A 115,343-nucleotide genomic window follows, 5' to 3' on the forward strand; every position below is an offset into this window, starting at 1 on the left:
CATAATAATTAATGTGTTTCACTGCGTTCCCTATTGCCTTTGCAAGGCTTTTTTGTATTATTCTTTGATCGCGATAACCGTAAACCTCCCCTAACGCTTTATCTTTGGTTTCTTTAAAAAGCTGTTTTTTTGCCTCTTGTTTATCTACATAGTGAATGTTTATCCAGTCATAAATTTCCTGATTTTTTGAAGCTGCTTTTACAATCAACTCCTGCAACTCTTTTTCGGGGATTTCCTGAATAGTTTGCTTGAATTCTTTTGATAGACGTGGCATAATATTTTAATTTCTAATTCACATAAAACGGAATATTGGCCACTCCAATATTTCCTTGTCCATCATAAATATAAACGAACAGGCGATAGTTCTTTTCATTTTCTTCCGGAACTTTAAATTGAATGGCGTTTTTTTGAGTAGCCTGAATAAATCCTTCTACGGGCTGTGGTTTCTTTTCTCCCTGCCCGGCATAAGCGCCAAATTCAGTGGGTTCGGGAAGCAGTTCCCATTCAAAGCGCAATTCATCGTTTTCTGGATCAGTTACCTGAACAAGTGCCGTGTTGATACTTCCTGGTTCCAGTTCAATATTGTCAATGGCTTCCATGCGATTAATTTTCAGGGCGTCAATTCTGGGCGCCCGGTTTTTGGGCCAGTTGCCGGTCCACATATACTGCATGGTTTCCACTATTTCGGTTTTCAGATTGTTGTGAAACATGTTGAACCAGGTGTGGGTACGTTCCTGCCGATTGCTGGTCCACAAAAAAACATACGAACCTATACACAGCGGATCGCCCAGTATAACCTTTTCGTATCGCTCCCTGTAAACGCTTGCTTTTTCAGTGCTCGTTTCCTCAATCACCACGCCCGTTTTGGTTCGCGGCACTTCCCACCAGCCCGATGGTCCCCATTCCGTTACTGCATAAGGTTTATCCCAGCCATATTCTTTCAACCATTCGGGAACCTTAAGAACGGCAGCATAGGCATTGATTCCCAGCAAATCCAGGTTTGGGCAGCGTTCCTTAATGTCTTTTATCTTTTCCAGCTTGCCGTAACCAACCACAGTCAGCACCGGATGATTGGGGTCAATCTCTTTTATCATTCCTGCAATTTCGTTCACGGCATCCCACATTTTCAGGTTATAATCCAAATCGCCCGGAATATGGTCCAGTTCATTGCCAATGGCCCACATCAGGACAGCCGGGTGATTTTTATTTTCCTCCACGATTTTTTTCACCCTCTCAAACTGGTTTTTTACCGCCACCTCATCGTTGTAATTGAAACCACTCCTTTCAGCCGCCACAGGTAAATTTACCAATACCGAAAAACCCAGCCGGTGAGCTTCATCGAGCAACCGCGGCGAAGTTCGGAGTGAATTGGCACCGGCATTTTTCAACTCTTCCAGAAAATCCCAGCCCACGGCGCCTTTAATAAAATAGGGTTCTCCGTTTTTATAAAGTTGAAACTTTCCTGCTACTTTTTTTATTTCCACTTTAGCAGGAGTTAAATATTGATTGGCAGCCCAGCTTGTTTCAGTCCAAAATAAAAACAAAAAAAGGATAAAATAGATAATTCTTCCGGTTTTCATTTTTTTTGATTTTTAATTCACCTGAATATCCTCGCCCAGTTCCTGCAAAGCCCACTCGAGCGCCCAGCCGGTAAACGAGGCGTAATTGAAATCTTTGAATTTCCGGGGCGAATCCGGACCACCATATAAAGTATCCAGTTTCTTGTAAATCACTGGAATGAGTGGCCGGGCATTCTCCCCAACCAGTAAAATACTTCGGGCTGCCTGCAAGGCCACCCACGGACGATCGTCCATTACATTCAGGCCAAGGGTTTCAACTGCCCCTGAGGATGAACTGTGGTAGCAAAGCGCTTCGGCAGCAGCAATTTGAACGGAGGGCGACGAATCAGTGAGCAATCCGGTTAACGTTTTTGCGGCGGGCTGGCTTATCTGTTCCAATTGCATCAGGCCAATTACAGCCCAATAACGAACGCCGCTGTCAATGTCTTTTAATTTTTCCACCAATTCCGATTCTCCCGAAATGCCAACCATTTCCGCGGCTTCCAGAATTTTCCCGACTTGATAATCACCGCTTTCCCGGGCGTATTCATACGGAGAGGAACCTTCGGAACGAATCATGTATTCAGCTTCGGGCAGTAAACCCAAATCGTGGGTTTCCAACATCCAGTTGTGCAACTCATTTTTCAGGATGTTCTTGATTTCTTCTAAAGCCGGATCATTTGCCAGGTTGTTGAGTTCCCGCGGATCGGATTGCCAGTCGTACAACTCTTCTACCGGTTTTCTATTCCACAGTTTTTCCTGTTCTGCATCGGTTTGCCCAGCGTTATGCAACAGGCGCAATTCGCGGAAAGTTTCTTTTTCATCCGAAAAAATAAAGCCTGATTGAATATAAGGCAGATGCGGCATGTAGTTTCGCACGTAAAAATAGCGGCCATCGGTTACTGAGCGTGACATCTCGAACATGTCGTCTGCACGGTCGCGGGCGCCAAAAGCATATTCCCTTTCTGGTTCAGCATTTTCACCCATAATTGGTTTTCCTTCGAAATAACCGGGAACCTCAGCGCCGGCAAGGTTCAGCAAAGTGGCCGGCAAGTCAATAAAACTAACCATGTTTGCATTGTGCCCGCCTTTTGAAAAACCGGGAACCAGATGCTCATATTTTTTGGGAACGTGCACCACCATAGGCACATGCATTCCTGTTTTGTAGAGCCAGCGTTTGTATCGCGGCATCCCGAAACCGTGGTCGGCAATAAAAAACACAATGGTTTCTTCCATCAGCCCGTCGGCTGCAAGCGAATCGAGCACCATGCCCACGTTCTGGTCGAGCACCGTTAGCATGTCATAATAATGAGCCCAGGTTTCACGCGTTTTCGGACTATCGGGATAATACGGCGGAAGCGGAACTTTGGCCGGGTCGTGAAACATTTCGGCAGGCAGGTGTTCAACAAAACGTTTGTAATTCTGCAGGTTGTTCACACTTCCTTCGTGGGAAGGCCCGATGTTCATAAAACTATAAAACGGCTGTCCATCTGCCCGGTGGCGCCAGGGCGTATATTCCGACGACCAGTGCTCCCACATTCCTTCGGGATCAAAATTATAGTCGGTTTTGTCGCGGTTCGAAGTAAAATATCCGTTTTCGCGGAGCAATTCCGGCAGGGTTTTCAGTTTTTCCGGAAAAGGAATTTCGCTGCGCAAATGCTTGGTAACGAGCGAAGTAGCGTACAAACCACTCGCCAGCGCCGAACGCGATGGAGCGCAGATGGGAGCTGTGGTCAGCGCAAAATCATATACCATCCCGCTCTCAGCCATCTTATCGATATTGGGTGTTGTGGCGTATTCATTCCCGTAGCAGCCCAACTCTGGGCTGATATCTTCTGCAATCAATATCAGGATATTAGGCTTTTCTCCGGATTCTTTTTTCTGCGTTGAATTACAACCGGAGAATAAAAATTGAAATCCGGCAATCAATACAAAACAGGTTGAAAAAAATTTAGAAATCATAGTTAACTATTTCACGTTTTTATTCAAATATTTCCTCATCCACAGTACAATTAAAATTGGCAGCAATGGCTTTTAGCTGTTCATCGGCAAGGGTTTGTTTTGCGCCTCCTACAGCCATTACACGCAAACAAATTTCAGCGGCTTTTTCAGCCACATCAATTCTTCCAAAGGCTTCGTCGAGGTTTCGTCCGCAACCACATATTCCGTGATATTGCCACACTGCCAGATTTCTGCGCGACATCGCACTGGCAGTAGCTTTCCCCAAATCCATGCTTCCTGCCATCACCCAGGGAATAAATTCCACACCCTGCGGAAAAACCACAATGCACTCGGCATGACTTTGCCATAAAAGTTTGGTCAGACTCTTTGTTTCGAGGTTGGCTACGGCATAAGTCAGTGCAATCACACTGTTCGGATGAGTATGGATAAAGGCAAACATTTTATTGTCCGATTTTTCCTTAATCCGGCAGTGCGACAATAAATGGGATGGAAGTTCGGAAGTTGGTGCACCCTTTGGTTTATACCCCCAAAGCAACCGGTAAGCCTCCCCCTTTTTATCGGTTTCAATCACTCCAACGTTTTTTTCAGGAAACAATTCAATGTTCCGTAAATACCTTCCGGTACCAGTCACCAGAAAACGGTCTCCGCCAATTTCGGGCATGGTTTCCGGTAGTTTCATCCAGTCGGAAATGGGTTTGTGTTCATTAAAATACTCGTAATACTCCTCCTTTAACCGAAGGCTTATGTTACCGCCGTTCGACTCGGCCCATCCACGGCGGGCCATGTCGCTGCTGGTTTTTTTTATTTCGTCTATTAATATTTCCATATCTGATAATCAATTCATCTTTGCTCTTTTACATTTACTGTCACCCAAAAAAGCTATGCCATCCATTTCCGTTGCCGTTCCTGTGTTGAATCCAGCGCAACAAGTGCCGTATTCACATTGTCCACTACCTGAAAATCGTACATTCCCACACAAATAAAATCGGCCCCATTTCTAAAAGCATAGCTAAACGCTTCCTCCGGCCTCAGTGCTCCGGCAGCCAGAATTTTAAAGGCAATCCAGGGCTGCGGCAACGATTCCATGAAACGGATGGTGTCTTCGGGTTTGAAGCAGTACATATTGTCGTGCCATTCCTGGTGTTTTGCCGACCAGTAATTGTGATGATGTAGTGTTTTCATCCAGAAATCGGTTTCGAGACCCAGTTCCACGCAGCGCATGATGGTTTCAATGCGGTGGGCTCCAATTCCCACAGGCAAGCCGGCATCGCGCACCAGGTCCATTGCGCCTACAATTTCATCGATGCGGTTATGTGCAATGTAATGGTCGGCAGTTTCGCCCTGAATGTAACAGGCCGTAGCGCCATCGTCGATGGCTTGTTTTACGATGTCGATATATTCGTTGTACGGTTTTGGCGAAGGGGTTCCGGTGCCGTCATAATTCAATCCGGCACAGTCGGCAATAAACTGCATCTTCCCAAAGCCTTTATTCCAGTATTCGTTAATCACCGGCCCGATAACGGTATTGGACAGCAGCGTGTCTATTCCACACTGCTCAGCCACCTGAAAGGTTTCAAAAATTTTTGACTTTGTATGATATGCCCGCACCAGCGACGACACATAAATTAAATCCCGCGAATGTGCCCAACCACTAAGCAGATTTCCACCCAAAATCATCTTGCTGAAAATTTTGTCCTTAATTTTTCCTTTGGGCAGTTCGCCAGCCAAGTGATCAATCCCTTTTACTTCAAATTTTTTAATGCTGGCACCTGAAATGGCATCGGCCAGACCCTGTTCCTCACCGCTGTACATTTTCAGTTTCGAAGCCACACCAAATGAAAATGCGCCCAAAACAGGCAACGTTGCCAAATGCCGGATGACCTCACGCCGTTTAATGCCATTGATGTCGGGCTGAGCAGGAGCAGGTTGTTCCTTCCTCTCCGGCTGGTTCACAAGTTGGAGCCTTTTGCTGAAAAAAGAACTGATGAGGCCATCGAGCCCTAAAAATTTTCCTGTCCTGAAAAATGAGAGGACAACCAGTGCCGCAAGTTCTATAAAGTCTTTACTGACAAACAGGTAACTGCCTTCGAAACCAGCGCCGGTATTTGAAACGAATGGAGGATTGGCCAGGTAGTAAATGCTAAGCAGAGCAATTCCACCAAATTGTGCAACGCGGGTAAAAAGCCCCAGGAACAAACCCAGACCGATTAAAATAAGCCCCCAGATATTCAGAAAATTAACAAGGGAAAGAACAGCATAATTTTGTGCCATCCCCGAAAAAAAACCCGACAAAAAGCCGGTAGAGTTCAACAGATAACCGGCTGCACTCCATCCCGGCGTGAGAAGTTTTACAATTCCCTCGTACAAAAAATGCCATCCGATAACCACACGCAAAGCCACGAGTAAATACATGTGTATCGGATTAAGTTTAAAATGATTGATTTTCATAATATTATCCTATTAGTTTTTACAATATAAAGCTGTTCTCTCCCTCTTTCACAGTTCTGATTTCTCCCTGGTATTTAAACGAACCTTTCAGTCCGGGCGGCAAAACTATACGGGTTTGCAGCCCTTTTTTCACCTGCCTGTACTCCACTATTATTCTTCCTTTTGGGTGAGGCATATCTGCTTTCACTTCTTTCAGTTCGCCCAAATGCGGTTCAATTTCCACTGTATTGAACCCAATGTCCGCAGGTTTTATTCCGCATACAGAACTCAGCAGGTAATATGCCGGGTGAGCGCTCCAGGCATGGCAGTCGGAACGGTCATGCGAGGCAAAACCGGTTTCGCCGCAGGTGGTGTGGCCCCGGTCGATAAAATTATACCAGAAATTCAGGTTTTCCAAATAGAGGTGTTCGTTTCCGGTTTTTTCCATCGCTTTAAACAGGAAAAAAGAAAAATAAGAGCTGGCCATTTCTTCGAAACCATCAAAATTTAAAATGCGGTGCAATAATTCGGTCTGTTCCGATGGCGGCACCAAATCACACAGAATAGCCATAATGTTGGTGTGTTGTGAAAATATTTCCCGGTCGGCATAATCGCGGAAAAGATGTTTTTCCCCGTCCCAGCAACTGGTGTAAACCGCCACTTTTATTCCCCGGGAAAGTTGTTCCCAGTGCCGGGCGCGTTCCGTTAGCCCGATTTCCCGGTAAAGCTTTGCAGCGCAATCGAGGGTGTGGGCAAAGTAAAGGGTAAGCAGGGCTGACTGCTGCATTTCTCGTTTTTCATTTGGCCGGGGCAAACTGCCTTTTGTATTGCTCCAGTCAATAAAATTCTGGTTTTTCACCGTGCCAATCATTCCGGTACGCTCATCGAGGTGGCGTTCATAAAACCTCAGAACACCTTCAATCTTATTGTAAAACTGTGCCACAAAAGCCGAATCGCCGCGCATGAAATAATAGTCCTGCAATGTTTGTATCCATCCCATCGACCAGCTTCCCATATCGAAATCGAATCGCGAAGGATAGGCCGATTTGAACAGGCCGGTTTCCCTGTTTTCCGATTGCGGGTACAGGCGTAAAACCTCGCGCAATAACTGGTCGTCGGTGGAATTATAGGTAGAAATGGCCGCAATGGGCCGGTTGTCGCCGCCATAGCTCAACTGCTCGTAAAACGGCGTATCGTAATAGGTTTCACCCGAACACATTTCCAGCGTGCGAAGGCTCATTTCGAAAATTTCGTTCAGTTTCACATTGTCGCTTACAAATGTTGCCGGCTCGGGATAGGGATAACCCGAATATTCCAGAATATATGAACTGATATCGAGCGGTTCGTTTTTGGTTTCCACATTAAACTGCACATACCGGAAACAGCGCTTCCAGAGCGGGCGGAAAGTCCGTATTTCGCCATCGGGATGAAAAATATCCCACACACCAAACATATTCAGATTATTCACTGAATCGCGGTGGGCTTTCAGGTGTACCTCCTCGTAAAGCGCTTCGGCATATTTTATCTTAATGCGGCTGCCTGTGCCGCCATTTATGGTCAGTTCAGGATAACCCATGGTCAGTACTTCAAAATCGACCAGAATTTCGGCTTTGGTATTTGCCGGAACAGTTATCGGAGATTTTCCATCCCAGTCTCCCGCAGGAATGCCGGCGCCGGTTACTTTTCTGATTTTTGCCGGGTAAACCAAGTGGTCGGCCATGAAAGGGATATTCCGTGGTACCAGGTTCCACGGGGGTTGTTTGTCGAAAACAAGCGGTTGGGCGGACAGCCAGTCACTATCGTCAAATCCGCTTGTTTCCCAACCCCACGGATACTTTTCGGCAACAACCTCATCGCCTCCGCCACATGCATAAAATCCGTAAAACCAGCGTTCGCGGAATAACATTTCGTAATAGGAAATCACTTCATAAGCCGGATTTTTATACACTTTCCAGTTTGGGCCGGTATTGAGAAAGCTGAATTTCTCCTCTTCAGATTGCAGCATAAAAGCTGTTTGCACCGAAAGGAATGCCAGCGGTTTGTCGTCGCCGCCGTTGTAAACCAGCGCTGCGAGCAAGTTTTCGCCTGCCCGTAAAAATGGCGCAATGTCGATAAAATCATATTTGTACGTTTGCAAATCGCCTTTGGCAGGGCCGTAACAAACACGTTGCCCGTTTACAAACAAATTGTATCGATTATCGGCTGAAACGTGAATGACCAGTTTTTCAGGAACTTCATCCAGATTGAATGATTTTCGAAAATGATAAACCCCATAGGAAGTTTGGCTTGCAGAAGGGTATGAAACCCAGGGAGCCGGTTGGGCAATTGCGTAAAAACTGAAAAGAGGAAAAATCAGGATAAAAATTATTTTCATAACGAAAGTTATTTAAACTGTTGATTATTTAATTGTAAGTATTTTGCTAAATTTTTTCATCTGCTTGTCGTAAATGATTTTCACACCCTGGTTAAGTTGATTCACTTTCTCCAAAGATTCAGAATATGACTGGTATATCTCCATTACCCTTTCAGCGATTTGCTCTCCTGTGGTATTATCAATTTCAAAAATCCAAACCGACAAATCCAAATCATAATACATCTGACCTTTAATAGTGTCCGAAGGCTGACGGACATAAATCGCCGGCGTTCCGTTTACCAGTGAAATGATGGGTGAATGACATTCCATACTTACTACTGCTGCCGCCCGGGCATAAAGGGATGCCGCGTCATCGGGTTGCCAGTAAGGGTGCATTTCAATGAAAGGTTTTATTTTTTCAGGCAGCGGATTGTAGAGGTATGGCTCGAAAAGTTCGGTCTGGTATTCCATTTCCGGTACAAGTACCACCCTGTTACCTGTTTCGGTAACCCACCTGACAATTACCTGCCTGAGTTTTTCGTGGTCTTTTTCGGCGTAGCGTTCATTGTCCGTAATTACCTGCTGAATTTTTTCAAAACTCCAGTTATTGTGCGCATGGATCCGATGGTAGGGGGTAAACCGTGACCGCGGCGCCACACAAATGAATTTCCGGTCTTCCAGATTCCTGGTTTTCATAAAGGCATCGGCAGAAACATCATTTCGGATTGGCATATAAAAGGTGGCATCGGGGGCAAAAGCAGTAACCGGTTTTGTGATCCCGGCTTTTTCCAACACCTACAGCGAAGCGGTTTCGCGGGTAAAAATAAACTTGGCGCCATCCAGTAATTCTTTAAGTTCAGGCCATACATTGCTCACCGTCACTCCAAAAAATCCATACGGTTTCCCGGTGATTTTACGCCAGGCTTCCAGTTTGGATTGCCCAACAATGCCGGGGCCGGAACCATGCAACATAAAATCGTTGCCTTCAAAAGTCTTTTCAATTTCGGCAGAATCAGGCAAACCCTTTTCATTCAGTTTGTCAAAAACGATTTCGAGCGACGGAAAATTCCGTCTTAACATGGCTTCTTCGGTCATGCTGATATCATTGGGCCATAGCGTAATTTTCGCTTCCGGCAGGTATGTTTGTAGCAAATGAATCATGCCAGGAGTATGCGCAATATCGCCGATATTTACGGTTTGCCAGCCTGAAACCAGCAGAATGTGTGGTTTTTTACCACTCTCCGTTGCATGGCCAAATTGTGCTGCCAACATAGCGCCCATTGAAATCATTCCTGTTTTTTTCACCCATTCCCTTCTGTTCATCTTTATTTTTATTTTAAAAATACAGGTCACCTAATTTATTCAGTGAGTATTTTTTATTCAGTGAGTATTTTTGAGTTGTTCAACTTCAGTTTCTGACTTCCCGGGGCATTGGGATTTCCAACACCGGTAAAATTTTCAATCGTTAAATCTTTCACATTCACACTTTCTAATCCGTGGGTAAAAAAAGACGGTAAATCGTGACCCCAGGTCATGTCGAAATCGCGGATTGCAAGCTTATTCACATGTTGGGCATAAATTCCCGGAATGTCGTGTTCAAACAGTTGCATCGCTATGGGAGAAGCCGGACGTAAATCAAAATTTCCGCCATAAGCCAATGTTTCCTTTCCTTTGCGTATATGTAACTGAAAATTGTTGAACCGTATATTTTCCAAGGGACTGTCTTCCATTCCATATACCAAAATGCCCTGTTCTCCGGTTGCTATGATGTTGTTGAACTGCACATTTCTAATCTGACCTGCTGTATGCCCATCAAACCGTGATATGGCAGACAAATGGATGGGTTCTCCGTTCCCCCACCACTGCCCGTTATGCAATCTTGTTTCAATTATAATATCGGAGAAAATCAAATCTTCAATATTGCTGCCGTCATGAGCAAAAATCCCGATTCCCCGGTTTGAATCATAAATGACGATGTTTGAAAACGTGCATTTGCGAATGGGATGTTGACCATAACCAATTCGAATTCCGGCCGAGCTTGATTTTAACACACAATTAGTAACAGTCATGTTTTCGCCGTAAATGGTTTTATTGCCGTATTTGTGTGGTAATTGCTCTGTTGTGTTAATTCCGGGCGTTTCTTCATCTTTTGGAAAACCGGTCAGCACAATGGCATCATCGCCTCCTGAAATGTTGCAGTTTGAAATGCGGATATTTCGTGAAATGGTGCAATGAATTCCGTCACTGTTGGGAATGAGCGGATTGTTTTTAATGGTAATTCCGTCAATTAGTACGCCGTCGCAAAATCCAAACCGGGTGGCCCAAATCGGCGTATCTTTTATAGTGATACCCGTTACCGAAACATTGGTGCAATGAAAGAAAACGATGGTCATGCCCGGAGCCCGTGTTCGTTTTACAGGCCCATCGGTAAAAAATTCTCCTTCGGGCATATAGTTTTCTTTTTGGCGGGTACGGTTTTTATCGAATTCCTCGTAAACATGGTTTTTTGAAAAATCATAGAAACTGTCGCCACTGCCATCAATGGTTCCTGTACCTGAAATGCTTACATTAATTGCATCTTCACAGTAAATTATGCCTGGCGATCGCCCTTGCCTGGAGTAATTGCTTAAATCAGTACTTCCCTTCAACACGGCACCCTGCTTCAGATGAAGGTTGACGTTGCTTTTCAGAAAAACAGTGCCGATTAAAAAAGTTCCGGACGGAATAATTACATTTCCACCTCCGGCCAATGCACATTCATCTATTGCATTTTGAATAGCAGATGTTGACAAATTTCCTTCGATTGCTCCGAAATTAAGAATATTGTAATCCTTTGCATTAATTGAAATGAAGGTAATAAGAAAAATTGCGAGCCATAAAATTTTGTTTTTCATAGTCTTAATATTTATAATTCATTTGAGTTTAGGTTGTTTGTTTTTGATTCTTTTTAAAAGTTTTACTTCCCATCCAACCAAACTATTCAATATTTCAGTTCATTCCATCCTTCCACATGGTAGTGGTGTTCACCTGCCACATTGCCCGACGGCATCAGTTTTCCGCGCCACCATTTTTTGTCGTCGGGCATGGTTGCAATTTTCTTTCCGTCAACCTGACTGGCAGAACTCAGGTTGTACCTAACGCTGAAATTTCGCAGAAATGCAGCAAACGGTTGCTCTCTGCCATCGTTGATGTTCCAGATGCCGGCGCTGACCACCAACCGGTCGGGCGCGGGCAAATCAAATTTCAATTCATCCTGATTGGTTTCAAAATCTGCCTTGATGTTAAGCCGAACACTGTGCCAGACTTCCGGAGTGTTATCAAGACTAAAAATTAACGGTCCGGAACCGGACGAGCGGCTATACGTGCTGCCCAGGTTCACCCAGGCTTTGTTGGCAAAGTATAAAAGGTTCACCATCCGCGCTGATTTCCGGTATCCTTCCACCCAAATATACAAGCCGTTAAATCCGCTGAAATCACAGTTTTTTTTATCGAGAAAATATTCAATCTGAATGAAAGGATTTTTGCCTTGTTCAAGTTCAACTGCCTGAAAAATGCGATTGATATCCTGCGGCAACCGGTCCTGCCCTGGTTTGTGAAAGCCTCGTTTTTTGGTTTTAAGGTACAAAGCGGGAATTCCATCCTGTTTTCTGACCTCGCAAATATTGGAGGGGTTTTCATCCTCATGATAAACATACCGGCGCCCCCAACCGGTTAAATCGTTTGTAAAATCTCCGTTTATAAATTGCTTGTTGGCCGGCAGTTCCCATTTGTTGCCAAACCAAAGCGGGAATTTTTCCGCGTCGAATTCAGGCAGGTTATCGGGATATGGAAATTCTTCCAACGTTACTGTTTTGTAAGTGGATGAGATTTTATCACCTTTTAGATCCACAATGCAGATTCCCTGTGCGGGGCCTCCGTAAAAATCTTCCTCACCAAATGCGCGGGGACGGTAACCCGCAGCCGGAAGGTTAATACAGTTGATGCCTCTGACCGAAACTGCCGTTTTAAGCGACGACTTCACAGGAATGTGAACATGCCCGCTGAATATCGTTTTAACATTCCCGTGTTTGGCGAGAATATCGAACAGCAGCCGTTTTACGTAAGCCGTTTCGCAGTAATTCACCAGCGGATTGATCCCTATAGGATGCATGGGAATGTGCTGCAGGAAAACCGTTGGCCGGTCTTTGTGTTTTTCCAAATCCCTTTCGAGCCAGTCAAAGTAGTGGGGATGGTTTTCCCAGAACATTTGCCGCAGCGGGTCGGGCCAGACCACAAAATGCCATTTACCCAGGTTGAACGAATAGAGCAGTAATTCCATCCCGTTGATGGCCTTTTGTGCCGCAAAGTAGTTATTGAAACCGTTCAGGTTATAGCCAGGTTCAAATGAAGTCTGGTAGCGCGATTCATGATTTCCCATTTCATAAAGAACAGGTATTTTCAACCTTTTGAAGAACCGTGCCATCTGGGCAAAATGATGCTCTTCGCCCTGATGATCAACAATATCACCCAACATAAGGCAAAAAGCAGGTTTGGCTTTCAGGTTGCTGGTCAGCCGAATGCTCTCCTCTATAAATGCATTGTGAATCTTCATCCGGCAAAGATTATCTTCCGGGTTGGAGGCATCGCCGCCTTGCGTGTCGGCCATAATAATGAATGTGAAATCATCTCCGGGGATTTTTATTTCCACATCAGCCGAATTGAGTTCACCAATTTCTTTATCGAGCAGAAAATTTGCTTTTACCTGTGCCTTGCCGATTTGCCCTTTCATCTCCTTGTTTTTTACAATTTCAGAAAGACTGAAAGCAAAAACGCCGGCCTGGTCAATCACGATAATCGCCGTTTCTTCCTCAAACCGGTCGAGCCAAAACACCAGCACATCCACATCGCCCAGTGCGGTAGAAATAACCGGCGCTTCGGGTCCACCGGTAAAATTGTCTTCGCCCTGTTCAAAAAAATACGATTTGGAGCGCAGGATATTTCCATTTTCAATGTTGATTTCCGGTTTGAGCTGCTGCCCGTGCCGGTCGTCCGACTGAAATTCCAGGCGGACAATGATTTGACCTTCTTTGGTCACCGTTTCCTGCAACGTTTCCGGTTGACGGTAATTATATTGTGGAAAATCCTGTTCTGGTCCGGCTGCACCCATCAATGGCTGAGCAACCACCGGCGCAACGCCAAGTCCAAGATTTTGTATAAATTTCCTTCGTTTCATGACTTTTAAATTTGATGCTCCCAATAAACCGCATCCCAAGGTTCCCTCATGGTCCTTGACAACATTTCGTTTGCTTCAGGAACATTTGTCACCCTTTCTGTAACCGGGTCCCATTCCAAATCTTTTCCCAGCATCATGGCAATGTTTCCCAGGTGGGCAATGGTGATGGAACGGTGGGCCACCTCAACCGGAGCAATGGTTTCTTCGCGGGAAATCACACAATCAATAAAATTCCGAAAATGGTTATCGCTTTTATACAGTTGGATTTCATTTGAGCCGATAACAACATCTTTCAGCGACTCAGGCTCGATGGTATGTTTTCCCCGGTCTGACCAGGCTTTTCCTTCGGAACCGATGAAAGTGACGCCAAAGTCTGCCCCGCTTTGCACAATCATTTTTACGCCGTTTTCATAAATACATTCGAAGTAAAAATCGGTGGCCGTATTGTAATGCGGATGGTCGGCCCAGGTTGCCCTCGCATTCTGAATTTTCACCGGTCCTGTGAGTTCAGTGTCCATTCCCCACTGAGCAATATCGGGATGATGACCGCCCCAGTCGGTCAACTGACCTCCGGAGTAATCGAGAATCCAGCGGAAATTAACATGAGTGCGACAGGGAGCGTATTGGACAAAAGATGCCGGACCAAGCCAGAGTTCGTAATTAAACCCGTCGGGAACCGGTTCATTCTCTGTCAGATGGGCTTTCTGCCCAAAATCGGGAGTGCCAGCCGGCAAACCGCAAATCACCGTTTCCAGTTTGCCAATCCGTCCGTTACGAACCAATTCACATATTCTTCTAAAGTTCGGGTTGGAACGTTGCTGGCTTCCGGTTTGAAAAACGATGTTGTGGTGTTTTACGGCATCGCTCATGGCGCGTCCTTCAGCAATAGTGAGCGATAAAGGCTTCTGGCAGTAAATATCCTTTTTAGCCGCAGCAGCCATCAAAACCGGAATGGCATGCCAGTGGTCGGGAGTTGCAATTTCCACCGCATCAATATCTTTCCGTGCAATCACTTCCCGGAAATCTTCCACATCGGTGCAGGCATGATAACGGCGGTCGTATTTTTTCCTATAGTAACCGTTTACCACATCGCGAATGTACTCCCGGCCCGCCACACGTCCGTCCCAATAGCCATCGCTTTTTTTGTTCACATCGCATATAAGAGTCACCACTACCCGGTCGTCGGCCAGAAAATCCATCACATCGTTACTTGCCTGGTTTCCGGCACCGATAAAAGCAAGGTTAATTTTATCTGAAGGCGCTGTTTGTCCGCCTTTGCCCACACAGGCAGCCGGAATAATAGTGGGTGCTAAAATAATTGCAGATGCTGCAATTCCCGCTTTCTTAATAAATTTTCTTCGTTTCATCATATAGTCTGACAGAATTTCAAGGTTTAATTTCTGTTGTAAAAATAATGGTTAAAGCCCAAAATAGCTTCAAAACGGATTAGCAAATAAGTTTAAGGAATTTCCGAAAACAAGAAAACCTTTCATTTTATGATGTTTTAAACCCCGAATGCCCTGTGTTCTAATTGAAAAAAATTGGTGTCACTGCCCATTCGTCCATTCAAAAACATATATTACTCCTTTTTAGTAAATTTTACTTTACAAAAACACACATAACCATATTTCTGCTTTTTTCCACCCTCAAATTATTACTTTTGTGGTTTCACAGAAAAAGAACAGGAATGAACAACACATTTACAAAAACCAGCTATAAACTGCAATCGGTAAAAACCGGAAAAGTTTTCGAAGATAACGGCTGGACTTTGGATGCCCCGGAGGAGAAAGAACCATCACTCATCAGAGCAATTTATGAAAAACCACAGCTTGAGGTAAAAAACAATTCGTGGGGTCTATACAAATTTGCCGACTGGCTGCCCGTTGGAAGAACACTCAAAGGATCATCGGCACCGGTAACTTACAAAAGCGAAGGGCTGGCCAAAGAACTCGGTTTAAAAAACCTTTGGATTACCTTCAGCGGCTACTGGCCTGAAAAAGGTGCCAACATGTCCACCTGCAGTTTTAAAGAAACAGAAGCTTATTCGGTTTGCGGACGGATGACTCCCGAAATGGATAAAATACTGGTGGTCGCTTCTGCCGGAAACACCTCCCGTTCCTTTGCAAAGGTGTGTTCCGATAACAATATTCCGTTGCTTATTTGTGTTCCAGAAGATAACCTGAACGCCCTTTGGTTCGACGAGCCGCTGAACGATTGCGTAAAACTGATTTGCAGCCGCTCGGGAAGCGATTATTTTGATGCCATCCACTTGTCGAATATTGTAGCCGGAATGGAAGGATTTATTGCCGAGGGAGGTGCCAAAAACGTAGCCCGCCGCGATGGAATGAGTACCACTGTTTTGTCGGCAGTTACAACCATCGGACAAATTCCGGACTACTATTTTCAGGCGGTAGGCAGCGGAACCGGGGCCATTGCAGCCTGGGAGGCCAACCTGCGCTTTATTGCCGACGGCCGGTTTGGTACCAACAAAATGAAACTGATGGTTTCTCAAAATGCACCCTTCGTTCCTTTGTATGATGCCTGGAAAGCCAATTCACGAGCCATGCTGCCACTTGACGAAAACCTTGCCCGCAAACAGGTGGAAGAAATCGATGCCAAAGTACTTTCAAACCGGAAACCACCTTACCCCATTGCCGGCGGCCTATTCGATGCGCTTACCGATTCGGCTGGCGATGTGCTTGTGGCAACCAATGAACAGGCAAGAGCCGCTGCAAAACTGTTCGAACAAACCGAAGGAACTGATATTCACCCGGCATCTGCTGTGGCAGCCGCAACACTTATTGAGGCAGTAAAAAATGGGAACATCGACAAAAATGCCCTAATTATGCTGAATATTACCGGCGGCGGCGAGGAGCGTTTTAAAGCAGAAAAGGAATTATTCTACCTGAAACCGAATTTGATTTTTGATTTCAATCCCGATGTTGAAACGGTACAAAAAAAGGTTTCTGCACTTTTTGAAAAAACGGCTCAGTACTCAAAGCTTTAAAAATTGCATCAGGTTACCCTGATATTTGAATAAAATACAACCCAGACTTATAGGTGTAACAACTAAATTTGACGTCATAAATAACAGATAAATCTATACAATAAAAATATCCAGCTATGGTCAATCAACAGAAATTTCTCTATTCTTTTCTTTTTCTTTTATCCATTGTGTTTGCTTCCTGCAATCAATATGCCGACTATTCCAACACTCCCTGGGAGGAACAGGATAATCCACCCTGGGAAAATCCACAGGTGAACGAAATCAACAGGCAGATGCCGCGTGCCCATTTTATCCCGTTTGCTAATGTGGAACAGGCCCGTTCAGAGGATAAATGGAATTCACCCATGATCCAATCCTTAAACGGAATGTGGAAATTCAATCTGGCACAAAATCCTTCTGAGCGCCCTTACTGGTTTTTTAAAGATGATTTTGACACCCGGAATTGGGATGAAATAAAAGTCCCGTCGAACTGGGAACGGGAAGGTTATGATTATCCGATTTACGTGAATGTGAAGTACCCGCATGAAAAAACACCGCCAAAAATCCAGGATCATTACAATCCGGTAGGTTCCTACAAAAAAACGTTCGAAATTCCTTCAAACTGGAAAGGAAAAGAAGTAATTCTCCATTTTGGAGCAGCCAGTTCCATGCTCAATGTTTGGGTAAATGAAGAATTTGTTGGGTACAGCGAAGACAGCAAAACACCGGCTGAGTTCAATATTACCAAATACCTGAAATCGGGCACGAACACGCTGGCAGTAGAAATTTTCCGCTGGTGTGATGGTTCTTATCTCGAAGATCAGGACTTTTGGCGTATGAGCGGAATGACCCGCGATGTTTATCTGCTGGCCCGCGGTCAACAGCAAATTCAAAATTTTAAGGTTATTGCAGGATTAGATGAAACATATACCGATGGAATTTTTTCGCTGGATGTAGATGTAATGAACCTTGGAGAAAAAGCCGGCTCAACTGAAATAGAGGTTGTTCTCAACGACAATGGAAACGAAGTGACCTCTTTTTCACAAAAAGTGAATAACGGCAAACAAAACCTTCCATTTCAGGCACAGCTTCCAAATGTAAAAAAATGGTCAGCAGAATATCCAAATCTTTACGAATTGGTCATTACATTAAAAAATGCGGATGGAATAGTGGAAGTTATCCGCCAGGAAGTTGGATTCCGCACCGTGGAAATTAAAGATGCCACCTTGCAGGTGAATGGAAAGTATGTTTACCTGAAAGGCGCTAATCTGCACGAACACCACGATGTTAAAGGCCATGTTGTGGACAAAGAGACGATGCTGAAAGACATTTACACCATGAAAGCGCACAACCTGAATGCCGTGAGAACTTCACACTATCCGCAACCCGAACTTTGGTACGAACTGTGCAACAAATGCGGACTTTACGTTATTGACGAGGCCAACATCGAATCGCACGGAATGGGTTACGGCGAAGAATCGCTGGCCAAAGACCCGTTGTGGAAAGAAGCCCATTTGTTCCGCACCCGCAACATGTATGAACGCGATAAAAACCAGTCAAGTATTATCATCTGGTCGCTGGGCAACGAGGCCGGCAACGGGATAAATTTTATGGCTACTTACGACTACCTCAAATCGGCTGACCAAACCCGACCAGTGCAATACGAACAGGCTCACGGAGGCGAAAACACCGACATCACCTGCCCCATGTACATGCGCATCGAGGGAATGGAAAAATATGCGCAGGGCAGTCCCACCAAACCGCTTATTCAGTGTGAATATGCACACGCCATGGGAAACAGTGTGGGGAACCTGCAGGATTACTGGGATGTAATTGAAAAATACGATGTATTGCAGGGTGGTTTCATCTGGGACTGGGTTGACCAGGGCCTGCTGACCACCAATGAAGACGGCGAGGAATTCTGGGCTTACGGTGGCGACTTCGGCCCGGAGGATGTTCCCTCCGATGGTAACTTCTGCAACAACGGGTTGGTGAATCCCGATCGGGGCGTGAAACCGCATTTGCTTGAAGTGAAAAAAGTTTATCAGTACATTGGTTTTGAACCGGCAGATTTGAAAACCGGCGTTATTAACATCAAAAATAAATATGCTTTCCGTAACCTTTCCGATTTTAACTTTGCATGGGAAATTACAGGTGACGGAAAAGTCATTAAATCGGGACAACTGGATGGCATCGAAGCGCAGCCCGGAGAAACTGTTCCGGCAAACACCGATGTTTCGCTAAATGCAGAACCCGGTGTGGAATATTTTCTGAACCTGAAAGCTGCTCTGAAAAACCGCGACGGTTTACTTGATGAAGGAACTGAATTGGCTGCCGAACAGTTTAAACTTCCGGCATTTGTTCCTGCCGGAAAAGTCAATCTAGCGAACTTCCCTGCAATAACAGTAGATGAAAACGATAATTCCATAACCGTTTCAGGCGAAGGATTTTCAGTTGCGTTTGATAAAAATGCAGGCGTAATGAGCAGTTACAAAAAAGGCGAAACCGAATTTCTGGAAAGCGGTCCGGTGCCCAATTTCTGGCGCGCGCCCATCGACAACGATTTTGGAAACAACCTCCACAAACGTAGCCGCGTTTGGCGCGAAGCCGGAAAAAACCGGAAGGTGGCTCAGGTTTCCATCAACCGCAAAGCCAACAACCTGGCCGAAGTAAAATTCAATTTTAACCTGGTGAACGAAGAAGGTGAAAAAATTGCCGATTACCAATCGGTTTATGCAGTTTACGGTTCAGGCGACGTGGTGGTGAATAACCATTTCAAAATGACAAAAGAAGATTTACCTGAAATTGTTCGCATGGGCATGAACCTTATTATGCCGCATAGTTTCAACCAGATGGCCTGGCTGGGACGCGGTCCGCAAGAAAGTTATTGGGACCGCAAAACCAGTGCATTTGTTGGCTTGTACGAAGGCACCGTAGCAGACCAGTACTGGGCTTATTTGCGCCCGCAGGAAAACGGCAACAAAACCGATGTGCGCTGGCTGGCCATTACCGACTCAAATGGAAACGGACTGTTCTTTGAAGGTTTGCCACTTCTGGAAGTAAGTGCGCACCACAATTTGCAGGAAGATTTTGAGTCGATGGAACGCACCGACGGCCGTCAGGTGGAAGGTGTTGTGGTTAAAAACCGCCACACCACCGATGTAAAACAGCGCGACCTGACTTCGGTAAATGTGGACTACAAACAGATGGGCGTTGGCGGCGACAACAGTTGGGGCGCCTGGACACACGACCAGTACCGCTTAACCGAAACAGAATACAAATACAGTTTCAGAATGAAAGCCATTTCAGTCGGAGAAAATCCTACGGAACTGGCAAAGCAAAAGCTGTAAAAGAAGTAGCCCCGGGTTGCTTCCCCGGGGTTATTTTTTTGGTTAATCTCTTTACCTGTGATTTGGCAAAGCATAAATTCAGGTTCGATTTAATTTTAAACCCGAGAACCAAAAAAAATCCGTAAACAATTCAATCAGTTACAAGGTTATTACTGTTAACTAAAATGATAGAAAGCTTTTGTAAATCTTTAAAATTGAAAATATGAACATTGTGGTTATTGGAGCAACAGGAACAATCGGAAGAGAGATTGCACAACTGAGCAAAAAAAAGGGAAACACAGTCATCGCTGCTTCCCGAAATGGTGAATTCCAGGTAAATATTGATGACCCAAAATCCATTGAACAATTTTTTGAAAAGATTCCACAGGTTGATGCCATTATTTGTGCAGCCGGAAATGCAAGTTTTGGAGGCCTGCAGGAACTGTCGGACGAACAAATTGATCTGGGTCTCAAAAGCAAACTAATGGGACAAGTCAACCTGGTTCGAAAAGGATTGAAGAAACTAAATCCCGGTGGAATTATTATTCTGACAGGGGGTATTTTTGCCCATAAACCCTGGCCACAAACCACTAATATTGCTATGGTTAATGCTGGACTGGAAGGTTTTGTAAGGGCTGCTGCCCTTGAAATGCATGATGGGAAACAAGTGGCTGTTATTCATCCTCCGTTTGTTAGAGAAACTGCAAAAGCCATGGGAATGGATGCTGAACCATACCTGTCTGCGGCTAAAGTTGCTGAAACTTACCTGGAAACTCTGACAAAAAAAACGTTCGAAATACCAATTTTTGTTCAGTGATATCCACCGGATTAACCGATTTTCTCTGCAGGTGAAAGCCAATTAAGGAGAAATTTCATTTTACCGGCAAAATGGTTTTGTATTTTTCAGTTATCTTTAAACCGAATTCAAAACCATAACCGATGAAAACCATTTTGCCCATTTTTGCAGTTGTCTTTCTTTTGTCCTGTTCTTCACCTTCTCAAAAAGATTTCAGTCTGAAAAACATCCAGTCTAAAAATCCGGAAATCAGCTCGCTGCAAAGTGGAACCGGGTTTGAACAACAGGTTTTACAGATTAAACCTTCTGCAAACAACCAAAGTCTGGCGATTTGGGAAGGTAAAAATGCTGAAATCTGGACCGAAGCCAACTACCTGGTTTGCGAAATCTGGCACCCAAACGACTTCAGTGCAGTATTGAATGTGGAATTTTTCAGGAATGAAACCCGGGCCGGAAGCATTGTAGCCCAAAGCGGCGATTTGGCCGGCGATGCCAAAGAAACACCACGCATGGCCGGCAAAATTGGTGTGCTGCCCCACCTGAAAACCAAAATGATTTTCCCGCTGGAACATTTGGACGGACAGGAAATTTTTATGCCCCGTTTTCCGCGCCAGCTTAAAGGCACTGTACTGGGTAGCCGTTTGAAACCCGAAGATATTTCAAAAGTGGCCATTCGTTTTGCACCTTTTCAGGAACCTCATTTTTTACCAGAATTTGAACTGGCTGCCGTTTACCTCACCAATGATTTGCCCGAACCGTTTTCCGCCCCCGAAAAACCGGTAGTTGACCAGTTCGGACAATGGACTTCCAAGAACTGGCCGGGCAAAACATCCGGCGAGGAAGATTTGAAAAATCTGCTGGAATCGCAATTTGAAAATGCCTCAATAACAACTTTCCCCGATAACTGGAGCAAATACGGCGGCTGGAAAGCAAAACAGTTTGAAGCCACCGGGTTTTTTCGCACCCATCACGACGGCAACCGATGGTGGCTGGTCGATCCGGAAGGATATGCCTTTGTTTCGGTGGGTGTTGACTGCATTCGCGACAATGCCACGGGCGTAATTTCAGGGCAGGAAGATTTACTGGAATGGGTTCCTGACAAAAACGACCCGGTTTTTAAAGACGCTTTCTCAGGCCGTGGCGAGATGGTTTTGCTGGATTACTACAAAACCAACCTGATGCGGGTTTTCGGAGAAAACTGGCGCGAAAACTGGGAAACCATTACCTCGGGGCAAATCCGGGAATTCAGGCTGAACACCATAGCCAACTGGTCGGACATCGACTACGCCCGGAAAGCGAAAATTCCCTACGTTTTGCCGCTCAGTGAATTTCCTTCCACTGAAGTGAAACTGTTTCGTGATTTCCCCGATGTTTTTTCAGCCGGATACCTGGAGAATGCCAAACGGTTTGCCAACCAGTTGGAAAATTTCAAAGGCGATCCGTACCTCATCGGCTATTTCCTGCGCAACGAACCCCACTGGGCTTTTGGTTCGCACGATATTGCTTTTGAAATGTTTGCCACAACGCAATTATCAGAATCAAAAAACATGTTTGCCCGCTGGCTTTCCACACAATATCCCAACATCGGTGAATTCAACCAAAACTGGAACCTTGAACTGGAAAGTTTTGAAGCACTCACTCGTCAAACATTCGATGAATATCCATCGGAAAAAGCAAAAGAAGATTTCTGGCAGTTTTCTGAAATTCTGGTAAAACAGTATGTGAATGTTCCGTGCGATGAAGTGGAAAAAGTGGACCCTGACCATCTGAACCTGGGCATGCGGTATGCCTGGATTAGCAGTGATTTGCTTTACAAAGCCGGCGACCGGTTCGATGTGTTTTCCATTAACGGTTACGGAAATCCCGGTCCGCCCAAAACCGAAGAAATTGCGCGCATCAGCGGCAAACCGGTGATGATTGGCGAGTTTCATTTTGGCGCTACCGACCGCGGATTGCCGGCCACCGGAATTCAGGGTGCACTCACACAGGAAGAGCGTGGCAAAGCCTACCGTTACTACCTGGAACAAGGACTGGCCAGACCGGAACTGATTGGCATTCACTATTTCCAGTGGCTTGACCAGCCGATTTTCGGAAGATTTGACGGCGAAAACTACAATATCGGGTTTATGGACATCTGCAACCGGCCTTACAAGGAACTTGTGGAAGCGGCTATAAAAAGTCATTCAAAAATGTATGAAGTAGCCAGCGGTGAATTGCCGCCATTCAGTGACGTCATCGAACGAGTTCCTTCGATTCATTATTGATTTCTATCTCTAAAGCCATTTTCTATGCTTTTTTTTCATTTCAGCATGACTTATCAGATAATCCGCATCTTTCCCCAAAATTAGTAAAATTTAAAACACCGGAAATTTTAAAATTTTACCTTTGTCCGAAAGAAGCGTTTATGGAATTTAAAAACTTTACATACCTTTTGCTGATGCTGGGTTCGCTGGCTGTTCCGCTGGCATTCAGTTTTGAAAAAGAGGTGCGTTTTTACACCAAATTGAAGTACCTGTTGCCTGCCATTTTGTTTTCGGGCGCCATTTTTATTTTATGGGATTTGCGTTTTGAAGAAATCGGAATCTGGAGTTTTAACCCGGAATACCTGATTGGCATTTATATTTTGAATTTGCCGCTCGAAGAGTGGCTTTTCTTTATAGTCATTCCATATTGCAGTGTTTTTATTTACGAAATACTTGTGGTAAAATTTCCGGAGTTTGAGAAACCTAATCTGTTTTTGACTGTCAGTTTGGTGTTGCTGGTTGCATTTGCCTTGCTGGCCTATTTCGCCCGGCAGAAACTTTATACCTTTTTCAATTTTTTTCTGCTGACCATCTATTTTGGCTACACCATTTTTCGCAACCGGTTTAAAAAACACTACACCAAATTTTACCTTGCCTGGCTTATTTCTCTGGTTCCTTTTCTTATTGTGAACGGTCTTCTCACGGCCCTCCCGGTGGTGGAATACAACAACGCACACAACCTCGGAATTCGGATTTTTACCATTCCGCTGGAAGACTTCTTTTACTTTTTCCTGCTGTTGCTCATGAACCTTACCATTTACGAATACATGAAAAATCAACGGTTTCTTAGATTTTAATACATATGAATTTTCTATATCAAACCGGAATTTGGGCCTGGTCAGTTTTAATAAAGGCGGCATCGCTTATTAATCCAAAAGCCAGGCAGTTTGTTAACGGACGGCGCCAATGGCAAAAAAAACTGGCAGAAAAAATTGAAACCAACGCGCGTTACATTTGGGTTCATTGCGCGTCGCTGGGCGAGTTTGAACAGGGTCGCCCGCTGATTGAAGAAATCAGAAAACAATTTCCCGAATACCGCATTTTACTGACCTTTTTTTCGCCTTCGGGTTACGAAATCAGAAAAAAATACGAGCTGGCCGATATTGTGATGTACCTTCCGGTTGACACCCGCCGAAATGCAAAACGTTTTCTCCGGCTGGTGCAGCCCGAAAAAGCCTTCTTTATTAAATACGAATACTGGCATTTTTACATCGATGTACTGAAAAAAAGAAATATTCCGCTGTTCATCGTTTCGGCCATATTCAGAGAAAACCAACACTTTTTCAAAAACAATATGTTGGGCAAATGGTACCGGAACATGCTTTCCAAGGTGGAATACTTTTTTGTGCAAAACGAAAAATCGGCCCAACTGCTGCAATCTATCGGACTGAATAATTTCACCGTTTCGGGCGACACCCGTTTCGACCGTGTGGCTGCTATTGCTAAAAGTGCAAAAGAAATTCCAATTGTTGAAAAGTTTAAGGACAGTCAGCCGCTGTTAATTGCCGGAAGTACCTGGAAGCCCGATGAGGAGTTGCTTGCAGCGTTTATTAACAGCCATCCCAACCTAAAAGTAGTATTTGCACCTCACGAAGTGACAGATGCAAATATCAACAAGCTGGAGCAATTGTTGAAAACCTCACACATCAGGTTCAGTAAAGCGGGAGAAAAAGAAGTTGCCCGTTTTCGGGTGTTGATAATTGATTCTGTCGGGTTGCTTTCGTCACTTTACCGATACGGAAATCTGGCATACATTGGCGGAGGATTTGGCGTGGGAATTCACAACATCCTGGAAGCCGCCACATTCGGGCTCCCCGTAATTTTTGGACCCAACTACGAAAAATTCAAAGAAGCGGTAGATTTGAAAAAATTGGGAGGAGCATTTCCTGTTCAGAATTTTAAGCAGCTTGAATTCACCCTGAATGAATTTTTGGCAGATAACTCCAAACTGGCAGAAGCATCAGCGGTTTGCAAAAATTATGTAGAAAAAAACGTGGGAGCGACAAATCTTATCATAAAAAAAGTTTTTAACAATTAATTCGTTTTTGCACGTATTTTGTTATTAATCCCATTCCTGAAAAATTGGTTTTTTCAACCGAAAATTCGATAAAAAAATATCTTGTAAAAACAAGCTAAGTTATTGTTTTTGGTAAACTTTTTCTGGAAAGTAACAGGGCAAAGCACTAAATATCAAAACAGTAACAGCTTAAAGTTGATAACTTTTCATTTTTTTATCCTTAAAAGTATTCCAGAATTTTGCTTTCTGTTCTATCTTGCGTAGCACAATTTCAGAACAGAATTAACTCATTTTAAAAATAAATTAAAATACATTAAATATTAACTGGACACTATGGCATTTGAAGAAGTATCAGTAAAATCAACCGCGACCGGGAAAAAAATTTATTCGCAGGAAGAAGCGGTAAAAGCCTCCCTGGTCTATTTCAAGGGAGACGATTTGGCAGCACGGGTTTGGGTAAACAAATATGCCCTGAAAGATTCTTTCGGGAATATTTTCGAACGCACGCCCGATGACATGCACCGCAGGCTGGCCAAAGAAATTGCACGAATTGAAAAGCGGTACCCTAACCCGCTTACAGAAGATGAAATTTTTAATGTTCTGAAAGAATTCAGGTACATTGTACCGCAGGGAGGACCCATGACCGGCATTGGCAACGATTACCAGATTGCCTCGCTTTCGAACTGTTTCGTTGTTGGCAACGACGGCAATTCCGACTCTTACGGCGGAATAATGAAAATTGACCAGGAACAGGTTCAACTCATGAAACGCCGCGGAGGTGTGGGGCACGATTTATCGCACATCAGGCCGAAAGGCTCTCCGGTAAAAAATTCGGCACTTACCTCTACAGGCATTGTTCCGTTTATGGAACGTTACTCCAACTCTACCCGCGAAGTGGCTCAGGACGGTCGCCGCGGTGCGCTTATGCTTTCGGTTTCCATTAAACACCCCGATTCCGAAAGCTTTATTGATGCCAAACTGGAGCAGGGAAAAGTAACCGGGGCAAATGTATCGGTTAAAATTGAAGACGAATTTATGAAAGCCGTTGAGGCAGGTGTAAATTATGAACAGTCGTACCCGATTCATTCCAAAAAACCAGTTTACAAAAAAGAAATTGATGCCGGAAAGCTCTGGGAAAAAATTGTAAAAAATGCCTGGCAATCGGCCGAACCGGGAATTCTGTTCTGGGATACCATTATTAAAGAATCGGTACCCGACTGTTACGCCGATTTGGGTTACCGCACCGTGTCCACCAATCCGTGCGGCGAAATTCCGCTTTGCCCATACGATAGTTGTCGCCTGCTGGCCATCAACCTCTATTCGTATGTTGAAAACCCGTTTACAGCGAAAGCAAAATTCAACTTCGAACTGTTTAAAGAGCATATTCACTATGCCCAGCGCATTATGGACGACATCATCGATCTGGAACTGGAAAAAATAGACGCCATTATCGACAAAGTGAATGCCGACCCGGAAGAAGAAGAGATTAAAGCAGTTGAGAAAAAACTGTGGGAAAATATTAAAAGAAAAGCAAAAGAAGGCAGGCGCACCGGAATAGGCATAACTGCCGAAGGCGATATGCTGGCTGCACTCGGACTGGAATACGGAAGCGACATTGCCACCGATTTTTCGGAAGAAATCCACAAAACCGTAGCGCTGGAATCTTACCGTTCATCCGTTTTCCTGGCCAAAGAACGCGGTGCGTTCACCATTTACGATACCGAAAGGGAAAAGGACAATCCGTTCATCAACCGGTTAAAAAATGCCGATGCTTCTTTGTATGAAGAGATGACAAAATACGGTCGCCGTAACATTGCGCTGCTCACCATTGCACCAACCGGAACCACCAGCTTGATGACCCAAACAACTTCGGGTATCGAACCGGTATTCCTTCCGGTTTACAAACGTCGCCGCAAAGTTAATCCAAACGACAAAGACGTGCGGGTTGATTTTGTGGACGAAGTGGGCGATCACTGGGAAGAATTCATCGTATTCCACCACAAATTTAAAATCTGGATGGAAGCCAACGGACACGATACCAACCGCGAATATACCCAGGAAGAACTGGATGAAATCGTAAAAGATTCTCCTTACTACAAAGCCACTTCAAACGATGTGGACTGGTTATCGAAAGTACGGATGCAGGGAAGAATTCAGAAATGGGTGGACCATTCCATCAGCGTGACCATAAACCTGCCGTCGAATGCAACGGAAGAACTGGTTGGCCAGCTTTATTTTGAAGCCTGGAAAAGCGGTTGTAAAGGTGTTACCGTTTATCGCGACGGATCACGCTCGGGAGTTCTTATAAACAACAACGGAACCGAAAAGAAAAAAACAGGGTTCCCGACTAAACGGCCGGAAATACTTGAGGCCGATGTAGTCAGATTCCAGAATAACAAGGAAAAATGGATCGCTTTTATCGGGTTGATGGACAATAAACCTTACGAAATTTTCACCGGTTTACTGGACGATGAAGATGGAATTTTATTGCCGCGTTCCGTAACCGTTGGTTATATTCTTAAAAGTTACGACAGCGACGGAAACTCACGGTACGATTTCCAGTATATAAACAAGCGTGGCTACAAAACCACCATCGAAGGACTTTCCTACAAATTCAACCCTGTATTCTGGAACTATGCGAAACTCATTTCCGGAACATTGCGGCACGGAATGCCCATTCATAAAGTGGTGGAACTGGTGACCAGCCTTCAACTCGACAACGAAACCATAAACTCGTGGAAAGCCGGTGTGGCAAGGGCGCTGAAAAAATACATTCCCGATGGAACCCTGGCCGAAGATGCACTGTGCGAAGAATGTGGGTCAGACGAAGTGGTTTACCAGGAAGGTTGCCTCACCTGCCTGTCGTGCGGCTCCTCAAAATGCGGATAATTGTTTGTCTTTTCTGAAAGATTCCAGCTATATGCAGAATAAAAAACCAGGGTTGAATTTCAATCCTGGTTTTTATTTACCTGCTAAAAATGTTTTAAACAGAATATGGTATAAGTTGGATTTTTACGCCTCAACCATTTTTTTGTAATCATCAGCAGAAAGAAGATCATCAATCTCAGATGAATCACTCATTTTTATTTTGATCATCCAGCCTTTGCCGTAAGGATCTTTATTAACGAGTTCCGGTTCGTCGGCCAGGGCTTCGTTCACTTCAGCAACTTCGCCGCCCACGGGCATAAACAAATCTGAAACGGTTTTTACGGCTTCAACTGTTCCAAAAGTTTCCCCTTTGTCCAGTTCTTCGCCTTCAGTTTCAATTTCAACGAAAACAACATCGCCCAATTCTCCCTGGGCAAAATCGGTAATTCCAACTGTGGCTGTATCGCCCTCAACACGAACCCATTCATGGTCTTCGGTGTATTTCAATTCTGCTGGTATTTTCATTGTTTCAATTTTTAAGTTTTGGTCAAAATTAATACTTTTTACCGAAACGAAACTTTTAAACACAACTCAAATCCCTGATTTATGTCTTATTTTTTATTGTCAGCCCCAGATAATACTATTCATTTTGTAATATTGCAATACGAATTGGACATCCGAATTCGTCAGATAAAAAATCATTAACTGGTTCAGGAAAAAAATGTATTCAGAAAATGTAACCACAATAAAAGCTTTGGGAAGAGCGGCAAAAAAACTCATCAACGCGTTTCCTGATCAGCGGGTTTTCGCTTTTTATGGAAAAATGGGTGCCGGAAAAACTACGTTTATTCAGGCTGTTTGCCACGAACTGGGGACGCCCGACAATGTAACCAGTCCCACTTTTGCGCTCATTAACGAATACAAAACCGACGCTGGCGGTTCTATTTTTCATTTCGATTTTTACCGGATAAAAGACCTGGAAGAAGCGTTTGACCTGGGCTACGAAGATTATTTTTACAGCGGAAATTACTGCCTGATTGAGTGGCCCGAAAAAATTGAACCACTACTGCCCCAAAATGTTGTGGAAGTAAAAATTGACGTGCAGGAAAACGGAGACCGGCTAATTTCAGCAAAATTTTGAAAATTACACATTTGAATGTAACTTGCTAAACCATTTAATCACTTAAAACTGATTGCGCATGACTACCCGTGAAGGAACAAAAGAGAACATGGCGGTTTCAAAAACCATGCTGATGCCCCAGGAGGAAATGCTGGAAATTCAGAACAAAGGTCAAAAAATGAAAATTGGAATTCCGTCTGATCTTGAGCAGGTGGAATACCGGGTACCTCTTACGCCGCAAGCCGTTGATTTGCTTACATCTTACGGACACGAAATTCTGATTGAAAAAAATGCCGGTAAAATGGCCAGTTATTCCGACAAAGAGTATCGGGCAACAGGTGCTCAGATAGTGGAAAAAAAAGAAGAAATTTTCCAGTGCGACATCATTTTACGGGTGGCTCCCTTCAACGAAGACGAAATTGACCAGTTGCGCGGAAACCAGGCCATTCTGTCGAATATGCAAATTCAGGCCCATTGCAGCGAGTCCATTCAAAAACTAATGCAAAAACGGGTAACCACCATCGCTTACGAAAACATTGAAAACGAACACGGATTTGCACCTTTCGTGCACCAGATGAGCCAGATAGCCGGCGCCACGTCCATTACACTGGCCAGCGAATACCTGAGCAACACCCGAAACGGAAAGGGCGTACTTTTTGGCGAAGTAACCGGAATCACACCCGCCGAGCTGGTAATTATCGGCACCAGTACTGCTGCGGAATATGCTGCCCGGGCAGCGCTAAGTCTTGGCATTTTAGTAAAGGTTTTTGACACTTCGGTTTACGACCTCAGCAAACTGGAAGAAAAACTGGGACAGCGCATTTTCACTTCGGTGTTTTATCCGAAAGTTTTACGCAAAGCGCTTATTTCGGCCGACGCAGTTATTGGCGCCATGCAATTTAACACCACACCAAAATTTAAAGTTTCCGAAGATTTGGTAAAACAGATGAAGGAAGGTTCGGTTATTATAGATTTGAATGCCAGCCAGGGCGGATGTTTCGAAACAACCCGGTGTACCGACCTCAAAAATCCGGCTTACTTAAAACATGGCGTTGTACACTATTGTGTGCCCAATTCTCCGGCCATTGTGGCCCGAACCGCATCCATTTCTTTAAGTAACATCCTGATACCGATTTTACTTTCAATTGGCGACAGTGGCGGGGTGGACAATTACATCAAAAACTCACGCGGTTTCCGCAAAGGAGTTTACATTTATCACGGTATTTTAACCAATCACGAAATCGGGCGGTTGTTTAACCTGCCTTCAAAAGATATTGATTTGCTGCTGGCGGTATTTTAATCAATGAATGAAATAAAAATGCCTGGCATTAAAAATAAACCTTACCCTTTTACCGATGATTTGAAACTGAATCTTCAGTCGGCTGCAGGCATTTCATTGGGCCTGTTTTTATTCCTTTTGTTTTTTCAACCCCTCGATCCTCCGGTTTCGGAATTCAATAAAAAACTTTTAATCCTGGCCGGGTTCGGAGTCATCCACCTTTTGCTGCTGACCGGTTGCCGAATCGTTGTTCCATCTGTTTTGCCCAATCTGTTTCAGACTGAAAAATGGACTATAAAAAAAGAAGCTGTTTTACATCTGCTTTTTCTCATTCTGAATTCAGTTGCTTTCGCTTTTTATGCGCGTTACGTTGGAAAAATCGGGGTAAACTTTCATATTGCGGTGAATATTGTTTTGATTTCTGCAGCGTCGGTTGCTGTGCTGGCTATTGTAACCGAATATAAATTCCTGAAAACCAAACTTCAATCAATTATGGCGCAAAACCAGGATATAGACGCTAAAGAACCTGATGCTGACACGTTAAATGGAATTGAATTTGAATCGGAAAATCAGTCGGAACGGTTTTTTCTGTTCCCGGAACAAATTATTCTTATCAAATCGGCAGGCAATTACATCGAAATCATTTACAAACAAAATGAAAAAGTGAGCCGGAGAATGGTTCGGAACACCCTGGCTTATGCAGAACAGCTTTTGACACAATACCCGTTCCTCATCCGGTGCCATCGCTCAACGGTTGTTAACATCCACTGCATTCAAAAAGTAAACAAAACATCCGAGGGGTTAAAACTGGATTTGCTCGATTATTCCCGGGCTGTAAATGTATCGCGCCAGTATGTGCTAAAAGTTAAAGAAGCACTCGAACAGCCCCAGTGACAAATGCCATTTGTCCCTTTCCAGTCGCATTCAGCCCAAGAAACTATTGATAGTTCCCCTTTAATTCCCCCTTTGGCATACAGCCGTTTTCATGGCAAAATCTCAGCTAAGGGGGACGCGCTCCGAACAAGTATTGAAAACAATTAAATTTGATTTTTTTTCTCAAATCAATATGTGTATTTTCCTTCCCATTCGTCTAAACAATACAAAGCGCCAAAAAGCGCATCAGAATAAGAAATAAATGAAGGATTACCATATAGAAGAATTGATTCCTTCCTGGTTCGAAGGTACATTAAACCCGGAGGAAAGGGAAAAGGTAGAACAGTGGAAGGCGGCATCTGAGGAGAACCGGCAAATCTTTGCCGACTCCCTCAGAGCCTGGGAAGGAATAGAACAACTGCGCCGCATGAAAAAGTACGACCCCGAAAAAGCCATTCAGCAGGTCAATGGCAAAATTGAGAAGCAGAAAAAAATCAGACTATTTGATATTTTCCAAAAAGTGGCAGCAATTCTTATTCTGCCGCTAATTGTTGCAACGCTCTGGTTTGCACTGGAAAAACCGCAAAAAACACCCGAGCCATTTATAGCGTGGCACACTCTGGAAATTCCCGCAGGCATGCGGTCAGAGTTTTACCTGCCCGACAGCACCAAAGTATATCTCAACTCCAAAACCAGCCTCAGTTATCCACTGGTTTTCAACAACTCCATTCGCCAGGTAAGACTCTCCGGCGAAGCCTATTTTGAGGTGGCTGAAAATAAAGAAGTGCCTTTCATTGTCAATACCGGCAGAATTAATATTGAAGTAACCGGTACAGAGTTTATTGCCACCAGGTACCCGCACGAAGAACTCACCGAAATTGTACTGGTTGAAGGAGGAATTAACCTCTTTCAGGGTGACTATCACACCACAAAAAAAGACATCATTCAGTTGAAACCCGGAGAAAAAGCAATCTGTATGGAATCCGAAAATAAATTGGCAGTTGATAAAGTGAATACCGCTAAATACAAAGCATGGAAAGAAGGCCTGCTTGTTTTCCGCGATGACCCGATGCCCGATGTGGTTCGCCGCCTCAACCGCTGGTTTAATGTGGACATTCAGCTTGAAGGCCCGGAATTAAAAGGCTGGGCTTATACCGCTACCTTCGAAGATGAATCGCTGGAGCAGGCGCTCGAATTGCTTAAAATATCAGCGCCTATTGAATATACCATCAAACGAAGAGAAATGAAAACCGATAAAACGTTTAGCAAAATGGAAATTGTAATAAAACAAAAATAGAATGAACTAAAAAAGGGACGCCTGGCGCCCCTTGAGTACTTTTCGCCTTTCTCTTTCCTGACCGAAAGAAAAGGCCTTAATAACCAATTTATTAATTTAAAAGCATGTAAATTTATGGAAATTTTATGTAGTACCTGGCCTGTGATACAAAAACTATGGGCCGAAAAAACGTTTCGTAAGATGAGGTTAACATTGTACGCTTTAATCCTCGCGGTTGCCCAGAGTTACGCGCTCGGTAGTTATGCCCAGGCAACAAAGCTAAATCTGAACATGGAAACCTCCACTGTTCGCGAAGTTTTGCTGGAAATCGAAAACATGTCGGAATTCCGGTTTCTTTACAACAGCAAAATGATTGATGCCGACAGGGAAGTTAGTGTTGAATTTAAAGACCTTACCATCGACAAGGCACTCGACAAACTTTTTAAAAGCTCCGATGCTGCCTGGCAGATTATCGACCGGCAGGTGGTGCTGTTTTCAAAAAACGAACCGGTTTATGAAATTGTTGATTTGCAGCAGCAGCAAACCGTTTCCGGAACAGTTACCGATTTTGGAGGACAGCCATTGCCTGGTGTTACTGTAATTATAAAAGGAACTACCCAGGGAACGGTTACCAATGCCGACGGGAATTACTCACTTTCCAATATTCCCGAAGATGCCACTTTGGTATTTTCGTTTGTGGGAATGTTGACGCAGGAGGTGGTTGTTGGGAGCCAGACAAATATTAGTGTGGCTTTGGAACCAGATGTGATTGGAATTGAAGAAGTGGTTGCTGTTGGGTATGGAACCCAAAAACGCAGTAATTTAACAGGTTCGGTTTCTGATATTGGCGGAGATAAATTGACACAAAGAAATGTTGTGCAGACTGCTGATGCTTTACAGGGGATTGCTCCGGGTGTTAATATTAATGCCAGATCTAGTCAGCCAGGTAGTCAAAGCTCTATTCGGGTTAGAGGGGAAGGAACTCTTACAATTGGGGCATCTGCATCTAAAAATGATCCGCTTGTTTTAATTGATGGTGTGGAAGGAAATATAAACGATGTCGAACCAAGTAATATCGAAAGTATTTCAATTCTTAAGGATGCGGCATCTGCAGCAATATATGGTTCAAGGGCATCTAATGGTGTCATTTTAATAAATACAAAACGAGGGAAAGATGGCGAATTATTTGTCTCATACGACGTTAATGCTGGATATCAGTTCGTTACAGACCAGGTTGAATTCTCAGATGGTTATGATTTTATGACTCATTATAATGAAGCATTAACAAACGAGGGGAAAATTCCGGCTTATGACCAGGGATATATTCAAAATTGGCAGGCAAATCAACCTAGTGACGAATATCCACATGTTAATTGGAATAATTCCGTATTAAAGAATTCAGCATTTCAACAAAAACATAGTTTAACGGTTAATGGAGGATCTAATAAAGTTAGAAACTTATTAATGCTAAACTATCTTGACCAAGAATCAGTTATGCCAAACACTAATTTCAACCGTTTTGGAATAAGATTAAATACTGACATTCAAGCGACAGATAGATTACATTTTAGATTAGACTTTAATGGAATTTCTTCGAAAACTGAAGAACCCTCTCAAGGAGTATGGTATCAGTTGCATCGAGCAAAACCAGTTCAACTTGATAAATTATCGGATGGAAGGTATGGTGTCGGGTATGCAAACATCAACCCCTTGGCTATGGCATTAGATGGTGGTTTATCAATAGGAGAAAGAAAATCAGCCATTTTTAATGCAAAAGCAGAATATCAAATAACAGAAGATTTGAATATTGAGTTTACATTTGCACCTACTTATAAAATATATGAAGGAGATTCATTTATAAAAATGTACGATACATATACTTTTGAAGGGAATAAGGCGGGAAGTTATCCTGCTAAAAATCAACTGAATGTAAACTTCAATAAATCTCAAAATATTTATTCTAGTGCCTTATTAAGATATCAAAAATCTTTGGATGTTCACAATTTTAACATTATTGCAGGCTTTGAACAAACTGAATATTTATACAAATGGACAAACGCCTATAGAGAAAATTTCCCCTTACAGGATTATAAGGTTTTAAATGCTGGCGATGCGGCAATTCAATTAAACTCTGGCAGTGGTCATGAATGGAGTCTTCGCTCGATGTTTGGAAGATTTAATTATAACTTAAATGAAAAATATTTACTTGAGGCAAATTTTAGATATGATGGGTCTTCCCGTTTTGCAGAAGGAAATAAATATTCATTTTTCCCATCCCTTTCAGCAGGTTGGAGAATTTCTGAAGAAAATTTCATGGAAGATATTCATTTTTTAAGCAATCTTAAACTTAGAGGGTCATGGGGAATGTTAGGAAACCAACAAATTGGTGAATATCCTTTTGTTTCTACTGTTGATTTAGGAACTAGTCATGATGTTGTTTTTGGAGAGCAATCACAGGGAGGAGCATCAATTACAACCTACTCAAATAGTAGCATAAGATGGGAAACTACAACTATTACTAATTTCGGATTAGATTTAGGGCTTTTTAACAAATTCTCACTACTATTTGATTATTATATTAAAAGAACTGATGACATTTTACTGCGTTTACCAATACCAGCAACAATGGGATTCAGTGCACCATATCAAAATGCAGGAAGTGTTGAAAACAAAGGCTGGGACCTGGCAGCAAGCTATAATAATCATGATGGAGAATTTAGATATGGAGTATCTTTTATGCTTTCAGATGTTAAAAACAAAGTATTAGATTTAAAAGATACTGGACCATATAATTACACTGCAACAACAATTAGAGAAGGAGAACCTATAAATGCTATTTTTGGGTATGAAGCTGATGGTTTATTTCAAACACCAAATGAAGTTGCAGAACATGCTTTTCAAGATGGAACGGTGGGACCTGGTGACATCAGATACAAGGACCAATTGACTATTGATTCTGATGGAGATGGTATTCCCGATACTGCTGATGGAGTTATTAATGCAGATGACCGGGTGGTTATAGGTAATCAAATACCTCGATTTAGCTACAGTTTTGATCTTACTGCAGAATATAAAGGTTTTGATGCCAGATTGTTTGTTCAGGGAATTGGAAAGGTCGATGGTTATTTAGATAATGATGCAATATGGGCTTTCTACAATGGAGGAAAACTTCAAAAATGGCATATCGATTCACGATGGACTCCCGAAAACCCAAATGCTGAATATCCCCGATATTGGATAGCTTACCAAAATAATCAAAAAGTATCTTCTTACTGGATGAGAAGTGCAGCATATTTACGGTTGAAAAATGCCCAACTTGGATATACACTTCCCAAAGAATTAACTAATAAGTTAAAGCTTGACAAATTAAGAATATATATTGCAGGTGATAATTTACTTACCTTAGATAATTTTTATCCGGGATGGGACCCAGAAACAAGATTACGTGATAACGATGTTCATCCATTTTTTGCTTCCTATACTTTAGGAATAAATGTACAGTTTTAGTAAATATTAAAAAAATCGTTATGAAAATAGCATTTAAAGTTTTAAAATTTAAAGCAATAGCATTATTAATTGTTTTGCTTTTCTCTTGTGATGATAATTTTTTAAATAAATATCCATTAGATTCACCTTCAACTGAAACTTTCTACAGTAATGAGAAAGAATTAATTATGGGAATAAATGCTTGCTATAAAAATTTAGTAACCGAAACGGCCAATTGGGGAAATTTTAATTCAAGAATGTTCCCGTGGCATTTAGAAACTACGACAGATATTGCATGGGAAAGATATGGTAGTGATGTTGGAATAGGCATTCATGATTCTCAATCTGGATATCCAAGAACCCAGTGGAACAGAATGTTCAATGGAATTGCTAAATGCAATAGCCTGTTAAGCAATATGGATAAGGGGAAGGAGAATACGAATGAAGAAGTATTTAATAGAATTAAAGCAGAAGCAAAATTTCTCAGAGCATATTTTTATCATCATCTCATAGAATTATATGGAGATGTACCCCTGTTAGAAGAAACTCCTCCCTTGGAAGAACCCAATGTATCACGAACTGAAAAATCTGTAATAGTTGATTTTATCCTGAATGAATTTGAAGAAGCTTCAATAGATTTACCCATTGAGTATAGTGGATCGGATAAAGGGAGGATAACAAAGGGCGCTGCTCTAACATATAAAGCTCGAACAGCATTATATAATGAAAAGTGGGATATAGCGATTGATGCAACACAGAGGGTTATGAATTTAGGGGTATATTCTTTGTACCCGAATTATGAAAAATTATTTCACTATGAAGGAGAGAATTGTGATGAAATAATTTTGGATTTTCAGTTTAAAAAACCAACAAATTTTCATAGCTATACATTGGATATGTCACCTGATAATGGAGTCGCTTCTTCATGGAACTATGTTATTCCATTGCAGGATTTAATTGATTCATATGAGGCAATTGATGGCAAGCCCATAGATGAATCTCCTATTTATGACCAGTCAAATCCATTTAAAAACAGAGATCCTCGTTTGAGACAATCAATCTTTTATGATGGAATGAGATTTGGTACTTGGAATATTTATACTCATCCCGACAGTATTTACACATGGCAATTTCGGGAAGGTGGAGACTCCATTCGTGTTCAAAACACTAATGTCACGAGTGCATATGGTTCATTTTCGGGGTACCATTGGAAAAAATATGTTGATGAAATAGATGCTTATGAAAATCCATACGAATCAGAAATTAATCTAATTCTTTCACGTTATGCTGAAGTCCTGTTAATGTATGCCGAAGCTAAAATTGAAAAAAATAATATTGATCAAACAGTTTTAGATGCAATAAATCAGGTCAGACAACGACCAAATGTTAATATGCCGGAAATTACTACTACAAATCAAATTGAATTGAGAAAAATTGTTAGGAGAGAAAGAAAGGTTGAGCTGGCTTTTGAAGGTCTTCGTTTGTATGATATAAGAAGATGGAAAATTGCAGAAAAAGCATTAAACAGACCTGTGTTTGGCAGACCAAAAGGCAGTTATGATATTATTAATGTACCTGACATTGATGAAGATGGTATTCCACATTACGGAAGTGATGAAAATAATCTACGTATTATAACAGACAGAAGTTTTAATCCGAACAGGGATTATTTATGGCCAATCCCACAAGCTGAAATGGATGTAAATCCAAATTTAAAGCAGAATCCTGGATATTAAATAAATATTGAGAGAAATGGAGCCAAATCCATTTCTCTCAATTTCTATAATTTTATAACATACGACAAAAAATAGATTGATGAAGACAACAAAAGCATTATTTATAATCGTCTTCCTCTTTGGATTCGTTTTGAATACAAAAAGCAAACCAAAAGATGAAGGTATAGTAGTTCTCAATAAACCTGGGTATCCCTATATTTTTGAGCTGAATATAGGAGAAACACATGTTTTCAAAAGAATTGACAAATTGAATGATGTTCAAAAAAAAATCAAATTGATATCAGTTGAACCATTTATAGAAAAAAATTATTGGTTTAAAGATATTGGGCTTGATTACAACTTTTATCAATTTAAAGTTAAACTTGAAGTAGATGGTAATATTGTAAATCTGTTTCACAGGCCATACGAAATGCCTTTAACTGCAAATGGGCTTAGAATCTATATTGAAAATATAAAAAAATTTGATGAAAGTGCTATCTATGGTAAATGTGGAAACTTGGAGAAAGATGTTCGAATTTCTCTTCGTTTGGAAAATGAATCATGGGGGCCTGAAAATTTAGTTTTTCCCATTAATGATTATTTATGGCATTCTGCTGTTTATAAAAATACCTGGTCTTCATTAGTCCCGTTTAATCACCTCTATTATCACAGAGGAGAGGATTTTGGCGCCATTCCTGGTAAATTAAATGTTGTTTCACCTTGTGATGGATTAATTACCAAATCCCCGCTTCCAAATGGTGATGGGGGCTCTAATGGGATTTGCATTTTGAATGATGACGGTGTTGAATGGCGCTTCGCGCACATGGATATTGAGAATATTAACAAAAAACATTCAGAAGGAAATTTTATCAAAGCTGGTGAAATTATAGGAAAAACTGGAATGACATGGAATGGTAAAAAAAGTCAAACTAATGATCCACACTTGCATGTCCATTTGTCAATTAATAACATAAAATTAGCCTCATTTCCCTTTTTGATGGAAATGTATTTGAAAAAATATCCAGACCCTGTTATTGCAGTAGCCGGTGGTTACAGATTTGCAGTGGTCGGAGATACTCTAAATTTAGATGCAAGCCGCTCTATAGCAAACAATTCCAAGCAAATAAAGGAATATAAGTGGAAATTAAGTAATGGAAAAATAATCAATAAGGCTACTGCTAAAAAAACTTATTACAAGCCAGGAATCTATTCTGAAGAATTAATTGTTACAACAAATGACGAATCTATAGATAGGGATTTTTTATATGTTACAGTTTATGATACTTTGCAAATTCAAAATTTAAAATTTCCAAAAGGATGGGCATATTATTACCCATTAAGAGGAATTAGACCAGAATCTGAAGTTCTTTTTTGGAATAGAATGACAAATTTAGCCTATAATGTAAAAATTAACTATGGCGATGATAATAATTGGTATGTTATTAAAGAAGAAAGCAAACATATTTACAAAAACCCAGGAAGGTACGTTGTAACTTTAATTACAAATGATTCCGAAGATAATTCATACTCGCTTAAAATGGAAGTAGTGGTTGAAAATTGTAAATAAATTGAAATGTGGAAATCCTTTTTGCTACTCCAACTATTTTTTATTGCAATCATTTTATTACTTTTCAAATCTTCGTTGGGTCAATATAAAGACAAAAAAAAGCCCAACATCATATTTATCTATACCGATGATCAACGCTTCGATGCTCTTGGAGCAAACAGTAATAATGTAATCATTACACCTGAACTGGATAAAATGGCTCAACAAGGCATTCGTTTCACTAATGCGAATGTTGTTTTTTCATTATGCAGTCCTAGTCGCGCAGCATTATTAACCGGACGTTACGGAAGTGCCAACGGGGTTTTACAGTTGGGTAGTGATTTAAATCCTAAAGAAATAACTATTGCCAATTATTTACAGGAAGCTGGATATCAAACTGGTATTTCAGGTAAATGGCATATTGGCAGGCATCCGGCTGATGCCGGATTCGATTTTTCGGTTTATTTCGAAGGGAACGGAACGTATTACGGACGCACAATTTATGATGAAGGAGAGAAGATCAATCCCGAAATGCATTGTGATTTATATTGTGCCAAGCGATCGGTTGATTTTTTAAAAGAAGCTGCAAAAGGTGATAAACCATTTTTTCTTTGGCATAATCCACAAACCCCTCACATGAACGGAAATTTAATTTGGGATGCACGAGTGGAAACTACAAAAAATTACAACGTTACTGAAATGCCTGTCGCTAAAAATCGTTTGGATGATTTATCCGGCAAACCGGAATACCTGAAACAGGTAAGAAATCTTACTCAGGCAAAAGTATATGGATATCCTGATTCTTTAGCTATTCAGCAACACACGATGGAATATTATTCGGTAATCACGGAAATGGATCAGTTTTTAGGTCTTTTACTCAGGGAACTGGAAAATCTCGGACTACGTGAAAACACTTACATTTTTTTCATGAGCGACAATGGCTGGATGTTGGGAGAACATGGCTTTACCAGTAAAGTGCTGCCTTATCGTCCTTCTTCACGCGTACCGTTTTTTTTGGTTGGTCCGGGACTGAAACCTTCTGTTAACAGCCAGATTGTGTTGAATATCGATATGGCACCAACTATTTTGGAATTAGCCGGAATAAAAATTCCTTCTGAAATCCACGGGGAAAGCATTATTCCACTACTGAAAAATAAAAATAAAAAATGGCGGTCATCTTTTGTTTATGAAGGATTGGGGACTTATGGCGCTGCAAAACCAAATCTTACCGTAATAAGTGAAGATTATCGTTATATTGAAACTTAAGGGGACAGTTTAACGGGCAAACCTACATTTGTTGAATTGTATGATCAAAGCAGCGATTCTCTGGAGATGAAAAATTTAGCAGGCTCTTCACAATATAAAAATCAAATAGTAGAATTTAAAAGATTAATAAATAACCACATTAATGCCATCTTGAAATGAAAACAAAGCATCTTTTATTAGTTACATTTATTTTCTTTTTTGCATGTTCTACGGTGCAAAATAAAATCAACCATGTTGACAATAAAATTATAGTTTCAGATTTATACAAACAAACCGTTTGGGGCATCGGTTTTGAAATTCAAAGCGATGCCATTGGTTCGGGAAACACTGGTTTACCCGAAGACAGGCATGCTGTGCCACACGACCTGATACCAGCGGAGCGCGAACGTTTTGCCAAAGAAATGTTGGCAGGTTTTCGCTATTGCCGTTTAGCCGGAGGATTGTACTGGCGTGGTTTGGACTCGGAGCAAAAAAAATTGTTCCCCAGATGGGAAACACAATTGGAAGAAATCCGCCAGATGATGGAATGGGCTGGCGTCGAAGGTGTTTCACTGGAATACTGGTCGCCTGCCCCTTATTGGAAAGCGAATGAGAGTTACCTTGGAAAAGGTTCGGAAGACCGCTACAACACACTGAAATGCTTTGGCCCGAACTTTGCTAATGATCCCGTTTACAAAGGCGACACGATAAAATTTTTAAAAGATTTCGGAAAAGCTTGCGTGACCGATGTTCAAACATTAAAGGATGTCGGAATAAAAGTTTCGAAGTGGGGATTGGCCAATGAACCCCATGTTTCTAATAATTCTTACTCCACATGCAAATATTTCAGTGCTGAAGATTATGTAATGACTTATTATTATGCAGCTAGCGCCATTCGAGAAGCCGACCCTGAAATTCTTTTAATCAGCGATACAGAAGGTGAATTTCCCAGAAAAATAGCCACGGGAATGCATCGTGCTGAGATTGCAGAACTTGTGGATGCTTACGTGGTTCACACGATAGGTTGGGATTCCGAAAGTGTAAATGAAGTTGGCAAAAATATTAAGAAGGAACTTCCTTCTCGTCCGTGGTTTCAAAACGAATACGAATATCTGAGGGGTGGCGCTACACCTGAGCGATGCCTGAACACAGTACAACACATTATGAATTCATTTCAGCTGGGCGAAAATCCAACCTGGTACTGGCTTCATGCCTTAAAACCTATTAAAAATGCCGAAGCCAGTGGTTATTCGCTCGGATTCTGGAAATCACTGATGGAAGAACATCATGTGAAAAACATCGGCGGTTACGAACGTTGGGTTAAAGGTCCGTTGATTAATAACTTGCCTAAAGAATTTGAAGAAATGGAGTATATCAATGCCATCCGACCGGGAAAAGATACTGAACCGGGGCTGGGCTATACTTTTAGCATTAATCAGAATGCTACTGGATACATGGTAGTTGAAGAAAAAGGAGGATATATCCCGAAAGGCTGGGAAAAAACAAACCTTGTTTTTGAAGACGAAGAACGGAAAGATTTGATTTATACTAAACAATTACTAAAAGGTCGTATCACAATTGACAATCATACCGGGGAAGAAGCCGGTATTTATGGCGCTCCTCATGCCGTATTTCTGAAAGGAGAAGATATGCAGAATTTCGATGTGGAAGTTGGAATGAGCAGTCCGATAAATATCCATTCCTTAGCAATGAAACTTGATTTGGAAGCTGCCAATATGAAACCGGGAACTTGGATTTATAATGATTTTAACTGGAATGCAGTGGGGAGTTTTGTAAAACACATGCCTTGGAACTGCAAAGTGCTGGACATTTCAGAAAACAGCTACAATAAAGATGCGCGGATTTTTGCTTACGAAAAACCCAATGGGAAACGTACCATCGTGGTGTCAAACCGCACAGGAAAAAATTATACCTTCAACATCAATACTGGCAAAAAGGGAAAGTGGCAATGTTATCGCTATACACCCTGGGAAAGAGGAGAAAATACAATGGGCATATTGGATAAGATGCAAAAAGGAAATGAAATTGTAACGGAATTGACGCATTTGAGCTGGGAGTTTTGGGTAGAAAATTGACTTTAATAATGGCACTAACAAACGAACAAAAAATTATATATCATGAAAAATATATTATTGATAACTATTATGTTCTTCCTTTCAGGTTGCACGTTACAGAATGGGAATAAAGAGTATAACTTACCTCGTCAAATCAGCGGTATTTACCCGCACCTTGCTTACTACAACAACGAAGGCGAATGCGGTACCGGGGCTGTTGTTCCATGGGCAGACAGATTGTGGGTTATCACATACGGGCCCCATCTCCCATTTGGCTCTTCCGATAAGTTGTACAAAATCACTCCCAAGCTGGAGCAAATCGTTCGCCCCGAAAGTATTGGCGGAACGCCTGCCAACCGGATGATTCATCTGGAAAGCAACCAACTTTTTATAGGCCCGTATGCCATCGATGCCAACCGGAATGTGCGGGTAATTCCTTACGAAAAAATGCCGGGTCGCCATACTGGAAACGCCCGCCATTTGTCTGACCCGGCGAATAAAATTTATTACGGAACCATGGAAGAGGGTTTTTACGAGGTGGACATAAATACACTCGAGCCTACTATGCTTTATGAGGACCGTAATGTAAGCAATCAGAAAGAAAAAGATGAATCGGCAAATCTGCCTTCTGCACTGCTTGAAGGCGCTCACGGAAAAGGTTTGTACTCGGGCCAGGGTGTGGTGGTATATTCAAACAATGGTGAAGCAACGCAGGAAGCTTTGCAGAAATTTGATGTGGAGGCGGGAGCGCTTGCCGAATGGAATGGAAATGAATGGAAAATTGCCCGCCGCAACCAGTTTGTTGAAGTAACCGGGCCTGGTGGAATTTATGGAAATGCAAATCCGGAAACTGACCCAATTTGGGCTACCGGCTGGGATCATAAATCGGTTCTCCTCGGAGTACGTAATCCCGAAACCGGCTGGGATTTTTTTCGCCTGCCCAAAGCCAGCCACAGTTACGACGGGGCTCACGGATGGAACACCGAATGGCCGCGAATCCGCGATGTTGGAACCGAAGGAAATCCCGATTACCTGATGACCATGCACGGCATGTTCTGGCGTTTTCCCAAAACATTTACTGCTGAAAATTCAGCCGGAGTTCGTCCACGGTCGGCCTATTTGAAGGTAATTGGCGATTTTACCCGGTGGAACGACCAACTGGTTTTTGGCTGCGACGACTCTGCCCATCGTGAATTTCTGAATAAAAGAAAACACAAGGGAGGAATCGAAGGTCCCGGCCAATCCAACTCCAACCTGTGGTTTACTTCATTCGAAAAACCCGACCAGTTGGGAACAAAAACAGCTTCGGGTTCTGTTTGGCTGAATGATGAAGTAAAAGCTGAAGAACCATCCGAGCCCTTCCTGTTTGCCGGCTGGCCAAACCGTTCGGCATGGATTCATAACAATGGCAGCAATCCCGTGTCTTTCCTATTCGAAGTAGATAAATCCGGAAATCAAACCTGGGAAAACCTGAAAACGGTAACGCTTACAGCCGGAGCTTCAACCAATATTGAATTCACTGAAAACGAATCCGGAGAATGGATTCGTGTGATAACCGATACACCCACCACAGCAACGGTGAGCTTTAATTATTCCGGACCCGAAAACCGGCAAACATCGCCATCCGCCAAATTTCAGGGCATTGCAGGAATATCAGGTTCAAAATCAATTGGAGGATTATTATACGGATTGGGTGACGATCGAAGAGCATTGGGAATTTCTACCGTAACATTTGAAAACGGAAAGGAAACTGAAACCGGATATTACGAACTGGACGCAGCATTAAATCTGGTAAAAAAGGAGGACCCGGAAACCAACACGTTTATCAAAGAAAAGTTTGCCATTCCTGAAAATGTAATCGAAATTGAAGAATCATCGGTACTGATTATTGACGACAAAAACCGCAGGTGGCGGCTGCCACTGGGAGCCGGTGAATATAAACAACCAACCGATGCAGCCCAACTGCGTATTTGTCGTGAAGTAGCCACCGAACGTGACCTTTTTCACGCCACTGGTACGTTTTACGAGTTGCCTGCTGAAAATGCCGACGGATTTGCCAAAATCAGACCTGTTGCTTCGCATAATTTCCGGATTCACGATTACGCCTCATATCGGGGCCTGCTGGTTATGACCGGGATTCATCCTGATGCTGAAGCAGGCGAACATATTATTCGCTCGGATGACGGACAAGCCGCCATTTGGGCAGGCGCCATCGATGATTTATGGGAACTGGGAAAACCGGTTGGAAACGGCGGTCCATGGAAAAACACAGCAGTGAAAGCCAATGAACCATCCGATCCTTATTTAATTGGATTTTATGACAAACGTTCTTTAGAAATTTCGCATGATGCGGGTGAACCTGTTACCTTTAAAATTGAAGTGGAACCTGTTGGACACGGCCCGTGGATGCTTTATAAAGAAGTTACAGTAAAACCCGGCGAAAAATTTAACCATCAGTTTTCAGAGAATTTTCAAGCCCGATGGATTCGGTTTGTGGCCGGTAAAAACTGTTCGGCCACTGCGTGGCTAGAGTATAAATAGATATCAAAATATAGAATCATGATTATAAGAAGAGTATTATTAATAGTTTTTTGCTTTTCAAATTTATTCACGAAAGGCCAAAATGACATTCAGATTTCTTCCGATTTCCCCGGAGGAAACATAGTTTTTAACAAAATATCCGTAGATACAGTTTGGCTAAAACCCGATTTATCGTTTACCAAAGGTGATTGGTTTTACTGGTATTTTAAAATTTCAGGAATTTCAGGAAAAAATATCATTTTTAAATTCGACCAAAATAATGTATTTGCGAAATACGGACCAGCCTACAGCATTAATAATGATTTTACCTGGAAATGGTACGGAGAAAACAGAATTGCTAATAACAGTTTTTCATTTTCTTTTTCAGAACAGGATACAATTGCTTTTTTCAGTGTGGCTTTTCCTTATACCGAAAAAAACCTAAATGATTTTTTGGGAAATTTGAAAAACAAGAAATTATTAAAATCAGACACGTTGTGTTTCTCCCCGGAAAATCGGGTAATTGAAAAAATAATTATCCCTTCCCTGAATGCAGAACCTAAACACAAAGTCTTGATTACAGCGCGGCATCATGCCTGTGAAATGATGGCAAATTATGTTCTTGAAGGTATTATTGAAAGTATATTGAATGACGTCAATTTAACATCTTTGAGAAATCAAGTGGAATTTATGATTATACCTTTTATTGACAAAGATGGTGTTGAAAATGGTGAGCAAGGGAAAAACAGAATTCCTCGTGACCACAATAGAGATTATGATGGTAAGTCTATTCATAATTCTACTGCAGCAATTAGGAAATTAATTCCTGACTGGAGTGAAAACAAACTTAAAATTGCCCTGGATATTCATTGTCCCACTTTAAATGGCAGATATAATGAAAACATTTATAATGTTGGTCAATCAACATATGAAATAGGTAAGAATCAGATAATTTTCTCGAAATTTTTAGAAAAAAATTCAATCGGAGAATTAAAATTATTTCATGAAAATTATTTGCCATTTGGAGAAAATTGGAATACTGATAAGAATTATTCACAAGGAATGAGTTTTTCAAGATGGGCAAGTTCATTGGAAGGTATTAGTATAGCAACAACAATCGAGTTCCCATATTCAAACGTTTCTGGCATTATGGTTACCAAAGACAATTCAAGAGTTTTTGGGAAAACCATTGCTTATTCAATTAATGACTATTTTGTAGAAATTTTGAAACAATAAACATTTCAAATAAGAACATGAAATATTTTCGAGATTTTATAAACGTGAATTTCTCAAAAAATTGTATGTTATAATTAAAAATAAATTACATGTCCATAAACAAATATTTGATAGCTTTTCCATTCTCATTATTGATGGTTTGCAATAATATTAAAGCTCAAGAACAGAAAGTATTAATCGACGTTGATTTCCCAGGAGGAAATATTATTGTCAATGGTAGTAACAACACAAGTACCCTATATTATGAAGTTACAGATGATACAATTTCAGTAAGACCCGATCTCAGAGATACAGAGGGTAATTGGTTTTATTGGTATTTTAGGGTTACTGGTGCCGCTGAAAAAACTTTATATTTTCAGTTTCCAGGTAGACATATTAGCTCTTTTGGTCCTGCTTACAGTACAGATGGTGGAAAATCCTGGCAATGGCTTTATGATGAGGTTCAAAACAATCACAGTAGCTTCTCCTATAGCTTTGAAAAAAATAAGAATGAAGTCCTGTTTAGTGTGGGAATGCCATATTTACAATCAAATTTTGATGAGTTTATAGCCTCATATCAGGATGATAATTATACAAAATTGGGAATGCTTACAGTTTCAAAAAAAGGAAGAAACATTGAGAAAGTAACAATTCGTAGTCCTAAAAAAAAACCAAAGTACAAAATTCTTATCACTGCAAGACATCATGCGTGTGAAATGATGGCAAGCTATGCTTTAGAGGGGATAATAGCATCAGTATTGGGAAATGATGATAAGAATATGAAATGGCTACGGGAGAATGTTGAATTTTTTATTGTCCCTTTTATGGATAAAGATGGCGTTGAAGACGGAGATCAGGGAAAAAACAGAATGCCTCGTGACCATAATCGTGATTATTCTGAGGTCAGCGTTTATAATAGTACCTCTGCATTACGTGAGAAGATTCCCAAATGGAGTCAGGGCCAGCTAAAAATTGGACTAGATTTACATTGTCCCGGAATAGTTGGCAATTGGCACGAACATATTTATTCAGTTGGTGCGGAAGATGAAAGAATGGCTAAACAACAAAAAATATTCATGGAAACTCTTGTTGAAAGACAAAAAGGAGAATTGCAAATTCTCCCCGAACATTCATTTCTTGAACATGGAACTTCATGGAATGTCACAAATACTTTTAAAAAAGGAGTTGGATTTCGTGGATGGGTCTCAAGTATTGAGGGAGTAACTCTTGCAATCTCATTTGAACTTCCCTATGCTAATAATAATGGACAACAGGTAATACCTGAAAATGCAAGATTGTTTGGTAAAGATTTAGCTGATGTAATATCAATATATCTTCAGGAGATTCATTAAAACTTAATTATTTTAAAAAGTGATATCATGAAACGAATAATGATAGTATTTACTCTCATATTGAGTTATTTTACCATTCTTGGGCAACGGTCAAATTCAATCTTCCTCGAAGCCGAAAACTTCCAGAACAAAGGCGGCTGGGTAGTTGATCAGCAGTTTATGTATTTGATGGGGTCTTCCTATCTTTTAGCGCATGGAATGGGCGTTCCGGTTGTCGATGCGGAAATAACTGTTGAATTCCCTTCAACCGGGGAATACAACGTTTTTGTAAGAACGTTCAACTGGACCTCTCCCTGGTATGATGGTGAGGGGCCGGGAAAATTTCAGTTGCTGGTAAACGGAGAAAAAACAGGTACAACCTTAGGTGCTTCGGGTTCGGAATGGCTGTGGCAAAATGCCGGTAAAGTAAACATTTCCGGTAAAAATGCAACGATTGCCCTGCACGACCTCACCGGTTTTAACGGCCGGGTGGATGCCATTTATTTCACTAAAGAAAATACACCTCCCCCCGGAGAGCTGAAGGCTTTGGCCAAATTTCGTAAAAAACAACTTGACATTCCCAAAAAACCTGAAAAAGCAGGCGAATTCGACCTGGTAGTAGTTGGCGGTGGAGTGGCCGGAACAGCAGCGGCTATTTCGGCAGCCAGACTTGGTTTGCAGGTAGCACTCATTCAGGACCGCCCGGTGCTGGGGGGCAACAACAGTTCAGAAGTCCGGGTTCACCTCGGGGGCAGAATTAATGCTGAACCTTATCCTGCCTTGGGCGATGTAATAAAAGAAATTGGCCCGTCGCGCGGAGGAAATGCACAACCGGCAGAGTATTACGAGGATGAAAAGAAAATGGAGATGGTGCTTGCCGAAGACAACATTTCGCTGTTTACAAGTTACCGGGCATTCGCAGTAAAAACAAAAGGTTCGAGAATTACCGAGGTGCATGCCCGGCATATTGAAACTTCAAAAGAACTTACTTTTACGGCGCCACTGTTCGCCGACTGCACCGGCGACGGTACCATCGGTTTTCTGGCCGGCGCCGACTATGCCATGGGACGTGAGGGGCGCGACGAATTTGGCGAACCCACCGCACCCGAAGTGGCCGATAAAATGACCATGGGCTCTTCGGTTCAGTGGTATTCGGTGGAGGAAAACCAACCGGTTAGTTTCCCGGAATTTCAGTACGGAGTGGAATTCAATGAAAAAAATACCGAAAAAGTAACCATGGGCGAATGGACCTGGGAAACAGGAATGAACTTCGACCAGATTAATGATTTTGAACGCATTCGCGATTACGGACTGCTGGTGGTTTATTCCAACTGGTCGTCGTTGAAAAATTCCCCTTCAACAAAAAATGAATACAGTAACCGCAGGCTCGAATGGGTCGCTTACATTGCCGGGAAACGGGAATCGCGCCGCCTGCTGGGAGACCTGATTCTGAAAGAACAGGACATTACAGATTATGTAGTTTACCCGGATGCTTCGGCGCCAACCACCTGGACCATTGACCTGCACTACCCCGACCCGAAAAACACGGAACATTTTCCGGATATGGAGTTCAAATCCATTGCAGTGCATAAAAAAATTCATCCGTACCCGATTCCTTACCGCTGTTTCTACTCACGAAATGTGGACAACCTGTTTATGGCCGGACGCAACATTAGTGTTACCCACGTAGCGTTGGGAACCGTTCGGGTAATGCGCACCACTGGTATGGTGGGTGAGGTAGTTGGAATGGCTGCATCAATTGCAACAAAAAACAAAACCAATCCACGAGGCGTTTACCAAAATCATCTGCCCGAATTAAAAGCACTGATGGACAAAGGCGTGGGCAAATACGATGCGGAAAATATGCAGAAATACAATGAAGGTTCCACTTTGGGGCCGAAACAATAAAAACTGTTTGGCAAATTAGCTGTTATTTATTCACAGGGAAACTTTTTTCCCTGTGAATTAAACAGATAAAAGTTATAAGTATAAAATATGCTTTTCGTAAAAAAATATCTTTTAGCCATTTTGGTTGGATGCGGAATCCTGCTTTTTACAAGTTTTTCCAACACATTCCCGGACCGTCCGGAAACCGGATTCTGGGCCATGGAAGGAACATTGGTTACCCATTATTTTGAAGATAAAACGGATTCCCTTTCCGGACCGGAACTATTCGAATTGCAGGACAAAAACGGACTGCCTATCTGGTTTGGCCGGCATATTTTTAAAGATGTGTGCATCTCCGGTGAATGTAAAATGATTCGATTGTGGTTGTTCTGGGATGGTGCCGGCAATTACCTCGGTATGCAAGTTCCTGAAGAGGAACCACTCACCAAATCGGACCATACTGAGTTTGAACCGGAAGATTACGAAAAACTGGAAAACATCCTTGGTGACACTTCCTCCATTTTGAAAACACTGAAACAGGAAGACCTGATTATTGTGCCCGACTCTATTGACCCTTATGAAGTGGACGGATACACGGCAGCCACCCAACCCACGCTGGCCGAAGTGGTGGTAAAAGATGCCGTTTACACGTGCCATACGCTGTGGCATACGGTTTACGGCCCGGTTCAAGCCGAAATTTTCAGGATTCTGGAAAACAATCTGAATAATGAATTCCTTTCCAAAATGTTCGAAAGTAAAAAACCGCAATACATTTCATGGGCCATAAAAAGTGTTGAAAATCATCCGGAATACCATGCCGGCTTTTACCCGGAAATCATGGAATACATCAGTTCGGAAAATCCAGCTTTGGCTAATCAGGCACTGGGTTATTTCCGTTCAGAACTTCTGGAAGACACAGCAATCCAACTCCAACTTGTTCAGAAAATGGAAGATGCAGACACTGACATGAGCATCAAATACGAAATTCTTTGGAAATTTATCGGGTTTGGCGACATTCATCAAAATGCTGTTGCAGATCTTTTGAAACTATTTGCCGGTCAGAAAATTGGTGTGGGAGCTTATAATTTAATTTTAAGGTTGGTTTCTCCCGGACATATCCATGAAAATGAACAAATTGCTCAACTTTTAACACAACTTTCCGAAGACGAAAATGGTTATGTGCGGAACCTAACCAAAAGAAAGCTGGATGAGAAGTAAAAAAAATTTTCCGGAAACGGAATTTGTTTTTCACCTAAGAAGTTCACATTTGCAATTATTCCCCTAAAGTTTTTAAGTTTGTATGGTATGTGATTTTTTGTACAAATTACCGACATGAAAAAAAACTTATCATGAACAAAACAATTCTTCTCCTGCCTTTTTCCCTGCTGGTTTTTACTGCATGTCAAAATCATAATAAAGATGAAAAGAAATCCCAACCGCCCAACATCATTCTCATTAATGTGGATGACATGGGCTGGCGCGATGTGGGATTTATGGGTTCGGAATACTACGAAACTCCTAATCTTGATGCATTAGCTGCCGACGGGATGATTTTCACCAATGCGTATGCTTCGGCTTCCAATTGCGCACCCAGCCGCGCCTGCATGATGAGCGGGCAATGGTCGCCCAGACATGGAATTTTTACAGTGGGCACACCGGAAAGAGGCGAAAGCAAACATAGGAAGCTTATTCCGGTTCCCAACAACACTGCCCTACCCGACAGCATTTATACCCTGGCCGAAGCTTTAAAAGATGCCGGATATACAACCTGCCATGCCGGCAAATGGCACCTGAGTGACGATCCAACCACTCAGGGATTTGAAATCAATATCGGAGGCACTCATGCAGGGCATCCTTCCAGTTATTATCCTCCATATAAAAATGTTCCGCTCGATGCCCCTTCGGACGATTATTACCTCACCAATTTAATCATGGATAAAACTTTGGAGTTTTTAAAAACAGTCGGAGACGAACCCTTCTTTTTAAATTATTCTCCTTATGCGGTCCACACGCCTATACATCCGGTAAAAAATTTGTTGCCAAAATATGAAAACAAACCGGAGTGGAACGGACAAAACAATGCAGAATACGCCACCATGATTGAAAACCTGGACAGCCAGATTGGACGGCTAATCAACGCATTGAAAGAAGCGGGAAAACTGGAGGATACATTTATTCTTTTTACTTCCGATAACGGCGGGCATTACAGAATTACCAAACAGTGGCCGCTCCGCTCAGGTAAAGGATCTTATTACGAAGGAGGCATTCGCGAACCCATGTTTGTGCGCTGGCCGGAGAAAGTAAAACCTGGAACAAAAACTGATGTGCCTGTAACCAACCTCGATTTTTACCCCACTTTGTTGGAAGTGGCGGGAATTGAAAAGCCTGAGGGTAAAAATCTTGACGGACAAAGCTTTATGCCGGTTTTAACGGGAACCAGAACGTTAAGGGAAAGACCGCTTTTCTGGCATTTCCCTTTTTACCTTGAAGCGTACGTAAAAAACGACACTTCCACCCAGGATCCCACTTTCCGGACAAGACCCGGTTCCGCCATTCGGGTGGGTGATTGGAAACTCATTCAATATTTTGAAAACAACGATATTGAATTGTACAACCTGAAAGAAGACATCAGCGAAAAAAACAACCTGGCTGAATTGCATCCGGAAAAACGCAACGAGTTGCTCAACAAACTGGAAATTTGGAGAAAAGAAATCCATGCGCCGGTTCCAACGGAAATGAACCCGGAATATGCCGGTAAATAAAAGAGAGTTTTCATGCTGATTTTACAGACATAGAAGCAGAATTTTGACTATACGACAAAACATCGTATATTGCATCGTATTAAAAAGTTTAAGCGATGAAGGTTACTGCAATAATCGATGACGAAACAATCAAAGATGCGATGAAGTATTCTGAGGCATCTACTGTGACAGATACACTGAAAATAGCATTGAATGAATATATCAGGTTACAAAAACTGAAAAATTTGAGTACTCTGATAAAAAATCAACCCATGAAGTTTAAATACACTGCTGATCAAATTCGGAATCTCAACAGAGAGTCATGAGTATTATTTTGGACACCTCAATTTGGATTGAGTATTTTAAAGGTAATGCTAATTATTTTGATACTTGTCAGCAACTGATAGAAAGAGGGGAGATTACAACCATCGAACTAATATTTGCCGAACTTTTGCAAAGCGTGCGAAGTAAAAGGGAAGTAGAAATGTTAAAGTCTTATTATGAACTGACACCAAAAGTAGAAATAAATCATCTTTGCATTTTGGCCGGAGAATATTCACAAAAAGAGAAATTGATAAACAAAGGAATCGGCCTTATTGATGCTTGTATCATAACTGCCACCATGGCTTCCAATTCTAAATTGTGGACTCTCGATAAAAAGATTTCCGGCTTCCTAAAAAGTGAATATCTGTATTAGTTTCAAATTAAAAACAACAATACACCATGAACAAAACAATCATTTTACTGCCCGCTGCCCTGCTCTTTTTCTCTGCCTGCCAGAATCAATCCAAAAAAAATGTTTCCCTGAGTGAAGCCGAAACGCAAAAACCCAACATCATCTATATTTTAGCCGATGATTTGGGTTATGCCGAGCTGGGTTCCTACGGCCAAACAAAAATTGAAACTCCGAACATTGATGCACTGGCCAAAAACGGAATGCGGTTTACCCAGCACTACACCAGTTCACCGGTTTGTGCACCCGCCCGCTGCATGTTGTTAACCGGCATGCACTCCGGCCATGCCCAAATCAGGGGCAACGACGAATGGGCCGACCGCGGCGACGTTTGGAATTTCGAAGCCATGGCTAACGATCCGAACCTGGAAGGTCAGCGACCGTTGAAACCAGGTACGCAAACCATTGGCACGATTTTGCAACAAGCCGGTTACAAAACCGGAATTGTGGGCAAATGGGGTCTGGGCGGACCGCTTACCGAAGGTATTCCCAACAAACAGGGATTCGACTTTTTCTATGGCTACAATTGCCAGCGGCAGGCGCATACCTACTTCCCGGTGCACCTCTGGAAAAATACCGAAAAAGTACTGCTCAACAACAAAATGGTCCCTCCGCGCACAGGACTCCCGGAAGGGGCCGATCCTTACGAACCCGAATCATACAGCGACTTTTGGCTCACCCATTATGCTTCTGAATTGATGCAAACCGAACTCATTCAATTTATAAAAGGAAACAAAGACGAACCTTTTTTTATGTACTATGCCAATCCAATTCCTCATGTTCCGTTGCAGGCACCCATACGCTGGGTGGATTACTATGCGAAAAAATTTGGCGACGAAGAACCATATACCGGTGAAAAAGGTTATTTTCCGCATCGTTATCCGCGGGCTGCTTATGCGGCCATGGTTTCTTATTTCGATGAACAGGTGGGAGAAATTGTGGCCACGCTCAAAGAACTCGGATTGTATGAAAACACCCTCATTATTTTTTCCAGTGATAACGGCCCCAGTTTTAACGGGGGTACCGACTCCCCCTGGTTCGACAGCGCGCACCCGTTTAAAAGCGAGCAGGGCTGGGGTAAAGCCAATGTAACGGAAGGCGGTATCCGGATTCCTATGATAGCCCAATGGCCAGGGAAAATAGAGCCGGGTTCTGAAACCGATCTGCTTTCAGCGCATTATGATGTGTTGCCCACCCTGTGTGAAATAGTTGGAACAGAACCGGAGGGGAAAATCGACGGTATCAGCTTTTTGCCCACGCTTTTAGGCGAAGAGAACCAGAAGGAACATGAGTTTTTGTATTGGGAATTTCCGGCTTCGGGCGGGCAACAGGCCGTGCGCATGGGAAAATGGAAAGGCCTCCGGAAAAATATTTTCAAGGACGATTTGCATATTCACCTTTACAATCTGGAGGAAGATATTCAGGAACAAAACGATGTTTCAGCCCAACATCCGGAAATCGTTCAAAAAATCGAATCCATTTTTGCACAGGAACACACTCCGGCTGAAATTGAGCGGTTTAAAATAAAGCAGTTGGGGGATTAAAAACATTAACGTTATTTTTGAAAAACAAACTGGATTATATTCCAAAAAAGTAAAATATGAACAAATCAACCATCCTTTTATCCGTTTCCCTCCTGTTCTTTTCTGCATGTCAAAAACAGCAAAAACAGGAACAGTCTCAAACCCCCAACATCGTAATTGTTTACCTTGATGATTTGGGATATGGAGACATGGGGGCCTACGGAGCAACCGAACTGAAAACACCCAATTTCGATAGACTGGCAGAAGGCGGAGTTCGTTTTACAACAGGGTACGCCTCATCGGCTACCTGCACTCCCAGCCGCTATGCACTTTTAACAGGCGAATATCCGTGGCGAAATGAAAGCGCGAAGATTCTGCCCGGCTCAGCGCCATTGATTATCGACACAGCCAAAATGACCATTCCAAAAATGCTGAAGGAAAAGGGATATCACACCGGCATTGTTGGAAAATGGCACCTGGGACTGGGTATAGGCGATGTGGACTGGAACCAGCGTGTTTCGCCCGGCCCAAATGAGGTCGGTTTCGATTACGCTTACATTATGGCTGCCACACAGGACCGCACCCCAACAGTTTACCTTGAAAACGGTTACGTAGTTGGTTTGGAAAAAGACGACCCGCTGCTGGTAAGTTACCAGAAAAATTTTGAAGGCGAACCTACCGGCCTTGACAATCCGGAGCTGTTAAAAATGAGATGGCATCACGGGCACAACAACTCCATCCACAACGGTATTCCGCGAATCGGTTACCAAAAGGGCGGAGAAGCTGCCATGTGGGTGGATGAAGATATGGCCGATGATTTTCTTGAGATTGCACTGCAATACATCAGAGAGCAAAAAGACAATCCATTTTTTCTCTATTATGCATTGCAACAACCACATGTTCCGCGAACCCCCCACCCGCGTTTTGTGGGTTCCTCGGGAATGGGCCCACGGGGCGATGTAATTGTGGAAGCCGACTGGTGCGTGGGTGAACTGGTGAAAACACTTGAAGAGGAAGATTTGCTCGAAAATACGCTTATCGTTTTTTCCAGCGACAACGGCCCGGTTTTAAATGACGGGTATTATGACGACGCGGTTGAAAAACTGGGCGACCACAAACCCTGGGGCCCGCTTCGTGGCGGAAAATACAGCCTTTTTGAAGCCGGAACACGCGTACCTTTTGTTGCCTACTGGAAAGGGAAAATCGAACCTTCCGTTTCCGATGCCATGGTGTCGCAGCTCGATTTGTTCTCATCGCTTGCCCAACTGGTTGGCAGTGAAAAGCAAGGTCCCGACAGCCATGAGTTACTGGATGTTTTTCTCGGAAAAAGCAACCAGGGCCGCGAAGAACTTATCCTTGAAGCGACTTCCAGAACGGCCCTGCGCAAAGGCGACTGGGCCATGATTCCGCCCTACAACGGACCTGCGGTGAATAAAATGGTCAATATTGAACTGGGCAATTCGAATGATTTTCTTTTGTATAATTTAAAAAATGATATTGGCCAGCAGAAAAACCTGGCTCAATCGGAACCGGAAAAACTGCAGGAAATGATTGAAACTTTCCAAAGAATTCGTGGAAAAGAATTTCAGAATATTGAACAACTGGAATTGAAATAAAAAAAAGAAAATGAAGTTATCCATCCCGGTTTTAATTACTTCGCTGATGCAGTTTGTTGCCACCAGTGAAGTAAACGCCGGCTTAACCAATTCTGAAAAGGCAAAACCCAACTTTGTACTGATAGTTGCCGACGATTTGGGTTTTGCCGATTTAAGTATGAACGGCAGTCAACAAATCCCCACGCCTAACATCGACAGGCTGGCACAGGAAGGAGTTAATTTTACACAGGGGTACGTTTCTGCGCCTGTTTGTGCTCCCTCCAGGGCAGGCTTAATAACCGGGAAAAATCAGGTAAAGTTTGGTTTCGACAATAACCTCGCTACAAATCAGCCCGGTTTTGACCCGGAGTTTCTGGGACTTCCGGTTACGGAAAAAACCATTGCCGACCGCCTGAAACCGCTGGGTTATGTTTCGGGTCTCATTGGCAAATGGCATTTGGGCGAAGGCGACCGTTTTCACCTGTTAAACCGTGGTTTCGACGAATTCTGGGGTTACCAGGGTGGCGGGCACGATTATTTCACTTCCAATCCGAACGGGAAAGGTTATTTGTCGCCCATCGAATGCAATTACAAAACGCCGCAACCCATCACCTACATTACCGATGACAAAGGCGATGAATGTGTGAATTTTATACGCAGGCACAAAGAGCAACCATTTTTTCTCTTTGCTTCATTCAACGCGCCGCATGCGCCCATGCAAGCAACCGAAGCCGATTTGAAGTTGTTCAGTCATATTCAGAATGAAAAAAGGCGAACCTACTGCGCCATGGTGCACCGTCTCGATCTAAATGTAGGCCGCATTCTGGAGGCGCTAAAAAATGAAGGACTGGAAGAAAACACACTTGTGGTTTTTATCAGCGACAACGGCGGACCCTGCGACCAAAATGCATCTTTAAACGCGCCTCTCAACGGGCAAAAGGGAATTTTACTTGAGGGTGGCATTCGTGTACCTTTTATCATGAAATGGAAGGGGCAGTTACCGGAAGATAAAACTTACCGGCATCCGGTAATTTCACTCGATTTTGCTCCTACCTTTTTGGAATTGGCAGGCGGGAAAATTGCTGAAGAAGATAATTTTGACGGAGTGAACCTCATCCCCTTTTTAACCGGACAAAATTTGGGAAAACCCCACGAAACACTGAACTGGCGGTTTACCATCAGTGCTGCCATACAGCATGAAAACTGGAAACTGGTGCGCCTGCCCGACCGCCTGCCCATGTTGTATAATCTGACCGAAGACATTTCAGAACAAAATGATGTAGCGTTGCAAAACATTGACAGGACCAAATCCATGCTGAAGCAACTGGGCGAATGGGATGTTTCCCTGCCCCACCCACTCTTCCTTGAAGGTGCTGTGTGGAAAAAACAGCAACAGGATTTGTACGATGCAGAATATAAACTGGTTCAACCAAATTAAAAAATGAAAGAATGAAATTTAAAATACTGTTTTAAATCCCGCTTTTTTTACTCTTCATAACAAGTAAAAACTCCGCACAAACCATTAAACCCGGCGAACTCTGGCCCGATAACAATGGGGTCCACATCAATGCACACGGTGGTGGCGTACTTTTTCATGAAGGTATGTATTACTGGTTTGGCGAACACAAAATTGAAGGGAAAGAGGGAAACCAGGCCTGGGTTGGTGTGCACTGCTATTCGTCGCAAAATCTGACCGATTGGAAAGACGAGGGAATTGCGTTGCCGGTAAGTAAAGACCCTGAAAGTCCGATTGTGGAAGGATGCATCATCGAACGCCCCAAAGTGATTTTCAACGCGGCAACCCAAAAATTTGTGATGTGGTTTCATCTGGAATTAAAAGGCCAGGGATACAAAGCGGCAAAAACCGGTTTGGCTGTGGCCGATAAGGTTACCGGTCCCTTTAAGTTCGTTAAAGCTGTAAATCCAAACGCCGGCAAGTGGCCCGTGAATTATCCCGAAAAATTAAAATCAAAAATTTACCCGGAAAACCTGAAATCGTGGTCAGAGGAATGGATTCAGGCCGTGAAGGAAGGAATGCTTTTGAAACGTGATTTTGAAAAAGGCCAGATGGCCCGCGACATGACCCATTATGTGGACGATGACGGGAAAGCCTACCATATTCATGCTTCGGAAGAAAACCTCACCCTGCACATTGCCGAACTAACCGACGATTACCAGGATTTTTCCGGGAAATACATCCGGGTTCTTCCAACCGGCCATAACGAAGCGCCATCCATTTTTAAACACAATGGAAGATATTACATGATAACCTCAGGATGCACCGGCTGGGCACCCAATTCAGCCCGGTTGCTGGTTGCTGATTCGGTTTTGGGTGAATGGGAATATGTAAAAAATCCATGCGTTGGTGAAGATGCAGACCTTACTTTTCATTCACAGAGTACATTTGTTTTGCCGGTTCAGGGGAAAAAAGATGCCTTCATTTTTATGGCCGACCGCTGGAATCCCGAAAACGCCATCGATGGACGTTACGTTTGGCTGCCTGTTCAGTTCGATGAAAACGGATTGCCGTTTTTGCAATGGTTGGATAAATGGGACCTCAGGTTTTTCAAGTAATTCGCAAAAAAAAAATTAACTTTTTAAAAATGAATAATATACAATTAATGGCTAAAGACATTTTTTCTTTCTTTAAATTTAACCCCCGGCTTAAGCCGGGGGCAATAAATCAACATTATTTCAACGGCTTAAGCCGTTAATTTTTTATTTTTCCGGACACTTTTGAAAGACTTTAAGAATTACCAACCACAAATTAAAAGGATTTTATAATTTTGATTTTTATCAAAAAAAATAATCATGAAACGTTCAACGCTAATCATCTTCATTGTTCTGACAATATTTACATCGTGCACAAAAAAAGCAGAGTTTACTGCCAACTTCGACAACACCCACAATCGAATCTGGGTTGGAAAAGATTTCTGGTCCATTCCACTGGAAGACTGGAAAGTAGAAAACGGCCAGCTTCATTGTGTGGGAACGGTTCCCAATTCAAGGGTGAACCTGCTCACACAGGTACTTTCACCCGAAGCAGGCGAGTTTGAAGCATCGGTAAAAATCGGACTTAAAGAAGAAAGCAATGTGCCCGGTTCTGCGGGACTTCTCGTGGGACTTTACGACGAGGAAGATTCGGATGTACGGGCATTGTGCTATTTCGGCAAAGGGGTGAATGCCGGCGTCAGTTTGCAGGGGTTTGCCTTTTTAAACGACGAACGGGCTGAACTACCGGAAGACTTCGATTTTTCTGAAGTATCAATCACAGTTTCAGGAAACGACAGTCATTTGAAAATGAAAGTTACCGACAAAACTGGCAAAAGTCCCGATGAACTTTCCCTGAAGGTAGAAGGAATCCAGGGATTGGTTGCTGTTGCCAACAACATCATTTTGGGCGGAAATGAAAAACCGGGCAATTCGCTCTTCAGTTTTGATGAGTTGAAACTTTCAGGTTCAAAAGTAATCGCGCAAACCGAAAATGCATTTGGCCCGGTACTTTGGACCATGCAAACCCTCAGTAAAGGAACCGTTAAAATGATGGCATTACTGCCACCAATAGGTGAAAACGACAACCAGGAAGTGAGCCTTCAACTGAATGAAAACGGAAACTGGAATACCGTGGCTAATGAACAGATTGAACCCGATTCGCGCACAGCAGTGTTCAAACTGGAAAACTGGGACGCATCAAAAAATACGGAATACCGGGTGGAATACATTGAAAAAGGAAAGGACGGAACAGAAACCCCGGAATATTATACAGGAACCATACGCAAAGACCCGGTTGACCGTCCGTTGAAATTCGGCGGACTCACCTGCCAGTTTACTTCGGGTTATCCATATACTCCGCTGGTTGAAAACCTGACCCACCTGGAACCGGACATGCTCTATTTTTCGGGCGACCAGATTTATGAACCCAACGGCGGGTACCCGATGAAACGCGAACCGGTTGACGCTTCTATTTTGAGTTACCTCGGAAAATATTATATGTTTGGCTGGGCATTCGGCGATTTGATGCGAAATACGCCAACCATTTGCAGCCCCGACGACCACGATGTTTTTCACGGAAACCTTTGGGGCGAAGGTGGAATTGCCAAACCGGGTGGCGCTGGCAGTTCCGATACGCGCGGATTTATGCAGTCGGTTGAAATGGTAAACGTGGTAAACCGCACCCAGTGCGGACAATTGCCCGATCCGTACGACCCCACACCCATTGAACAGGGAATGAGCGTGTGGTACACCGACCTGACTTACGGAAGGGTAAGTTTTGCACTCATTAGCGACCGCATCTTCAAAACCGGTCCGGAAGCTGTTTCCGACTGGGAAGGCCGCCACGACCACATGATTGAACCTCGTGAAGATTTATCATTCCTTGATAAACCGGGCGTGGAAATGATTGGAGAACGGCAAACGAAATTTCTGAACGACTGGATAATGGATTGGGAAGGTGCCGACATGAAAGTGCTGCTCTCGCAAACAGTTTTTGCCAATGTAGCCACTCACCATGGAAGTCTGGAAAATTACCTCTACGGCGACCTCGACTCGGGCGGCTGGCCAAAGTCCTGTCGCGACAAGGTTATCCGGCTGATGCGAAAAGTGGCTGCTTTCCATATCAATGGCGACCAGCACCTTTCCACCCTGGTACAATATGGGCTGGGTAGTTACCGCGATGCCGGCTGGAGTTTCAACACACCGGCAATCTGTAACTTTTACATGCGCTGGTTTTTACCCGACGAGCGCGGTGTTCCGGTAATTGACCGGCCCGAACATGGGTATCCCAACACCGGCAAATACGAAGATGCATTCGGAAATAAAAATTTTGTATATGCCGTTGGAAATCCGGGAAAAATTACGGTTGACAGGGAAAGGCGTTACAACAATGCACAAATCCGCGCTTCCGGTTTTGGGTTTGTTACCTTCGACCAAAAAGAACGGACCATCGACATTGATTCCTGGCGGTTTTTTGCCGATGTGGAAAATCCCAATCCGGTGCGCGACCAGTTCCCGGGGTGGCCAAAACAAATTTCGCAGTTCGATAATCTGGGAATGGGTGCTGAAAATGTTTTGCCCGAAATTTCGGTAAACCAGCCCAGTCAGGTGATGCAAATCTGGAATGAAAAAACCGGTGAACTGGCACAGATTTACCGGATAAATGGCAACACCGTGCAGCCAAAGTTATTTGAAAGCGGAACGTTTACGGTTATTATTGGTGAAAATAAAGAAAGAGATGCAATTACCGGATTGCAAACAAAAAAAGGAGAGAATCCGGAAAAAGTTTTGGTGGAACTTTAACGGGTGCGCCGGTTTCTGCCGAAGGCATCCATTCGGGCGAATCGCCGATTATTTTTAGGATTTTATTCATATTTATTTTTTTAGCTCATGTTAAGAAACCAACTGCCAACAATGATTTTTAGTTCAAAATGAGATTTAGTAAATTTGTAGTGGGCTAATTTTAAAAATAAAAGATAATGCCAAAGATTTTCGAGTATTTAGGAATTCTTATATTCTTTTACTCAAATGAGCACGAACCCATTCATGTTCATGCCAGGAAAGGAGAATTTGAAAGTAAAGCGGAGTTCTATATTATTAATGGCGAAATTTCAGAGATAAAGATTAAAAATATCATTGGTGCGAAGCCACTTAAAGGAAAAGGCCTTAAAGATTTTGAGGTTTTTCTTGAAAAATATGCAGACAAGATAGTTGAAAAATGGATAAGCTATTTTGTATATCATAAGGATGTTAAGTTTGAGAAAATTACAAAACGCATAAGATGAAAATAATTGTTGACTATAAAGATTCAGAAACTGAAACTAACGAGTTGAAAATTGATTCTGCAAAATATTTGAAGGATTATAAAATTTGGATAAAATTTAATGATGGAGAAGAGAAACTTGTTGATTTTAAGCCTTTTTTGTCTAAATCACTTCATCCATCGATAAAAAAATATCTGGATGAAAAAATATTCTCAAATTTCTCCTTGATCGATGGAAACTTAAATTGGAATGATTATGATATGATTTTCCCAATTTCTGATTTATATGATGGGAAAATTGTAGCATAAATTTCTGAGCTTCACAATATTTTTGGATTTGGAGAACCATTAATTATTTTTACAGTTCATTCCGGCTGAATTAGATCACATCCATCAAGCTGCAATTTGACATATTGTTAAACAATAAAATAGATCTCCGGCAGATTACACGAAGAATCGCAAAAAACAATAATAAAATGAACAATAAAATTCTTTTCATCAGCCTGTTAGCCATTCCTGCACTGTTTTTTCAATGCACCCAGCAGGAAGAGTTGCCCAAACCAAACATCCTCTGGGTGACCATCGAAGATACTTCGCCACAGTTTATTGGGTGTTATGGTGATGAAAATGCCAGCACACCGGTCATCGACAAACTGGCAGAAGAGGGAGTCCGGTTTACCAATGCCTTTTCAACCGGAACAGTTTGCTCTCCCAGCAGAACAGCCATCATAACCGGTGTGAAAACATACAAAGCCGGAACCGGTAACCACCGTAGTAAATACCCTGTTCCTGAATTTATGAAAGGTTTTCCGTATTACCTTCAGCAGCAGGGCTATTATACCACCAACAACGTAAAAACGGATTATAATGTAGCCGGCGAAAAAGCGTTTATTGCTGAAGCCTGGAACGAAAGCTCCAACAAAGCCGGCTGGTGGGACCGCAAACCCGGTCAACCGTTCTTTGCGGTGTTCAACTACAACGAATCGCACCAGTCGCGCACCATGACCGAAACCTACGACTGGTATCTGAAAAATGTTTACGAACACCTGGCACCGGAAGAACGAATTGGCGAAAATGATTTTGAAATGCCGCCTTTTTATCTTGACAGCCCGGAAATGCGTAAACAGTTTGCACGAGTTTACAATTCCATAAAACTCACCGACAACCGGATTGGCGAGTTGCTTGCACGTTTGGAAGCGGACAATCTGAAAGACAGCACCATCATCTTTTTTTATGCCGACCACGGCGAAGGCATGCCGCGCGGAAAAACCAACGGAATCAACTACGGTTACCGTGTACCTTTTATCGTTTGGTTCCCGGAAATGTACAAACACCTTTCGCCCTGGGGGACCGCCGGGGTAATTACGGACGAACTGATCGACTTTACCGACCTCGCTCCGACTCTCATCAGCCTGGCTGGAGGAGAAATTCCCGAACATCTGGATGGTTGGCCATTCCTGGGTGAAAAGCGTTCGGAACCGGTAGAAAATCTGTACCTTTCTTCCGACCGCTCGGACAACGGAATCGACATGGTGCGCACGGTTACAGATGGCCGGTTTATTTATTCGCGGAATTACAAGCCGTACATTTACGAAGCCCGCTACATTCGTTACATGGAAATCGGGGAAATTAAGCAGCAGATGCGAAAAGATTTGGCCGAAAATAAACTCAATCCGTTGCAAAAAAGCTTGTTCGAACCGCGTTCTGCCGAATTCCTGTTCGACATTGAAAACGATTTGTGGGAAACGAATAACCTGGTTGACAACCCGGAGTTCAAGCCGGTTTTGGAAAACATGAGGAATCTTTTAAAAAAAGAGGTCCTGAAATCGCGCGATGTGATGTTTCTGCCGGAATATGAAATTGGCCTGCTTTCGGATACAACAACAGCTTACGAATTTCGGTCTGACACGGAGAAATATCCGTTGGAAAAAATTTACGCAGCCGCTTCACTGTCCGGGTTCCGCGAAAAAGAAGTTGCTGAACAGCAAATTGAACTGCTTTCGGACGAAAATCCGGTAATTCGTTACTGGGGCATCTTGGGTTTGCGGAGCCAAAATCCGGAAACCTTAAAACCGTTTTCAGAAAAGATTCTGGAAGCGATGAACGACGAGTATCCACCAGTGGCTGCTATCGCTTCGGCCATTGCTTACGGGATGTTTAACGATAAATCAGCACAAGAAAACCTGAAAAAATTCTGCGCCCACGATAACCTCGATATTTCACTGATGGCGGTTTATTCCCTGCTTTATTTCGAACCGGATCAAAGAGAACCATTTATCGAAACCATTTGGAAAGTCAGGGAAATGGAAGACCGGGATTACAATGTGCGTGCGGCCTGTATGGATGTCCTGGGAAGTTTGGGATTGGTCCCAAACAACCCGGAATACCGTGAATAAAAAAGATTACCCCTGTTTTGCAAACTGCACTTCGGCGCTGATTTTCACATCATCGCCAACCAGCACACCGCCGGCTTCAAGGGCTGCATTCCAATTTAGTCCCCACTCTTTGCGGTTGATTTTTCCTTCCAGCGAAAAACCGGCTTTTTCATTCCCCCAGGGGTCTTTCATAATTCCGCCGAATTCAACATTGAGGGTAACCTCTTTGGAAATGCCTTTTATAGTCAGAAGGCCGGTAAGTTTGTATTCGCCATCGTCCACTTTTTTAAGATTTGTGGATTTGAAAGTTAGTTCCTTGTGATTTTCCACATCAAAAAAGTCCGCACTTTTCAGGTGATTATCGCGGTCGTCGTTGTTGGTAAAAACCGAAGCTGCTTCAATGGTCAAATTTGCTTCGGCAGAACTGAAATCGTTCCCTTCTGAAACCGCTTCTGCCGAAAAATTCCTGAATTCGCCCTTCACATTGGTAATCATCAGGTGCTTCACTTTAAATAAAATCTCGCTGTGCCCCGGGTCCAAAACCCATTTTGTTTTTTCTTGTATTTCCATTTTCATTTTGATTAATAAGTTTTCTGAACTATTAAACAGTTTTATCAGAACATAGTTCATCAGTATTATTACACGAAATTTACCCAAAGAATCTTTTTGTTTGAGGCTATTTTGTAAATTGCCATTTTAACAGAAAAATATGTTGGCAATCATTTAAATTCGAAAAAAATGGAAAGAAAGTCCAAAATAAATCATCGTGAAAAATGTGAAATGAAACTAAAAAATTCTCCATATAAAAATAGCCTGGCAGGCATTTTTGCTTTGCTGGTCCTTTTTGTTTTTGCAGGTTGCAGCCAACCCGAGCCCAACTGGCTGAAAGGGAACCTGCACACCCACACCTTCTGGAGCGACGGCGATGAATTTCCCGAAAGCGTTGCGCAGTGGTACAAGGAAAACGGCTACGATTTTCTGGCATTCACCGACCACAATGTAATTCTGGAGGGGGAACGCTGGCGGAACTTCCCGGAAGACCATGCCACATTGCACAAATACATGGAAACATTTGGCGGCGATTGGGTGGAAATGCATTCGCACGATGAAGAGGAAGGAGTTCAACGGGTGCGCCTGAAAACGCTGGAGGAGTTCAGGACGATGTACGAAGAGCCGGGAAAATTTCTTTTGATTATGGGAAATGAAATCTCCAATCCGCATGCCGTTCACCTGCTGGCTTTTCATCAGCATGAGATTCTTCCTGTTTCGCAGGGAACTGTGGACGAACGGGAAAAAATGATTCGGGAAACCGTTGAAAATGTGAAAACCTACCGCAAAAAAACCGGCATTAATGTGCATCCTGCGTTGGCACACCCCAACTTTATGTGGGCCATAACTGCCGAAATGATGCTGAATGTTCCGGAACTTCGTTATTTCGAAGTGTTTAACGGCCACCCGATGGTAAACAATGCCGGCGATGAAAACCGGGCAGATACCGACAGAATCTGGGATGTTGTTTTGGCCAATCGTTTGGTAACTGGTGAAGGCGAATTGCTTTATGCCCTGGCCACCGACGATGCCCACAATTACCATGGTGGTGGCTCCGGACCGGGCAGAGGCTGGGTAATGGTTCAGTCCGAAGAACTTTCACCCGAAGCCATTCTGGATGCCATCGACAAAGGTGATTTTTATGCATCAACCGGTGTAACGTTGAAAAACATTCAGTTTAACGGGAAAAACCTGAAAGTTGAAATCGAACCTCAGGAAGGAGTAGAATTTACCACCGAATTTATTGGCACAATGAAAGGTATTGATACAACCGGAACACCAACGCTCGATTCCGAGGGAAATGAAATTAAAAATACAACCAAAACTTATTCCGAAGAAATCGGAAAAGTGCTGGCAACCAGCCAGTCGCTTACACCTTCTTATAAATTTACCGGAGATGAATTGTACGTGCGCGTTCGGATTACATCCTCAGCAGATCATATCGATCCGAACACAGGAAACATTCTGGGAAAACAAAAAGCCTGGGTCCAGCCAAAGCTTCAAAACCAATAAAACCAAACAGATATGTATAAACTTTTTCTTGCCTTTATATTATCGTTTTCTTCTTTATTCGCTTATGGGCAGGTTCCTGAATATTTAAAAAACTACCGGGAGTCTTACGAAAAAAATCCGCGGGAAGCCAATCTTCAGTGGTTTAAAGATGCCCGGTTCGGAATGTTCATTCATTATGGCCTTTACAGCCAGTTGGGTCGCGGCGAATGGGTGCAGTTGCGTGACACCATTCCGCTGGATGAGTATGCAAAATTAAAAGACACTTTTACTGCGTCTGGTTTCGATGCGGATTTTATTGCACAGCTCGCCAAAAATGCCGGCATGAAATACATCACCATCACCAGCAAACACCACGATGGTTTTTGCCTGTTTAGAACCAAAGAAACGGACTTCAACAGTATGAATGCTCCGGCAGGCCGCGATTTGATAGACGAACTGGCCAAAGCCTGCGAAAAGGAAGGGCTGGGACTTTTCCTGTATTATTCCTATGCTGCCGATTGGAAACACCCGTGGTTTTATTCACGCGAGGCTGGCTGGTCAAACGCCCGTCCCGCCTACAAGGAGAAACCGGAAGCATACAAATATAAAAAGCCCGAAGACTTTAGAAAATATGTGGACTTTGTACATGCTCAGGTTAGGGAATTGCTTACCCAATACCCCACCATTGCCGGCATCTGGTTCGACCCGATTATGGGTTTTTATGCCAACCCGGAAGTTTTCCCCATTGATGAAACCTATGCTTTGATTCGTGAACTTTCTTCTCATGCCCTCATTTCGTTTAAACAGGGCGCAAACGGCGATGAAGATTTTATGGCGCCCGAAAGGGGAGGCGGAGCCAGGGTTGGGCAGCAATTTCCGATGGCACAAAAAGCTTATGAAATGAACAAAAACAAACCCAAAGAAGTGTGCAACACCATGCAGCCGCATATGCCCGGAGCCGGACCAAACTGGGGATACAATAAAGCCATGGACGGGCATCATTTAAAAGTGAATGACGTAAAAATTTTACTTGGCGATGCGCTTTTAAACAATTACAACCTGTTGCTGAATATCGGGCCGCTACCGGATGGTTTGGTGCATCCCGAAGATATTGAAACATTGTCGAACCTGAAAAGGTAAATATGGAACGTTTTTTTTTAGCTATTGCCTCTCTATTCTTTCTTGGATTCTACTCAGCTTGTAATTCCGAGGGAAAATCAATCGGGGATTCGGGTAAAGAGTTGAATCGTCCCAATATTATTTTAATTATGGCCGATGATTTAGGATGGGGTGACGTTGGATTTAATGGCAATAAATTGGTAAAAACACCAGCGCTTGATGAAATGGCAAAAAAAGGAATGGTTTTTAACAGGTTCTATGCTGCTGCTCCGGTTTGTTCGCCAACCAGAGGTAGTTGCCTGACGGGCAGACATCCATTCAGGTATGGAGTTTTTCATGCTAATGTTGGAAAAATGGAACCAGAAGAGGTAACCCTTGCTGAGTATTTAAAAGAAAAAGGTTACAGTACAGGGCATTTTGGGAAATGGCATTTAGGAACTTTAACCAATGATATTATTGATGCAAATCGTGGTGGAAGAGATTCCGGACATTATTCCCCTCCATGGGAAAATGGATTTGATGTTTGTTTTTCTACCGAATCGAAAGTTCCAACCTGGAATCCCATGATTACTCCCGGTAAAGATGCAGGAGATATCGGAAACCGGAAACCTGGAAATCACTTCGGTACTTACTACTGGAGTGGACCAGGTGCAAAAGTCACGGACAATTTGGAAGGCGATGATTCACGCATAATTATGGACAGGGTTATTCCTTATATAGAGGAACAAACGAATGGCAATTCTCCATTTCTTGTTGTAATCTGGTTTCATACACCACATTTGCCGGTTCTTTCAGGAGAAAAATATTGTAATTTGTATGCAGGACATAGTGTGGATGTTCAGCATTATTACGGGTCAATATCAGCAATGGACGAGCAAATCGGTCGCTTAAATGAAAAACTTGAAGAATTAAATGCCACTGAAAATACATTGATATTTTTTACGAGCGACAATGGCCCTGAAGGTAACACACAGGAAGGCAGGACACAAGGAAGTACCGGAGGCTTTAAAGGACGCAAGCGAAGCCTTTACGAAGGGGGAATAAGGGTTCCGGCGATAGCAGTTTGGCCTGCAGAAATAGAAGCAAGGCAGCGAACTGATTTTCCCGCTGTCACTTCCGATTATTTTCCAACATTACTTGAAATTTTTGGAGAAGAAAATCAATTACCGGTTTCACCATTGGATGGAGTTTCATTGGTAAATGTTTGGGATGAAAATATAAAGGAACGAACTACTCCAATTGGTTTCCAATTTGGTAAACAAAAAGCCTTGATTGATAACCAATATAAAATACATACAAGCAAAGATAAAGTAGAACTATATGATTTACTGAAAGATCCGTTTGAAACAAGAGATATTTCCAATCAAAATCCTGCAAAGGTCAATGAAATGAAAATCCGTTTAAGTGATTTTGTCCGTTCATGTGAAAAAAGCAGGGAGGGAGTAGATTATGATTGAAAAAAAATATCCTGAAATTAATGAATTATTCATTTAAAAAATGAAAAATGAAACCTTTGATTTTGATTTTTGCCTCCATATTTTTAATAGGGTTTTATACCGGCTGTAATCCTAAACAACCCAATGTTCTCTTCTTTTTTGCCGACGACCAGCGCGCCGATGCCCTTGGTTGTTCGGGAAATCCGTACATTAAAACACCCCACATCGACAAGCTGGCAGAAACCGGCATTCGTTTTTCCAACACTTACGTGATGGGCGGGCACCACGGGGCCATTTGCGCGCCCAGCCGGGCCATGCTGATGAGTGGCAAAAGCCTGTTTCATGTTTACGATGTGCTGGACGGCGTAAAAACCATGCCCATGCATTTTGCCGAATCAGGTTACGAAACTTTTGGCACCGGAAAATGGCACAATGAAAAAAGCGCTTTTGAAGCTTCATTTCAACATGGCGAAAATGTTTTCTTGGGTGGAATGAGCGACCATTTTCAAACACCAGTGCGCAATTTGGGTGAAGACGGAAAACTCTCAGAACCGGAATTAAAAGGTTTTTCCACCGATTTGTTTGCAGATGCAGCTATGAATTTTATTCAGGATTACGCAAAAGGAAGCAGGGAAAACCCGTTTTTCTGTTACGTTTCGTTCACTGCTCCGCACGACCCGCGCTCACCGCGTGAAGACCATATTGGCATGTATCACGACGAAACCATGCCACTGCCCGGAAACTTTATGGATTTGCATCCGTTTGAGTTCGACAATTTGAATATAAGGGATGAAACACTGGGACCCTGGCCACGAACCCCTGAAATGATAAAAGCTTCGCTTGCCGATTATTATGCATTGGTTACCCACATCGACGAGCGGATTGGAGAAATAATCAGCCAGCTCGAAGAATCGGGACTTTTTGAAAATACGATTATTGTTTATGCTGCCGATAACGGACTGGCAGTGGGAAGCCACGGTTTGCTCGGAAAACAAAACTTATACGAACACAGCACCAAAGTGCCGTTTATTATTTCCGGCCCGGGAATCCCGAAAAACAAGGTAACCGATGCGCTTGTTTATCTTTTTGATATTTATCCAACCCTGGCTCAGCTTTGCGGATTGCCTGAACCCGAAGGAATCGACGGCGTAAACCTGAACCCGATCATCAGCGGAGAAAAGGACAATGTTCGGGAAGCCCTTTACACCGCATACCGCAATACAGCCCGTGCAGTGCGCACCACCGATGGCTGGAAATTCATCAGCTACCCACGCAGGAATTACAACCAGCTTTTTCATTTAAAAAATGACCCGCTGGAGTTGAATAATCTGGCCGAAAACCCACAATATCAGAATAAATTAGACGAAATGAAAACACTTTTGGAGGAGTGGCACCAGGCAACAAACGACACCGCCACGTTGTACCCGGCAACTTTTCTGCCACTGGATTACGATTACACCAAGCTGAAACAAACTCCCGACTGGCACCAGCCGGAGTATGTGCTGGAAAGGTATTTCCGGAAACAATAATCCGGAGAATAATGAAAAAAGAAATCTATAACGACAGAGGAATTTGATGAACTTTTTGAAGAAGGAAAAGATATCTCAGAATTTTTGGATTTAAAAACAGCCAGGCGGGAAGGATTGGCAAAAAGACGTGTGACCGTGGAACTTCCGGAATGGATAATTCAGAAGTTGGATCAGCAGGCTATGAAATTAGGTGTAACACGGCAATCCATTATTAAATTCTGGATTTCTGAAAAATTGAAATCTGCGTAATTCCTGCTAGCAAACTTTTCATTTTTTTCACCTCAAAACTTGAATAACTCCTGCTTATATTCTTCACAGAATAAATATCTTTGCGGGCTGAAACCTGAGTTGATTAAACTGATTACTGAAATGAGGATATTTTTATTGCTGCTGCCGGCCCTGTTTTTTATATCTGCGGAGGCCAGTTCATTTGAAACGTTGAAAAACGACACCATTACCGACACATACAACAAAGACTTTGTGTACCATGTAAAAAAAATGCAGGGTGAAATCAGCATTGATGGCATTTTGGATGAGCCCGACTGGCAGGCTGCTGACAAGGCAGATAATTTTTACAAAGTGCTACCTGTTGATACAGGTTTTGCCACGCAACCTTCCGAAATTCTGGTAACCTACGACGACAAAGCGCTTTACATGGCCCAGGTTTTTTACGATACCATTCCGGGAAAAAGAGTAATGGAATCGTACCGGAGAGATTTTGCCTTTGGGAATAACGACAACCTGCTGGTTTTTTTCGATACGTTTCTTGACCAAACCAACGGCTTTTCGTTTGGCGTTTCAGCATCGGGAGCAAAATGGGATGGCACCATGAGCGACGGCTCGGCAGTAAATCTCGACTGGGACTGTAAATGGGAGTCGAAAACCAAACATTACGACGACCGCTGGGTAACCGAAATGCGCATCCCTTTCAAATCAATTCGATATCCTTCGGGCAGCCAAAAATGGTACGCCAATTTCAGCCGCCTCGATTTAAAAGCCAATGAAAAATCGAGCTGGGCGCCCGTTCCCAGGCAATTTCCCACTGCATCGCTGGCATACACCGGTGTCATGAATTTTGAAGATCCGCTTCCCAAATCGAAAATAATGTTTTCACTCATTCCTTATGTTTTCGGAAGTTATTCAAACAACTATGAAACCGGCACCGGCGATGTATGGAAAAGAGATTTCGGGTTCGATGCCAAAATCGGTTTTTCCTCGTCGATGAACCTCGATCTTACTTATAACCCCGATTTTGCGCAGGTTGAAGTGGATCAGCAGGTGACCAATATTGACCGGTTCGAACTGTTTTTCCCGGAGAAACGTCAGTTTTTCTTAGAAAACAGCGACCTTTTTTCGGGCTTTGGCGATGGTAACATTAACCCGTTTTTTTCGCGAAGAATTGGTTTGGATGCTCCTGTTTTGGCAGGTGCCCGCCTGAGTGGAAAAATAGGAAACAACTGGCGGATTGGTTTTATGAACATGACCACCCAGGAAACAAGCCATTTTCTGGCCCGGAATTTTACCGTAGCATCGGTGCAAAAAAAAGTGTTTGCCCGCTCAAACTTCGGACTTATTCTGGTTAACAAAGAGTACTTCAATCAACCGGCAGACACCACCATGTTCAATCGGGTGGCCGGTTTCGATTATAACCTGGCCAGTAAAGACAACATCTGGAAAGGAAAGTTTTTTTATCACCGGTCGTTTCAGCCGGAAGTAACTGACAAACAATTTGCACAAGGTTTTGGACTGGCCTACAACACCAAAAATCTTCAGTTGGAAGTCATTCAGCGCTCGGTTGGAGAAAATTACAGAGCAGAAACAGGATATGTTCCGCGTATCGGTTATAATTTCATCAGTCCCGAAGCAGCATATCTTTTCGTGCCAAACAAACGCATTGTAAGTCATGGCGTTGCATTGGACTTCATGTATTATTTCAATCCCGATTTTCATAAAATAGACCACGAAAATACATTCAGCTACCAATTCGAATTTCAAAACCGGTCGCAACTGGTAGTGGGCTACAAAGATTTTTTTGTGGAATTGCAACACGATTTCGACCCGACTCACAAAAGTGAAAATTATCTGCCGGCAGGTACGAAATACAATTATGGCGGTGCGTTTGTCAATTTTCTTTCTACCCGAAAAACCCTGTTTAACTGGAAAGCTGAAATTGCCAAAGGAACTTTTTATACCGGAAATATTCAATACATAACCGGGGAGTTGGGTTACCGGTATCAGCCATACGTTAACCTGGCAGTGAATTTTAATTATACCGATATGGAACTGGGCCAACCCTTTGAACACACCAAAATGTGGCTGGCAGGCCCTAAACTGGATGTTACTTTTACTGATAAATTGTTCTGGACCACCTTTGTTCAGTATAACGAACAAATTGACAACATGAACATTAACATGCGGTTGCAATGGCGTTACCAGCCGGTTTCCGATTTTTTTATTGTTTACACCGACAATTATATACCCGGAAGCTGGAATTCGAGAAATCGCGCACTGGTGCTTAAACTAACGTACTGGCTGAATTAATCAATGTTTTACTAAAATGTTAAACCGGATTTGCCCCGGTTTTTTAATTTTTAACCTGAATAAAATCAATTATCTTTGCACTTCTTAAAAAAAATTGTATTTTATCCGATTGTTTTAAATAAGTAATAAACTCATATTCATAATGAAAGTAACAGTAGTTGGAGCCGGAAATGTTGGAGCAACCTGCGCGCAGATTGTTGCCGAAAAAAATATTGTTAAGGAAGTGGTGCTTGTTGATATTAAAGAGGGAATTTCGGAAGGAAAAGCACTCGATTTGTGGCAAACTGCCCCGGTAAATTATTACGATACCCGTTTGATTGGCTCAACCAACGATTATTCAAAAACTGCCGGTTCGGAAGTGGTTGTAATTACTTCAGGCGTTCCGCGTAAACCCGGAATGAGCCGCGACGACCTGATTTCCATCAACGCCGGAATTGTAAAAAGTGTTACTGAAAATGTGGTAAAATATTCGCCAAAAGCAAAAATTATAATCGTTTCCAATCCGCTCGACGTAATGACTTACGCAGCTTACGTTACAGCCAAAAAACCCAAAAACGAAGTGATGGGAATGGCCGGAATTCTGGACACTGCCCGCTACCGTGCATTTTTGGCCGAAGCGCTTGACGTATCGCCACGCGATATTCAGGCATTGCTGATGGGCGGACACGGCGACACCATGGTTCCGCTGCCACGTTATACAACAGTTGCAGGAATCCCGGTTACCGAACTAATTGACGAAGAAACGCTGAATGCCATTGTTGACCGCACCAAAAAAGGTGGTGGCGAGCTGGTGAACCTGATGGGAACTTCGGCATGGTATGCACCGGGTTCGGCAGCAGCGCAAATGGTGGAAGCCATTGTTATGGACCAAAAACGTATTTTCCCCTGCTGTGTTAAACTGGATGGCGAATACGGACTGAAAAACATGTTTGTAGGTTCGCCGGTTAAACTGGGTAAAAACGGTGTGGAACAAATTATTGAAGTGGCCTTGAACGAAGAAGAAAAACAATTGCTGCACGATTCTGCCAATGCGGTTAAAAGTGTGATGGATGTGCTGGATGGCATGAACATTTTATAAGATTTTCAGTAAGGAAAAAATCAAAAATATTATTTATAAACCCAACGGCTGGTTCTGTGGAATCAGCCGTTTTTTGTTTTTCTTTGCTCGATGAAACGAGCCATAAACAAAATACTCATCAAATTATCCCATTGTTTGGCGAGCTACATCGAATACCTATAATAATATACACTGATAATGAGATGAAAATAAAAATTCCATTGCAGCTTGTTGAACTGGAAGACGACAATTTCCACCTTATTGTAAAATCGGTTTTTGAAGATGAAACAACCGGTTTTTGGGTGGTTGACACCGGCGCCTCCAAAACCGTTTTCGATAAAAACCTGGAAAACCAGTATGATTCAGAAGAAGAAAGTTCCGACCAGTTGCACACGGCTGGAATTGGCGAAAAACCCATTGAAACCACACTTGCCCGTCTTAAACCCTTTTCACTTGGAAAACTAAATGTGGAAAACCAGAAAGTAGCATTACTCGATCTTACGCACATTAATAAACTCTATTCAAAAGCCACAAGTTTGCAAATTTGCGGTTTGCTGGGAGGCGATTTTTTGATGATGTTTCAGGCTATCATTGATTACAGAAAAAAAATAATGATTTTGCAAACCAAAAAATGATTCATTTTTACTGAATTCCATTTTTGCAAACCTGAACTATTTAGGTATATTTGCCCCGCAAAATTTGTAACCAGGTGAAATTCAAAATGAAAATATCGAAAAAAGGTCTGATGAAGTTTCTGCTTTTTATAGCCTTAACTGGCATTGCATTTTTTTTCGATGAATATTTTGAAAACCATCCCGGAACACTGGACGAACTCCAAACCCAAAATGAAGAAAGTACCGGCGACCATGGTGCCATTTATCTTTTCACGCAGTCGAACAGCCTGAATGCAAAAACGTCTGCCCAAAAAACTTCTGACCGAAAATTATTCGGCCAGTTGCACAATAAGTTTATTCAAAAATGCCATCAATTGCGTAACCATCAGGTGTTAAAAACGAAACCGGAAGTTTTGAAACAACCGTTGTTTCTATCTTACCACCACCTTATTTTCAGGCACTATTATTTCACGCACCCCGACGACGATCCGCTGATTTCCTAAACATCTTTTTGCCAGATTCTTTTCAAACAGAGAATCTGAAATGGTTAAGAACCAATTCAGCAAAAGAACATTTCAAAAGTATTTCAGAATTAAATATTGAATAATACATAACAATTTTAAAACTAAATTCATATGCAAAACAAAGGTGCAATATTAACATTTGCTATCTTGCTGGCTGCGGTATGTTTATACCAACTTTCATTTACATTTAAAGCCAGGCAAATAGAAAAAAACGCTCAGGAATATGCCCAGGGCAATCCTGATAAGGAGTTTACGTACCTCGATTCCATTTCGGGTGAAACGGTTTACAACTTTCTGGGTTTGAAAAAATTCACTTTCAAAGAAGTTAAAGAGCTGGAACTAAACCTTGGTCTTGACCTGAAAGGCGGAATGAACGTAACCCTCGAGGTTGCTGTTGACGACCTGATTAGGGCATTATCGAATTACAACAACGACGAAACTTTTAACGCTGCTTTACAACGCGCCAGAGAAATGCAGCGTGGAAGTCAGGAGGATTTTGTGTCGCTGTTTGGACAGGCATTTCAGGAAATTGATCCCAATGCACGTTTGGCTTCTATTTTTCTTACGCTTGAACTGCGCGACAAAATTAACATCAACACAACAAATGCAGAAGTTCTGGATGTTATCAGGCAGGAAACCGATGCAGCCATTGACAATGCTTTTAACATTATTCGCACACGTATAGACCGGTTTGGAGTTGCACAACCCAATATTCAGCAACTGCAAACAAAAGGACGCATTTTGGTTGAACTACCCGGTGTGAAAGACCAGAACAGGGTTCGTTCGCTTTTGCAAGGAACTGCAATGCTCGAATTTTGGGAAACATACGAAAACCAGGAAGTTTATCCTTACTTACTTCAAGCCAACGAAAGGCTGAGGGATTTACAATCTGACAACGATACTGCTGAGAATATTGCCACTTCAGAAACTACAGAAGAAGAAACAGATGAAAGCGAAGCAGTTGCTGAAGAAGATACCACCGAAGAAAGTTCGTTGCTTTCAGAACTGGAAACAGGAACAGATACAACCGAAGCTGGCCTGGACAACCTGGAAGATTTCCGGAAAGAATTTCCATTGTTTGCTGTGCTCAATCCAAGTACCGATCAGCAGGGCCAGTTATTTCCCGGTCCGGCTATTGGGATTGCCCAATCAAGAGATACGGCCAAAGTGAACGAATATCTGAACAGAGAACAAATCAGAAGCATTTTCCCAAGAGATATGATGTTTCGCTGGACGGCAAATTCGGTGGACGAAGACGGTAGTTTTTACCGCCTAATTGCTTTGAAAGCTAACACTCGTGACGGACGTGCTCCACTGGATGGAGATGTAATTACCGACGCCCGACAGGATTTCGACCAGATGGGATCAAACCCTGAAGTTTCGATGTCTATGAACAGCGAAGGCGCAAAAACCTGGCAACGGCTTACCAAAGAAAATATTGGTAAATCTATTGCCATTGTGCTTGATGGTTATGTACGCTCTTTCCCAACAGTTCAAAATGAAATTTCGGGCGGACGATCAAGTATTACCGGACTTGAAAGCATTGAAGAAGCAAAAGACCTTGCCAACATTCTGAAATCTGGTAAAATGCCGGCTCCGGCACGTATTATCCAGGAAGAAATTGTTGGACCATCGCTTGGACAGGAAGCCATTAACAGCGGAATGTATTCATTTCTGATTGCCTTTGCCCTGGTGCTTATTTACATGCTTTTCTTCTATAGCCGCAACGCAGGTCTTTCGGCCAACGTGGCACTTATTGCCAACATGTTTTTCATTATTGGTATTCTGGCTTCGCTGGGCGCTACTCTTACACTTCCCGGTATTGCAGGTATTGTTCTTACCATAGGTATGTCGGTTGATGCCAACGTGCTTATTTATGAAAGGGTTCAGGAAGAACTCCGGGCTGGGAAAGGTATTAAGCTGGCTATTTCCGACGGGTATAAAAATGCTTATTCGGCCATTATCGACGGCCAGGTAACCACATTGCTTACGGGTATTGTGTTGTATGTATTTGGTTCGGGCCCGATTAAAGGTTTTGCCACAACACTTATTATTGGTATTGCAACCTCATTGTTTAGTGCAATTTTTATTACCCGCCTTATTTTTGAATGGAAAATGAAGCACAGTAAAAACATTCTGTTCTCATCAAAAATAACAGAAGGCTGGCTGCGTCATACTTCTATCAAATTTTTGGAAAAAAGAAAAATCGCTTACTTCGTTTCAGGAGCGCTTATTCTGCTTTCCATTGGTTCGCTGGCTGTACGTGGGTTGAACTACGGTATTGACTTTAAAGGAGGCCGCACTTATGTAGTTCGCCTCGACCAGGATGTGGAGGTTGCAGATGTTCAGGCAGCACTGGCCATTCCATTTGGCATAGCTCCCGAAGTAAAAACCTTTGGTGCTGATAACCAGATTCGTATTACTACAACCTATAAAATTGAAGACGACAGCGAAAATGTGGACAACGAAGTGGAAGAACTTTTAATGAAAGGCCTTCAGGATGCTGATATGTTGGGGCAAGGAGTTACTCTTGAACAGTTTACCAACGATTACCAGCTTAGTTCTCAAAAAGTAGGTCCTACCATTTCCGATGATATCCGCAAAGATTCAATAATTGCTATCGGTTTTGCCCTGGTTATCATTTTCCTTTATATTCTGATTCGCTTTACCAACTGGCAATTCGGACTTGGCGCTGTGGCAGCATTGGCGCACGATTCCCTCATTGTTTTGGGTATTTTCTCATTGCTCTACAATGTGCTGCCATTTTCACTTGAAATTGACCAGGCATTTATTGCAGCGATTCTTACCGTGCTGGGTTATTCCATTAACGATACCGTGGTAGTTTTCGACCGTATCAGGGAATATCTGAAACTGCACCCGAAACGTAAACGCGAACAGAATGTGGATGAAGCCATTAACGGAACTTTGCGTCGTACTTTCAGCACATCGCTTTCAACATTTGTTGTGTTGCTGGCCATCTTCCTGTTTGGAGGTGCAACCATTCGCGGATTTACATTTGCCTTACTGGTGGGAGTAGTAGTAGGTACATATTCTTCCATATTTGTTGCAACACCAATTGCTTACGAATTCCAGAAAAAAGTGGCAAAAGTGGTTGCAAAACGTAAATAATTATTCTGAAATAACATAATAGTTCAATAGCCTTGCACCTTGCAGGGCTATTGTTTTTTTATTGAAAGTTCATGTTTAAATGATAGAGTCAATTTGTATATTTGTGGGCTAAAATAAAACAAGAATGGGCTATATATTATTCATTAGCGGAGGTGAACTGGTGTTGGTAATGTTGCTGGCATTGCTTTTTTTTGGAGCAAAAGCCATTCCCGACATTGCCAAAACACTGGGCAAAGGAATGCGCGAATTTAAAAAAGCCACCAACGAAATTAAACGAGAATTTGATGAACATACTTCCGACATTAAAAGAGATATTAACGAAGTGAAATCAACTGTTAACCGGGAAACCAACAAAATAAAACATGATTTGGATGAAGTTTCCTCCACGGTTGACAAAGAAACAAACCAAATAAGGAAAGACCTTGAAGACGTTTCGAAACCACTGGAAGAAACCCCGGAACCCAAAAAAGAAATTAAAGACCATCCGGAAGATTAAAACATTCAGAATTTGATAAAAGCCGAAAACATAAAAAAATCTTTCGGAACCCTTCAGGTTTTAAAAGGCATTAACCTCGAAATTCCGTTCGGGAAAATCTATTCCATTGTAGGAGCCAGTGGCGCCGGAAAAACTACACTTCTCCAGATTATCGGAACCCTGAGCAAACCCGATAGCGGAACCATTTATTACAACAATAAAAACATTTCAAAACTTTCTGAAAAAGACCTGGCTTCTTTCCGAAACCGTGAAATTGGATTTGTATTTCAGTTTCATCACCTGCTTCCTGAATTTACAGCCCTGGAAAATGTGTGCATTCCGGCATTCATTGCCAGGCGTTCAAAAACAGAAAGCGAAAAAGAAGCGCTCCGGTTGCTCGATTACCTCGGTTTAAAAGATCGCATCCACCACAAACCGTCTGAACTTTCGGGTGGCGAAAAACAGCGGGTTGCCGTTGCAAGGGCACTTATCAATAAACCATCGGTGGTGCTGGCCGACGAACCTTCTGGAAACCTCGACTCTGCAAACCGCGACGAATTGCATGACCTGCTTTTTCAACTGCGTGACGATTTTGGACAAACCTTTGTAATTGTAACACATGACGACCATTTCGCTGAACGATCTGATAAAATTATACATATTAAAGACGGTATAATTGATGATGTTTTAGCCTGAAAAACCAGAATTCTGCAAAAATGTTTTTACAAAAAATACCTCTCACATTTTTCAAAACTTCAAATGGAACAAACTGAAATTAAGGAATTTCTGGATGAAAAGGTGGAGAAATATAACCGTCCGGCTTTTATTGAAACCGATCCCATTCAGATTCCCAAACAGTTTAGCCAAAAAGAAAATATTGAAATTGCAGCATTTTTAACCGCCACCATTTCGTGGGGAAGCAGGCCTGCAATTATTAAAAATGCTTTTCACCTGATGAATAAAATGGATAACCGTCCATTTGAATTTGTTTTAAATGCTTCAGAACCAGAATTGAATTCACTAAAAAGATTCGTGCACAGAACTTTTAATGGCGACGATTGCATCTATTTTGTCCGCTCGCTTAAAAATATTTACCGAAACCATGGTGGCCTTCAGGAAATTTTCGAAACGGGATTCCGAAAAGAAAACTCAGTAAAATCAGCGCTTTCCTATTTTCACCAGGTATTTTTTGAGCTGCCCGGAGAACGAACACGCAAACATATAGCAAACGTGGAACGCGGCGCTTCCGCCAAAAGGCTGAACATGTTTTTGAGGTGGTTAATACGAAGCGACAATTGCGGGGTAGATTTCGGATTATGGAAAGGGATTCCTGCATCGGAACTAATGCTTCCACTCGATATACACACAGGAAATGTAGCCCGGAAACTTGGAATCCTGAATCGAAAACAGAACGATTGGAAGGCGATAGAAGAAGTTACAGAAACACTTCGTAAATTTGACCGAAACGATCCGGTGAAGTACGATTTTGCACTCTTCGGGCTGGGCATTTTCGAAAAATTTTAACATGGGCAGAAATAACTGGTTTCAGTTTAAACAATTTAAAGTCATTCAGGAACAAACGGCCATGAAAGTAGGTACCGACGGCGTTTTACTGGGTTCCTGGGTTGACGTTTCGGAAGCAGAAACCATTTTGGATATCGGGGCAGGAACCGGTATTATTTCAATTATGCTGGCACAACGTTCGAAAATAAATACCAAAATAACCGGCATTGAAATAGAAAATAACGCGGCAGATGAAGCTTCCCTAAATGCAACAAATTCCCCATGGTCCGAAAAAATAACCATATTGAATAAATCCCTTCAGCAGTTTCAGCAACATTGTACCGAAAAGTTCGATCTCATTGTTTCCAATCCGCCATTCTTTTCCAACAGTCAAAAATCGAAATGTGAATATTTGGCCATGGCAAAACACAATCATCTTTTACCACTCACAGAACTGGTGGAAAAATCGGTAAAACTCATGTCGTCCGTCGGAAAACTAGCAGTTATTTTGCCAGTGAATGAAGCAAAAAAAATAATTCAGTTGGCAAAAAAAGAAGGACTTTATTTGCTCCGGGAAACTGAAGTTCGGCCTAACGGTTTGAAACCACCCCATCGTTATCTTCTTGAATTTGGAAAAAATCCGGGTACTGCGGAAAAAGAAATCCTCCTTATTCACTCCAGCGAATCCAATAGTTATACTGAAAAATACAAATTCCTGACCCGCGACTTTTACCTGAACTTTTAAACTGTATTTTTCCTTTTTAAATTTAATACAGATCAATTCCGGCTTAGATGAAAGTATCCCGAAAACCTGGGATTATTGAATTTTAGCAGCGGTCAGGCCAGGAATAAGAACGGATTGAATATGCGATCCATACGTTTTGAAAAATTATGAACTGCTTCAAAATCAACTTTTGAGGTACTTTGTTTCACATGAGCAACCTTCTTCACAATCATTCGTTCGAGAAAATTCATCCGTCCAAAATCAAAAGCACCTCCAAAATAAGCAGTGGCTTTTGCGCTTAAAAGCAGTTCTTCAGGATAAGCATTTTCCAGTTGTTTTTGCGCGGTTTCGCCTTCTTCCATACAACAAATGAACAAACCAAGCTCTTTTTGCATAAGCCCTGCCAAATTTGAACTGCAAAATTCTTTTACCCTTTTTTGAATTTGCCCTGCATGGATGGAACCTCCAATAATTACACGATCATAATTTTTTAGAATTGGAGCTGAATCATTCCTGAGGTTTACCAGGGTGACATCTCCGCCCAGGTAATCTTTCATCTGTTCCGAAATTTTTTTGGTGCACCCGTGTTGGGTAGCATAAACGATTAAAGTTTTCATGTTTTTTTGTTTTTTGTTTTTCTGGCTTCTACAATTTTTTAATTTCTGAAATTCAGAATTTTGTTGAAAATTATTCAAAATAGACCGAACAATTGTGTTAAAAATCGGTTAATTCTCTAAAATAACCGGCGAAATAGAATACCAAAAAGTCTTTTATTTGACAATTGATACTATTTTTGCCATTCTTTTAAAATTCTTATAAGCAATGACTATAGAAATGAAGCCAGAAGTTCAACTTGATACCAATTATTATAAAGTACAACATATTAAAAATTTAACCGATAGCACTTTTTTACTGCGTTTGCCCAAAAGCCGTTTTAAATTTGAAGCCGGACAACACATCTCCCTTTCCATTGCCGGAGATTATCAGAGTCGCGAATATTCGATTTACAGTGCAGAAGAAGCCGATTTTCTCGATGTTTTGGTAAAAGAAGTTGAAGGCGGATATTTTTCACCCAAACTGAAGCACCTGAAAAAAGGCGACATGGTGGAAGTGCATGGTCCTTTTGGCCGTTTTGCGCTCGATACCAAAAAACTGGAAACACACCAACATATTTTTATTGCCAGCGGAACCGGCATTGCACCGTTTCACAGCATGGTAAAAAGCTATCCGGAACTGGATTACAAAATCATTCACGGAGTTCGCTATGCCAATGAAGCTTACGAAAGAGAAGAATATGAAAATGACCGGTTCTTTTTATGCACATCGCGTGATGATAGTGGCGATTACAAAGGAAGGTTAACCGGGTATTTAAAAGAAGCTCAGTTTGAAAAAAACTCTTGCTTTTACCTTTGCGGCAACAGCGATATGATTTTCGATGCCATGGAAATTTTAAAAGAAAAAGGATTTAGCCGCGACGATGTGAATGTTGAAGTTTACTTTTAAACTTCTATTTCGAATCAATTTTTTCACCATAAGCCAGGTCACCGGCGTCGCCAAGCCCCGGAACAATGTATGATTTTGGGGTCATCCCTTCATCAACGGCACCAAGCCAAAGTGTTACATTATCAGCTTTTATGGTTTTCAGAATATAATCTACTCCCTGCTGACTGGCAATAATTGAAACCAGGTGCACATGGTCCGGCGTTCCCTTGCTGAACAAAGCTTCGTACCCAATTTCCATCGATTTTCCTGATGCAAGCATGGGATCAGATAAAATAACCACTTTGCCATCCAGTGATGGAGATGCCATGTATTCAAATTCTATTTCGAAGCCGCCATTATCAGTATATTTCCGATAGGCAGAAATAAAACAATTTTCAGCCCGGTCGAGGATTTTTAATAACCCGTTGTGCATGGCGAGTCCAGCCCTTAAAATGGTAGCAAGTACCGGTTGCTTTTCCAGCATGGGCACTTGGGCAACGCCCAGAGGTGTAATTACATCTGCTACAGAATATTTCAAATCTTTACTGATTTCATAAGCAAATAGTTCGCCTAAACGATAAAGATTTTCACGAAAACGTAAAGGATCTTTCTGAATGGATATATCTCTTATCTCTGCGAGGTATTGGTTGAATACCGAATGGTTGTTGCCTAAAATTTTTACTTCCATCTTATCATCTTTAAAAACACGCGAATTACCAATGCCCTGAATTAGAACCTGAAAGTGAAAATTCATTGCTAAGGTTGTTCATTTCCAGTTTAAAATTTACGGCAGCAAAAATGCGAAATTTCAGGCAAAAAGTATTTAAAAATTGATTTTGGTTTGAACTGGGGCATAAAAAAAAGACCCCGCAAGTAACAGAGTCCTTCAAATCATATTGTTTTTAATAAATAGTAGTCACCTCAATTAAAGGCTAAAAAGCAAATCGGCACCCCAAAACAGGCCGAAAATAATTGCCACTCCGGCAATTGCACCCGCTGCCAGCGAAAGGATAAGATTAACCGGCAGTTTTTGTTTCACATCCTCAGATCCGGTTGTAATAACAATCTGATTTTGATTTACTTTTGTTTCCATAGTTTTCAATTTTCGTTAAAAAAAGACTAAAATGTCTTCTGCAAATGTATGAAGAAATTTTTAGATGTGTTTTTTAACATGTTTTTTTAACATTTCTATTAATTTACTATTAACGTATAAGTTACGGATATAAACGGTGAAACCTGTTAAAAAATTTCTGAAATTTTCAACCAACTCAGAACTATTTTTCAACAGGTGTTAATAAAAAAGCCCTGCAAATGCAAGGCCTTTCCTTTCTTCCATTAACCAATTTATTTCACCAAATTATAAGTAAATTCGTTGTTATATGAACTTAAAACTACCTTGTAATTTCCATTTTCAAGCTTTGACAAATCGTAACCGGAAGTAATGTTAAAATCTCTTCCCAGTTTTGTTTCATAAACCAGGCCTTCGCTATTGTAGAAATACAATTTCATGCTTTCCTGGTCAAAATTCAGGTACGAAAGCTTTAACTCATTGTTTTTAAAATCGAAGTAAGGTGCAAAATGCACTTTTGATTCTCCAACTTCAATTCCGCTTCCCGATACCTGAAAATCGTTCATCACTTTTGTGTCGTTTACTTTCAGGTTCAGAACGTACTTTCCATCCTCCAAACCTTTAAAGTCGTAAATTTGTTTGAAATCGGTAACTGGCTCGCTGGTTTGTTTGTAATAAACCATGTCGCCATTTTCGGCTTTAATACTCACCTCAAAAATTGCAGGATTTTCGTTGGTAACTGAAACGATTGCCCGCTCTGAATTGATCGGGACAACATTCATTTTTGGTTTTTCAACCGCAGTGGAAATTGTTGCTACTGCTAAAGCTGCTACTGTAAAAGCTAAATTAATTGTTTTCATGTTTTTCAATTTTAATTTTTTAACTGTTTTTAAGTCACATTTTTTAATTGTTTCTGTTTTCCTATGACTTCAAATTTTGTCTTTCGTTTAATTTTGATTGACAGTGCAAACATAGTTTGTTTTTAAAAATATGCTGTAAAACATACGTTAAAAGTTTATCAAATAATTGTGAATTTAATGGAAGATATATTAACTGAATGTAATTTATAATTTAAAATGCTGTGAGTAAATACATTACATTTAATAATATGTTATTATCAATTATCGTGCCTTAATTATTTCAGATATGTTAAGTTAATTTTACTTATTTTCGCAAAAAAGGATAAAATGGACATTCAAATACTCCAATTGATTGACGGAGCAAAAGATGCAACAGGATTAACCGTGATTATAGATGTTTTCAGGGCATTTTCCACCGCTTGCTTTGCCATGGAAAAGGGAGCTGAAAAAATAATTCCCGTAGGAAATATTGAAAAAGCTTATCAAATCAGGGAAAAAAATCCGGAATTTCTGTTAATGGGCGAACGCAACGAAATGAAACCGCACGGATTCGATTTCGGCAATTCACCTTCTCAATTGCTTCATGCAAATTTAACAGGTAAAACAATTGTACACACCACCAGCTCGGGAACGCAAGGCATTGAGGCCGCGGCTCACGCACCTGAAATAATTACAGGCAGCTTTGTAAATGCCCATGCTATTATTCGGTACATAAAAAAACTGAACCCCGAAACTTTATCGTTGGTTTGTATGGGTTATGCCTGTGAATATCCAACCGACGAAGATACACTTTGCGCCGAGTATATCAGAAATGAGTTAAAAGGACTGCCCAACGATTTCAACAAAATGAAAGAAATTATCAGAAAAGGCTCGGGAAAACGTTTTTTTGAAGCTGAAAAACAGGAATGGGCGCCAAAAGAAGATTTTGATCTTTGTCTTGACCTGAATCGTTTTAATTTTGTGCTTAGGGTTGAAAAAAGCAGTGCTTACAATTTTCTGCAAAAAATTGATATGCCCGAAAATCTCTGAAAAAAATCTGAACATGAAAAAATATAATTTTGATGAAGTTATCCCACGCAGTGGAACCAACTGCATAAAGTACGATGCAAAAGAGTGGATGTTTAAAACTGACGATGTTCTGCCGTTGTGGGTGGCCGATACCGATTTTCGTACTCCTGACTTTATTGTGGAGGCCATAAAAAAAAGGGCCGAACACGAAATTTATGGATATACATTTAAACCCGATTCCTATTACAATGCAATAATTGGTTGGATGGAACGCCGCCACAACTGGTCGATAAAAAAAGAGTGGATTTCCTTTAGTCCGGGAGTTGTTGCCGGTCTCACCATTGCTATTGAAACCTTTTCGAAACCCGGTGACAGTGTGATTGTGCAGCCTCCGGTTTATTTCCCGTTTTTCGACAGTGTGAAAGGAACCAAACGCAAATTGATTGAAAATCCGCTGAAAATTGAAAATGGTAGATTTACCTTCGATTTTGACGATTTGAAATCGAAAATTGATAAAAATACCAAGCTACTTTTGTTGTGTAATCCGCAAAACCCGGGTGGAATGGTTTGGACCCGCAGCGAGTTGGAAGAACTTTCGGCAATTTGTCTTAAACACGGTATTACTGTTATTTCCGACGAAATTCATTCCGATTTGATTTTTGAAGGACATACTCATATTCCGTTCTCTACCCTCTCGGAGGAAGCGGCTAAAAATTCGGTGGTTTGTATGGCTCCCAGCAAAACGTTTAATGTGGCAGGTTTGGCTTCTTCGCTGGTAATTATACCAGAAAAAGCAAAGCATGCCAGATATGAAAGGGCTTTAAATGTGGGGCACCTGGGCATGGGAAATATTTTTGGTTCAGTAGCGCTTGAAGCTGCTTATAATCATGGAGATGAATGGCTCGAACAGTTGATGGATTACCTTTGGGAAAATTATCTTTTACTTGAAAAATTCATGAAACAACACTTGCCCAAAGTTAAAGTGATGAAACCCGAGGCCACCTTTTTAATCTGGCTCGATTTCAGTGCCTACGGAATGAATGACGAAGAGCTTATGAAATTCACTGTGGAAAAAGCAAAAGTTGGGCTGAACAACGGCGGACGTTTTGGCACAGGTGGCGACGGATGGTTGCGTTTGAATATTGGCTGCCCCCGAAGTGTGCTGGAAGAGGGACTGGAAAGATTAAAAACAGCTTTCTGTCAGATTTAACTATGGTAACATCAATTTCTAATAAACTTAAATTCATCTAACCGGATAACATTTCTACAAAAAAATTCAGGGTATTACTTACAATAAAAGCATTGCCACAATCTTATGATGTATTTGTATTTTGCACGAATTGTTCAATCAACTATTAAGGGCGGTCCAACCACTTTCATGTCATGGTCGGCAAATACTTGCTCAATTTCTTCTTTTGCTGGCGGCAAAGTCCACTTATCAGTTACTGCAAAAAAATCTTCCATTTTACCTGCCGGTAAATAAGAAACTATCATTCTTCCCTTTTCGGTTAGCTGAACAAATGCATGTTGAATATTTCGCGGAAGAAAGATGATATCTCCGGCTTTCATTTGATATGTGTCGTTGCCAACCTGAAATTTATACTCACCTTCAATCACATAGAACCATTCATCCTGATTCGGATGAATGTGCAGGGGCGGTCCGCCGTTTGGCGTTAAACCTGTCTGTTCAAAAACAGCCAAATCATTTTCAGTGTCTTTTCCTGAAATTTTAATATCTAAGGTATTTAGTGTAACCCCTTTCATTTTATAGTGAACTCCAAATCTGGCTTCTCCAGAATTTACCTTAAATCCTTTGGTGATTCCAAGAGCAGTTTTAGGGAGAATTTTCGCCAAAAGCGTTAAAGGGTAAAATGCGAGGGTTGTTAAAATAAATTTTGTCCGATTCATAAAATAAAGGTTTTTCCATTTTTCCAATAACAAATTTTCGGTTTGTTAAGTTCAGGGTACAATGAAGCTTCATTTTGAAATTCAACACAACCCATTTATCTAATAATCAATAAAATACAACGATATTCCACTTCGAAATTATTGTTAAAGTACTAAAAGGCCCGATCTGGCTGACCAAACAAAATGGATAATTGGACCGGGCTTCACTCCTGCAGTCACAACCTTACGGCATACTGAATCAGAAATGGTTGGGGAAATATATTCTATCAACTCTAAAAATGTTGATTAATCCATTGCACTGCCCGTTCAACATCCTGATCTTCCATGCAGCGAAAATGTTTTTTAGGGCAGGAATGGTAACCAAGTTTGGAACAAGGACGGCATTTTAATCCTTCCACTTCAAGCATTTCCGAAGCCGGATGCGCCTGGTAGGGATACATTCCGAACTGTGGAACCGTATTTCCCCAAAATGAAAGAATTTTCTTTTTAAAGGCAGCGGCGATGTGCATCAGACCCGTGTCGTTGGCTAATACCACGCGGGCATCGCGCACCAGGCTGGCCGATTTGTACAGACTAATTTTCCCCGCCAGATTTAAAACATTTTCACCTGTATAAGCCACAATTCTCTCCCCTTCCTCCGTTTCAAGCTGCCCACCTAAAAGAATCACTGGAAAAGAAATGTTATTACAAATTTCAGCTACTTTTTCAGCCGGTAGTTTTTTAGTTTCCCAGGTTCCTGCAATTACAAACGCAACATACCCGTTTTGATATTTTTCTGGCAAATCTTTAAAATTAAATGCCTCATTTTCAGGAATAAAAAAATCGAGGCCTGCCCCATCGTTTCTTACCTCGAAAACTGATAACGTTTGGAGATACCTGTCAACAATGTGTTTTTGGGGTAATCGGTTAATTTTAAATTTTACCAGCAGAAATTTTTCGATATTAAGTTTTTTGAATGAAAAAGAAGGAACACCAATCCTGCTTTTTATGCGATTACTCCTGAAGTTCTGATGCAAATCAACAATGTAATCGAACTGCTCCTGTTTAAGCTGTTCAATTAACTCCGAAAGGTTTCCTGAAAGGGTGTGTACTTTTTCGATATACGGACTGGAAGAAACCAGCGATTGGTATTTCTTTTTGGTTGCAAAATGGATCTCGGCGCCTTCAACCTGCTTTTTTAAGCAGCGTACTACCGGCGATGTAAGTACGATATCGCCAATGGAGCTCAACCGTATGATCAGGAATTTAATTTTCAAACTGATTCCAGTAAAACAATTACAGTATTGTCCTTATTTTCAACAATTCCCCCGCTTACTTCGAAGGTGTACCGGCGGTCTTTTTCATCAATAACCCTGATAACGCCCTTACTGAGGGTTGAAATAATAGGCGCATGGTTTTTCAGAATTTCAAACAATCCTTTACTACCGGGTAACCTGATTCGTTTTATTTCTCCCTCGTAAATTTTTTTATCGGGTGTGATGATTTCGAGAAACATGATCTTAATTTTTAAAATTACTTGCCGGCCAGCAAACGGTCTCCTTTTTCAATGGCCTCTTCTATAGTTCCCACCAGGTTAAAGGCACTTTCGGGATACTTGTCCACTTCGCCGCTCAAAATCATATTAAATCCTTTTATGGTATCTTCAATAGATACCAGTTTTCCTTCGAGGCCTGTAAACTGCGAAGCCACAAAAAACGGCTGCGAAAGGAATCGTTGGGCACGGCGCGCTCTGTGAACCACCAGTTTATCTTCTTCAGAAAGTTCATCCATTCCCAAAATGGCAATAATATCCTGCAGTTCTTTGTACCGCTGAAGCAGATGAATAACATTTTGTGCACAATTGTAGTGTTCCTCTCCTACAATTTCGGAAGTAAGAATACGGGAAGATGAATCGAGCGGATCAACAGCCGGATAAATTCCCAATTCCACAATTTTACGGCTAAGCACTGTTGTGGCATCAAGATGGGCAAATGTAGTTGCCGGAGCCGGGTCGGTAAGGTCGTCAGCCGGCACATAAACCGCCTGAACTGAGGTAATAGACCCAAATTTGGTTGAAGTGATACGTTCCTGCATAATGCCCATTTCGGTTGCCAGTGTAGGCTGATAACCCACTGCTGACGGCATTCTTCCCAAAAGTGCCGAAACCTCTGAACCGGCTTGCGTAAAACGAAAAACATTGTCAATGAAAAAGAGAATGTCGCGACCTTCTCCTGTTTCCTTTCCACTATCGCGCAAACTTTCGGCAATGGCCAATCCGGAAAGCGCCACCCTGGCACGTGCTCCGGGCGGTTCATTCATTTGCCCGAAAACCATAGCAAGTTTTGATTTCTTTAGTTTCTCCTCATCCACTTTCGAAAGATCCCAACTGCCTTTCTCCATTGACTCGCGGAATTCATCGCCGTAATCCACAATTTTGGCTTCAATCATTTCGCGCAAAAGGTCATTTCCTTCGCGGGTACGTTCGCCAACACCTGCAAAAACAGACAAACCACTGTGTGCCAATGCAATATTATTGATTAATTCCTGAATTAAAACCGTTTTCCCCACACCGGCTCCGCCAAACAATCCAATTTTACCACCCTTGGCATAGGGCTCAATCAAATCGATAACTTTTATGCCCGTATATAACACTTCGGTTTCGGTAATCAAATCTTCGTATCTGGGCGGTTCATTATGAATTTTGAACCCATTTTTGGGGAGTTGTTCCAAACCGTCAACCGAATCGCCCGTAACATTCAGTAACCTACCCAGGGCATTCTCCCCTTTGGGCATAATAATGGGTTTACCGGTCGAAATAACATCCATGCCTCTTTTTAAACCATCGGTTGAGTCCATGGCAATACATCTGATGGTATTTTCGCCAATGTGTTGCTGACATTCAACAACAAGGTTATCTTTCCCTTCCCTTACCACCTCAAGGGCATCGTATATGGTAGGAAGTTCATTTCCTTCTTTCTCAAAGCTAACATCAACCACAGGGCCGATAACCTGAATAATTTTTCCTTTAATTTGGTTCATCTGTTTTATTCATTTGAAGAGCGGCAAAAGATACCGCTTTTTTTTTGCGCCTCAAAGTTATAAAAGGTTTAAATTCATTCAACAGTAAAATGTAAGTACACCATTTTTTATTAGGATTTTCTTCCTAACATATTCCGGCTCAATTCAATAAGGTGTTTCTTGTTTAAATCATTTACCGGAAGCTGATTAAGAATTTCTGCCGCCCGACCAAAATAGTGTTCTATTTTTGTTTTGGTGATTTCTTTTATACCCAACATGTTATAAATTTCTGTTACCGAATCAATTTTTTCTTCAGCATTAAAATCAACAGTATTCAACCATTTTGTTAACGTAATTTTACTGCTTTCAGTTGCTTTTTCGAGTGCAGTTATCAGAAGGTATGTTTTTTTATTGGCTAAAATATCGCCCCCAATTTTTTTACCAAAGTTTTGTTGATCTCCAAATGTATCCAACCAGTCGTCCTGAAGTTGAAAAGCCATTCCAAGGTTAATTCCAAAATCGTAAAGTTGCTGTACCGTTTCATCGGCAGAATTTGCCAGCAACGCGCCGGCCTGCAAACTACAACCTAACAATACGGCAGTTTTTAACCTTATCATTTCCAGATATTCTGCTTCAGTAACATCCAGACGATTTTCAAAATCCATATCGTACTGCTGCCCTTCGCATACTTCGAGTGCAGTTTTGGTAAAAAGGCTGGCCACATCAAACATTCTTTCTGAGCGACATTCGAGTAAATACTGATAGGAAAGAAACGCCATGGCATCTCCTGAAAGAATCGCATTGTTCTCACTGAATTTTAAATGTACGGTTGGTTTGTTTCGGCGTACTTCTGCTTTATCCATAATATCGTCGTGCAGCAAGGTAAAATTGTGAAAAACCTCAACAGCTATTGCGGCAGGTAATGCCTTTTCAATTTCATCGGAAAAAAGGTTAAAAGCCATCAGAAGTAAAACCGGACGCAATCTTTTTCCTCCTACCCCAAGCGAATAATCAATAGGAGCATAAAGTTCGGCAGGTTGTCTGTCATTTAATCCGGCTGACCTGCGGGCAATTTCCTCGTCAATTTTTTTCTGCAACTCTTCAATTGGGAACATAACTTATTCGATTTGATTGTTATCTTTTATTTTCAACTCTTCCAGCTCAATATCTTCCTCTTCATCGTAAATATGAAGCAGGGGCTCCTCAAATGAACGGGTTGTAGTTAACTTGTCGAGGCTGGTGAGCAACGATGGCAGTAAAACCAGATTGGAAGTTACCGCTACAAGCAAAGTTAGAGAAACCAACACCCCCATGGCAACGGTTCCGCCAAATCCGGAAAGTGAAAAAATACCGAAACCAAAAAACAACACCACCGAAGTGTATAACATACTCACTCCGGTTTCTTTTAATGCAAGTACTACCGAACGCCTGATGTCCCAGCCGGTGGCAATCAATTCCTGCCTGTATTTGGCCAGGAAGTGAATGGTATTGTCAACCGAAATTCCAAATGCAATGCTGAATACCAAAATTGTGCTGGCCTTTATTGGAATGCCTGAATACCCCATTATGGCTGCTGTAAAAATGAGCGGGATTATGTTGGGCGTAAGCGACATGATAACCATTCGCCATGAAGAAAACATGATAGCCATAAAAATTGAAATGAGCAAAATGGCCAACCCCAGACTGGCGAAAAGGTTCCTGAGCAAATATTGGGTTCCTTTAAAAGATATTACACTGGAACCGGTTACCGTTACATTAAAATTGTCGGAGGGAAAAATGGAATCAATGTCAGCAATAAATCCGGCATACAATTCCTCCATACGTTTGGTGCCAACATCTTTCATCCTTAAACTTATCCGGGTAACCTGCTTTGCACTGTCGATAAAAGAATGTAACATTCCGGCATTGTTTTCTCCCATACGGGCATATTGCAAAATAAAATTCTGTTCCCGGTTGTTGGGTAAACTGTAATAATTTTCATGCCCGTTATAAAAAGCCTGTTTCGAAAATTTTAACAGGTTCAGTAACGAAAGCGGAGGAGAAAGTTCGGAAAATTCTGCAAGTGTATTTTCCAACTGGTCAATTTTGTTGAAAGTAGCCAGTTGCATTACCCCGCCCGGGCGTTTGGTGTCCACCATAATTTCCAAAGGCATCAGCCCATCAAAATTCGATTCAAAAAATTTCAAATCTTTATACACCGGGTCGTGCTCAGGAATGTCGTCAACCATGTATCCAGAACTTTTCATCAGGGTAATTCCGTAAACTCCTATTCCCAAAATTACAACCGCAACAACATAAACTATTTTCCTGTGGTGTTCAGTAATTAGAACAAGTTTGCGAATGATTCCTGAAACAAATTTGCTGTTCAGGTGATTTACATGTCGGCTCGAAGGTGGTTCAATAAAACTGAATATTATGGGAATAAACAGCAACGACAAAACAAACAAACCCATAATATTTAACGAAGCCACAATTCCAAACTGCCTTAAAATATCGCTTTTTACAATAATGAATGTAGCAAATCCTGCAGCAGTGGTCAGGTTGGTTAAAAATGTAGCATTGCCAATTTTAATAATTACCCGCTGCAATGCTTTTATTTTATTTCCGTGGCGAACGTATTCGTGATGAAACTTGTTCAACATATAAATACTGTTGGGAATGCCAATTACAATTAAAAGTGGCGGAATCATTCCGGAAAGAATGGTAATTTTAAACCCGAACAACGACAGCATTCCCATGGCCCAGACAACGCCGGTTAAAACAATAATTACCGGAAAAAAAACGGCTTTAAACGACCGGAAAAACAAAAACAACACAACAATACAAATGAACAGTGCCAAAACACTGAACATGTAAAGTTCCCTTTTAATTTTAATGGAATTGACAACGCGAATATACGGCAGACCAGAATAATGCAAATCCACCTGTTGCTTGGTTTCGAAATTCCGGGCAATTTTCTGAATGGATTTAACCATCCTTTCCCGGTCTTTCGTATGCATTTTATCTTTGTTCACTGTAATGGCCAACAAATAGGTGTGGTTTTCAGTATTATAAACCAGTTTCCGGTAAAAAGGCAGGCCTCGGAAAATTTCGGCCTGCCGGTCAATTTCCTCCTGTGTGTCAATAGAATCTGGAAAAAGCGGTTCAATTTCAAACTTGCGCTCGGAAGTATTTTTTGCAAGATTATAACTATTTGAAACCGACAATAAATCTTCAACGCCTTCTACACCAGAAAGTTCGGTGCAAAAATTTTTCCAGGCATTAAACCGGTCAATCTGAAAAAAATTTGAATCCTGAATTCCGATGATAATAAGGTTTCCTTCTTCACCAAAAACCTCCACAAATTCCAGGTAGTCTTTAAAAGCCTGATCTTTTTGGGGAAGCATTAAGGCATATTCATAAGACATCTCCACTTTTCGGGCATGGTAACCAAAAAAAAGCGTGATAACTGCCAAAATGCCAAGTAATAGTATCTTATTTCTGAGGATAATGCTCGAAACCTTCAGCCACATAAAATAAACAGATATAAAGAAATTGCGAAAATAACAGAAATATTCGGATAATGAAGGGAATTATTGACCTGCGTTAATGAATGGAAACACATTGTAAAACCGAATGTATCAAATCAAAGCCAGGGGTTCTTCAAATTCCTTTCAGGTTACAACCCTTCACAATAATTTATAAGTTTTGCAAAAAATTAACCTGTAAATCATACAAAATTAAAGTTCACGAATATTTTTGTAACTTTATGGAAAACTTACAATTATGGCAACTAACAACAAATTCAACGTTTCAAGAAGAAATTTTATTAAAGTAACTGCAGCTACTACGGCAGCGGTTTCAACCATGTCGCTGGGAAGCTGCAATGTAGAAAAGGTACCTGCACCCATGAAGCGCAAGTTTGGGAAACACGACTTTATGGTCACCACTTTTGGTTTGGGAGGCCAGGCTTCGCTTCAATGGACAGCCGAAGGTTTGGATCCGGTTCCAATCATTCTGAAAGCATTCGATTTGGGGATCAATTATTTCGATACTTCAAATCTGTATGCCGGCAGTCAGTTGAACTTCAACAAAGCGTTCAAAAAACTGAACCTGATTCCGGGAGAAGAAAGTTACAACGAAGAACTGCGCAATTCCATCTGGCTAACCAGTAAAACAGGCATGCGCTGGGGAAAACCCGGCTGGCCTGAGCGGGAAGGTGTGGTAAACTGGTCAAACGGCGAAAGCGTGCAGTGCGCAGTGGATGACGTAAAACGTTCGCTCACCCAGCTTTTTGGCGATGGCAGCGGCAATTATCCCGAGGGCGCTTACCTCGATATGGTGCTCATTCACACGCTACACAACGAAGCCGAAATTGATGTGCTTTATGAAGGCCTGGAAACTCCTCTCGACCCCACCGGAAATTTCGGAGCCCTGGTTGCACTGCGCGATTTGCGCGATGGAACCAACCTCACCGGCATGAACCCGAAAAATGAAAAGCTAATTAAGCACATTGGCTTTTCGGGGCACAACAATCCGCCAGCCATGATTGACATGATTCAGCGCGACGAATGGGGAATTCTGGAGGGAATGCTCATTGCCATCAACGCCAACGACCGGCTGATGTTCAACATGCAGCACAATGTAATTCCGGTTGCCGAAGCCAAAGGAATGGGTATTATCGGTATGAAAACCTTTGCCGATGCCGCCTTGTACCACAAAGAACCTACCTGGTCGAACAAACCGGAACACGTTTATATGGAAGTGGGAAAACCAGGATTACCAAGCCGTCCGCTTGTTGAATACTCGCTCACCACACCAGGCGTTCACACTTTAATTATTGGTATTGGCCACATCGACGACGACCCGATGAAGTGCCAGTTGGTGCAAAATTTTTATGCCTGCCAGATTGAACCCGACGGACTGACTGCCGACGAACGCGTAAAAATTGAACAGATGGCTGCCGGCGTTAAAAATGGCAAAACCAATTATTTCCAAATGGGAAAAGAGGAATTTATTGCCGGTCCGCGCATGTTGAAAAAAGAAGAAAAAGACGGAAAAAACCTGGTAAAATGGCAAACTGCATATGCCGGTGACGAACCGCTTTCACATTACGAAGTGCTGATTGACGGCCAACTTGCCGGGAAAGTGGAACACTCACCCCAACTTCTGAAAAGCAAACCGTTTGTTTTTGAAACCGAAAAAACCAGTTCTGAATTTTTGGTTGCAGCCGTTGACAAGGCAGGCAACCGGATGGAAACAAAACTTGTTTAACTGAGTTTCAATGAGTCACCAAAAAATCCGTGGGGAATAATTCCTGCGGATTTTTTCTTTTTTTTGAACTATTTACAGTTTCAAAGGTTGAACTACCAAATTAAAAACAAAAAAAATGGCAGACAGACTTTCAGACCCAATTGGCCGTTTGATGGGCCTCCGCTACAAATCACATCCCTGGCACGGTGTTTTTATTGGCAAGAACGCACCCCAGGAGGTGACCGCTTTTATTGAAGTGGTTTCGACCGACACCGTTAAATACGAAATTGACAAAGACAGCGGCTACCTGCGCGTTGACCGTCCGCAAAAGTTTTCCAACGTAATTCCAGCACTTTACGGCTTCATTCCCCAAACATTTTGTGGAGAAAATGTGGGCGAATTTTGCAATATTAAAACAGGCAAAAAGGATATTGAAGGCGATGGAGACCCGATCGATATTTGTGTGCTAACCGAAAAAACACTGGCTCATGGAGATCTGCTGGTAAATGCACGACCCATTGGAGGATTTCGAATGATTGACGGCAATCAGGCCGACGATAAAATTATTGCCGTGCTTATGAACGACACGGTTTACGGGCATTTTAAAAACATTACCGAAGTTCCCAAAATCGTTATCCAGCGTCTCGAACACTATTTCCTCACCTACAAAGATATGCCCGGTGAAGACCGTTATACCGAAATTCCCACGATATATGAAGTGGATGAAGCTTACGAAGTAATAAAACTTGCCATGGAAGATTACAACGTTAAGTTCGACAACCTGGGCAAACTCTTGTCCTGAAAACAAAAAGTCAGTTGAAAATTCTTCCGACCGGGTAACGTTTCCACGATTTCTCGAGCCATTCTGAATTGTTGTAAATCCATGCCAACTGGGCACGATGATTGGTTGCAAGCACCGAATTCTTTTGCCGCGCTTCCAGAAACCGGGCTTTAAAATCCGGATGCTCTTCCAGATATTTCAGGGCATTTTCCTCAAAACCATACGAAGAAAAATATTCGCGCTGATCGAGGATATTATCGAAAAAATTCCAGCGAAAGAATGAATCCACCGCTTTGGGTTCGAACATCTCCAGCAGGTACTTGATTTTCTCCTGCCGAACCGGAATCAACAAATCACCTTTGTAATACTGCATCTTCTGCAACTCGTTTCGGGTAACTACCGAACTATGGTAAAAATGTCCGTTGTAAGGTTGTGGCGGACTGGTAAATTCTTCGATGTAATCCACCGTAACTTCCACCAAAGAATCATTCTGAAGCCGGGAATACTGGATGTTTAGCAAATCGAGCCGTTCAATCACATCCCTGTAATTTTGCGGAAGAATATAAAACTCAGGAACCTCCACCGTTTCAGCAGGAATCCAGGAATCGAGGTATTTAATGGTTGTGGTGTAAGGTTGACTCAAATCGTATCCAAATCGGGGTAACCCGGTAACCTGGCTAATCTGGTCGTCAACAGCCTCGTAACCTTTAAACTCAATCATCTGAAATTTAGTGGAATCCATTTCAAAACCAATCGGGTATTCTGTTAATTCCATGGATTCACGAATGCTTTCGACCCTGATTTTCTGAATTTCACTGCTTTTTTCCGAAGTGTATTCAGCCAGCATCTGAATAAACTGGTAACACGATTTCACCCGGTCGGGATAAGCTTTGTAAATCTCATTTTCTGTCATCATTCCAATGGTGTGAAACATGGAAGCAAAACCCGACGAATAACGCGGACCTTCCAGTGAACGGGCAATTCCGTGTTTCGGGTCATGATAAAAATAATCCACATAGGGAATCAGTTCGTATTTACCCTTTTTCATTTCGCGGTAAAGTGCGGGAATGAAAGTTTGTTCCAGGTACGTTTCCATTTTTTTGGGAAACCTTGCCGATGGCGGCTGAACAAGGGTAATGCTGTACTGGTGGTCGGAGCCGTTGGTGGTGTGGGTATCCAGAAAAACATCGGGATTCCACTCTGTGAAAATTTTGTAAAAACTGCGGGCATTTTCAGAATCTGCCTTGGTAAAATCGCGGTTTAAATCGAGATTGGCATAATTTCCACGGAAGCCGGTTTCGAAAGGCGTCGTTTGTCCTGAGCGGTTGTATGCGCTCCGGTTCAGATGGCCGCCAATGCTGTAAACCGGAATGATAATAATTACTGCATTTTCAAGGATTTCAGCCATTCCATCCTTATTTCTGAGAATATCGTCGGCAAATTGCAGACTGGCATCAATTCCGGCCGGTTCTCCCGGGTGAATTCCATTGTTTATAAGCAACACCGCTTTTCTCTGCTCCCTTATTTTGGCCTCATCAAATTCCGGACTGTTGTTTATCACAAAAAGATGCAGCGGTTTCCCGCAATCGGTAAGGCCTTTTTCCAGCAAAACCGCATTCTCAAAATGCGAGTCCAGCTTTTGGTACATCTCAATTACCTCATCGTAGGTGGGCGTATAATTTTCTTCGTAGCGGAGCTTCAGCAACGGCTGATTCTGTGCAGCAACCAGAATTACTGCCAGCATTAAACAGAAAAATGCAGTGAATTTTAGCATGGTCGATAGAAATTTTTCAGCAAAGAAAAGAATTATTCCAATGATTTCCTGACCAGGTTCAAGTTGGAATAGTGAAAACCGTTTTTTTCATCGTATAAATCTTCACGTGCCACTTCCTTCCATTCCAAAAAATCTATTTCGGGAAAAAACACATCGGCCTCGAAAGGCTGATGAACCAAAGTGAGGTATAATTTTCCAGCCAGTGGATAAAACTGTCGGTAAACCATTCCTCCACCAATCACAAAGGATTCCGTTTCATCTTTAACTTTTTCAATGGCTTCTTCAACAGAAAAAACCACTTCGCACCCCGAAAAAACATCGTCCGGTTTGTCGGTTATAACAATATGCCGGCGGTTGGGCAGCGGCCATTTGGGCAACGATAACAACGTGTTCCGGCCCATAATCAGGCTGTGCCCGGTGGTAATCTGTTTAAACCGTTTCAGGTCGTTGGGTAAATGAAACAGTAAATCGTTGTTTTTGCCAATGGCGAAGTTTTCAGCAATGGCTACAATGATGGAAATGTTTTTATGAATCATAGTTCTTGTAAATTACGATGGTCAATATTCAAAATTCAAATAAACTCCAAATATCAATTCTCTAATAATCAAACTATCATCAAAGTAGTTTGGGATTTGAATTTTGCAAAACTGGAATTTAATTGTCATTTGTATTTTGTTTTTTGGAGCTTCTTCCTACACGGCCACTTCCCCTTTTATATGTGGATGTGCCTGATATCCTTCCAACTCAAAATCATCAAACTTAAAATCGAAAATGCTTTTTACATTTGGATTGATTTTCATGGTTGGCAACGGAAAAGGTTCCCTTGTGAGCTGCAGTTTCACCTGTTCGATGTGGTTGGAATAGATATGTACATCGCCAAAAGTATGCACAAAATCGCCGGGTTTGAGGCCGGTTACCTGAGCCATCATCAACGTCAGCAGTGCGTACGAAGCAATATTGAAAGGTACTCCGAGAAAAACGTCGGCACTGCGCTGGTACAACTGGCACGACAATTTTCCGTCGGCCACGTAAAACTGGAACAAAACGTGGCAGGGCGGCAGGTTCATTTTGTCCAGTTCGCCCACATTCCATGCGCTGACAATATGCCGCCGCGAATCTGTATTGTTTTTGATGGAATCGACCACCTGGCTGATTTGGTCGATGTGCTTGCCGTCGGGGGTAGGCCAAGAGCGCCACTGGTAACCGTAGATGTGACCAAGTTCGCCGTTTTCATCGGCCCATTCGTTCCAGATGCGCACGCCGTTATCCTGCAAATATTTCACGTTGGTATCTCCGGCCAGAAACCACAGCAATTCATGAATAATTGATTTCAGGTGCAGCTTTTTGGTGGTAACCACCGGAAAACCTTCACTCAAATTAAACCGCATCTGGTGCCCGAAAACACTGATTGTACCGGTTCCCGTGCGGTCTGTTTTCTCAACTCCGTTCTCCAAAATGGTTTCCAGTAAATGCAAATATTGTTTCATTTTTACCAACTTTTTTCTTTACAGGCAAAAATAAACAATCATGTTACTTGGTTTTCCTTTCAACAAATATAAATATCCACAATTGTTGATGTGTTGTTAACCGGATGGAACAAAAAAACCGGCGTAAAACCGGTTTAAACTTTTAGCTTTTGTATGGGAATTTCCTCGAAACAGGCCCCATCATGGCATGTGTCAACTGTTCAGGGCTACTTCCTACACCTCCGGAATAAACATGATTGAATCTCCACAATAATTCAGAATTTTTTCCGCTGTGCAGTGAAACAGTTACTTCTGCCGTGTTGGTCGGCCCCCAAATGTCGAACAGAATTCCAACCGCAAGTGCAGCTCCGGTTGACATTGGCTTGGATGTAATCACATGGGCAGAAATAACTTCATCCACTTCGAGCAACCTGGCCAGTTCATCCTTTGAAAATTCACCCAGATTGTAAATGTCAATCTGATTTCGTCTGAGCATCATGTTGGTTTTATCCACATCCTGAAAATTTACCGCAAACTTGTGCTTTTTCTGCAAAAAACGGTTGTAAATCTGGTTTTGAAAAACAAACCCAAGTTCGTATTCATTTTCCCTGATTTGCTCCGACGTAACATTTTTTGGCAACCGGTTATATTGCACGGTTACTTCGAATGGCAAAATAGCAATGGTTTTGTAATTTTCCCCGGAAGTTTCCAGTTCCGAAGTTTTGTACACGGTGGCACAGCCTGAAATTACCCATACAGCCAGTACAAATAATCCCAATAAAATTGTTTTCCTTTTCATTGTTTACATTATTGAATTGTTTATAGCTGACAATAAGACTTTATTGTCTGAAATTCGTTACAAAAAATTCAATTATTCGGTTGATTTTTTTTCAGGATGAAGTTTTTCCCCGCATTTCTTGCAGTATAGCGCATCGTCATCATGCTTATCGTGAAGGCAAATTGAACAAACCTGAGTATTGCTTTGGGTTGACGGACGCATCATTTCGGCGGTAACAATTCCGGTAGGTACAGCAATTATGGCATACCCCATAATCATTACCAAACTGGCAAGAAACTGCCCCAATGGCGTAATGGGGCTAATATCGCCATAACCAACTGTTGTAAGCGTAACAATGGCCCAGTAGATACTCACCGGAATACTGTTAAAACCACTTGCTTCGCCCTCAACCAGGTACATTAGAGTTCCAACAATTATTACCAAAATGATGACAAAAAATATAAATACATTTATTTTCTCGCGACTATTCCAAATGGCTTTTGCCAAAGTGCGCCCCGCAGCGGTATAGCGGGTGAGTTTAAGTATCCGAAATACACGCAACAGCCTTAAAACCCTGATTACCATCAAACTTTGATAGCTGATTATTATCAATCCCAAATAACTTGGTATAACCGCCAGAAAATCGATAATTCCGTAAAAACTAAAAATATATTTCCACGGTTTTTTAACAACAAGTATCCGAACGATGTATTCAAATGTAAAAATCACAGTTATTATCCACTCCAGCAATATCAGTGTATCGCCATGATTCTTTCTTATGGCCGGCACACTTTCAAGCAATACCAATACAACACTCATCAAAATTACCACAAGTAAAACAACATCAAATGCTTTTCCTGCCCGGGTATCGGCTTCAAAAATAATTTCGTAGAGCTTGTCTTTAAAATTTTTTACCATTGTTTTAATTCAAATGGTTTACAGGATTCAAAAATACCAAAACCTGTTGGATTCTTTTATTGGAACTTACTTTCTTTTTCTGCTCTAAAATGTTAGGAAAACCTTATTTTTAATTCCTGAAGCTAAAAACCATTTTTATGAAACGCCGAACTTTTTTCAAAACCACTGCCCTCAGCGGTTCAGCACTTGCAGTTACCGGGCTGGCAAGTTGCCAAACCACAGATAAAAACTCCGAACTCCAACCCGATTTTTCGGAATTTGAGCTGAATGAAATCACGGTGGAAGAATTGCAGCAAAAAATGCAGAAAGGTGAGCTCACCTCCGAATCAATCTGCCAAAAATATCTTTCCCGTATCGAACAGGTTGACACTGTGCTGAAATCGGTGATGGAACTGAATACTGACGCACTTGAAATTGCCCGTAGGTTGGACGAAGAGCGGAAAAACGGAAAAGTGCTTGGACCGTTGCATGGAATACCAATCATGATAAAAGACAACATCGATACTGGTGACAAAATGCAAACCACAGCCGGTTCGCTGGCATTGGAAGGCCATGTTGCAGAAGAAGATGCGTTCATTTTAAAAAAACTGCGCGAAGCCGGCGCCGTTTTGCTCGGAAAAACCAACCTGAGTGAATGGGCCAATTTCCGTTCCACCAACTCATCAAGTGGGTGGAGCGGACGCGGTGGCCAGGTGCGTAATCCGTATTGCCTCGACCGCAGTCCGTGTGGCTCCAGCTCGGGCACAGGCAGCGCAGTTGCAGCAAATTTGTGTGCCTTTGGCATTGGCACCGAAACCGACGGTTCCATTGTCTGCCCGTCGGGAGTAAATGGAATTGTTGGACTTAAACCTACGCTTGGATTGTGGAGCCGAAGCGGAATTATTCCCATTGCGCACAGCCAGGATACTGCCGGACCGATGACCCGCACGGTGAGAGATGCCGCCATTTTGTTAGGAGCACTGTCTGGTTTTGACCCAAACGATGCGAAAACGCACATTGAAAAAGGGGAAATTTTTTCTGACTACACGCAATTCCTCAACCCGGAAGGACTGAACGGAATGCGCATTGGCATTGCCACTCAAATGACCGGTTTTCATAAAGGTGTAACCGAACTTTTTGCGCAGGCTGTGGAGGTGATGAAGTCGAAAGGCGCTGAAGTTATCAATGAAGTTACTTTTGAACATCAGCAAAAATGGGGAGCCGCTGAATGGGAAGTTCTGCTCTACGAATTTAAAACCGATTTGAACAACTACCTGCAAAGCCATCCGAACGTGCCGGTAAAAAGCCTGGAAGAACTTATTGAATTCAATAAACGAAATGCCGGAAAAGAGATGCCCTGGTTCGGTCAGGAAATTTTTGAACTGGCACAGGAAAAAGGCGATTTAACCAGCGAAGAATACCTGAAAGCACTGGAAGAAGCCAAACGATTTACCCAAAAGGAAGGAATTGATGAAGTGATGGACAAGTTCCGGCTGGATGCCATCATTGCCCCAACAAACGGCCCGGCCTGGAATATCGACTGGGTTAACGGCGACCATTTTTCGGGAAGCAGCTCGGCGCCGGCAGCCATTTCGGGTTACCCGAACATTACCGTTCCCATGGGGTTTGTGCACGGTTTGCCTGCCGGTATTTCCATTTTTGGCAAGGCATGGAGCGAACCTGTTTTGTTGAAAATTGCCTATGCGTTTGAGCAGGCAACAGAACATCGGAAGGCGCCGGGGTTTGTGGAAACGCTAAAATCACTGTAATTCGGATAACATCCTTCAAGGCGCCGGATGGTATCGCTTAGGGGCGATGCTATCCATAACTTATTTTGAAATTCTGCAAAAATACCTCCTGGACATTTACGGATAGCATCCCTTCATCTTAATTCAAGGCAGTTGCAAGAAACGACAAGGGATGCCATCCTTTAAAGCTTTTTACTCTAGATTCAAACTACTTTTTTCTTCATGAAAATAATTATGGAAATTCAAAAAATTCTCCAGGCCATCAAAAAGCACTAGTCCTAATTCTTTGGAAATTTTTGTTGGTTTATTACTAATATAAGCCTGATAAGAACTGTATTTGTAATTTTTAAAATCATTTGTAAGTCCATGTTTAACAGGGTTGTAGTGGATGTAAAAAAACAAATACCTCAAATACTCATCCTCCTCAATCATTAAACGCTTAAAATTTCGGGTAAACAGGCTTCCAGTTCTGTTCTCCTTAATATTAATTGCCTGCGAATAAGAAATAAACAACCTCCGTAATCTTTCTGAGATGAAAGCTCCAACTTCTGATTCATTAGTCAACTCCTCTGTCTCATTATTATCCGGATTTTCAATTACAATTTTTTCCGATAATTTGATAAGAAAATGAAAATGGTTGGGCAGCAAACAATAGACAAGTACATCAACATAATCATTTAGATGCTTCGTCCAGAGATACAGGAAATAGTCATAATTTTCAGGTTTGAAAAAAATCGTGTTTCTGTTAATACCCCGATTGAAAATGTGGAAGTAAGCTCCGCCTAAAAGCGGCATTATTGTTTTATTTGCAGGCATTTTTGCTTTAAAGGTAGAAAAAGTTATCTGAAAATTTAGGGATAGCATCCCATCAATTCATTTCAAAACATTGCAAGAAAGCAACAAAAGATGCCATCCATCTGAGCGCCGGATGGCATCGCTTATGAGCGATGCTATCCATAGCTTATTTTTAAAATCTGCAAAAAAACTTCCTGAACATTTTCGGATAGCATCCCATCTTTTCATTTCAAGTTTGCTACAAGAAACGTCAAGGGATGCCATCCTTTGGGCTAATAAAGCATCCTCGCCCGTATTGTATGCGGAATGGCTTTTAGTTCCTTCAATATTTTATCACAGTTATTGCATTCGGCATCAATAATTACATAACCGATTTCGGCATCGGTTTGCAGGTACTGTGCGGCAATATTTATTCCCTTGTTGGTAAAAACGAAGTTGATGTCTTTCAGCAAACCGGGCATGTTTTTGTGAATGTGCAGAAACCGCTGCTTATCATAGTTGGGCTGAATGGAAACCTGCGGAAAATTGACTGCACCAACTGTGGAACCATTGTCGCTGTATCGGATGAGTTTTTCAGCCACCTCCAACCCGATATTTTCCTGCGCTTCCTGCGTACTGCCGCCAATGTGCGGAGTAAGCAGTACATTATCAAAATCCTGCAAGGGGGAACTGAATTTCTCAGTATTGGAAGCCGGCTCTGTGGGAAAAACATCGGCTGCCGCACCTGCCAAATGACCATTTTTAAGAAACTGAGCTAACGCTTCGTAATCCACAACCGAACCACGAGAAGCATTGATAAGAAGAGAACCTTTTTTCATTTGTGAAAACTGCTCAATAGAAATCATGTTCCGTGTTTCCGAAGTTTCTGGCACATGCAGGGTTACCACATCCGATTTTTTGAGCAGTTCGCTGAGCGATTCACAGGCGTAAGCTTTGCCCAGGCTCAGTTTCTTTTCAATATCGAAATAGAGAACATTCATTCCCATGGCTTCGGCCAGAATAGAAACTTGCGAACCAATGTGCCCGTACCCCACAATTCCGAGGTTTTTCCCACGAACTTCACAGGAATTTCCAACTGCTTTTAGCCAGTCGCCGCGGTGTGCAGCCGCATTTCTTGCCGGAACTTCGCGCATCAGCATAACAATTTCAGCAATCACCAATTCTGCTACCGAACGCGTATTGGAAAATGGAGCATTAAATACCGGAACACCTTGTTGTTTGGCTGCCAGAAGGTCAACCTGATTGGTTCCGATACTAAAACAACCCACGGCAAAAAGTTTTTTCGTTTTTTTTAAAACCTGCTGAGTAAGCTGCGTTCGCGACCGTATTCCCAGAATATGAGTGTCTTTTAGTTTCTGTTCGAGTTCTTCACCATCGAGAGCAGTTTTGAGGTACTCCACATTGGTGTACCCGGCAGATTCAAAATCCTTTACTGAAGATGGATGAATGCCTTCCAGTAGCAAAACTTTGATGTATTTTTTTTCGAGCGAAAGCTTTTTGGGCATAGTATCAGGTTTTCCTGCAAAAATAAGATTTTATGCGAACTTAAAACGCATCATCCAACGTTCGAACGGTTAGCAATTCAATCAATTTCTCTTCCGAAATATCTGTTTTCAGGTTGATGGTAACTTTTTCGCCGGGCAACATATCGAAATAATTGTCGGAGAAGAATCCTTCCTCATCTCCAATTTGTAAATAAACATTTTTGGCCAGTTTGTCGGTTTTCAATTCAATATCAAAACCTGAGTCTGTTTTTGCAAGGGTATAAACCACTTCAGGGCTCGGAACATTGAGCTCCTTAAACGGCCTGAAAAAGTATAAATTCCGGGAAATAGTTATTCCGTTTTCGATGAGTTCGGCCGAAAAAAGCAAGTTCCGGGAATCTTTCCGGTACAAAAATTCAAATTTGTTTTCGTTGAAATAGTCTTTACTTGAGTTGGCTGGAATCTCAACCAGCGATGCTGTTTCCCAAATCACACGCCCATCGAAATCCATCATTTTCAGAATGAGCTGGGCACTTACCTGTTCCAGCCGGTCGTTTACAATGCCAACTTTAAACTTAAGGTCATCCTGGTATGGGCTGACCAAAACATGCTCAAATCCTTTTTTCACATAATACTGCAAAGCTTTCCATTTCTGGTAATAATCGGTAGAACTCCACGAGGCCACAGGCCATACATCGTTCAGTTGCCAATACAAACTTCCCATCGTAAACGGCATGGCGCGGCGATGACCTTCCAGTCCGAACTTAATACCTTCGGCCTGCAACACATGATTTACGTACAGAAACGATTCAAAATCTTTAGGACGCCTGTATTCCTTCAGCAAATAATATTCGATGGTTTCGTTGCCAATGGACGAGCGCTGGTGCGATTTCATCACTTCAGAATAGATATCAAAATCTTCGGGTTCGGTATATTTCTTAACAGTTGAAAACTCGGGGAACGATTGAAACCCGTATTCACTCATGAACCGGGCCAGGTGCGTGGCATAGGTTTCAAAAGGCTCTTTGCCCCACCAAACGCCCCAGTAATGTTCGTCGCCGTTCACCAAATCGGCCTGAACACCCAAACCTGATGACGGGCTTGAGCCCCAGTAACTGCGTGAAGGGTCAAATTCCTCCACGACTTCCGGCAACGTTTTGTGAAAAATATCAACGTAAGCCTGCCATACTTTCTCCGGAACATCTTCGCCCTGCCTTTCAGCAATCCCTTTCCAGCCCCAGGTATTCCAGGCGGTAAGGATTTCGTTGTTGCCGCACCACAGTGCAATACTCGGGTGATTGCGCAACCGTTTTACATTGTCGATGGCTTCGTGCCGGATATTTTCCAAAAATGGTTCGTCGTTGGGAAACATGGCGCAGGCAAACATAAAATCCTGCCAAACCAGAATGCCGTTTTCGTCGCACAGGTCATAAAAAATATCTTCTTCGTAAACGCCGCCGCCCCAAACACGCAGCATGTTCATGTTCGAATTTTTGGCGGTTTCAATCATGGTTCGGTAATTTTCCTCTGTCACCCGCGGTAAAAACATATCATTGGGAATGTTGTTGGCGCCTTTCATAAATACAGGGTGGCCGTTCAGTTTAAAATAGAACGAGGTGCCGAATTCATCTTCTTCGCGCACCAGTTCCAGCGTGCGGATACCGATGCGGGTATTTTCAAAAATTGATCGCTGCCTTATTTTCAATTCCCCTGTCAGGTTGTAAAGGTACGCTTCGCCCAATCCGTTAGACCACCAAAGCTGCGGGTTCTGAATTTCGAAATCCACCTCGTACTGCTGAATGCCTTCCTGAAGTTGAACAGAAGTTGTTGCCAAAATTTCATCGTCATTATTAACTGACAAGGTTGCCTTTCCTTCTTTTTCAGCCTCAATTTCAAAAACGGCTGTAAATGTGGCCTTTTGTTCAGAAACTTCATTTTGAATGATTTGCAGATTTTCAATACGAGCAACATCCCAGGCATTTAGTGAAACCGGTCGCCAGATGCCGCTTGTAACGAGCCGCGGACCCCAGTCCCAGCCATAGTGATAGCCCGCTTTTCGGGTGTAAATGCTCACGCGTTTGGCTCTTTCCACTTCACCCCGTTCTGCCTGGTCGTTTTCGGCTCCCGGATAAACAAATTCGTTGGCATCGTATTTTTTCAGGCCTTCCGCAATGGGCGAACGAAACCGGAAATGCAATTCGTTTTCACCTTCGTTTAAAATATCTTTCACCTCAACCTGCCATTCACGAAACATATTGTCAGCAGCCAAAATCTGCTCTCCGTTTAAAAAAACATCTGCATAAGTATCAAGTCCTTTAAATTCGAGTTGGACACGGTCGCGGTCAAGCATATTTTCATCTACCGAAAAAATGGTTTTGTATTCCCAGTTCACTTTGTCAATCCACTGCACATCGAGTTCGTTGAGCCGGAAATAAGGGTCGTCAATCACACCATTTTCCATTAAATCGGTATGAACAGTTCCCGGTACAGTGGCTGGCATCCATTCACCTTCACCAGCCTGCCGGAAAGTCCAGCCTTCGTTTATTTCTTTCTGAATCATAAGGTTAGGATCTTTTACTTCTTTGTTGCAACCCCACAATAAAAGCATGATTACAGCCCAGTTAATGAACACGTTATTCTTATGCACCATTTTTTGTAAATTTTTAGCGGCGTTAAATTTCGCAAACCATCTGTTTCTGCCAAAAAAGTTTGACAAATTAAATTACAAAACGTTTATTCAAACCGTTTATTGAGACTCTGATAAAATGTTACTGATCTTCTTTTTTTGCCGTAGAAAAATTAAACGGTATGTAAAGCAAACAGAACCTGAATAAACCTGTTGCTATCAGCGGAATTCCCAAAAGGCCCCACCAACTGTCGAACACAACACCAATAATGGCAATTATCAAACCAAATATAACTCTCAATAACCTGTCAATTGTTCCTACATTGCATTTCATAAATATTATTTTAAAATTTCCCTGGTCTTTTTTCCCACAATCCTGAATCCCTGTAAGAAAAAATTTAAAACCCTTCCTCCAAAATATCGCATGCTGTTTTAATAAATTTGGTGCATCTCGTGTCATGTATTCGTTCTGCATTTGCAGCCGCTGCACCTTCAGGAGTTGAAATATCGTATCCGGTAAGTTCCTTGCAAATCAGGGATTTATGTGCTGCTTTGAATTTTTCATTGAATTGCTTCATCAATAACTTTGTTTTTGTTTTAGCCTTCGGATCAGAGGTAAAATGCCCGTGTTTCATGCCAATTACCATATATGAACCGGTAACTGCACCGCAGGTTTCAGCGCAGTTCATACCGCCGCCAAATCCACTGGAAATTTTGAGGGCTGTCTTTTCATCCAGTCCCAAATCTTTGGCAAACAAACTAAAAACCGTTTGGGCACAGTTGAATTGGGAGAATTGTTTTTCAACCAAGGCTGATTTTTTGGTCATTTTTCGTTTCAATTTTGAGTTAAAGTTAGAAGATTTCACAACATAAAAAAAACCCGAAGTTTTTCACCCCGGGTCGTATTTTTTTTCACTATTGAAAATTTATTCTCCTCTAACCGCTGCCACTCCCGGCAGTTCTCTTCCTTCGAGGTACTCGAGGAGGGCACCGCCGGCTGTTGAAATGTATGACATGCCATCGGTCAAATTGAATTTATTCACACAGGCAACGGAGTCGCCTCCGCCAACCAGCGAGAAAGCGCCTTTTTCAGTAGCTTTTACAATGGCTTCGCCAACGGCTTTTGAACCTTCGGCAAACTTATCCATTTCGAACACACCCACCGGGCCGTTCCACAAAATGGTAGCCGAATTTTCAATCACTTTCTTAAATTTTGCAATGCTTTCCGGGCCGGCATCCAAGCCCTGCCATCCCTCGGGAATTTCGTTGGCCGGTAAAATTTTGGTATTTGCATTTTCGCTAAAATCGTCGGCGGCCACCACATCAGTTGCCATAATCAGGTTCACACCCTTTTCTTTAGCCAGTTTTTCAATGTTGCGGGCAGTGTCCAAAAAATCGGGTTCGCAAATAGAACCACCTACTTCGCCACCATTGGCTTTCACAAAAGTGTAAGTCATTCCGCCACCCAAAATCAAGTTGTCAACTGAACTCAGCAGGTTCTCGATGATGGTAATTTTGGAAGAAACCTTGGCTCCCCCCATGATAGCAGTAAACGGGCGTTTCGGGTTTTTCACCACTTTGTCGAGGCTTTTCACTTCGCTTTCAATCAGGTAGCCAAACATTTTATCGTTGGGGAAAAATTTGGCGATTACAGCAGTTGAAGCATGCGCACGGTGTGCTGTTCCGAAAGCATCGTTAATCCAGCAGTCACCGTTTTGGGCCAATTGTTTTGCAAATTCTTCATCACCTTTTTCTTCACCTTTATGGAAGCGAAGGTTTTCGAGCATTAGAACTTCTCCTGGTTTCAGGGCAGCAGCCATTTTTTTCACTTCTTCACCAACACAGTCAGGCGCCAGTTTTACTTCAACGCCCAGCAATTTACTTAGATGACTAACCAGGTGGCGCATGGAAAACTTGTCCTCCGGTCCGTTTTTTGGTCGGCCAAAGTGCGACATTATAACTGGCGAACCACCTTCTTCCAAAACTTTTTTGATGGTTGGAAGTGCAGCCTGGATTCGGGTATCGTCGGTAATTTCAAAATTTTCGTTTAACGGCACGTTAAAATCCACGCGGATAAGCGCCTTTTTTCCTGAAAAATCGTAGTTGTGAATTGTTTGCATTTTATTCGTTTTTAATGAGTTCTTGAAATTTTAACCAAAGATAAAAAATTAATCTGGCTGAAAATGCCATTGCCGGCATCAAACCCTCAAATTAAAAAATGTTTCACAAATGGAAGCAATCCATACCCGAATCCATTCCAAAAGCATTATTTTTGGGCCTATGTTTTTCAAAGATGTAATAGGCCAGCAAAAGATAAAAGAACGGCTCATCCATTCGGTTAAAGAGGAGCGGATAAGCCACGCACTCATGTTTACCGGGCCCGAAGGAACGGGGAAACTGGCACTTGCGCTGGCTTTTGCACAATTTGTTTCGTGCCGAAACCGTAGCGAAAACGATTCCTGTGGCGAGTGTCCATCGTGCCGCAAATACCAAAAACTGGCACACCCCGATTTGCATTTTGTTTTTCCGGTCTTTCCAACCAAAACCATTAAAAAACCTGTTTCCGATGATTTCCTCCCAAAATGGCGGGAGATGATTCACAATACTCCTTATTTCACACTGAGTCAGTGGCTTGGATTTATTGAAAATGAAAATGCACAGGGTTTAATTTACGAGCGGGAAAGCGACTCTATTATGCGTAAGCTGAACCTGAAATCGTTTGAATCCGAATACAAAGTGATGATCATCTGGCTGCCCGAAAAAATGCATCAGGCCTGCTCAAACAAACTGCTGAAACTGATTGAAGAACCACCCAGCAAAACGCTGTTTTTGCTTATAACGGAAGACGAAGAAGCAGTAATTACCACCATCCGTTCGCGAACGCAATTAATAAAAGTTCCGTTTATCGATAAAGATTCCTTGCGCAAGGCTTTGCAAACTAATAACACGTTTTCTGCGGAGCAAATTGAAGATGTGGTGCGGCTTTCCAACGGAAATTACATAACGGCCATGGAGTACCTCAACCCGGATGAAAGCACTGCCTACTTTTTTGTCAAATTCCAGGAAATGATGCGATTTGCCTACATGCGCGAAGTTTACGAACTCACCCAGTGGGCAGAAGAGATGGCCGCCCTGGGACGTGATCGCCAAAAAGCTTTTTTCTCTTTTGCGCTGCGGCTAATTCGCGAATATTTTATGATGAACATGAACCGTTCAAACCTGATTTATTTGAAAGAAGAGGAAAAAGAGTGGGGTAATAAATTTGCCCCATTTATTAACGAGCGGAATATTATACCGTTTGCCAGGGAGTTCGAACTGGGAATAAAACATATTTCGATGAACGGAAATCCGCGGATTATTTTTCTGGACACTGCACTTAGGATGGTGAGGCTTATAAAACGATAAAACATCATTTTAATTCCTGTTTCAACACCAAATTGCTATTTATCATTATTTTTGTGCATTGCTTTGCGAAAAATTTAATGTAATTTCAAATTTTCGCATCATATTGAAACCAGTTTATGGAGAATGTGGACACAATAGAAAGGGGAGTTTGTTCGTGTACGTATTGCAGTTGCGACAAATTGCATGCTACCGATTGGATGAAGGATATTTCGGAAATTGATGATAATTACGATATTGTTGAAGTGCGTTTCAAAAATACCCGAAAAGATTTTTTCCTGAATGTAAATCAGCTTAAACTGCAAACTGGTGATTTAGTGGCTGTTGAGGCCAGCCCGGGACACGATATTGGAATTGTTTCACTAACGGGAGAACTGGTTTCCCTTCAACTTAAAAAATACAAGGCAACTACTATTAATGGCGAGTTCAGGAAAATTTACCGTCACGCCCGACCAATGGACATTGAAAAATGGAAGGAGGCCATTTCGCTGGAATATGAGACCATGATTCAGTCGCGAAAAATTGCTTCCGATCTAAACCTCGACATGAAAATTGGTGACGTGGAATACCAGGGCGACCGCACCAAAGCCATCTTTTATTATATCGCTGATGGCAGGGTCGATTTTCGGCAGCTAATAAGAGTTTTGGCTGACACTTTTCGCATTCGGGTGGAAATGAAACAAATAGGCGCCAGACAGGAAGCCGCCCGTATTGGAGGAATTGGTCCCTGCGGACGCGAACTTTGCTGCTCTACCTGGATTTGCAATTTTGTTTCGGTAACTACAAACGCCGCACGATACCAGGAAATCTCACTTAATCCCCAAAAACTTGCCGGACAATGCGGAAAACTGAAGTGCTGCCTAAACTTTGAAATAGATTCATACATTGATGCACAAAAAGATTTTCCGCCCAACCATATTCCGCTTGAAACCGAATTTGGAACATATCAGTTTTTAAAAGCAGATATTTTTAAAGGTGTTTACTGGTATTCCAAAAGGGGTGATGCTCCGTCGGCACTTGTTGCACTGCCCGTTGGAACGGTAAAAAAAGTACAGAAGATGAACCGCGCCGGACAAAAACCCGAAAAACTGGTTTCTGAAAATATGGAAGTTGCTCAAAAAGCTGAAGATACATTCCTGAATATGGTAGGACAAGAAGACATAAATCGTTTTAACCAACCCAAAGGAAAGCAACGAAAGAAAAAACGACGTCCACCCAACCGGAATCCAAACCAAAACCGCAACAGAAAACCCAGAAAGCGATGAAAAAAGTAATCATTCTGTTTTCCCTTTTTAGTGTTATTCTGGCTGGGTTTACATCGTGCGATTCAACTCGGGTTTTTGACCAATACCACGAGATTTCTGATTCTGAATGGCATAAAGATTCGCTGGTTGTTTTCAAAATTCCGGTCAGCAATACGCGTGAAAACCACAACATGCTTATCCAAATTCGAAATGAAACGAATTATAAATACAGCAATTTATGGCTGTTTGTTAAAATTGAGCAACCCGGAGGCGAAGTGTTGCGCGACACCTTTGAAATAGTTTTGGCCGATCCATCAGGCCGGTGGATTGGAAAAGGTTTTGGGGGATTAAAATCACTTGAAACTGTTTACCGCCGTGATGTTTTTTTCCCGGTTTCGGGAGAATACACCATTTCAATTCAGCACGGCATGCGTGAAGATATTTTAACCGGAATTCATGATTTTGGAATCAGGGTTGAAAAAATTTAGATGCTGTGGGAAAAAATAAGCTGGCTAAATTTGAAGAGATGAAGGCATTTGAACACGTGGTTCAGGCGCCTTTTAATACCATAAAAAATAATGATTTTCCACTAAAGGGAAAATGGAGGGAGAAATTTTTTGGGAATGACAATCCCATTATTCTTGAACTAGGCTGCGGAAAAGGTGAATACTCGGTTGAACTGGCTGAAAAATATCCTTTTAAAAACTTTATAGGGGTTGATATTAAAGGTGCCCGGCTTTGGAAAGGAGCCAAAGTTGCTCAGGAAAAGGGATTAAAAAACGTAGGTTTTTTGCGCACCAACATCGAAATTATTGGTCAGTTTTTCGGCCCGGATGAAGTGGATGAAATCTGGCTTACGTTTCCCGACCCGCAAATGAAAAAAACACGCAAGCGGCTCACTTCCACAATTTTTCTAAAAAAATACAAACAGTTTCTGAAAAAAGACGGTATTATTCACCTGAAAACCGACAGCAATTTCCAGTATTCATATTCCAGCGCACTGGTTCATTTAAATAAATTTGAAATACTGGCAGAAACCGATAATCTTTACGAATCGGACATTCTAAATAATACCCTCAGCATAAAAACATTTTACGAAAAACAGTGGCTGAGCCGCGGAATTCCTATTAAATACCTGGCTTTTCGGCTGAATGACAAGGACTGGCAGGAACCGGAAATAGAATTTGAAAAAGACGAATACCGGAGTTTTGGAAGGAGTGCGAAGGAAATTTAGTAGTGAGTACAAAGTATTTAGTATTGAGTTCAAAGACAACGAAATATTGTGAGTCTCAATACTCATATCAAAAAGTCTAAAAATCTAATTGATGAGCGATTTCTTCAGCAAAGTTTACGAAGTAGTGAAACTTATTCCACCGGGCCGGGTAACTTCTTATGGCGCCATTGCCATATATTTGGGCACTGCCGGTTCGGCGCGCATGGTAGGCTGGGCCATGAATGCCTCGCACAGTCACCCCGAGTTTGTGCCTGCCCACCGTGTGGTAAACCGCAACGGACTGCTCACCGGAAAACATCACTTCGACACACCCAACGCCATGAAAGAATTGCTGGAAAATGAAGGTATAAAAGTAAAAAATGACCAAATCGTAAACTTCAAAAAACATTTCTGGGACCCCGCAAAGGAACTGGGAATGGATTAATTTTGTGTCAAAATCCGGTTTAACGGAAAACGCAACTCATAAAATATAATTCATGTTTTATAATACATAAAACATGAATTGGATTCTACCTCCTGATGTACTGTTCCTCATAATATTTCTGATAATCACCCGAAGTTACATTATTCAGCCACTCTTTGTTTTCCAGGTACCAGTCGATGGTTTTTTCAATGCCTTCCTCAAACTGCAGCGAAGGCTCCCAGCCCAGTTCATTTTTTAGTTTGGTGGCATCAATGGCGTAACGCAAATCGTGGCCGGCGCGGTCTTTCACATACGTGATGAGCTTTTCCGATTCACCTTCCTTTCGGCCCAGTTTTTTGTCCATCACACGGCACATGGTACGGATGAGATCAATGTTTTTCCACTCGTTAAAACCGCCAATGTTGTAAGTTTCGCCCAATTTCCCCTGATGGAAAATAACATCGATGGCACGAGCATGATCGACAACCCACAGCCAGTCGCGCACGTTTTCGCCTTTGCCGTAAACCGGCAGTGGTTTTTTGTTTTTGATGTTATGGATAAAAAGCGGAATCAATTTTTCGGGAAACTGGAACGAGCCGTAATTGTTGGAACAGTTGGAAATAACTACCGGCACTCCGAAAGTATCGTAATAGGCTCGCACAAAATGGTCGGAGCTGGCTTTGGATGCCGAATACGGACTGTGCGGATCGTAACGTGTCTCTTCGGTAAACATACCCTCCTCGCCAAGCGAACCGTAAACCTCGTCGGTGGAAATGTGGTAAAACCGATTTTCTTCCGGATTTTTCCAGATGTGCCGGGCGGCATTCAGCAGGTTCACGGTGCCAATCACGTTGGTATAAACAAATTCAGTCGGATTCGAAATGGAGCGGTCAACGTGTGACTCTGCTGCCAGGTGAATCACACCATCGAACTGCCTTTCTTCGAACAGTTTCAGAATAAAATCGCCATCAACAATATCGCCTTTTACAAATTCGTAATTCGGCTTGTTTTCAATGTCTTTTAAATTGGCCAGGTTTCCGGCGTAGGTAAGCTTATCGAGGTTAACAATTTTATATTCAGGATATTTGTTTGCAAATAAACGAACAACATGCGAGCCAATAAATCCGGCACCGCCGGTGATTAGGATTTTTTTCATTCTGAAATGTATTTTTAGTTTGAACCAAAAATAGGCAATTCAAAATAAATCGCTTTTCTTTTCCCAAAAAACCTTCAAGTATTTGACGAAAAACTGAAAACTGAGACTGAGACTGAGACTGAGACTGAGACTGAAAACTATTTACTCTATCCCCCGCACCCGCTTTTCCCACTCCCATGCTGATCGCAGCGTTTCATCAAGGTCTT

General features: G+C 42.2%; 93 protein-coding genes (1 of these 93 running past the window's edge). 57 read left to right on the forward strand and 36 right to left on the reverse strand.

Annotation, left to right across the window (positions count from 1 at the left end; genetic code table 11):
- The 11 genes from ACESMA_RS02840 to ACESMA_RS02890 form a co-directional block, all read right to left on the reverse strand.
- Window positions 1-274: hypothetical protein (locus ACESMA_RS02840; RefSeq protein WP_372947248.1), on the reverse strand; the 274-nt coding region annotated here is incomplete at its 3' end.
- 13 nt (window positions 275-287) lie between these two features.
- Window positions 288-1,580, reverse strand: a complete 1,293-nt coding sequence (locus tag ACESMA_RS02845) for a glycoside hydrolase family 2 TIM barrel-domain containing protein (RefSeq protein WP_372947249.1) — start codon at window positions 1,578-1,580, stop codon at window positions 288-290.
- 12 nt (window positions 1,581-1,592) lie between these two features.
- Entirely contained in the window at window positions 1,593-3,521 is a 1,929-nt protein-coding gene (locus tag ACESMA_RS02850) for a sulfatase-like hydrolase/transferase (protein ID WP_372947250.1), read from the reverse strand.
- 19 nt (window positions 3,522-3,540) lie between these two features.
- Complete coding sequence (gene rhaD / locus ACESMA_RS02855; RefSeq protein ID WP_372947251.1) at window positions 3,541-4,347, reverse strand: rhamnulose-1-phosphate aldolase; 807 nt, start codon at window positions 4,345-4,347, stop codon at window positions 3,541-3,543.
- A 53-nt stretch (window positions 4,348-4,400) separates the two neighbouring features.
- Window positions 4,401-5,969 carry a DoxX family membrane protein gene (locus ACESMA_RS02860; RefSeq protein ID WP_372947252.1) on the reverse strand — a complete coding sequence of 523 codons (1,569 nt, stop codon included), beginning with the start codon at window positions 5,967-5,969 and terminating at the stop codon, window positions 4,401-4,403.
- A gap of 19 nt (window positions 5,970-5,988) precedes the next feature.
- Window positions 5,989-8,322, reverse strand: coding sequence for an alpha-L-rhamnosidase C-terminal domain-containing protein (locus tag ACESMA_RS02865; RefSeq protein ID WP_372947253.1), 2,334 nt, complete (start codon window positions 8,320-8,322; stop codon window positions 5,989-5,991).
- 24 nt (window positions 8,323-8,346) lie between these two features.
- Window positions 8,347-9,096 (reverse strand): polysaccharide pyruvyl transferase family protein, encoded by a 750-nt coding sequence (locus tag ACESMA_RS02870; RefSeq protein WP_372947254.1) that lies wholly within the window; start codon window positions 9,094-9,096, stop codon window positions 8,347-8,349.
- Entirely contained in the window at window positions 9,097-9,624 is a 528-nt protein-coding gene (locus tag ACESMA_RS02875) for a hypothetical protein (protein ID WP_372947255.1), read from the reverse strand.
- Window positions 9,625-9,677: 53 nt separating this feature from the next.
- Complete coding sequence (locus ACESMA_RS02880) at window positions 9,678-11,195, reverse strand: glycoside hydrolase family 28 protein (RefSeq protein ID WP_372947256.1); 1,518 nt, start codon at window positions 11,193-11,195, stop codon at window positions 9,678-9,680.
- An 86-nt stretch (window positions 11,196-11,281) separates the two neighbouring features.
- The gene (locus ACESMA_RS02885; RefSeq protein WP_372947257.1) at window positions 11,282-13,513 is read right to left on the reverse strand and encodes a metallophosphoesterase family protein; all 2,232 of its coding nucleotides are present in this window, start codon (window positions 13,511-13,513) and stop codon (window positions 11,282-11,284) included.
- A gap of 5 nt (window positions 13,514-13,518) precedes the next feature.
- A complete protein-coding gene (locus ACESMA_RS02890; RefSeq protein WP_372947258.1) occupies window positions 13,519-14,883 on the reverse strand; it encodes a Gfo/Idh/MocA family protein in 1,365 nt (454 codons plus the stop codon).
- A gap of 317 nt (window positions 14,884-15,200) precedes the next feature.
- Between ACESMA_RS02890 and ACESMA_RS02895 the strand changes: the two genes are divergently transcribed.
- From ACESMA_RS02895 to ACESMA_RS02925, 7 genes are all read left to right on the forward strand, one after another.
- A complete protein-coding gene (locus ACESMA_RS02895; RefSeq protein WP_372947259.1) occupies window positions 15,201-16,520 on the forward strand; it encodes a cysteate synthase in 1,320 nt (439 codons plus the stop codon).
- Window positions 16,521-16,636: 116 nt separating this feature from the next.
- On the forward strand, window positions 16,637-19,849 hold the full coding sequence (locus tag ACESMA_RS02900) for a glycoside hydrolase family 2 TIM barrel-domain containing protein (protein WP_372947260.1): 3,213 nt from the start codon (window positions 16,637-16,639) through the stop codon (window positions 19,847-19,849).
- 202 nt (window positions 19,850-20,051) lie between these two features.
- Window positions 20,052-20,645: a short chain dehydrogenase gene (locus ACESMA_RS02905; protein ID WP_372947261.1), complete on the forward strand. Its 594-nt coding sequence runs from the start codon at window positions 20,052-20,054 to the stop codon at window positions 20,643-20,645.
- A gap of 122 nt (window positions 20,646-20,767) precedes the next feature.
- Entirely contained in the window at window positions 20,768-22,888 is a 2,121-nt protein-coding gene (locus tag ACESMA_RS02910) for a hypothetical protein (protein WP_372947262.1), read from the forward strand.
- Window positions 22,889-23,028: 140 nt separating this feature from the next.
- On the forward strand, window positions 23,029-23,724 hold the full coding sequence (locus tag ACESMA_RS02915; RefSeq protein ID WP_372947263.1) for a lycopene cyclase domain-containing protein: 696 nt from the start codon (window positions 23,029-23,031) through the stop codon (window positions 23,722-23,724).
- A gap of 5 nt (window positions 23,725-23,729) precedes the next feature.
- On the forward strand, window positions 23,730-24,965 hold the full coding sequence (locus ACESMA_RS02920; protein WP_372947264.1) for a 3-deoxy-D-manno-octulosonic acid transferase: 1,236 nt from the start codon (window positions 23,730-23,732) through the stop codon (window positions 24,963-24,965).
- 312 nt (window positions 24,966-25,277) lie between these two features.
- On the forward strand, window positions 25,278-27,833 hold the full coding sequence (locus tag ACESMA_RS02925) for an adenosylcobalamin-dependent ribonucleoside-diphosphate reductase (protein ID WP_372947265.1): 2,556 nt from the start codon (window positions 25,278-25,280) through the stop codon (window positions 27,831-27,833).
- A gap of 123 nt (window positions 27,834-27,956) precedes the next feature.
- Here ACESMA_RS02925 and gcvH read toward each other — a convergent pair whose 3' ends face one another.
- Window positions 27,957-28,337: a glycine cleavage system protein GcvH gene (gene gcvH, locus ACESMA_RS02930; protein ID WP_372947266.1), complete on the reverse strand. Its 381-nt coding sequence runs from the start codon at window positions 28,335-28,337 to the stop codon at window positions 27,957-27,959.
- Window positions 28,338-28,533: 196 nt separating this feature from the next.
- Between gcvH and tsaE the strand changes: the two genes are divergently transcribed.
- The 25 genes from tsaE to ACESMA_RS03055 all read left to right on the forward strand — a co-directional run bounded on the left by tsaE (window position 28,534) and on the right by ACESMA_RS03055 (window position 64,123).
- Window positions 28,534-28,953 (forward strand): tRNA (adenosine(37)-N6)-threonylcarbamoyltransferase complex ATPase subunit type 1 TsaE, encoded by a 420-nt coding sequence (gene tsaE / locus ACESMA_RS02935; RefSeq protein WP_372947267.1) that lies wholly within the window; start codon window positions 28,534-28,536, stop codon window positions 28,951-28,953.
- Window positions 28,954-29,011: 58 nt separating this feature from the next.
- The gene (locus tag ACESMA_RS02940) at window positions 29,012-30,232 is read left to right on the forward strand and encodes an alanine dehydrogenase (protein ID WP_372947268.1); all 1,221 of its coding nucleotides are present in this window, start codon (window positions 29,012-29,014) and stop codon (window positions 30,230-30,232) included.
- A gap of 18 nt (window positions 30,233-30,250) precedes the next feature.
- A complete protein-coding gene (locus ACESMA_RS02945; protein WP_372947269.1) occupies window positions 30,251-31,105 on the forward strand; it encodes a LytTR family DNA-binding domain-containing protein in 855 nt (284 codons plus the stop codon).
- 241 nt (window positions 31,106-31,346) lie between these two features.
- Window positions 31,347-32,381 (forward strand): FecR domain-containing protein, encoded by a 1,035-nt coding sequence (locus ACESMA_RS02950; RefSeq protein WP_372947270.1) that lies wholly within the window; start codon window positions 31,347-31,349, stop codon window positions 32,379-32,381.
- 270 nt (window positions 32,382-32,651) lie between these two features.
- Window positions 32,652-35,867 (forward strand): TonB-dependent receptor, encoded by a 3,216-nt coding sequence (locus tag ACESMA_RS02955; RefSeq protein WP_372947271.1) that lies wholly within the window; start codon window positions 32,652-32,654, stop codon window positions 35,865-35,867.
- Between the two features lie 20 nt (window positions 35,868-35,887).
- The gene (locus ACESMA_RS02960) at window positions 35,888-37,582 is read left to right on the forward strand and encodes a RagB/SusD family nutrient uptake outer membrane protein (RefSeq protein ID WP_372947272.1); all 1,695 of its coding nucleotides are present in this window, start codon (window positions 35,888-35,890) and stop codon (window positions 37,580-37,582) included.
- 79 nt (window positions 37,583-37,661) lie between these two features.
- On the forward strand, window positions 37,662-39,128 hold the full coding sequence (locus tag ACESMA_RS02965; RefSeq protein ID WP_372947273.1) for a PKD domain-containing protein: 1,467 nt from the start codon (window positions 37,662-37,664) through the stop codon (window positions 39,126-39,128).
- A gap of 6 nt (window positions 39,129-39,134) precedes the next feature.
- The gene (locus ACESMA_RS02970; protein WP_372947274.1) at window positions 39,135-40,373 is read left to right on the forward strand and encodes a sulfatase-like hydrolase/transferase; all 1,239 of its coding nucleotides are present in this window, start codon (window positions 39,135-39,137) and stop codon (window positions 40,371-40,373) included.
- Between the two features lie 155 nt (window positions 40,374-40,528).
- Window positions 40,529-42,448, forward strand: coding sequence for a hypothetical protein (locus ACESMA_RS02975; protein ID WP_372947275.1), 1,920 nt, complete (start codon window positions 40,529-40,531; stop codon window positions 42,446-42,448).
- A gap of 42 nt (window positions 42,449-42,490) precedes the next feature.
- Window positions 42,491-44,968, forward strand: coding sequence for a hypothetical protein (locus ACESMA_RS02980; RefSeq protein ID WP_372947276.1), 2,478 nt, complete (start codon window positions 42,491-42,493; stop codon window positions 44,966-44,968).
- Window positions 44,969-44,986: 18 nt separating this feature from the next.
- Window positions 44,987-46,183, forward strand: coding sequence for a M14 family zinc carboxypeptidase (locus tag ACESMA_RS02985; RefSeq protein WP_372947277.1), 1,197 nt, complete (start codon window positions 44,987-44,989; stop codon window positions 46,181-46,183).
- A gap of 89 nt (window positions 46,184-46,272) precedes the next feature.
- Window positions 46,273-47,514 (forward strand): M14 family zinc carboxypeptidase, encoded by a 1,242-nt coding sequence (locus ACESMA_RS02990; protein ID WP_372947278.1) that lies wholly within the window; start codon window positions 46,273-46,275, stop codon window positions 47,512-47,514.
- A gap of 27 nt (window positions 47,515-47,541) precedes the next feature.
- Window positions 47,542-49,401, forward strand: a complete 1,860-nt coding sequence (locus ACESMA_RS02995; protein WP_372947279.1) for an FAD-dependent oxidoreductase — start codon at window positions 47,542-47,544, stop codon at window positions 49,399-49,401.
- Window positions 49,402-49,488: 87 nt separating this feature from the next.
- The gene (locus ACESMA_RS03000) at window positions 49,489-50,598 is read left to right on the forward strand and encodes a hypothetical protein (RefSeq protein WP_372947280.1); all 1,110 of its coding nucleotides are present in this window, start codon (window positions 49,489-49,491) and stop codon (window positions 50,596-50,598) included.
- Between the two features lie 131 nt (window positions 50,599-50,729).
- Entirely contained in the window at window positions 50,730-52,142 is a 1,413-nt protein-coding gene (locus ACESMA_RS03005; RefSeq protein WP_372947281.1) for a sulfatase, read from the forward strand.
- Between the two features lie 95 nt (window positions 52,143-52,237).
- On the forward strand, window positions 52,238-52,447 hold the full coding sequence (locus ACESMA_RS03010; protein ID WP_372947282.1) for a type II toxin-antitoxin system VapB family antitoxin: 210 nt from the start codon (window positions 52,238-52,240) through the stop codon (window positions 52,445-52,447).
- A complete protein-coding gene (locus ACESMA_RS03015) occupies window positions 52,444-52,818 on the forward strand; it encodes a PIN domain-containing protein (protein ID WP_372947283.1) in 375 nt (124 codons plus the stop codon). Before ACESMA_RS03010 ends, ACESMA_RS03015 begins: the two co-directional genes overlap by 4 nt.
- A gap of 26 nt (window positions 52,819-52,844) precedes the next feature.
- Window positions 52,845-54,398 (forward strand): arylsulfatase, encoded by a 1,554-nt coding sequence (locus tag ACESMA_RS03020; RefSeq protein WP_372947284.1) that lies wholly within the window; start codon window positions 52,845-52,847, stop codon window positions 54,396-54,398.
- A 56-nt stretch (window positions 54,399-54,454) separates the two neighbouring features.
- Window positions 54,455-55,993, forward strand: a complete 1,539-nt coding sequence (locus tag ACESMA_RS03025; RefSeq protein WP_372947285.1) for a sulfatase family protein — start codon at window positions 54,455-54,457, stop codon at window positions 55,991-55,993.
- 10 nt (window positions 55,994-56,003) lie between these two features.
- Entirely contained in the window at window positions 56,004-57,410 is a 1,407-nt protein-coding gene (locus ACESMA_RS03030) for a sulfatase-like hydrolase/transferase (RefSeq protein ID WP_372947286.1), read from the forward strand.
- A gap of 164 nt (window positions 57,411-57,574) precedes the next feature.
- Window positions 57,575-58,546, forward strand: coding sequence for a glycoside hydrolase family 43 protein (locus ACESMA_RS03035; RefSeq protein WP_372947287.1), 972 nt, complete (start codon window positions 57,575-57,577; stop codon window positions 58,544-58,546).
- A 237-nt stretch (window positions 58,547-58,783) separates the two neighbouring features.
- Window positions 58,784-61,267 (forward strand): alkaline phosphatase D family protein, encoded by a 2,484-nt coding sequence (locus ACESMA_RS03040; RefSeq protein ID WP_372947288.1) that lies wholly within the window; start codon window positions 58,784-58,786, stop codon window positions 61,265-61,267.
- A gap of 176 nt (window positions 61,268-61,443) precedes the next feature.
- Window positions 61,444-61,749: a DUF4160 domain-containing protein gene (locus ACESMA_RS03045; protein ID WP_372947289.1), complete on the forward strand. Its 306-nt coding sequence runs from the start codon at window positions 61,444-61,446 to the stop codon at window positions 61,747-61,749.
- On the forward strand, window positions 61,746-62,036 hold the full coding sequence (locus tag ACESMA_RS03050) for a DUF2442 domain-containing protein (RefSeq protein ID WP_372947290.1): 291 nt from the start codon (window positions 61,746-61,748) through the stop codon (window positions 62,034-62,036). The genes ACESMA_RS03045 and ACESMA_RS03050 overlap by 4 nt, the downstream gene beginning before the upstream one ends.
- Before the next feature lie 167 nt (window positions 62,037-62,203).
- Window positions 62,204-64,123, forward strand: coding sequence for a sulfatase-like hydrolase/transferase (locus ACESMA_RS03055; RefSeq protein ID WP_372947291.1), 1,920 nt, complete (start codon window positions 62,204-62,206; stop codon window positions 64,121-64,123).
- A gap of 6 nt (window positions 64,124-64,129) precedes the next feature.
- On the opposite strand, the gene ACESMA_RS03060 is transcribed toward ACESMA_RS03055, so the two are convergent.
- Window positions 64,130-64,672 (reverse strand): YceI family protein, encoded by a 543-nt coding sequence (locus ACESMA_RS03060; RefSeq protein WP_372947292.1) that lies wholly within the window; start codon window positions 64,670-64,672, stop codon window positions 64,130-64,132.
- Window positions 64,673-64,840: 168 nt separating this feature from the next.
- Here ACESMA_RS03060 and ACESMA_RS03065 point away from each other — a divergent pair, with 168 nt between their 5' ends.
- The 14 genes from ACESMA_RS03065 to ACESMA_RS03130 all read left to right on the forward strand — a co-directional run bounded on the left by ACESMA_RS03065 (window position 64,841) and on the right by ACESMA_RS03130 (window position 80,814).
- Window positions 64,841-66,163, forward strand: a complete 1,323-nt coding sequence (locus tag ACESMA_RS03065; RefSeq protein WP_372947293.1) for a PHP domain-containing protein — start codon at window positions 64,841-64,843, stop codon at window positions 66,161-66,163.
- Between the two features lie 12 nt (window positions 66,164-66,175).
- Window positions 66,176-67,282: an alpha-L-fucosidase gene (locus tag ACESMA_RS03070; protein WP_372947294.1), complete on the forward strand. Its 1,107-nt coding sequence runs from the start codon at window positions 66,176-66,178 to the stop codon at window positions 67,280-67,282.
- Between the two features lie 2 nt (window positions 67,283-67,284).
- Entirely contained in the window at window positions 67,285-68,718 is a 1,434-nt protein-coding gene (locus ACESMA_RS03075) for a sulfatase (RefSeq protein WP_372947295.1), read from the forward strand.
- A gap of 47 nt (window positions 68,719-68,765) precedes the next feature.
- Window positions 68,766-70,226 (forward strand): sulfatase-like hydrolase/transferase, encoded by a 1,461-nt coding sequence (locus ACESMA_RS03080; RefSeq protein WP_372947296.1) that lies wholly within the window; start codon window positions 68,766-68,768, stop codon window positions 70,224-70,226.
- 27 nt (window positions 70,227-70,253) lie between these two features.
- The gene (gene brnA, locus ACESMA_RS03085; RefSeq protein ID WP_372947360.1) at window positions 70,254-70,475 is read left to right on the forward strand and encodes a type II toxin-antitoxin system BrnA family antitoxin; all 222 of its coding nucleotides are present in this window, start codon (window positions 70,254-70,256) and stop codon (window positions 70,473-70,475) included.
- Between the two features lie 120 nt (window positions 70,476-70,595).
- Entirely contained in the window at window positions 70,596-72,767 is a 2,172-nt protein-coding gene (locus ACESMA_RS03090) for a DUF5916 domain-containing protein (RefSeq protein WP_372947297.1), read from the forward strand.
- 142 nt (window positions 72,768-72,909) lie between these two features.
- Entirely contained in the window at window positions 72,910-73,845 is a 936-nt protein-coding gene (gene mdh / locus ACESMA_RS03095) for a malate dehydrogenase (protein WP_372947298.1), read from the forward strand.
- Between the two features lie 182 nt (window positions 73,846-74,027).
- Window positions 74,028-74,459, forward strand: coding sequence for an aspartyl protease family protein (locus ACESMA_RS03100; protein ID WP_372947299.1), 432 nt, complete (start codon window positions 74,028-74,030; stop codon window positions 74,457-74,459).
- A gap of 86 nt (window positions 74,460-74,545) precedes the next feature.
- Window positions 74,546-74,941, forward strand: a complete 396-nt coding sequence (locus ACESMA_RS03105; protein ID WP_372947300.1) for a hypothetical protein — start codon at window positions 74,546-74,548, stop codon at window positions 74,939-74,941.
- A 132-nt stretch (window positions 74,942-75,073) separates the two neighbouring features.
- Window positions 75,074-78,091: a protein translocase subunit SecDF gene (gene secDF, locus ACESMA_RS03110; protein WP_372947301.1), complete on the forward strand. Its 3,018-nt coding sequence runs from the start codon at window positions 75,074-75,076 to the stop codon at window positions 78,089-78,091.
- Window positions 78,092-78,215: 124 nt separating this feature from the next.
- A complete protein-coding gene (locus ACESMA_RS03115) occupies window positions 78,216-78,587 on the forward strand; it encodes a twin-arginine translocase TatA/TatE family subunit (RefSeq protein WP_372947302.1) in 372 nt (123 codons plus the stop codon).
- Between the two features lie 12 nt (window positions 78,588-78,599).
- Window positions 78,600-79,262, forward strand: coding sequence for an ABC transporter ATP-binding protein (locus ACESMA_RS03120; RefSeq protein WP_372947303.1), 663 nt, complete (start codon window positions 78,600-78,602; stop codon window positions 79,260-79,262).
- A 63-nt stretch (window positions 79,263-79,325) separates the two neighbouring features.
- Window positions 79,326-80,090 (forward strand): TIGR02757 family protein, encoded by a 765-nt coding sequence (locus tag ACESMA_RS03125; RefSeq protein ID WP_372947304.1) that lies wholly within the window; start codon window positions 79,326-79,328, stop codon window positions 80,088-80,090.
- 1 nt (window position 80,091) lies between these two features.
- Complete coding sequence (locus ACESMA_RS03130) at window positions 80,092-80,814, forward strand: tRNA1(Val) (adenine(37)-N6)-methyltransferase (protein WP_372947305.1); 723 nt, start codon at window positions 80,092-80,094, stop codon at window positions 80,812-80,814.
- Window positions 80,815-80,906: 92 nt separating this feature from the next.
- Here the strand turns inward: ACESMA_RS03130 and ACESMA_RS03135 are convergent, their stop codons facing one another.
- Window positions 80,907-81,410: a flavodoxin domain-containing protein gene (locus ACESMA_RS03135; protein ID WP_372947306.1), complete on the reverse strand. Its 504-nt coding sequence runs from the start codon at window positions 81,408-81,410 to the stop codon at window positions 80,907-80,909.
- Between the two features lie 205 nt (window positions 81,411-81,615).
- Between ACESMA_RS03135 and ACESMA_RS03140 the strand changes: the two genes are divergently transcribed.
- The gene (locus tag ACESMA_RS03140; protein WP_372947307.1) at window positions 81,616-82,296 is read left to right on the forward strand and encodes a ferredoxin--NADP reductase; all 681 of its coding nucleotides are present in this window, start codon (window positions 81,616-81,618) and stop codon (window positions 82,294-82,296) included.
- A 4-nt stretch (window positions 82,297-82,300) separates the two neighbouring features.
- Here the strand turns inward: ACESMA_RS03140 and upp are convergent, their stop codons facing one another.
- From upp to ACESMA_RS03155, 3 genes are all read right to left on the reverse strand, one after another.
- On the reverse strand, window positions 82,301-83,029 hold the full coding sequence (upp, locus tag ACESMA_RS03145) for a uracil phosphoribosyltransferase (RefSeq protein WP_372947308.1): 729 nt from the start codon (window positions 83,027-83,029) through the stop codon (window positions 82,301-82,303).
- A 171-nt stretch (window positions 83,030-83,200) separates the two neighbouring features.
- Window positions 83,201-83,368, reverse strand: a complete 168-nt coding sequence (locus ACESMA_RS03150) for a hypothetical protein (RefSeq protein WP_372947309.1) — start codon at window positions 83,366-83,368, stop codon at window positions 83,201-83,203.
- A 251-nt stretch (window positions 83,369-83,619) separates the two neighbouring features.
- Window positions 83,620-84,204 (reverse strand): hypothetical protein, encoded by a 585-nt coding sequence (locus tag ACESMA_RS03155; RefSeq protein WP_372947310.1) that lies wholly within the window; start codon window positions 84,202-84,204, stop codon window positions 83,620-83,622.
- A gap of 327 nt (window positions 84,205-84,531) precedes the next feature.
- On the opposite strand from ACESMA_RS03155, the gene ACESMA_RS03160 reads away from it, so the two are divergent.
- The gene (locus tag ACESMA_RS03160; protein ID WP_372947311.1) at window positions 84,532-85,233 is read left to right on the forward strand and encodes a 2-phosphosulfolactate phosphatase; all 702 of its coding nucleotides are present in this window, start codon (window positions 84,532-84,534) and stop codon (window positions 85,231-85,233) included.
- A gap of 13 nt (window positions 85,234-85,246) precedes the next feature.
- A complete protein-coding gene (locus tag ACESMA_RS03165) occupies window positions 85,247-86,422 on the forward strand; it encodes a MalY/PatB family protein (protein WP_372947312.1) in 1,176 nt (391 codons plus the stop codon).
- Between the two features lie 134 nt (window positions 86,423-86,556).
- Here the strand turns inward: ACESMA_RS03165 and ACESMA_RS03170 are convergent, their stop codons facing one another.
- The 6 genes from ACESMA_RS03170 to ACESMA_RS03195 all read right to left on the reverse strand — a co-directional run bounded on the left by ACESMA_RS03170 (window position 86,557) and on the right by ACESMA_RS03195 (window position 93,629).
- Window positions 86,557-87,120: a cupin domain-containing protein gene (locus tag ACESMA_RS03170; protein ID WP_372947313.1), complete on the reverse strand. Its 564-nt coding sequence runs from the start codon at window positions 87,118-87,120 to the stop codon at window positions 86,557-86,559.
- Window positions 87,121-87,392: 272 nt separating this feature from the next.
- The gene (locus tag ACESMA_RS03175) at window positions 87,393-88,376 is read right to left on the reverse strand and encodes a glycosyltransferase family 9 protein (RefSeq protein ID WP_372947314.1); all 984 of its coding nucleotides are present in this window, start codon (window positions 88,374-88,376) and stop codon (window positions 87,393-87,395) included.
- A complete protein-coding gene (atpC, locus tag ACESMA_RS03180; RefSeq protein ID WP_372947315.1) occupies window positions 88,373-88,615 on the reverse strand; it encodes an ATP synthase F1 subunit epsilon in 243 nt (80 codons plus the stop codon). The genes ACESMA_RS03175 and atpC overlap by 4 nt, the downstream gene beginning before the upstream one ends.
- 17 nt (window positions 88,616-88,632) lie before the next feature.
- Window positions 88,633-90,138, reverse strand: coding sequence for a F0F1 ATP synthase subunit beta (atpD, locus tag ACESMA_RS03185; RefSeq protein WP_372947316.1), 1,506 nt, complete (start codon window positions 90,136-90,138; stop codon window positions 88,633-88,635).
- A gap of 110 nt (window positions 90,139-90,248) precedes the next feature.
- Window positions 90,249-91,232: a polyprenyl synthetase family protein gene (locus ACESMA_RS03190; protein ID WP_372947317.1), complete on the reverse strand. Its 984-nt coding sequence runs from the start codon at window positions 91,230-91,232 to the stop codon at window positions 90,249-90,251.
- A gap of 3 nt (window positions 91,233-91,235) precedes the next feature.
- On the reverse strand, window positions 91,236-93,629 hold the full coding sequence (locus ACESMA_RS03195) for an efflux RND transporter permease subunit (RefSeq protein ID WP_372947318.1): 2,394 nt from the start codon (window positions 93,627-93,629) through the stop codon (window positions 91,236-91,238).
- Window positions 93,630-93,882: 253 nt separating this feature from the next.
- Here ACESMA_RS03195 and ACESMA_RS03200 point away from each other — a divergent pair, with 253 nt between their 5' ends.
- Complete coding sequence (locus tag ACESMA_RS03200) at window positions 93,883-95,370, forward strand: aldo/keto reductase (RefSeq protein WP_372947319.1); 1,488 nt, start codon at window positions 93,883-93,885, stop codon at window positions 95,368-95,370.
- Window positions 95,371-95,485: 115 nt separating this feature from the next.
- Entirely contained in the window at window positions 95,486-96,151 is a 666-nt protein-coding gene (locus ACESMA_RS03205) for an inorganic pyrophosphatase (RefSeq protein WP_372947320.1), read from the forward strand.
- A gap of 10 nt (window positions 96,152-96,161) precedes the next feature.
- Here the strand turns inward: ACESMA_RS03205 and ACESMA_RS03210 are convergent, their stop codons facing one another.
- The 5 genes from ACESMA_RS03210 to ACESMA_RS03230 all read right to left on the reverse strand — a co-directional run bounded on the left by ACESMA_RS03210 (window position 96,162) and on the right by ACESMA_RS03230 (window position 101,066).
- A complete protein-coding gene (locus tag ACESMA_RS03210; RefSeq protein WP_372947321.1) occupies window positions 96,162-97,904 on the reverse strand; it encodes a M14 family zinc carboxypeptidase in 1,743 nt (580 codons plus the stop codon).
- Between the two features lie 32 nt (window positions 97,905-97,936).
- Window positions 97,937-98,440 carry a dihydrofolate reductase gene (locus ACESMA_RS03215; RefSeq protein ID WP_372947322.1) on the reverse strand — a complete coding sequence of 168 codons (504 nt, stop codon included), beginning with the start codon at window positions 98,438-98,440 and terminating at the stop codon, window positions 97,937-97,939.
- Between the two features lie 156 nt (window positions 98,441-98,596).
- On the reverse strand, window positions 98,597-99,391 hold the full coding sequence (locus ACESMA_RS03220; RefSeq protein WP_372947323.1) for a thymidylate synthase: 795 nt from the start codon (window positions 99,389-99,391) through the stop codon (window positions 98,597-98,599).
- A gap of 142 nt (window positions 99,392-99,533) precedes the next feature.
- The gene (locus tag ACESMA_RS03225; RefSeq protein ID WP_372947324.1) at window positions 99,534-100,169 is read right to left on the reverse strand and encodes a hypothetical protein; all 636 of its coding nucleotides are present in this window, start codon (window positions 100,167-100,169) and stop codon (window positions 99,534-99,536) included.
- Between the two features lie 72 nt (window positions 100,170-100,241).
- The gene (locus tag ACESMA_RS03230; RefSeq protein ID WP_372947325.1) at window positions 100,242-101,066 is read right to left on the reverse strand and encodes an ion transporter; all 825 of its coding nucleotides are present in this window, start codon (window positions 101,064-101,066) and stop codon (window positions 100,242-100,244) included.
- Between the two features lie 137 nt (window positions 101,067-101,203).
- Here ACESMA_RS03230 and ACESMA_RS03235 point away from each other — a divergent pair, with 137 nt between their 5' ends.
- Complete coding sequence (locus ACESMA_RS03235; protein WP_372947326.1) at window positions 101,204-102,814, forward strand: amidase; 1,611 nt, start codon at window positions 101,204-101,206, stop codon at window positions 102,812-102,814.
- Between the two features lie 171 nt (window positions 102,815-102,985).
- On the opposite strand, the gene ACESMA_RS03240 is transcribed toward ACESMA_RS03235, so the two are convergent.
- The 6 genes from ACESMA_RS03240 to ACESMA_RS03265 form a co-directional block, all read right to left on the reverse strand.
- The gene (locus ACESMA_RS03240) at window positions 102,986-103,609 is read right to left on the reverse strand and encodes a transposase (RefSeq protein WP_372947327.1); all 624 of its coding nucleotides are present in this window, start codon (window positions 103,607-103,609) and stop codon (window positions 102,986-102,988) included.
- Window positions 103,610-103,860: 251 nt separating this feature from the next.
- A complete protein-coding gene (gene serA, locus ACESMA_RS03245) occupies window positions 103,861-105,093 on the reverse strand; it encodes a phosphoglycerate dehydrogenase (protein WP_372947328.1) in 1,233 nt (410 codons plus the stop codon).
- A 40-nt stretch (window positions 105,094-105,133) separates the two neighbouring features.
- Window positions 105,134-107,722 (reverse strand): beta-mannosidase, encoded by a 2,589-nt coding sequence (locus ACESMA_RS03250; RefSeq protein WP_372947329.1) that lies wholly within the window; start codon window positions 107,720-107,722, stop codon window positions 105,134-105,136.
- A 118-nt stretch (window positions 107,723-107,840) separates the two neighbouring features.
- Window positions 107,841-108,032, reverse strand: coding sequence for a DUF2892 domain-containing protein (locus ACESMA_RS03255; RefSeq protein WP_372947330.1), 192 nt, complete (start codon window positions 108,030-108,032; stop codon window positions 107,841-107,843).
- Between the two features lie 64 nt (window positions 108,033-108,096).
- Complete coding sequence (locus ACESMA_RS03260) at window positions 108,097-108,525, reverse strand: C-GCAxxG-C-C family protein (protein WP_372947331.1); 429 nt, start codon at window positions 108,523-108,525, stop codon at window positions 108,097-108,099.
- A gap of 99 nt (window positions 108,526-108,624) precedes the next feature.
- A complete protein-coding gene (locus tag ACESMA_RS03265) occupies window positions 108,625-109,818 on the reverse strand; it encodes a phosphoglycerate kinase (RefSeq protein ID WP_372947332.1) in 1,194 nt (397 codons plus the stop codon).
- 109 nt (window positions 109,819-109,927) lie between these two features.
- Here ACESMA_RS03265 and ACESMA_RS03270 point away from each other — a divergent pair, with 109 nt between their 5' ends.
- The 5 genes from ACESMA_RS03270 to ACESMA_RS03290 all read left to right on the forward strand — a co-directional run bounded on the left by ACESMA_RS03270 (window position 109,928) and on the right by ACESMA_RS03290 (window position 114,002).
- Complete coding sequence (locus ACESMA_RS03270) at window positions 109,928-111,103, forward strand: ATP-binding protein (RefSeq protein ID WP_372947333.1); 1,176 nt, start codon at window positions 109,928-109,930, stop codon at window positions 111,101-111,103.
- Between the two features lie 116 nt (window positions 111,104-111,219).
- The gene (locus ACESMA_RS03275) at window positions 111,220-112,365 is read left to right on the forward strand and encodes a stage 0 sporulation family protein (protein WP_372947334.1); all 1,146 of its coding nucleotides are present in this window, start codon (window positions 111,220-111,222) and stop codon (window positions 112,363-112,365) included.
- Window positions 112,362-112,832 carry a gliding motility lipoprotein GldH gene (locus ACESMA_RS03280; RefSeq protein ID WP_372947335.1) on the forward strand — a complete coding sequence of 157 codons (471 nt, stop codon included), beginning with the start codon at window positions 112,362-112,364 and terminating at the stop codon, window positions 112,830-112,832. Before ACESMA_RS03275 ends, ACESMA_RS03280 begins: the two co-directional genes overlap by 4 nt.
- A gap of 5 nt (window positions 112,833-112,837) precedes the next feature.
- A complete protein-coding gene (trmB, locus tag ACESMA_RS03285) occupies window positions 112,838-113,578 on the forward strand; it encodes a tRNA (guanosine(46)-N7)-methyltransferase TrmB (RefSeq protein ID WP_372947336.1) in 741 nt (246 codons plus the stop codon).
- Between the two features lie 91 nt (window positions 113,579-113,669).
- Window positions 113,670-114,002, forward strand: coding sequence for an MGMT family protein (locus tag ACESMA_RS03290; RefSeq protein WP_372947337.1), 333 nt, complete (start codon window positions 113,670-113,672; stop codon window positions 114,000-114,002).
- Window positions 114,003-114,087: 85 nt separating this feature from the next.
- Here ACESMA_RS03290 and rfbB read toward each other — a convergent pair whose 3' ends face one another.
- Both rfbB and galE read right to left on the reverse strand, forming a co-directional pair.
- A complete protein-coding gene (gene rfbB / locus ACESMA_RS03295; RefSeq protein WP_372947338.1) occupies window positions 114,088-115,137 on the reverse strand; it encodes a dTDP-glucose 4,6-dehydratase in 1,050 nt (349 codons plus the stop codon).
- A gap of 141 nt (window positions 115,138-115,278) precedes the next feature.
- Window positions 115,279-115,343: the 3' portion of a UDP-glucose 4-epimerase GalE gene (gene galE / locus ACESMA_RS03300; protein ID WP_372947339.1), read on the reverse strand. The gene runs 964 nt beyond the window's last position; 65 of the gene's 1,029 nt are visible here — the last part of the coding sequence; its start codon lies off the right edge, out of view; its stop codon occupies window positions 115,279-115,281.

It is taken from the genome of Mariniphaga sp., from assembly GCF_041687215.1.
In the GTDB taxonomy this organism is placed as follows: domain Bacteria; phylum Bacteroidota; class Bacteroidia; order Bacteroidales; family Prolixibacteraceae; genus Mariniphaga.

Bases quoted from the DNA above. Each gene is read 5' to 3' on its own strand.
- ACESMA_RS03130 (WP_372947305.1), top strand. From the start codon at position 80,092: ATGGGCAGAAATAACTGGTTTCAGTTTAAACAATTTAAAGTCATTCAG.
- ACESMA_RS03050 (WP_372947290.1), top strand. From the start codon at position 61,746: ATGAAAATAATTGTTGACTATAAAGATTCAGAAACTGAAACTAACGAG.
- ACESMA_RS02925 (WP_372947265.1), top strand. From the start codon at position 25,278: ATGGCATTTGAAGAAGTATCAGTAAAATCAACCGCGACCGGGAAAAAA.
- ACESMA_RS03065 (WP_372947293.1), top strand. From the start codon at position 64,841: ATGGAAAGAAAGTCCAAAATAAATCATCGTGAAAAATGTGAAATGAAA.
- ACESMA_RS02965 (WP_372947273.1), top strand. From the start codon at position 37,662: ATGAAGACAACAAAAGCATTATTTATAATCGTCTTCCTCTTTGGATTC.
- upp (WP_372947308.1), bottom strand. From the start codon at position 83,029: ATGAATTTTCACTTTCAGGTTCTAATTCAGGGCATTGGTAATTCGCGT.
- ACESMA_RS03045 (WP_372947289.1), top strand. From the start codon at position 61,444: ATGCCAAAGATTTTCGAGTATTTAGGAATTCTTATATTCTTTTACTCA.
- ACESMA_RS03235 (WP_372947326.1), top strand. From the start codon at position 101,204: ATGAAACGCCGAACTTTTTTCAAAACCACTGCCCTCAGCGGTTCAGCA.
- ACESMA_RS03265 (WP_372947332.1), bottom strand. From the start codon at position 109,818: ATGCAAACAATTCACAACTACGATTTTTCAGGAAAAAAGGCGCTTATC.
- ACESMA_RS03170 (WP_372947313.1), bottom strand. From the start codon at position 87,120: ATGAATCGGACAAAATTTATTTTAACAACCCTCGCATTTTACCCTTTA.
- gcvH (WP_372947266.1), bottom strand. From the start codon at position 28,337: ATGAAAATACCAGCAGAATTGAAATACACCGAAGACCATGAATGGGTT.
- ACESMA_RS03160 (WP_372947311.1), top strand. From the start codon at position 84,532: ATGGACATTCAAATACTCCAATTGATTGACGGAGCAAAAGATGCAACA.
- ACESMA_RS02955 (WP_372947271.1), top strand. From the start codon at position 32,652: ATGGAAACCTCCACTGTTCGCGAAGTTTTGCTGGAAATCGAAAACATG.
- ACESMA_RS03215 (WP_372947322.1), bottom strand. From the start codon at position 98,440: ATGATTCATAAAAACATTTCCATCATTGTAGCCATTGCTGAAAACTTC.
- ACESMA_RS02995 (WP_372947279.1), top strand. From the start codon at position 47,542: ATGAAACGAATAATGATAGTATTTACTCTCATATTGAGTTATTTTACC.
- ACESMA_RS03105 (WP_372947300.1), top strand. From the start codon at position 74,546: ATGAAAATATCGAAAAAAGGTCTGATGAAGTTTCTGCTTTTTATAGCC.
- ACESMA_RS03100 (WP_372947299.1), top strand. From the start codon at position 74,028: ATGAAAATAAAAATTCCATTGCAGCTTGTTGAACTGGAAGACGACAAT.
- ACESMA_RS03165 (WP_372947312.1), top strand. From the start codon at position 85,247: ATGAAAAAATATAATTTTGATGAAGTTATCCCACGCAGTGGAACCAAC.
- ACESMA_RS02915 (WP_372947263.1), top strand. From the start codon at position 23,029: ATGGAATTTAAAAACTTTACATACCTTTTGCTGATGCTGGGTTCGCTG.
- ACESMA_RS02945 (WP_372947269.1), top strand. From the start codon at position 30,251: ATGCCTGGCATTAAAAATAAACCTTACCCTTTTACCGATGATTTGAAA.
- ACESMA_RS02895 (WP_372947259.1), top strand. From the start codon at position 15,201: ATGAACAACACATTTACAAAAACCAGCTATAAACTGCAATCGGTAAAA.
- ACESMA_RS03200 (WP_372947319.1), top strand. From the start codon at position 93,883: ATGGCAACTAACAACAAATTCAACGTTTCAAGAAGAAATTTTATTAAA.
- ACESMA_RS03275 (WP_372947334.1), top strand. From the start codon at position 111,220: ATGGAGAATGTGGACACAATAGAAAGGGGAGTTTGTTCGTGTACGTAT.
- ACESMA_RS03260 (WP_372947331.1), bottom strand. From the start codon at position 108,525: ATGACCAAAAAATCAGCCTTGGTTGAAAAACAATTCTCCCAATTCAAC.
- ACESMA_RS03290 (WP_372947337.1), top strand. From the start codon at position 113,670: ATGAGCGATTTCTTCAGCAAAGTTTACGAAGTAGTGAAACTTATTCCA.
- ACESMA_RS03080 (WP_372947296.1), top strand. From the start codon at position 68,766: ATGAAACCTTTGATTTTGATTTTTGCCTCCATATTTTTAATAGGGTTT.
- ACESMA_RS02980 (WP_372947276.1), top strand. From the start codon at position 42,491: ATGAAAAATATATTATTGATAACTATTATGTTCTTCCTTTCAGGTTGC.
- ACESMA_RS02845 (WP_372947249.1), bottom strand. From the start codon at position 1,580: ATGAAAACCGGAAGAATTATCTATTTTATCCTTTTTTTGTTTTTATTT.
- ACESMA_RS03025 (WP_372947285.1), top strand. From the start codon at position 54,455: ATGAACAAATCAACCATCCTTTTATCCGTTTCCCTCCTGTTCTTTTCT.
- ACESMA_RS02890 (WP_372947258.1), bottom strand. From the start codon at position 14,883: ATGATGAAACGAAGAAAATTTATTAAGAAAGCGGGAATTGCAGCATCT.
- ACESMA_RS03115 (WP_372947302.1), top strand. From the start codon at position 78,216: ATGGGCTATATATTATTCATTAGCGGAGGTGAACTGGTGTTGGTAATG.
- ACESMA_RS03090 (WP_372947297.1), top strand. From the start codon at position 70,596: ATGAGGATATTTTTATTGCTGCTGCCGGCCCTGTTTTTTATATCTGCG.
- ACESMA_RS03150 (WP_372947309.1), bottom strand. From the start codon at position 83,368: ATGGAAACAAAAGTAAATCAAAATCAGATTGTTATTACAACCGGATCT.
- ACESMA_RS03195 (WP_372947318.1), bottom strand. From the start codon at position 93,629: ATGTGGCTGAAGGTTTCGAGCATTATCCTCAGAAATAAGATACTATTA.
- ACESMA_RS02910 (WP_372947262.1), top strand. From the start codon at position 20,768: ATGAAAACCATTTTGCCCATTTTTGCAGTTGTCTTTCTTTTGTCCTGT.
- ACESMA_RS03270 (WP_372947333.1), top strand. From the start codon at position 109,928: ATGGAAGCAATCCATACCCGAATCCATTCCAAAAGCATTATTTTTGGG.
- ACESMA_RS03035 (WP_372947287.1), top strand. From the start codon at position 57,575: ATGTATTACTGGTTTGGCGAACACAAAATTGAAGGGAAAGAGGGAAAC.
- ACESMA_RS02920 (WP_372947264.1), top strand. From the start codon at position 23,730: ATGAATTTTCTATATCAAACCGGAATTTGGGCCTGGTCAGTTTTAATA.
- ACESMA_RS03030 (WP_372947286.1), top strand. From the start codon at position 56,004: ATGAAGTTATCCATCCCGGTTTTAATTACTTCGCTGATGCAGTTTGTT.
- ACESMA_RS03055 (WP_372947291.1), top strand. From the start codon at position 62,204: ATGAACAATAAAATTCTTTTCATCAGCCTGTTAGCCATTCCTGCACTG.
- tsaE (WP_372947267.1), top strand. From the start codon at position 28,534: ATGTATTCAGAAAATGTAACCACAATAAAAGCTTTGGGAAGAGCGGCA.
- ACESMA_RS03140 (WP_372947307.1), top strand. From the start codon at position 81,616: ATGACTATAGAAATGAAGCCAGAAGTTCAACTTGATACCAATTATTAT.
- atpD (WP_372947316.1), bottom strand. From the start codon at position 90,138: ATGAACCAAATTAAAGGAAAAATTATTCAGGTTATCGGCCCTGTGGTT.
- secDF (WP_372947301.1), top strand. From the start codon at position 75,074: ATGCAAAACAAAGGTGCAATATTAACATTTGCTATCTTGCTGGCTGCG.
- ACESMA_RS02950 (WP_372947270.1), top strand. From the start codon at position 31,347: ATGAAGGATTACCATATAGAAGAATTGATTCCTTCCTGGTTCGAAGGT.
- ACESMA_RS03230 (WP_372947325.1), bottom strand. From the start codon at position 101,066: ATGGTAAAAAATTTTAAAGACAAGCTCTACGAAATTATTTTTGAAGCC.
- ACESMA_RS02985 (WP_372947277.1), top strand. From the start codon at position 44,987: ATGATTATAAGAAGAGTATTATTAATAGTTTTTTGCTTTTCAAATTTA.
- ACESMA_RS02940 (WP_372947268.1), top strand. From the start codon at position 29,012: ATGACTACCCGTGAAGGAACAAAAGAGAACATGGCGGTTTCAAAAACC.
- ACESMA_RS03155 (WP_372947310.1), bottom strand. From the start codon at position 84,204: ATGAAAACAATTAATTTAGCTTTTACAGTAGCAGCTTTAGCAGTAGCA.
- ACESMA_RS03255 (WP_372947330.1), bottom strand. From the start codon at position 108,032: ATGAAATGCAATGTAGGAACAATTGACAGGTTATTGAGAGTTATATTT.
- ACESMA_RS03280 (WP_372947335.1), top strand. From the start codon at position 112,362: ATGAAAAAAGTAATCATTCTGTTTTCCCTTTTTAGTGTTATTCTGGCT.
- ACESMA_RS03240 (WP_372947327.1), bottom strand. From the start codon at position 103,609: ATGCCTGCAAATAAAACAATAATGCCGCTTTTAGGCGGAGCTTACTTC.
- rhaD (WP_372947251.1), bottom strand. From the start codon at position 4,347: ATGGAAATATTAATAGACGAAATAAAAAAAACCAGCAGCGACATGGCC.
- ACESMA_RS03220 (WP_372947323.1), bottom strand. From the start codon at position 99,391: ATGAAACAATATTTGCATTTACTGGAAACCATTTTGGAGAACGGAGTT.
- mdh (WP_372947298.1), top strand. From the start codon at position 72,910: ATGAAAGTAACAGTAGTTGGAGCCGGAAATGTTGGAGCAACCTGCGCG.
- ACESMA_RS02900 (WP_372947260.1), top strand. From the start codon at position 16,637: ATGGTCAATCAACAGAAATTTCTCTATTCTTTTCTTTTTCTTTTATCC.
- ACESMA_RS03125 (WP_372947304.1), top strand. From the start codon at position 79,326: ATGGAACAAACTGAAATTAAGGAATTTCTGGATGAAAAGGTGGAGAAA.
- ACESMA_RS02975 (WP_372947275.1), top strand. From the start codon at position 40,529: ATGAAAACAAAGCATCTTTTATTAGTTACATTTATTTTCTTTTTTGCA.
- ACESMA_RS02885 (WP_372947257.1), bottom strand. From the start codon at position 13,513: ATGAAACGAAGGAAATTTATACAAAATCTTGGACTTGGCGTTGCGCCG.
- ACESMA_RS03210 (WP_372947321.1), bottom strand. From the start codon at position 97,904: ATGCTAAAATTCACTGCATTTTTCTGTTTAATGCTGGCAGTAATTCTG.
- ACESMA_RS03005 (WP_372947281.1), top strand. From the start codon at position 50,730: ATGAACAAAACAATTCTTCTCCTGCCTTTTTCCCTGCTGGTTTTTACT.
- ACESMA_RS03205 (WP_372947320.1), top strand. From the start codon at position 95,486: ATGGCAGACAGACTTTCAGACCCAATTGGCCGTTTGATGGGCCTCCGC.
- ACESMA_RS03010 (WP_372947282.1), top strand. From the start codon at position 52,238: ATGAAGGTTACTGCAATAATCGATGACGAAACAATCAAAGATGCGATG.
- ACESMA_RS03075 (WP_372947295.1), top strand. From the start codon at position 67,285: ATGGAACGTTTTTTTTTAGCTATTGCCTCTCTATTCTTTCTTGGATTC.
- ACESMA_RS03000 (WP_372947280.1), top strand. From the start codon at position 49,489: ATGCTTTTCGTAAAAAAATATCTTTTAGCCATTTTGGTTGGATGCGGA.
- ACESMA_RS02905 (WP_372947261.1), top strand. From the start codon at position 20,052: ATGAACATTGTGGTTATTGGAGCAACAGGAACAATCGGAAGAGAGATT.
- ACESMA_RS03225 (WP_372947324.1), bottom strand. From the start codon at position 100,169: ATGAAAAGGAAAACAATTTTATTGGGATTATTTGTACTGGCTGTATGG.
- ACESMA_RS02970 (WP_372947274.1), top strand. From the start codon at position 39,135: ATGTGGAAATCCTTTTTGCTACTCCAACTATTTTTTATTGCAATCATT.
- ACESMA_RS02960 (WP_372947272.1), top strand. From the start codon at position 35,888: ATGAAAATAGCATTTAAAGTTTTAAAATTTAAAGCAATAGCATTATTA.
- ACESMA_RS03060 (WP_372947292.1), bottom strand. From the start codon at position 64,672: ATGGAAATACAAGAAAAAACAAAATGGGTTTTGGACCCGGGGCACAGC.
- ACESMA_RS02880 (WP_372947256.1), bottom strand. From the start codon at position 11,195: ATGAAAAACAAAATTTTATGGCTCGCAATTTTTCTTATTACCTTCATT.
- ACESMA_RS03040 (WP_372947288.1), top strand. From the start codon at position 58,784: ATGAAACGTTCAACGCTAATCATCTTCATTGTTCTGACAATATTTACA.
- atpC (WP_372947315.1), bottom strand. From the start codon at position 88,615: ATGTTTCTCGAAATCATCACACCCGATAAAAAAATTTACGAGGGAGAA.
- ACESMA_RS03190 (WP_372947317.1), bottom strand. From the start codon at position 91,232: ATGTTCCCAATTGAAGAGTTGCAGAAAAAAATTGACGAGGAAATTGCC.
- ACESMA_RS02990 (WP_372947278.1), top strand. From the start codon at position 46,273: ATGTCCATAAACAAATATTTGATAGCTTTTCCATTCTCATTATTGATG.
- ACESMA_RS03135 (WP_372947306.1), bottom strand. From the start codon at position 81,410: ATGAAAACTTTAATCGTTTATGCTACCCAACACGGGTGCACCAAAAAA.
- serA (WP_372947328.1), bottom strand. From the start codon at position 105,093: ATGCCCAAAAAGCTTTCGCTCGAAAAAAAATACATCAAAGTTTTGCTA.
- ACESMA_RS03250 (WP_372947329.1), bottom strand. From the start codon at position 107,722: ATGGTGCATAAGAATAACGTGTTCATTAACTGGGCTGTAATCATGCTT.
- ACESMA_RS02850 (WP_372947250.1), bottom strand. From the start codon at position 3,521: ATGATTTCTAAATTTTTTTCAACCTGTTTTGTATTGATTGCCGGATTT.
- ACESMA_RS03070 (WP_372947294.1), top strand. From the start codon at position 66,176: ATGTATAAACTTTTTCTTGCCTTTATATTATCGTTTTCTTCTTTATTC.
- ACESMA_RS02875 (WP_372947255.1), bottom strand. From the start codon at position 9,624: ATGAACAGAAGGGAATGGGTGAAAAAAACAGGAATGATTTCAATGGGC.
- ACESMA_RS02860 (WP_372947252.1), bottom strand. From the start codon at position 5,969: ATGAAAATCAATCATTTTAAACTTAATCCGATACACATGTATTTACTC.
- rfbB (WP_372947338.1), bottom strand. From the start codon at position 115,137: ATGAAAAAAATCCTAATCACCGGCGGTGCCGGATTTATTGGCTCGCAT.
- ACESMA_RS03020 (WP_372947284.1), top strand. From the start codon at position 52,845: ATGAACAAAACAATCATTTTACTGCCCGCTGCCCTGCTCTTTTTCTCT.
- ACESMA_RS03015 (WP_372947283.1), top strand. From the start codon at position 52,444: ATGAGTATTATTTTGGACACCTCAATTTGGATTGAGTATTTTAAAGGT.
- ACESMA_RS02865 (WP_372947253.1), bottom strand. From the start codon at position 8,322: ATGAAAATAATTTTTATCCTGATTTTTCCTCTTTTCAGTTTTTACGCA.